Origin of the sequence: Glycomyces algeriensis, assembly GCF_027622855.1 — a bacterium.
Classification (GTDB): domain Bacteria; phylum Actinomycetota; class Actinomycetes; order Mycobacteriales; family Micromonosporaceae; genus Glycomyces; species Glycomyces algeriensis.
This window is the reverse complement of the sequence record NZ_JAPZVR010000009.1, coordinates 103256-184218: the sequence shown is the minus strand read 5'-3', so window position 1 is coordinate 184218 and position 80963 is coordinate 103256. Positions and strand designations below refer to the sequence as shown.

The following is an 80963-nucleotide window of genomic DNA, read 5'->3' as shown; positions in this document are numbered from 1 at the left end:
GCCCGCCCGCCCGCACACTCAACACGCTCATCGGCTGATCGTAACCACGGCAGCCTGGTTTGTACGGCTCGCCGGGAACCGCGGCTACGATCGGGTCGATGATGGAGTCGGAACAGGTCGTCGAGATATTCGGCGAGATCGAGCAGGCCGGGTTGTCGGTCTGGGTCGGCGGCGGTTGGGGGATCGACGCGCTGCTGGGGCGCCAGACGCGCCCGCACCGGGACCTCGACCTGATGCACGTGGCCGGCGAGGAGACCCGGCTGGTGGCACTGCTCGCGGGGCTTGGGTTCGCCGAGACCGTGGACTGGCGGCCGGTGCGGTTCGTGATGGCGCACCCGGACGGCCGGGAGATCGATCTGCACCCGCTGGTGTTCGCCGCGGACAGGTCGGCCGAGCAGGCCTCACTCGAACCCGGGAAGCCGTTCCTCTACCCGGCTTCGGCGTTTGTCAAGGGCGGCATCGACGGGGTTGCGGTGCCTTGCCTTTCGGCTGAGCAGCAGGTGCATTTCCATCAGGGCTATGAGCCGGCGGACCGGGACCTCCATGACATGGCGCGCCTGCGGGAGGCGTTCGGGATCGCCACCCATTTTTAGCGCGGCAATCTGATCGAACGGGCAAGGGCCCCGGGCGCTTTCGCGCCCGGGGCCCTTGGTGTTTGGCGGTGTTATGCCTTTACGAGGCCGTCGATTGCCGTGGCGAGGGCGTCGGTGGCGGTGTCCACCTCCTCTTGGATGGCGCCCTTGTCAGCGTTGACCGTGGTGGCCGCGTCGCGGGCGGCGACCAGGGCCGTCCAGGATTCGGCGGTCCAGTCGGCTTGGGTGAGTGCGGCGGCGTCGTCGAGGTGGACGGCGAGGCCGGACTTGTCGATGACTTCGACGATGAACTGGACTTCGGCGACGTTGCAGTAGCCGTTGCCGCCGCTGAGGCGCAGGGCCCCGTAGTGGACGGGCTCGGCCAGGTCGACCGTGTTCCAGCCGCGGACCGGGGTTCCCGTGCTCGCGAACTTGGTCCAGGTGGCGCCGCCGTCGTTGGAGCCTTGGATCTCGATGCCGGTCGCCCGCTGGTAGGCGCTGTCCCGCGGGAAGTACTTCACCCCCACGACGGTGTATCCGGTGCCGTCGGCGGGGAGCACGGTGTTGGTGCAGGACTTCGTGGTCGTGTCCGTGTAGGTGCCGGTGTTCCCGTCGAACATGCGCCAGCCGTTGGCGGCCGCGCTCGTGGCGCCGTCGCCTGTCGCGGTGCTGGCCGCGACCCAGGACTGGTCGAAGGCGGCGGGCGCCTCGGGTGCCGCCGGGTCCAGGAGGTCCCAGGCGTTGACCAGGCGCTGCGCGAGTGCCTGCTCGTCGGCGTCGGGCTCGGTGAGGGCTTCTCGGACCGCGGCGACTTCGCGCGGGAAGAGGAGCTGCGAGCCCCGGGTGTACTGGGTGAGGTCCACGGCGTCGGCGCGCTCGAGGAGCGGGTCGATGTCGTACACGGGCGAGCCGAAGAGCCGGAGCTCCGCGATGTAGATCGGCGCGTTGTTCGCGACCCGCAGGTAGCGGTAGCCCTCCTCGTCCTTCGACGGGAGGTTCTGCCACGTGAGCGACTTGTACGACGCGTCGCCGATGGTGGTCCAGGTGGTGAGGTCGTTCGAGCCCTGGAGCACCTGGCCGTCCATGCGGCGCACGCCCTCGTTGTCTTGGCGTGCAAGGTAGTCGAAGCGGTCGACGCTGACCTGGGTGCCGGCGCCGAAGTCCCAGATGAGGTAGACCTCGCCGCCGACGGCGGGCACGTCGCTGAACGTCGCGGGTTTGCCGTCGAGCATGTTCGCGGCGTGGGGAGCCTTCGACTCGTCGGCCGTGCCGTCCACCTTGATCACCGTCGCGTCGGCGAGGTCGATGAGGTTGCTTTCGTCCGAGCCGTACAGGGCGGTGCCGTCGGTCGCGCCGTGAATCGTCGCCGCCGCTGCATCATCCTCTGTGGTGTGATCGATGACCAGGTCGAGACGGCCGCCGCCGGTGAGTTCGCCGAGGGTGCCGGTGGCCGTCCAGGAAAGGGAGTCCTCGCTGGCGGCGGTGAGCGTCTGGCCACCGATGCGGACCGAGGCGTCACTGATCGGCTTCGCGCTCGTGAAGGTCACGTTGATCTCGTCGCCGGTGATCACCCTGCCCGCCTCGGCGCCCGGGGAAGCCACCGACACGTCGGTGATGTCGCCCAGAACCTCTGAGCGGTCGCCGAAGACGTGGAACTCGGCGATTGACCAGATGCCCGGGTACGCCGGGTCGATCGGCGGGGCCGGATCGTCGATCTGGAGCTTCAGGTAGCGGTACTCCTTGCCGCGGTGCTCCGCGACGACGGGGATGGTCTCCATCTCGTTGGTGTCGCCCGTGGGCCGCTCGGAAAGGAGGTCCCAGGTGATGCCGTCGTTCGAACCGTACACATTGGTGCCCTGCGAGCGCATCGGGAACGAGAAGCGGGCCTGCAGGCCGAACTCCTCGACCGAGACGCGGTACCGGGTGCCGTAGTCGAGCGTGACGAACCCGACGCGCAGGTCACCGAAGTGGCTGTGGCTGCCGCCGTCGGCGAGCGCGCGAGCCTGGTCCGCGGTCATGTTGGTGGGCGTGACCGCGTTGCGGTAGTCGAACGATCCGTCCGCCAGCCGCGGGTTGAGCAGTTCGAGCGCCTCGATGGCGTCGAGCAGGGCTTGGAACGCGGTGCGGAACTCCTCGTCGGTGCCGTTCTCGGCCGCGTCCTTCGCCGCGGCGAGCGCGGCCTGGTACGGCTCGTCGGAGGCCGTCGTGTAGACCGCCCCTTCCTCGGTGCCGTCGGCGACGGCGGCGTCGATCATCTTGGGCCGGTTCTTCGCGACGGCGAGTTCGAAGGTCCGCGCGGAGACGACGTCGCCGTCGTCGGCGATGATCTGGACCTTGTGGACGCCGCGGTCGTGGGAGGTCGGCTTCCACGTGAGGGTGCCGGTCGCGGCGTCGAGTTCGGCGCCTTCGGGCAGGCCGGAGGCGGTGTAGGCGGGGGCGCTGCCGGTGTCGTGCGCGCCGAGCTCGAACGTCGAGGTCGCGTCGGGCCACAGGTGGTACTTGCCGCGGGCCTGCTCGAACGCGGGCGGGGTCAGCTGCTTCTGGGCGTCGAGCAGCAGCGAATCCATGTCCACTGTGGTGCCGTCGCCGGTGATCCGGTAGTACTGGGTGTTGAGTCCGACCGCGGGGTAGGTGATGTATCGCCATTCCCCTTGCGTGTCAGGCAGTTCGATCCGCGCCAGGACGCCCGGTTCGGGCTCGGCCCCGTTGCGGGGGTCGCGCTCCTCCTTGTCGAGCACTTCCAGGACGGCGGCGCCGTCGGTGCGCACGAGTACGCCGATCTTGCTGTTGCCGGGGTACATCACGCGGCTGACGACGCTGACGGTGCCGTCCGCGTCAGCGGTCGCGCGGGCGAAGGTGCGGTCGTCTTCGGTGATGGTCTCGGTGCCGTCATCAAGCGGGATGCCGTAGTTGCCGAAGGTGAGGGCGGTGTCCTCGACCGGCCTCGGCTCGGTGCCGGCGATCTCGGGCGGGAACGCCACCCAGTACTCGATGCTCTTGTCGCCGGCGCCCCAGAAGTTGTTGACGCCGGTCCCGTAGTTGTAGAGGGGGCCGTCCATGCGCTCGTTGAGCAGGGCGACGTTCGGGGCCTCGGCCTCGACGTCCACGCCTTCGACGTACTTGTACTGGTAGTACAACTCGTTGAGCGCGTTGAACATCCGGCCGCGGTAGGCTGGCGAGACGGACCCGCCGGTACCGCGGTCGTCGATGTACTTCGTGGGCAGGCCCATCATGTACCCGTCGAACGCGTCCGCGCCGGCGAGGAGCCGGTTGCCGAGGAAGCCGTAGGCGGTGACGGCGTCGTCGGCGGTCGAGACCGTGCCGTCCTCGGGGTCCACTTTGGTGCCCTGGACGTGGAGGAAGCGGGCCAGCGCGGCGAAGTTGTCGATGTTGCACTCGGCGTGGGCCTGGTCGCGGCCCATCTCGCGGAGTTGCACGAAGTCCTCGCCGTACGGGTTGGCGGGGTCGTCGGCCTCGATGAGCGGGATCTGCTGGGCGAGCCCGCCGCTGGTGTAGTTCACGAACTCGGAGTTCACGGTGAACCACTCGACGCCTTTGGCGTAGCCCTCGGTGTCGTCGGCGTAGATCGCGGTCGCGATGCGGCCGTAGAGCCCGAAGTTGTGCTGGTTCATCCACTTCTCGGGCGAGTAGAGGAACGTGTCGACGAGCGGCTGGGCGAAGTTGCCGAGCAGTCTCGCGTCGTCGTCGGCGGTCCATTCGACGCTGTAGCCGTCGTGTGTGCCGGGGGTGTCGTCGGCGACCGGTTCGGTGGCGCGGATGATCTCGGCGGCCATGAGGAACTGCGAGAGCGGTTTGCCGGTGTGGATGTGCGCGTCCGGGAAGTACTTGAACCCGTCGGGGTTCATGCTCGCCCAGGTGCGCAGGGCCTGGATGGCGTTTTTGCGGTAGGCCTCGTTGCCGGTCATGACCCACATGAGCGACTGGCTGAGCGCGCCGAAGGAGTCGTTGGTCTCGCGGCCGCGCAGGCCCCCGTGGTTGAAGTTCGGGTCGAGCGCGACGTCCGGTTGGGCGGCGGATTTGGAGTTGGAGGCGCGGTAGGTGGTGGAGGTGGCGCCGGTCTTGGTCATCGCGTCGAAGTAGGAGGCCCAGGGCTCCTGGCCGGTGCGGACCATTTCCTGGGCGTTGCGCAGGTCGTCGGCGGAGAGGCCGACGCCGGGGTGGACGAACCCCGCGTCGCTCACGGTTTCGTTGATCTCGACTACGTGGTCGGTGAGGAGGCCTGCGTAGGGCAGGTCCTCCGGCGTCTGCGCTTGCGCGGGGGGCGGGGCGGCGACCACCGCGATGCCCGCGGCGAGGGCGGCGGCCAGCGCGATGAGGCGGGGCCGCTTTCGTCGGTCGACTTGCGTCATTGCACGTCCTTTCAAGGGAGAGGGCCTTTCGAGGCGGGGCCTTTCAAGGCTTGTCGAGGCGTGGTGCTGCGGGTCTGCGGGTGTGGGCGGCGGGTGGCGGCGGGGCCCGGTTCGGGTGCTTGGGCAGCTGGATATCGGAATGCGTCTATGCGGACGATAGCGGCTGGGTCGGTGAGAATCAAGGCTCAGGCAGATAACGTTCTCTGCTCGTTGGCGAGGTAGTTCACTGGTGATGATGCTGGTTATTGAATCGTTATCTTGGATGGATTGCGTTGTCTAGCTGGATGATCGGTGAACACTTCGGGCGACTGGGCGCCGGTTCGCGGGTTTTGATGGATCGAAGGGTCTCGACAAGTCGCGGTTTCAGATCTAACTTAGAAACCGATATCTATCCGGCGACCCTGAAGGACCCCGAGTGGCAGACCGACCCCGAGCGCTCTTGGCCATGAGCCCCGAGTTCCTCGCCCAGCTCTTCCCCGAGCCGCTCATGCGGCGTCTCGCCGCGGTGCTCGACTTCGACCCCGGTTTCGTCGTCCAGGACTTCTCGGAGCCCGCCGCGAAGGCGGCACTGGCGGAGGCGGAGGTCGTCGTCTCCAGTTGGGGCGTGCCGCGACTGAACGACGAGGTGCTGGCCGGGGCGCCGCATTTGAAGGCGGTGCTGCACGCGGCGGGGACGGTGAAGTGGCTCCTCGGCGAGTCCGGTTGGGAGCGGGGCGTGGTCGTCTCCAGTGCGTCGGGGGCGAACGCGCTTCCGGTCGCGGAGTACACGCTGGCGTCGATCCTGATGGCGGGCAAGGGGATCTTCCAGCTCCGTGAGGACTTCCGCAAGGAGCGGAGTTTCACGCTGGGCTACATCCACCCGCAGGTCGGCAATTTCGGTCGCACGATCGGTGTCGTGAGCGCCTCGAAGATCGGGCGGCGGGTGCTGGAGCTGCTGCGGCCGTTCGATTTCAAGGTGCTGCTGTACGACCCGTTCGTGGACGCGGCGGAGGCGGCGGAGCTGGGTGCGGAGTCGGTCGGGCTCGACGAGCTGGTGGCGCGGGCGGACGTGGTGAGTGTCCACGCCCCCGATCTGCCGGAGACCGCGCATCTCATCAACGCGGAGCGGTTGGCGCTCATGCGGGAGGGCACGGTGGTGGTCAATACGGCCCGCGGGCGTTTGGTCGACACCGAGGCGCTCACGGTGGAGCTGCTGAACGGGCGGCTTTCGGCGGTCATCGACGTGACCGAGCCGGAGCCGCTGCCGGCGCATTCGCCGCTGTACGACCTGCCGAACGTGTTCCTGACGCCGCATGTGGCGGGTTCGCACGGCAATGAGCTGTCCCGGATGGGGCTGTTCATGGTCGAGGACGCCGAGCGGTACGCGGCGGGCGAGCCGCTGCTGCACCGTGTGGATCCCGAGACGCTCTGGAGGCAGGCGTGATGCGACGAAGATAGAAACCGATATCTAATCGTTTTCCGGTCGAACTGCAGGGCCGGAACTGCGCACGAAGCGGACGGCAAATTCGCATCAAGCTGCGAATACGTTGCGCTGCAATCGAACACAATCCGCCGAGAACCGAGATTCCGCGACACGAGTCATTGACTGGTTTCCATGTCTGATGATAGCGTTATCTCCCCGGCGACCTGGTGCGGCACCCGGCAGGACCACCGCACCGACCGCCGCAATAACCTTCACAGCAGCCTCATCCCTCACCCCTGTATCAACGTTGATCTAAGGAGGCCCCTCATGGCCGAACTCTCTCGCCGCAAGCTCCTCGGCGTGGCCGGCGCCGCCGCCGCAGCCACCGCGCTCGGCTCGACCGCAGCCTGCTCGGGCACCGCCGGAGGCGGCGCCGCGGGCGGCGCCTACGACATGCCGACGTTCCAGCCCGCTCCGGAGCTGGACGTCCAGCCGCACTACGCGTCCGAGACGCCGGGCATGGAGAGCGTCTACACCGAGTACCCGAACAGCTACTTCAAGTCGGTCGAGCGCGGGCCGGGCTCCGGCGGCAAGGTCACCAGCTTCCAGCTCACCTGGGGCGACCCCGCGACCCCGCTCGAAGAGAACACGTACTGGCAGGAGCTCAACGAGCGCCTCGGGGTCAGCTTCGAGCCGCAGTTCGTGCCGCAGCCGGTGTTCGACCAGAAGTTCGCGACCATGCTCGCCTCCGGCGACGTCCCCGACCTGGTCTTCGTCAACGACCAGTCCGCGGGGAACCTCCAGGGCATCCGGGACGGCGCGTTCGCCGACCTCTCCGAGACCCTCTCGGGCGACAACATCCTCAAGTGGCCCAACCTGGCCGCGCGCAAGGAGGAGATCTGGCAGGCCAGTCTCAAGGACGGCCGCATCTACCAGGTCCCCTCGACCGTCTGGGCCCTCACCAACCTGCCGACGATGCGCACCGACCTGGTCGACCAGACCTCGGTCGGCCGCGCCCCCAAGGACGCCGACGAGCTGTTCACCATGCTCAAGGAGGTCTCCGCGCTCGGCACGGGCCCCGGCGGCCAGAAGGTCTACGGGCTCAACAAGTACGACGCCCACCCCGGAACCGCGTCGATGTTCCAGCGCCTGTTCAAGACCGGTCCCGAATGGCAGCGCAACGGCGACGGCGACCTCGTCCACATCACCCAGACTGAGAACTACCGGGCGATGCTCGAATGGCTCGCCCGCGCCTGGGCCGAGGGGATCTTCGACCCGGTCGCCATGTCCCCCACGGCCACCGACATCGTCTCCGGCGCGGCCCTGCGCTACGACTCGGTCGGCGGGTCCATCGGCGCCACGGGCCTCTCCCAGTGGGAGGCCGACCTGCCCGGCGCGAAGTACGACTTCTTCGACATGCCCGGCTTCGACGGCTCCGGCCAGCTCGTCGTCCGCAACGTGCCCTACGGCCGGTCGACCTGCGTCTCGGCGGCCGCGGCCGAGGACGAGGACCGCCTCACCGAGATCCTGAACGTCCTCGACTACCTCTCGGCGCCGTTCGGCTCTGAGGAGCAGTACTTCATCATGAACGGCACCGAGGGCGTCCACCACACGGTCGACGCGCACGGCATCCCGATCGTGAACCCCGACAACATGATCGACCTGGCCGTCCAGTACGTCGGCGTCACCTCCGGCGACAACTCCTACCGCTTCCACCCGAACGCGGCCCCGTGGGCCGACTCGTTCGTCGCGGTCATGGAGTCCATGGCCCAGAACTCGATCGCGCGCGACCTCGAAGGGCTCGAGGCCGCCTCGCAGACGTTCGTCACGAAGGGCGCGCAGCTCAAGCAGTTGTGGACGGACTTCGAGACCGGCGTCATCACCGGCCGCGAGAGCATCGACGACCTCCAGTCCTTTGCGGACAACTACATGTCGCAGGGAGGCACCCAGGTCCGCGACGAGTACACCCAGGCGCTCAAGGACGCGGGCAAGTGAGCGTGAGCACCACGGACGCCGGCCCCGGGACCCGCCCTGAGCGGGCCCCGGGGCCGTCCGCGCCCCCGAAACGCCGCAAGCTCACGCTGCGCCAACGGATCTGGCGTGAACGGTGGTCCTACACCTTCATCATCCCCGGTGCCGCGTTCTTCCTGGTCTTCATGTACGTGCCCATGGCCGGCAACGTGGTCGCGTTCCAGGAGTACTCGCCGTTCCGCGGCATCGAGGGCTCCCCCTGGGTCGGCCTCGCGAACTTCAACGCGATCTGGACCGACCCCGAGATCCTCACCGCCCTGCGGAACACGCTCGTCATCGCGCTCCTCCAGCTGGCGTTCGCGTTCCCGGCGCCGATCGCCCTCGCCCTCCTGCTGCACTCGCTGCTGTCGGACAAGGTGAAGCGGATCGTCCAGACCATCGTCTACCTGCCGAACTTCCTCTCCTGGGTCATCGTCATCTCGGTGTGGCAGCAGGTCGTCGGCGGCGGCGGACTCGTCGCGGGCCTCCTCGACAACGTCGGCGTCACCGGTTTCGACCTCATGACCGACGCCGAGAACTTCAAATTCCTCGTCGTCGCCCAGAACATCTGGAAGGACGCCGGCTGGGGCACCATCATCTTCTTCGCCGCCATCGCCGGGATCCCCTCCGAGCGTTACGAAGCGGCGGCGATCGACGGCGCGTCCGGCTGGCAGCGCACCTGGCACATCACGCTCCCCGCGCTCGTCCCCGTCGCGACCCTCCTGCTCATCCTGAACATCGGCTCCATCCTCACCGTCGGCTTCGAGCAGCTCCTGCTCCAGCAGCCGATGGTCGGCGCCGACGCCGCCCAAGTGCTCGACACGTTCGTCTACTTCCGCGGCGTCCTCGGCGGCCAATGGGGCATCGCCACCGCCGCAGGCCTGCTCAAGGGCATCATCGGCACCATCCTTGTCCTGTCGGCCAACAAGCTCGCCAAGAAGATGGGCGGAGAGGGGATCTTCTAGTGAGTACCGCAACCGTGAGCCGTCCACCATGGATGAACCCGCCCCCGGCGTGGATCAGTGGCGTCAAAGCGATCGTCATCGCCTGCATCGTCATCACCATGCTCTACCCGCTCGTCTACGTCATCGCGATGAGCTTCGCCTCGCCCGCACAGGCCCGCGCGGGCGTCGTCTTCCCCACCGAGTTCTCGCTCGACGCCTACCGCGCGATCTTCAACGGCGGCACCGTCGTCACCGGCCTGCGCAACTCGCTGTTCATCACCGTCGTCGGCACCCTGCTCTCCCTCGCCGCGACCTCGATGCTCGCCTGGGGCCTGGTGCGCACCCGCCAGGTCCCCGGCGCCAAGATCGTGCTCGTCGGCATCCTGGCCACGATGTTCTTCAGCGCCGGCATCATCCCCAACTTCATGCTCATCAAGTACCTCGGCCTCCTCGACTCCACCTGGTCCCTGATCATCCCGGGCCTCATCTCGGCCTTCAACATGATCGTGATCCGGAACTTCTTCCAAGGCCTCCCCGAGGAACTCATCGAAGCGGCGCGCATCGACGGCGCGGGCGAATGGCGGATCTTCCTCCAGATCGTGCTGCCCCTGTCGAAACCAGTGCTCGCCGTGATGGGCCTGTTCTACGCCGTGGCCTACTGGAACACCTACTTCAACGCGCTGCTCTACATCAACGACAGCGAGAAGTGGCCCATCCAGGTCGTCCTCCAGCAGTACGTCCTCGCCGGCGTCGCGATCCCCGGGGCCGTCGTCTCACCCGACCAGCCCCCGCCGCCCGGCGTCACCCTCCAGATGGCGGTCATCGTCCTCGCGACCATCCCCATCCTCGTGGTCTACCCGTTCCTCCAGCGCTTCTTCACCTCCGGCGTCCTCACCGGCGCCATCAAAGGCTGAATCCGAGGGTCAAGACAACTGAATACGACGGGCCGGTCACCGCATCGCGGCGACCGGCCCGCGACACGCCACGGGCAAACGACTGGTTTTTGTAGGGTTCCGCAGGTGTACCGCTGTTACGTCGCGCTCCTGTCGCTTACGAAGCGGCCGTGGCGAACCGCCCTCGTGCGGATCCCACAATTTCCGCACCGCAACCGCAGCTCCTTCACCGTTGGTGTGCTTGACTTCACCCAAAGTGATGAATAGATTCTCCTTCGACCGGTCCCCACCGATCGATCTCTATGGAGGAACCATGCACTGCCGCAACGATTTCAGCGACATGCCCAACCGCTTCCCGCCCCGCCAGGCCGTCTCGTACTCGACCTTCTTCCTGAACGTGCTCACCGGCCGCAAATCCGCCGCCGAGGCCCGCCTGTTCGCCACCGATGCCGGCTGGCGGGCCTTCACCAGGGTCCGCAGGCGCGTGCCCACCAGATTCCGGCAGGTGCGAGTCGTGCGCGCCGAGTTCCCCACCAAGGAGTCCGCCGAGATCGTCGCCATGGTCGAGAACGGCGCCGCCCACCAGGCCATGACCCTCACCTTCCGTGCGACGCAGCACGGCTGGCGCCTCGACCACTGCGACCTCATCCACGCCAACCGCCGCCCCCGCCCCATGCACCGTCTCTGAACCGTCGGCGAAGCCCCCGGCGCGCGGCGCCGGGGGCTTTGCCGTGTGGTCAGGACGCCGGGATCAGCGGCGGGTGATGGGTTCCGGGGCCGTGAGGCGGGCGGCGTCGGCGGCGGCGAGGCCGGCGATGTGGCCCTCGTAGTTGGTGATGCGGGTGCCGCGGCCGAACTTGAGGCGGGGGAAGAGCTCCTCCGTGCGGGAGTCCACCCGCTGGTCGCGTTGGCGCATCACGGGAACGAGGTCGGTGCCGGTCTCCTCGGTGTACTCGCGGGCCGTGTCCTCGGCGGATTCGCGGAGGCGTTCGCCGATGCGCATGGCGAAGGACGCCAGGAACGACTGGCGGAACGAGCGCGTCTGCGACTTCCCGCGCTTGGCCGAGACAGAGCCGACACGGGTCATCGCCGCAGTCGCCTGCACCAGAAGGGAGTTGAAGAGCAGCTCCACCGAGCGGAGGTCCGCGCGGTCGCCGATGAGGGTGGTGAAGCCGCCGTCGGGCCAGTACACCGAGCGGCAGTGGTTCGCGTCGGCGATCTGGGCCAAGAGCTCGGACTTGGGCTGCTCGTAGGGCCGCTCGATGATGACGCGCAGCGCCTCAGGGTCGCGCTTGCCCTGCCCCGCTTCGGAAAGAAGCGCCTCATTGATGCTGTGGCGGGCGATGAGCTGCTGCGCCTTGGCCGTGAACGCCTCGGCCTCCGCATCGGAGTCGGTCGACTCGGCCTTCGCCAGGAGCGCCCGGATCTTCTCGTAGACGCGGGAGGACTCGGCGACACCGAGGCCGTGCGTGATGAGCAGGTCCCCCGGCAGCGGTTCGACCTTCGGGATCTTCGGAAGTCCACTGAGGAAGTCGAGGGCCTCGAGGACCGCGCCCCACAGGACGATCCGGTCCCAGCGGCCCAAGCCCGCGCTCGCCTTCGCGACGCCCGCGAACGGGGCGATCGCGGCGAGCTCCTCGCGCTGCACGTTCCAGCGGTCGCTCAACTGCATGTCCCGGTACCGCGCGAGCTGGCCGCGCATCATCACCGCGCCGGCCCGCACCGCCTCGGGGCTCAAGGACTTCCGCAAGGCGCTCAAGGCCTCCCGCGGCATCCAGCCCCACTCCCACGCGCGGAGCGCCGCATCGGCGCCCAGCTCGTCGAAGACGCCGGCGAGCGCGCCCGGCCAGCCCGGGTCGCCCGAGCCGCCCTCGAGGTCGGAGGCGGCGTCCACCCAGTCGAGGCGCAGACTCCGGGCCCGCTGGAGGACGTCGAGCACCGCGTAGCGGGCGCGTCCTTCGAGCGGCAGCCCGTCGAGCTCGTCCTGTTGCACCGTTCCCCCGATCCCGCGAACGCGGAGGCCCCGCGATCACTCCAGCGACTCTATCAAAGTCGCAGGTCACGGGGCCAGCGCTGGCGTTCGGGTCGGGCGTGACGGGGAAGACACCCCGCGCGGCCCAGGGCCGCGCGGGGGTGCCGGGATCAGGCGTAGGCCTCGAATTCGGCGATGCGGGGCGTGCCGCTCGCGCTCGTGATGACGAAGTTGAGCTTGGTCGTGGAGACGGCGGTGAAGGTGATCACCCCTGCTCCGGTGCCGGAGGCGAGGACGGCGCCGGTCGCGTTGTTCACGACCTGCCAGTTGTCGATGTTGCCTTCGGTGCCCGCGGCTTCGCGGATGTTGATCGTGTCGATCGTCTGCGCGGTGCCCCATTTGACGGAGACGCGGCCGGTGGTGCCGGAGGGCGACCAGTACGTGCTCATGGAGCCGTCGATGACGTTGCCGAAGCTGGTGCCGCTGGCCTTGCTGGAGCCGTCGGCGCCGGCGCCGATGGCGAGGTTGGTGCCGCCGGGCGGGTTGGTGGTGCCGGGGTCGGTCGGCCCTGTGGTGGGGTCGGTGGGGCCGGTCGTCGGGTCGGTCGGGTTCGTCGAGGGGGTCTGCGCGTTGCAGCTGCCGTCGGAGACCTGGTTGCCCTTGTTGGCGCCGGCCGTGGCGGCCACGATCCGCGGGACGCAGGAGGCGTTGTCCAGCGTGTAGCTGTAGGGGACGCTGATCGTGGTGGTGGAGGGCATGCTGGGCCCGGCGGGGTAGTTCTCGCTGGCCTGGCTGGACCAGGTCACGTTGTCGAGGATGTTGCCGCTGGTCTGCCAGGTGCCGCGCTCGTTCGTGTAGAACGTGCCGAGGACGTCCTTCGAGTCTTCGAAGTAGTTGTTGTCCACTTTGGCCTTGCCGCCGGCGCGGGAGTTGATGCCGGACTCGACGATGCCCACGTAGTGGTTGTTGTAGACGTGGGCGGTGCCGCCGCGCAGGAGGGGCACGCGCGAGTTGAGGTTCTGGTACAGGTTGTGGTGGTAGGAGATGAAGCTGTTCGACGTGTCGGTCTCGCTGGAGCCCACCAGGCCGCCGCGCTCGGAGTTGCGCAGGATGCTGTAGGAGAGCGTGACGTACTTGGTGTCGGCCTTCATGTCGAAGAGGCCGTCGTAGCCTTCGGCTTCGCCGCCTGAGGCTTCGAGGGTGAGGTGGTCGGCCCAGACGTTGCGCACGCCGGATTCCATGCCGATGGCGTCGCCGCCGTTGGAGGTGGGCGAGCCGGACTTCTTGACGTTCTTGATCGTCAGGTTCTGCAGGATGATGTTGCTGGAGGACCGGATGTGGATGCCGATCTGGTCGAACACGGCCCCGGAGCCGACGCCGACGATGGTGACGTTGCTGACCTCTTTGAGGTCGATGAGGGTGGCGCCGACGTCGCAGCTGCTGCCGGAGACGTCCGCGGTGTTGCCGTGGTTGATGGTGCCCTCGACCTGGATGGTGATCGGGGTGCTGGAGCTGGCCCGGTTGCACAGGGCCTGGTTGATCTGGGTGCCGGTGGTGGCTCTGACGACGGCGCCGCCGGCGCCACCGGTGGTGCCGCCGTTCTGGGTGGCGTAGCCGGTTACGCCGCCGGTTGCCGCGGAGGCGTTGGTGATCGACAGGGCGACGCCTGCTGCGACCACGGCAGCGGTGGCGATCACCGCGGCGATTCGGCGGGTGACGGTTCTTCTCATCAGGGGGGTTCTCCTTCGTCGAAGATAGATCGATATATGTCAATGAGTGTAGGGAAAGCCCTTTCCCGGGGTCAAGGCCTACCGTGCAACCGATTGCAGAAACTTTTTTCCAAGGCCAGACCGCGTCCGTGACCCCCCGGGCACGGGCGCGGCCGGCGTCACCGGCCGGTGCGCGACCAGCCGTCCGAATCGCTGACGTCCCGGTCCGGGGCCACCGGCCCGACCGGCCGGTCCTCGTACTGGGTCGAGAGCACGATGTGCGTGCGCATCTCGCCGAGCTCCCCGAGCTGCTCGATGAGCCCTTCCAGGTGGGCCAGGGACGCGGCGCGGACCTTGAGCATCGTGCAGTGCTCGCCGCTGAGCTTGTGGATCTCGGTGATCTCCGGGAAGTCCTCGGCGCTGGTGGTCTTGAGCAGGCAGCGGTGGAGCTTGCAGCGCAACTGGATGAACGCCAGCATCGGCTGCCCGGCCTTCGCGGGCGCCACCCGCGCCGCGTACCCGGCGATGACGCCGGACTCCTCGAGCCGGCGCACCCGCTCGGCCACGGCCGGGGCCGAGAGGTGCACGCGGCGGCTCAGCTCGTTGAACGACAAGCGGGCGTCCGCCTGCAGTTCCGCGAGGATCTTCCAGTCCACGTCATCGGGCTCCGATGATCGAGAGGTGTGCATCGAATCTGCCTTTCGTTCGCTAACCCGAAGGGCCGCAGACCGTTTCGTCGGCCATTCAAATCGGCCCCGCGAGCTTCTAACCTCGGCGCATGGAGATTCACGGTACTGCCGCGGCCCTTGGCGAACCCGCGCGCGCGAGCTCGCGGCCTGCGATGCGGGTGCTGCAGGCGGCCTGCGTCCTGGGCGGCTTCGCGCAGGCGCTGACGGGCGCGGCCGGCTCGCTGCTCGCCTACGAGATGACCGACTCGGCGTCGGCGGCGGGCCTGCCGCAGACCGTGCTCGTGGCCGGATCCGCTGCGGCGGCGGCGATCGCGTCCCGCCTGGCGGTCCCGCTCGGACGCCGCCGCACCCTCGCCGCAGGTGCCGCCGCCGCGACCGCGGGCGCGATCGTCGTCGTCGCCGGAGCACTGCTCGCCTCGCTCGCGCTCGTCCTCGGCGGCTGCGCACTCCTGGGCGCGGGCACCGCGGTGGTCATGCTCATCCGGTACGCCGCAGCCGAACAGGTATCGGAGGCATCGAGACCCAAGGCGATGGCGTCAGTGTTGACCGCGACCACGGTCGGCGCGGTCGCCGGACCGAACCTCCTCGCGCCCACGAGCATCATGGCCGAGCGCTTCGGGCTGCCCGGCCTCACCGGGCCGTTCCTGTTCGGCGCGTTGGCCTTCGCGATCACCATGGCGATGCTGCACCTGGGGCTGCGCGACGCCCCGACGCCGGAGGCCGAGGCACCGGCGGTCCGGCCGGGACGGCTGCCTTCGGCGCGGCCGGGACTGGCCGTCCTCGCACTGTCCAATCTGGTCATGGTGGCGGTGATGACCATGGCGCCGGTGCAGATGAGCCACCACGGCGAGCGCGGACTCGGACTCATCGGCCTCGTCATCAGCGTGCACATCATCGGCATGTTCGCGCCCTCGGCGCTGAGCGCCGGGCTCGTGCAGCGCATCGGTGCGACCGGCACCGCAGTCCTCGCCGGATGCGTGATGGCCGCGGCGTGCGCGTTCGCCGCGGCCACCGCCTCGCACTGGATGCTCGGCATCGCCATGGCGGCCTTGGGGATCGGATGGAACCTCGGCCTGGTCTCGGGCAGCGCGATGCTGACCGCCGCGGTGCCCCGTGAGGTGCGCGCCGCCCGCGAAGGCCTCGGCGAGGTCGGGATGGGCGTGGCCGCGGCGATCGGCGGCCTCGCGTGCGGACCGCTCGTCGCGCACGGCGGCTACGTCGCGCTCGCGATGGCGGGCGCGGTCGCGGCCGCACTCATCCCGGCCCTCGCCGTGGCGGGGCCGAAGCCCTAGTACAGGGGCGCCGCCGCATCGGTGAACGGCTCGGGATCGGCGGTCCCGGTGGCCTTGACGACCAGGTCCGCGAAACTCGCGGTGCTGTAGGCGTTGTCGGCGCCCGCGAGCAGGCCCGCCATGCCGCGCGCGTGGGTGGCGTCGTCGGCGGTCAGGACGGGTTCGCCGTCCACGAGGCCGGTGATGCGGCCGCCTTCGAAGCGCAGCGTCAAGTGGCGCCATTGCCCGGCCGGTGCGGTGATCGAGGCGGCGGCGAGCACGCGGGTGCCGCCGGGGTCGCGATCGTTCGCGGCGGCGATGATGGCCTGCTGCTCGGCGTCGCCCACGAGCTCGGCCTTGTCCTCCTTGCCGTTGACGCTGAGGAGCCGGAAGGTGCCGTCAGCGTTCAGCTCGAACAGGTAGCACTTGGGGACGAACCCGTACCCGGTGCCGACGTGGTTGACGCGGCCCATGACGGCCGCGGTCTCGCCCGCTTCGAGCCGCACCCGCACGCCGACCTCGTAGTCGTCCCAGGCCTCGTCGCCGATCACGGTGTACGGCAGCCAGTCCGGCGACCAGGAGTGCGGCGCCTGCGGCACGGCCTGGCGCAGGAGGGTGCCCTGGCCGTCGGGGTCGGGCGCCAGTTCGAAGGCGCCGGCGATGTCGGCGGTGTAGCGCGGCAGGAACCCGCGGGCGGCCGCGTCCCCGTAGCCGTCGAAGGTGTCGCGGTACGGGAAGGGGAACGGCCGGCTCTCGGGCACGTCGTCGAAGCCGCCCTTCCGCTGCCCGGTGGTCGTGGACAGCGAGTACACGGCGTCGGGAGCGAACTCGACCTCGAACTCGCCGTCGACGGGCGCAATGACGCCGATGTGGACGAACTGCTCCTCGGCGGTGCTGCGCCACACCGTGATCGGCGTATTGGCGAGGCCGTCGCCGATGCGCAACCGCAGGCGCTGGGGACCGGTGGCGTCCTTGGTCTCGGCGATGAGGCTGAAGTCCCCCGTCTCGGAGCGGAGGGCGACGACCGTGCCGCCGCCCTCCAGGACCGTGGAGGCGTCGTGCAGGTAGGTCCAGCCGAGCTCCGTGAACTGTCCATAGTGGGCGTAACCCCAGAGCGCCTCGCGCACGGCGTAGTGGCCGCTCCAGGGCTCGCGGGCGACGACCATCGCCGGCTCCTCGGGGTACGGCTCGACCGGGTAGACTCCGGCGATGTCGTACCAGAGCACCACCTTCGTGGCCCCGTGGAGCAGGTAGTTCTCGTTGAAGCACTCGACGATGCCGATGAGGCAGTCGAAACCGGGGCGGTAGACGTGGTCCTCGGTGTTCCAGATCGGCTTGCCGGTCTCCTCGGCCCACGCGCGCACCTCCGGGCTGGAGCCGGAGCCCTCGCCGCCGTACATCACGTGGCCGCCGAGGACGTCGATGGCCTGGGCCGCTTCGGGGTCCCGCTTCAGGTCCTCGATGAAGTCGAACTTGTCGGGCGTCCAGTTGTCGAAGGCGTGCAAGGCGATCGACCCGAACCCGGCCTTCTCGAGGGAGGCCTTGAGCTGCTTGGCGAACGGGATGCTCACGCCCTTCTCGTTGCGGCACCCGATGGCGTCGAGCTCGAGGCCGTGCACCTCGCGCAGGATCTGCACCCAGGAGACGTAGTAGTCGGCCATGTCCTGCGACCAGTACTCGCCGTCTCCGACCCAGCCCGGCGCGCTCCACGCGACGGCGTCGAGGCTCAGGTCCGGGTTGCGCCGCTTGGCCTCCCGCATGACCCACCACGTGTAGCCGCGGTGCGTGCCGAGGTCGTCCGGGGTGTGCATGTGGCTGGGCATCGAGCCCTGGGTCGAGTTGCCGTCGCCGGGGACCTCGACCAGCATCGCGCTCACCGACGCCCCGAACCGTGGCGCGAACACCAGGTCCAGGATCTGGCTGCGTTGCGGCTCCGGGTAGTCCTTGAACAGCGCCGAGGTCGCCCCGCCGCCGTTCACCGCCCCGATGCCGTCGAACCGCCGGTCGCGCGGCCCGGATCGCAGCTCGATCACTCGGGGCTCGGCTTCACTGCTCATCGCTGCTCCTCAATTCGTACTGCACTGCGGGAACGGCACGCCGGCACCCGCCGCGAAGAACGATACGAACGATGCTCCGCTTTGTCAATGGATGAAACCAACATATGGTCGCCTTGGTTTCCAGTGGCGAGCAACTCGTCCTATTTCCGATGACTCGTGTCGCGTCCGTCCTTGGGATGGAACAAACCGGCCTGCAGGCACTCGCGCATTAGGCCAGGTTAGTTCCAAACACGGCCGCGACAGCCGCATTCGTTTTGTTTCTGACTTGAACATAGATGATTGACTCATCGAGGCATTTATGTTTAGCTATCCCGAGGTCGGGTCAGTGATCAATCGCGATCGCCCCGGCACGCCCGACCTCCGACGGCGATCGACTGCAGAGAGGTTCCACCATGTCAGCGACACCCGCGCCCGGCAGGCGGCGTTCGCTTCGCCGAGTGCTCCTCACGGTGCTCACCGCCGCGGCCACGGCAGCCGCCGCCGCGTTCTTCCTCCCCGCCGCCCAGGCCCAGACCTCCGGTTTCCACGTCGTCGGCAACGACCTGGTGGACGCCAACGGGAACGTCTTCGTCATGCGCGGCTCCACCCACCCCCACGAGTGGTACCAGGGCGAGACCGAGGCGATCTCGGACATGAGCGCACTCGGCGCCAACACGGTCCGCGTCGTGCTCGGCTCCGGCCAGCAGTGGGGCCCCAGCCCCGCCGCCGCCGTCGCGGACCTCATCGAGGAGTGCAAGGCCAACAAGGTCGTCTGCGTCCTCGAAGTCCACGACACCACCGGCTACGGCGACCAGTACGCCCCCAACGCCGCCACGCTCGACCAGGCCGTCGACTACTGGGAGTCCATCAAGGACGTCCTCGTCGGCGAGGAGGAGTACATCCTCATCAACATCGGCAACGAGGCCTGGGGCAACGACAACGTCGCCGGCTGGGAGCCGGCCACCACCGCCGCCGTGCAGCGCATGCGCCAGATCGGCTTCGAGCACACCCTCGTGGTCGACGCCCCGAACTGGGGCCAGGACTGGACCAACACCATGCGCGACGGCGATGCCGCCCAGCGCATCTTCGACGCTGACGTCCTCAGCAACACCGTCTTCTCGGTCCACATGTACAGCGTGTACGCCGCAGGCCAGACCGTCATCGACTACTTCGACGCGTTCGAGGAGAAGAACCTGCCGCTGATCGTCGGCGAATTCGGCGCGGACACCCCGGTGACGATCGAGGAGGAGGCGCAGGAGCGCGGCATCGGCTGGATCGCGTGGTCCTGGAGCGGCAACAGCGCCATCGACCACGACCAGGTGATCGGCTTCGACCCGACCCAGATGCGCCCGTGGGGCGAGCGGGTCTTCCACGGCGTCAACGGCATCGGGGCCACCTCCGAGCGGGCCACCGTCTTCGACGGCGGCACCGAGCCGACCACGTCGCAGGAGCCGACCTCCGAGGACCCGAGCACTCCGGCCGGAGGCGACTGCACCGCGAAGATCGAGGTCGTGAGCGACTGGGGTTCGGGCTGGCAGGGCAACGTCAGCATCACCGCCGACAGCGGCGCGGTCGACGGCTGGACGCTCACCTGGACCTGGCCCGGCTCCCAGACGGTCTCGTCGCACTGGAACGCCGACCTCGCCCAGGCGGGGAAGACCGTGACGGCCTCCGACGTCGGCTGGAACGCCACGGTCTCGGCGGGACAGACCCGCGGCGTCTTCGGGTTCATCGGCACCGGCCCGAGCAATGCGGCGCAGGTGACCTGCGCCGCCGCCTGACCTAGGCGCACAAGGCAAGAGGCCCTGCCGGGTCGGTCCCGGCAGGGCCTCTTCCCGTGTTCAGGCGTCGCGGGTGAGTTCGAGGACGAGCGCTTCACCTGGCGCGAGCAGCGGCGGCTGGACGCCGACCTCGGCGAGCACCGAGCCGGGCAGGACCAGCCCCGTCGCGAGCCACGGCGGCGGCGAGTCGTCCAGACCGCGCGGGACGGTCAGTTCCTCAACGGGCGCAACGCGATAGCGTCCGTTTGGGTCGAGTCCGGGGACGCGGAGCATCGGTGCGAGCGCGCGGCTCGCGGTGGCGTGCCGGGCGAGCCTGACGACCGCACAGCTCCGGTCCTCATTGGTCACCGCGGTCGCGGTCGCGCCGTCGTCGCCCGTCTCGGAGTGGGTGAGCGTCCCGGTGTGCAGCAGGCCCCGGAGGCGGCGGTAGGCGTTGATGCCTGCTCGCAGTTGTTCAAGTTCGCTTGGGGTGCAGGAGGTGATGTCCCATTCGATGCCGGCGTGCCCGAAGAGCGCGGTCGCGATCCGGAAGTCCAGGCTCGCGGCGCGGTGGGTGGTGTGGGCGACCGGCGGTCCGATGTGGGAGCCGATGAGCTCGAGCGGGAGGAGCAGCTCGGTCCAGCGCTGGATCGCGAGGCGCTCGATCGGGTCGTTCGTGTCCGAGGCCCACACCCGGTCGGTGCGTTCGAGCACGCCCAGGTCGATGCGGGCGCCGCCCGAAGCGCAGGACTCGATCTCGAGCCCGGGGTGATCGGCCCTCAGGCGGTCGAGCAGGCGGTACACGGCCTCGGTGTGGCGGTGGACGTTCGCCCGGCCGTCGTGCACGGCCTCGATCAGGTCCCGGTTCTGGTCCCACTTGATGTAGTCGAGTCGGTATTCGGCGACGAGCGCGCCGATCGCGTCCAGGAGGTAGTCGAACGCGTCCGGGTGGGCCACGTTGAGCACGTACTGGCCGCGCCAGGTCCGGATGCCCGCGTCCAGCGGCTGCAGCAGCCATTCGGGATGGGCGCGGGCGAGGTCGGAGTCGGGGTTGACCATCTCGGGCTCGAACCACAGCCCGAACTGCATGCCGAGGGAGCGGACCTTGTCTGCGATCGGGTGCAGCCCTTCGGGCCAGACCCCGGTGTCGACGGTCCAGTCGCCCAGGCCCGCGGAGTCGTCGCGGCGGCCCTTGAACCAGCCGTCGTCGAGCACGAACCGCTCGACGCCGATGGACGCGGCCGTGTCGGCGAGCGACGCGAGCCGGCCGAGGTCGTGCTGGAAGTAGACCGCCTCCCAGGTGTTCAGCACGACCGGACGCGGCGTGCGCGGGTGCGCCGCACGGGACCGCAGCGAGCGGTGGAGGCGGGCGCCGAGGCCGTCCGTGCCGGTGTCGCTCCAGACGAACACCCCTGCCGGCGTGCGGAACGACTCCCCGGGCGCGAGCTCGATCTCACCGGCGCGCAGGAGCGGCCCGGCCCCGATGAGCGGCTTGGCCTCCGGGAGCGCGTCGTGCCGGTAGACGGCGTCGCCGCTCCACGCGAGGTGCACCGCCCAGACCTCCCCAGTGGACGTTGAGAATCCGGGGGTGCCGAGGGCGAGCACGAACGGGGCGTCGTGGCCCGTGCGGCCGCGGCGCGTCTCGCGCACGTGGCTGCCCTGCGCGAGCGGGCGCCGCTGCGGGGCGCGTTCGCGGGTCCAGCGGCCGGTGAAGTCGAGGACCTCACCGGCGCGGTCGCCTACGGGGAGCACGGTTTCCAGGCCGGTGAGCGCGAGCGGTCCGGCAGCGGTGTTCTGGAGTTCATGGTGCAGGCGCAGGACGCCGGCGTCGTCGAGGACGAGTTCGATGTCGAGCGCGAGGCCCTCGGCCACCGCGCGCACCTGGAGGCTCTCGGGCTTCGCGGCGGCTTCGGCGACCGTCCACCGGGGGTGCTCGATGCGGCCGGCGCGGTGGGCCGCGAAGCCGGGGCGGCCTTCCCAGCCGTCGTGCTCGCCGGGCAGCAGCGTGAGCGGCCAGGGGTCGTCCAGCGCGCTCGGCGAGACCGGCCGGGCACGGGCCGACCGCAGCCCGGCGAGGTCGGCGCCGGTGAGTTCGCCCAGGTCCCGGCCCCAGTGGAGGACTTCGGGGAGGCCGTCGTCAGGGAGGTGCACGACGACCGCGACGCCGCCGCCGCGCAGGACCAGGATCGGCTCGCCGGTCTCGGGCGCGCCGGTACTGGGCGAGGACCGGACCGGCACGGGGCGGGACTGCGGCGTGGCGATGCCGGATACGGGCTCGTTCATGCGGGCCTCTCGGAGACGACTGCAGCGGACGCCCAAGTATGGGCACGGGAAGTTTCTTTGTCAATCGACGAAACTAAAGTAGTCTCAGAACCGGAGGCAGGAGCGGATCGCCAGGACCGCCCCGGCGCGGGCCCACTCCCCGAACTCGAACGGCTGGATGTCGAAGGTGATCGGGGCGCCGTAGGGGTGGCGGTGGGCCTCGATCGCGGAGGCGATCTCGTTCCGGGCGATCTCGGTGACCGCGATGCCGTCGCCGGTGATCACGATCTTCTCGGGGTCCATCGTGTTGGCCACGGTCGCTACCAGCACACCGAGCGCGCGGCCGGCGTCGCCGAAGGCCGCCATCGCCGCGTGGTCGCGGCCCCGGGCCAGCGCCACGACGGCGTCGTAGTCGAGTCCGGGGGTGCGCAGTGAGGCGACGATCGAGCCGTTGGGCAGGTAGCTGCTGACGCAGCCGCGGTGCCCCTGCCCGCATTTGGGGCCGTTGGAGTCGACGAGCTGGTGGTCGATCCGGGCGCTCTTGCCGTGCGCGCCGGTGACGACCTTGCCGTCCACGACCAGGCCGAGGCCGACGCCGGCGCCCACGGTCAGGAGCGCCATGGAGTCGAATCCGGCGCCTACGCCGAACCAGTGCTCGGCGGCGGTCAGGGAGCGCACGTCGTTCTCGGTGGCGACGGGGATGCCGAGGCGGTCGCTGACGAGGCCGGCGAGTTCGACCTGCTGCCAGCCGAGGAAGACGGACTGGGCGACGACCTGGCGGCCTTCGTTTTCGGTGACGTCGCCGGGGAGGGCGATGCCGGCGGCCGTGATGTCCGGGTGGGCGGCTTTGAGGCGGTCGTGGACTTCGCCGATCTGGGCGACGACGTCGTCGACGGCTTTGGAGCGCAGGGGTTCGTCGTGGGCGGTGAGGACGTTGGCGGTGAGGTCGGTGACCACGGCGAACAGGGCTTCGGCGGTGAGTTTGACGCCGAGGAAGCTGCGGGCTTCGGGGCGGACGTGGAGGAGTTCACTGGGCCGGCCGGTGGCGCCGCGCAGTTCCGAGGCGCCTTCGGCGACGAAGCCGTGGTCGACGAGGGTGCGGGTGACGCGGGTGAGGCTCGCCCGCGACATGCCGAGCTGGCGTGCGATCTCGGCGCGGGACTTCGGGCCGTGGATGAGCAGCTCGCGCAGGGCCTGGCGTTCGACGCCGCCCAGCGCCGGCCACGGCTCGGGCTCGGCGTTGCCGAAGGCGGTTGGACTCGTCATTGCAGCTCCTCGCTTTGTTTCGAGTGAAGCCTACCTAGTGGAACCGGGTAGGCGTAATTACCAATACGTCCGCAATTTAGGCGATAACCGCCCGATTAGTTCGCCAACTTGATTTCATCAGTTGACAAAGTATTGCGGGCTGGGTACCGTACTGCGCACCAGGCGGGCCATCCAAATGCATCGATCTTGGCGTGGCCGGTCCGGGCGCATCCGCATCCCCAGCTCAAGGACGAGGACGACATGCCTACTCCCTCAGACGGTTCATTGTTCCGCCGCCGCTCCCTGCTCAAGGCGGCCGGCATCGGCACCGCCGGCGCCGCCGGATTCCCCCTGCTGTCCGCGTGCGCCGAGGTCAGCGGCGGCGAGGGCAACGTGCAGGAGGTCGACCAGACGCTCGACATCCTGCCCACGTACAAGGAGTGGCCGCTCCCGATCGAGCCCGACCTCGTCGGCGAGCCGCCGAACCACCCCAGCGGCTACCTCGCGTACCCGAACCCGCCCGCGAAGGCGATCGCGAACCCGCCGAGCAACTCCGGGTCCTACCAGGTCTACGTCCCCAACTGGGGTCCGGCGCTGGCGAAGGACGACCCGTACCTCCTGGCGATGCAGGAGGCCACCGGCGGCACGAAGATCGAGTTCGTGCAGAGCGACGGCGAGGCGTTCGCCGAGGCGTCGACCCAGTGGATCCAGGCCGAGGAGTTCGGCGACGCGATCTTCATGTTCGGGTGGATGACCAACTCGCACGCGGGCTTCAACGAGACCGTCGTCAACCGGTTCGCCGACATCTCCGACATCGTATCGGGCGACATCGCCGAGCGCTGGCCGCTGCTGGCCGGCCGCGGCGACAACGCCTGGGCCGACTCGGTCTGGTCCTCCGACCCCGAGGACCCGGTGGGCTCCGCCGGGATCTACGGCGTGCCGTGGGGCCTGCTCGGCGGGCCGTCCAACGCGTTCTTCCACCGCGCGGACCTCTTGGCGGAAGGCGGCTTCGCCGTGCCGACCACTGTGGAGGAACTGCTCGAGACCGCCCGTGCCTGGTCCGACGACAAGGCTGGCCGCTGGGCCATCGGCGGCACCGACTACATCTCCAAGGCCTGGTTCCGGCTCGAGGCCACCGGCTGGCTGTGGGACGGCTCGGGCCTGGTCCACAACTACGAGCGCTCCGAGTTCAAGGAGTGGGTCGAGTTCCAGCGCACCCTGACCGACGAGAAGCTGCGCCACCCCAGCGTGGGCAGCGCCGACTTCGACGGCAAGACCCTCCACCGGACCGGCGAGATCCTGTTCGACCAGGACGGCTGGAGCCGCTGGTGGCAGATGACGCAGGAGGTGCGGGCCACCGGCGAGAACCCCGCGTTCGAGCTCGGCCCGGTCGGCGCGCTCACCTTCCAAGGGCGCGAGCCGATGTACCACTCCGCGTGGGGCGTGGGCGGCTGGCTGTTCTTCCGCAAGGACCTCGGCGAGGACGCGATCGCCGAGCTGCTCGACGTCTCGAACTACGTGGCTGCGCCCTACGGCACCAAGGAGTACGAGACCGTCCAGTTCGGCTTCGAGGGGCAGCAGTTCGAGTACGACGCCGACGGCCGCCCCGCGCTGACCGAGGCCGGGGTCCGCGGCTTCCAGGACTCCCTGTCCTACACCGCGATGAGCGGCACCACCGAGTACCTGCTCGAGGGCCCCGCCGACGTCATCGAGGCCCGGTTCGCGTTCGACGAGGCGATCCTCCCGTACCTGGACACGAACCCGTTCGCGGGGCTGCGCCTGACCAGCCCCGAGTCCGGCACCAACGCCGGCTCGGTCTTCGACGAGAAGGTCAACGACATCATCTACGGCCGCGCCGAACTCAGCGAGCTCGACGGTGCCGTCGCGACCTGGAAGTCCGAAGGCGGCGACGAGGCCCGCGAGTTCTACGAGAAGGCCTACAAGCAGCTCCACGGCGAGTGACGGCGGCGCGGGCGGCACGGCACCGCCCGCACCCCCATTGTGGACAGCCCCCCACGATCCCTTCGGAGACGACGAGAGCGACATGGCAGTGACAGCAGAACCGGCGGCGCCGACCGCCGCGCCACCGAAGACCCGCGCGACCGCGCCCCGGCGCAAGCCTTTGCGCCACCGGCTGCGACTGGACTGGCCGCTGGTCGTCCTCACCGTGCCCGCGCTGGCGCAGCTCGCGGTCTTCTTCTACGCCCCTTCGGCGTACAGCGTCATCGCGTTCATGGACTACAGCCCGTACCGGTCGCTGTGGGAGAACCCGATCGTCGGGTTCACGCACTTCCAGATCCTCTTCGAGGACCCTTACTTCGTCGACGCGCTGCTCAACACCCTGCAGTTCGCGTTCGCGCAGCTGCTGTTCGTGTTCCCGACCTCGATCGGGCTCGCGCTGCTCATGCACAGCGTGATCTCCACGAAGCTGCGCAGCACGTTCCAGTCCATCGTGTACCTGCCGTACTTCTTCTCGTGGGTGCTGGTCGTCTCGGTCTTCACCCAGGTGCTCGGCCAGGACGGCCTGTTCAGCCGCTGGCTGGTCGGCATGGGCGGGGACCGGCTCGACATCATGCGCGACCCGGACAGCTTCATGTTCCTGGCGTGGCTGCAGTGGACGTGGAAGGACGCCGGCTGGGGCATGATCATCTTCCTCGCGGCCCTCGCGTCGATCAACCCCGCGCTGTACGAGGCGGCCGCCGTGGACGGCGCGAACCGCTGGAAGCGGCTGTGGCACATCACGCTGCCGAGCATCCGGCCCGTCATCGTCCTGCTGCTCATCCTCCAGCTCGGCAGCATCCTCTCGGTCGGCTTCGAGCAGTACCAGCTGCAGCGCGCGTCAGTCGGCTGGGGCGCTTCGGAAGTGCTCGACACGTTCGTCTACTACCGGACGATCCTGTCGGCGAACGGCGAATCCCTCGGCACCGCGGCGGGCCTGTTCAAGGGCGTCATCGGGCTCCTGCTCATCCTCGCCGCCAACAACATCGCCCACCGCCTCGGAGAGCAAGGGATCTACCAGAAGTCATGAGCACCCTCACCGCCACCCGCTCCCGCCGCCGCGACCAGCGCCCCGCCTGGGACGAGGAGCCGTCGTTCCTCGGCAAGTCCGTCAAGGCGCTGTTCCTGCTCGTCTACGCCGCCGCGATCATCGTTCCACTGTGGGCGGTGCTCGCGACGAGCCTCGCCACCGAGGACGCCCTGGTCCGCTCCGGCGGCGACATGATCTTCCTGCCCACCGACATCAGCCTCCAGGCCTACCGCGAGATCCTCTCCGGCGGCGCGGTCACGAAGTCGCTGCTGTTCACGCTCATGCTCACCGCCGTGGGCACCGCCATCAGCCTGGTGCTCACCGTGGGCGCGGCCTACGGGCTGTCGCGGCCCGGCTCGGTGTGGCACCGCAAGATGCTGACCGCCATCCTCGTCACCCTCCTGTTCGCCCCCGGCATGTACCCGTCGTACCTGGTCGTCCAGGACCTGGGCCTGCTCAACGACATGTGGGCGCTCATCCTGCCGGTGTGCTTCTCCGCGTGGAACCTCATCGTGCTGCGCACCTTCTTCATGACGAGCGTCCCCGGGGAGCTCATCGACGCCGCGAAGATCGACGGCGCCGGCGAGTTCCGCACCCTCTTCAAGGTGGTGCTGCCGATGTCGAAGGCGATCCTCGCGGTCATCGGGCTGTTCTACGCGGTCGGCTACTGGAACACGTACTTCCTCGCGGTGCTCTACACCCCGGGGCTGGAGACCAAGCCCATCCAGGTGCTCATCCAGCAGTGGCTCATCGCCTCGACCGGGCCCGCGGGCCAGGACGCGGCCGCCGCGGCCGCGATCTCGTCCGGGATGGAGAACGCCCCGGCGGCCTCGCTCAAGATGGCCGCCGTGGTCTGCACGATCATCCCGATCGTGATCATGTACCCGTTCATCCAGAAGCACTTCACCAAGGCCGTCATCACCGGCGCCATCAAGGGCTGACCGGGTTCCACCGATTTGCGCGTACGCCAACGTGAACTGTGCTAGCGCTTTAGCATCGGCCTATGCAGATCAACGCAGAAGGAACCGTCGTCGAGGAACTCGTGCGGGCCGCCGCGGCATCGCCCTCCGGCCGGGCCGGGAAGACCGTGCACGGCGGCAGCGGACGGATACTCGGCCAGACCCTCATCGCCCTGAACCGCGGTGCGGCCCTGGACGACAACCCGAACCCGGCCGAGACGACCTTCCTGGTCATCCGCGGCCGGGTTCGCCTCACCGCCGACGGCGAGTCCACCACCGGCGGCCCCTTCGACCTCCTCCCCGTCCCCGCGGACGACGACTACGACCTCGAGGTGATCGAGGACGCGGTCGTCCTCATCACCGTGGCCCGCCATTCCGACTGAGCCGCATCTGGTCCGGACCGCCGGTCAGGGGCGGGTCGCGGAGCGCCGCGCGAGACCGCTGAGGATCTCGACGATCTCGGGCAGGTAGAACGGGCCCACATGCGGTGCCGCGACCGAGTGGACCTCGGTCGGGTTGCCCGGCGTGAGGCGGTCGGCCTCGGCGATGAACCGGTCCTGCAGTGCCGGCGGGATCAGCCGGTCCTCGGTGAACCGCACGTAGGTGCGGGGGATCCGGCCCCACCGGTCCGCCTCGACGCGGGTCTCCGCCATCGGGATCGCGACCGATTCGTCCGGCTGGAACAGGTTGAGCGTCCGGGTCAGCTCCTCGTCGGTGAACCTCGCGGCCAGGCACTCGCGGATCCCGTCGAGCAGGTCCTGGTCGGCGGTGCGCCAGTTGACCCGGGCCACCCCGAGCTCGGCCGGGTCCCCGGCGACCGCCGCGGTGACCTTGTCGACCAGGCTGCCCGCGTTCTCGGGGGTCGCGAGGTACGCCACCATGCTCGGCAGGTCCACAGGGCAGTACGCGGCCATGTAGACGATGTGGTCGAGCAGCTCGGGCACGGCATTGCCGACCCGGCTGAGCGTGACGCCGCCCTGGCTGGCCCCCACGAGGACCACCGGCCCGTTGCGGCGCGCCCGGCGCACCACGTCCTCGACGTGCGCGGCGTAGTCGTCCAGCGTGAGGGCCGCGAGCGGGGACGGCTCCTTCGCCAGCGCCGCGAGGTCTTGCGGCGCTTGGTAAGCGCGCGGGTAGAAGCCGTCGATGCCGTGGCCGGGGAGGTCGACGGCGATGGTGCGGTACCCGCGGAGGGTCAGCTCCTGGGTGAGGCCGACCCAGCTGAACGAGGAGACGTGGGTGCCGTGGACGAACACGAGGGTGGGTGCGGAGTTGCTGGTCATGGTGGTGCTCCTTCAGCGGTTGTCGGATCGGTCGGGCGAGGTCGTGGCGGGACGCCGCATCGGGTAGAGCGGCGGGGCGTCGGCGAGCCGCACGGGGGCGCCGAGGTCGGTGAAGCCGTGCTTGCGGTAGAGGTCGCGGCTGCGCGGTGAGCTGGCTTCGAGGTAGGCGGCGATGCCGTCGCGGTCGGCCTGTTCGAGGCGGTGCCGTAGGAGCGCCGTGCCGATGCCGCGGCCCTGCCGGTCGGGGGCGACGCCCATGACGGCCAGGTAGAGGTGCGGTTCGTCGACGGGGTGCCGGGCCGCGAGCGCGGTGCCGACGGCGTGCAGCCGGGCGGTCGGCGCGTCAGGGTCCGGCGGGGCGGCCTGGTCGTCGTGGAGCCGCTCGCCGGCGCGGAGGTGCAGCCAGATCGCGGCGCCCGCGTCGTCGCCGGCCAGGTGGCCCTCGGCGCCGGGGTGGTCGAGCAGCGACCGGTAGAACCCGGTCTGCAGTGCGGCGCGGCCGGAGGGCTCGGGGAAGAGCCATGCGGCGAGCGGGTCGGCGTCGAACGCGGAGGCGAGGGCGGTGAGGACCGTGCCGTGCGCTGAGCGGTCGACCGCGCGGATCAGTGCGTACGATGTATCAACGTTCATGCGTACATCGTATTCACGTGTGATGCCTTGCTAGCAAGTCTAATTGGTGATCAGTGCACTAGTTCAGACTGAAGTGCACTAGTGCGCTTCGGTGGTATGGTTCCGGGAGTCCGCCCAGCCTCGGAGGTCACCATGTCGACGCCGCAAGAACCGCCGTTCCGGCAGATCGCCGCCGAGATCCGCGCGGGCATCGCCGCCGGTGACCTGCGTCCGGGCGACCGGGTGCCGTCGGTGCGGCAGATCGCCCAGCGCTGGGGCGTCGCCGCCGCCACGGCGAACCGGGTCATGGCGACCTTGCGGGATGAAGGGCTGGTCGTCACGCGGGTCGGCGCCGGCACGGTCGTCAGTGAGCGGGGCACGGCACCGCGTGCCGTCGAAGTCGATGCGCCGCAAGGCAGTGCGAGGCCGGCGCGGCGGCGCGGCATGCTGCCGCCGCCGCTCACCGCCGCGCGGATCCGGCGCACCGCCGTCGCCGTCGCCGACCGCGAAGGGCTGGAGTCGGTCACCATGCGCCGGCTCGCCGCCGAGCTCGGCGTCGGCCCGATGTCGCTCTACCGGCACGTGGCGACCAAGGAGGAACTGGTGGTCCAGATGGTCGAGGAGATCGTCGGCCCCGACGACCTCCCCGAACCCGGCACCGGCGGGTGGCGCGCCGGGCTCGAGCTGATCGCGCGCCGCCAGTGGGAGCTGTACCGCCGCCACCTGTGGGCGGCGCGCGCCATCTCCTTCACCCGGCCGCTGATGGTGCCCGGTCTCGCCGCCTACACCGAGTGGACCCTGCGGGTCCTCGCCGGCCTGGGGCTGTCGCAGCGGACCTGCGTCCAGGAGGCGATGGCGCTCCACTCGCTCGTCAACTCGGCCGCCCTGTCGGTCGCGGACGAGGTCGAGGCCGAGCAGGAGAGCGGCGTGAGCCTCGACCGCTGGCTGCAGGCGCAGCGGGAGCGGGCCGCCGAACTCCTCGACGGCGGCCGGTTCCCGCTGCTGCACGCGGCGGCGCAGGCGGGCGCCTTCGGCGACCTGGACGCGCAGTTCGAGTACGCGCTGGCCCGCCACCTCGACGGCTTCGCCGTCCTCCTCGGCCGGGCGCAGCGCGCCTGAGGCTAGGCCGGGGCGTCGCCGAAGTCGTCGATCCGCAGCCGCTCGCCGCCGCGCAGCGCGGACTCGTGGGCCACGATGCCCGGCATGGTGTACCGGGCGGCCACCCAGGCGTTCACCGTGGGGAGGCGCTGCTCGTTCACGGCGGTCACGAAGTCGTGCGTGAGCAGCTGGTGGCTGCCCATGTGGCCGTTGCCGAGGCCCTTGAACTCGACCGGGAGTTCGGAGACGTCGTGGATGGGCGCGTGCCCGGAGATGAACGAGTCGTGCAGGGCAGGGTCCACATTGGCCAGGACGGGGTCGTCGGCGCCGCTCGCCCACAGGGGCTGCAGCAGCTCGGTGACGTCGCTGAGGGGTTCGCCCTTCTCGTGCCAGTGGGTGGTGCTCGAGTTCTGCTCGAGGATGCTCTCGGTGCCGTAGAAGGTGAACCGGGACTCGGGAAGCCAGTGGCCCAGGCCGACCCGGCGGAACTCGTTGGTGCGGAAGCTGCCGCCGTCGGCCGTCTCGAAGAGCGCGGTGGCGTTGGAGAAGTCGTTGTCGAACATGCTCACGGACTTGTCGAAGACGCCGTCGCCGAGCTGGTCGGGCACGCCGATGGCGCTGACGCTGACGGCGTGCGTGTTCCAGGCGCCGAGCACGCCGCCGATGGCGTGGGTGGGGTACTTCAGGGGCGGGAAGCTGGCGGTCCGCTTCCAGTCCGCGCCGCCGCTGTACTGGTAGGCGGCGTAGAAGCCGTGGTCCATGTCGTGCACGTAGTCGCCCTCGGCGTAGAAGACGCGGCCGAACGCGCCGTCGGCGGCTTTCTGGCGGGCGAACACGGTGGAGGGGTGGTAGTAGCTGGTCTCGCCCATCATGTAGGTGAGTCCGGTCTCCTTGACCGCGTCGATGATCGCGGCGATCTCCTCCGCCGTGAAGGCCATCGGCACGGCCGAGTAGACGTGCTTGCCCGCGCGCAGGGCCCGCTCCACGAGCGGCCCGTGGGTCCAGCGCTGGGTGAAGATCGCGACGGCGTCCACATCGGAGGCGAGCATCGCGTCGAAGTCGTCCTCCACCCCTGCCAGGCCGAGCTCGCCGACGAGGGCCGCGGCGCGCTCGGGGAGGAGATCGGTGGCGGTGACCCGGGAGACGCCGGGGTGGGCGTTGAACAGTTTGGCGAACGAGCCGGCAAACTGCCCGGCGCCGACGAAGCCGATGGAGAACACGGCGACACTCCTTGATGATCGAGGCTGGTGGTGCGACCGGTGTCGGGCGCTGCGGCCTCACCGTATACATTCCGATCGGAGAAGTCTTCACGGATTGGAACGAGTTCTTCTTGGATCCTCAGATCGCGATACTCCCGCCGGAACTGCTGGGCTGGGCCGGGCGCCCGATCCTCATGGACACCGCCCACCAGCACGACGACCTGGAGATCAACTTCATCGCCGAGGGCGGCACCATGCTGTACCTCTTCGGCGGCGAGCCCGTCGAGATCGGCCCCGGCTCGGTCGCGGCGTTCTGGGCGGCCGTCCCGCACCAGCTCGTTGCGAACTCCGTGACCCGCGCGCACTGGGTGCACGTCCCGTTCGCGACGTTCCTCGGCTGGGGCCTGCCCACCGCCCTCGTCGGGCGCCTGCTCTCGGGCACGCCGCTCATCGCCCCGCCTTCGGCCGCAATGGCTTCGGACGACGCGAACTTCACCCAGTGGGCCGCCGACCTGTCGAGTGCGCAGCCGGAGCGCCGCCGCATCCTGCTGCTCGAGGTCGAGGCGCGGGTCCGGCGCCTCGCGCTGGACGCGCCGCAGGACCCGGTCCCCCGGCATTCCGGTGGCGATCCCGCACTGCGCCACGTCGTCACGATGGCCCGGCACATCGCCGAGCACTTCCGCGAACCGCTCACCGTGGCCGATGTCGCCGCGGCGGCGCGCCTGCACCCGGGGTACGCGATGACGCACTTCGGCAAGATCGTGCGCACCACGATCAACGACTACCTGACCCGGTGCCGCCTGGCCGAGGGGCGCCGCTTGCTCGTCACCACCGACCTCCCGATCGCTGACGTCGCCGCCGAGTCGGGCTTCAGCTCGGTCAGCCGGTTCTACGCCGCGTTCAAGACCGAATGCGGCACCCCGCCCGCGACCTACCGGCGCCAGCACCGGTAGCGAACAGCCCCGCCGGACCTGCAGGTCGGCGGGGCCTCGCGTTGCATCCTTACTGTGCGGTCTTGGCGCTCCGCGCGAAGAGGGCGCCGAGTCCGATCATGCCGACGGCCAGGACCAGGTGGAGCCAGTTGTCGGCGTCGTTGACGGGCACGAAGTTCGCGCTCGAGTCCAGGTCGATGAGCAGGCCGTAGATCCACAGCACGAGGTAGATCGCGCCGCCGATCACCAGATACGTGATGGCGCCTGAGACCGTGCGCATCATCAGGAAGCCGACGATGCCGAAGAGCAGGTGGACGATGTTGTGGAGCACCGACACCTCGAACACGCCCAGCAGCAGGGCCTCGGAATGGTGGCCGGCGAACGTCATCGAGTCGAAGCCGGTGGTGATGCCCGGGACGAAGCCGAGCAGGCCGACCAGGACGAACACCAATGAGACGACCATCGTGACGATCTGCACGGGCGCGCGGCCGCGAGTGCTTTGCATGGACATTTCGAACTCCTTTGCAGTCGGGGTACGGACGCGAGTACCCGTCGCGGCGCTCATCGTCCTGTCATACCCCCGATTCGGAGCCGCCATGCCCGCGGATGGGTCGGCGGGCGGGATTTCTCCGCGGACGCGGCGAAAAACCGACCGGCCCGTGCGGGCCGGTCGGCTTTCAGGTCGGGTCCTCAGCTCAGTTCGCGAGCCCGGCACCAGCGGTTTCGTAGTGCGGCGCGGTGTGCAGGCGCAGCGATTCCTGCTCGGCAGGGTCGGTCCGGGCGACGATGGCCGTGACGTCCTCGGAGCCCACGATGGGCTGATGCGGCATGCCCGGCGGGATGTACACCATGTCGCCCGGTTCGAGGTCGGCCAGGTGCTCCAGTTGGTCGCCGTAGCGGATCTGGTGGCGGCCGGCGAGCACGTAGATCGCCGACTCGTGGCCGTCATGCATATGGGCGTGCGTCTCGGTGTGCGCGGCTATGAACACCCGGTGCAGGCACAGCCGTTCGGAACCCACTGACTCACGGGACACCCCCGCGGAGAACAGGCCGCCCTGCGCACCCGCATAGGCGCCGTCCTCGTTCTTCATGATCACCACATTCACGGCCAAACCATAACGGCAGCAATGGCCTCGGCGGCGCTCTCGCGGTATCCCGGTGTGTCCGATGTCGAACATGAACAAGTCGCTGATCTGAGCGCGGCGAAAAGAATACGTGAATGCGCGACGCTGCGGCCGCAGATTTGCGAGAGTGGGGCATCGTCGGTACCGAAGCGGTCCCGATCCTGGCTCGAGGGGGACGCCATGTCGTTCTGGGATTTCTTCTGGCTGCTGCTGATCTGGCTGCCGCTGATGATGATGTGGGCGTTCGCGCTGTTCGACATCTTCCGCCGGGACGACCTCAAGGGCTGGCTCAAGGCGCTCTGGGTCGTGGTCGTGGTCATCCTGCCGTTCTTCGGCACGCTGATCTACCTGATCGCCCGCCCGGCCGGCGCGACCGCCGCCGAACGGGAGGCGCTCGACCAGAACAGCCGCGCGTTCGTCGCGAAGTACGCCCCGGACAACGGCGCCGAGCAATTGCGGGTCCTCGCCGACCTGCACGATCGCGGCAAGCTCACCGACGAGGAGTTCCAGGCCGAGAAGGCCCGGGTCCTGGGCGGTGCAGCCGCTTTACCGCGATGATCTGAACGCACGAAGGGCGGGAGCCGCACGGCTCCCGCCCTCTCGCGTTCGCAGCCGTCAGCCGACGCCGCGCCCGTACCGCTCGGCCAGGCGCTGCACCTGCTCGGCGGCGATATCGGTGGTCCACTCCCACCCGGGCTTGGCCGTCGCACCGACCCGCAGGTCACTGGGCACACGGCCCTCGCCCAACGCCAGCACGTACGCCCGGTCCAAGTCGATCCGCGTGCGAACCGCCTCCGCACCGCCCACCGACCCGTGGCCGGGAACGACGACATCGACCTTCGCCGCGACGTCCTCGAGCCGCTCCAACCCGACGAGGTACTCCGCGACCGGGTCGTTGGTGTCGCCCAAGACGTCGAGGTTCGGCACCAGGACATCGGAGAGCATGTCGCCGGCGATGAGCACCCCGCACTCCTCAATGAACAGCGCCGCATGGCCCGGCGCATGCGCCGGAAGCTCGATCACCTCGACCCTCGGTCCCTCCCAAGGGATCTGGGCCGCCCCTGCCGGCAACGCCGTGATGAGGCCGAACAGCTCCAGCGGCACCTCCTCCGCGATCTCCGGAGGCAGCCCCTCGGCAGCGCGGACCCTCCAGTCCGGATCCGCCCGGAACTCCCGCATGACCGCCGCACACCGAGCCGTCCCGTAACGCGGCGCCTCCCCGAGCTCCGGATGCCACAACACGTGATCCCAGTCGGGATGCGTCGCGAACCCCGCCGCAACACCGTGCCCCAGCCTGCGGAGATCACCGGCAAGACAGGCCATCTCCGACTCGGTCAACCCCGGATCGACGACCAGCACGCCCGACTCGCCCTGCACCACAACGGCATTGTTCTCGAGCAGCGCACTCTGATGCGTCAGCACGCCCTCAGCGACCAGTTTCAGCATGGACCCTCCTCAGCGCGGCCCGACCCCCGTCGAGACCGTCTCGTTCTACACCAACAGAGACGCCACGGCCGCCCGAAAATCATCGCCGCGCCCCGCAAGACCCCCACGCCCCTAGTCCTGCCCGAGCGCCCGCGCGGTCGCCGTGCCGCGCATGTCCGCCACCCGGCCCTCGTAGAGGACCCGCCCGCCGTGGCGGCCCGCGCCCGGGCCGAGGTCCACGATCCAGTCCGCGCGGCGGATCACCTCGGTGTGGTGCTCGATGACGACCACGGTGTGCCCGCCCTCGACCAACTGGTCCAGCACCGCCATGAGCGTGTCGATGTCGCGCAGGTGCAGCCCCGTCGTCGGCTCGTCCAGCACGTACAGCGACGGCTCGGCGGCCTCGCGCAGCTCCCTCGCGATCTTCACGCGCTGGCACTCCCCGCCGGAGAGCGTCGAGAGCGGCTGGCCGAGGCGCAGGTAGCCGAGCCCCACCCGGTCGAGGTGGTGCAGCCCCTTGCGGATCGCCGGATCCGCGAGCCGCTGCAGCGCCTCCAAGATGGTCAGGTCCCCCACCTCGGCGATGGTGAGCCCGTCGACGCGGTGCCGCAGCGCCTCCGCGGTGAACCGGAGTCCGCCGCACGTCTCGCACACGGTCTCCTGCCCGTCCATGAACGCGAGGTCGGTGTAGACGACGCCGAGCCCCTTGCAGTCCGCGCAGGCCCCTTCGGAGTTGGCGCTGAAGTACTTCGCGGGCAGGCCGCTCGCCTTCGCGAACAGCTTCCGGACCGGCGCGGCGATCCCGGTGTACGTGATCGGCGTCGACCGGCGGTTGGCCGCGACGGCCCGCTGGTCGACCACGATCGCGCCGTGCTGCTCCACCAGTTCGGCCGCCAGGCTCGACTTCCCGGACCCGGCGACGCCGGTGAGCACGGTCAGCACCCCGGTCGGGAGGTCGACGGTGACCTCCTGCAGGTTGTTGCGCGCGGCCCGCTCGATCGTTATGGCCCCGAAGGGTTCCCGAGGTGCGGCGCCGACCGGCGCCGGCTTCGCGAGCGCGAGTGCGGTCGGCGTGTCGGCCCCTCGGAGCCGGTCGAACCGCCCCTGGAAGACCACCCTGCCGCCGGCGGCGCCGCCGTCCGGCCCGATCTCGACGACCTGGTCGGCGACCGCCATCACCGCCGGGTCGTGCTCGACCACGAGCACCGTGTTCCCCTTGTCCCGCAACCGCTCCAAGAGCCCGATCATGGCGTGGACGTCCTGCGGGTGCAGGCCCACCGTGGGCTCGTCGAAGATGTACAGCATCTCGATCAGGCTGCTGCCCAAGTGCTTCACGGTCTTCACCCGCTGCGACTCGCCCCCGGAGAGGCTCGTCGTGGCCCGCCCCAGGTGCAGGTAGCCGAGCCCGATCGCGTCCATCGCCCGCAGCCGCTCCACCAGCGCCGACACCACCGGTGCCACGGCCGCGTCCTGGACGCCCGCAACGAGGTCCGCGAGTTCGGCGACCTCCATGAGGGCCAGTTCGCCGATGGTGCGGCCGAGCACGGTGACGGCCCGGGCCTCGGCGTTCAACCGGTCGCCGCCGCACTCGGGGCACGTGCCGGACCTCGTGAACCGCTCGATGGCCTCCCGCTTGCGGTCCGACAGGTTGTCGGAGGTGTGCAGGTAGATGCGCTCGAACCACGCGACCAGGCCCTCGAAGTCGGCCGGCGGCTCGACGCCGAGGCGGTCGAGGTGCGCGCCGCCGTGCAGCAGCGCGCCGCGTTGATCCTCGGTCCAGGACCGCAGCGGCTCGTCGGCCGGGAACCATCCGAGGTCGGTGTACTTGGTGAGCCAGTAGCCGCCGTCCACGAAGCCGGGCAGGAGGATCGCGCCCTCCTTCAGCGTCCGGCCGAGGTCGAGGAACGACGCGGTGTCGATCTCGACGGCCTCGCCCAGGCCCGAGCAGGTCGGGCACATGCCCGCGGGGTCGTTGAAGGAGAAGCGGTTCGACTCGCCGCCGAGGTGCGGGTCGCCGATCCGCGAGTAGAGCAGCCGCAGGTACGTCCACGTGTCGGTGATCGTTCCCACCGTGGACCGGGCGTTGCCGCCGAGGCGGCGCTGGTCGATGACGACCACGGGCGACAGGCCGGAGATCTCGTCGGCCTCGGGCCGCGTCCACTTCGGCAGCCGGTTCCGCAGGAACGGCGGGTACGTCTCGTTGACCTGGTGGCCGGCCTCGGCGGCGATCGTGTCGAACACCAGCGACGACTTCCCGGAGCCGGACGGGCCCGCGAACACGGTCAGACTCCCGCGCGGCACCTCCAGGTCGACCGACTTGAGGTTGTTGGACCTGGCGCCGCGGATGCGGATCATGCGTTCGTTCATGCCTGCGACGCTAGGCGCAGATGCGGCCGTTTCCTGACCGCGTCTTCCGGCACACTGGATCCATGCCCGATGTCACCCGCCGGATGCTCTCGCTCCTGGCGTCGCTGCAGACCGGCCGCTCGTTCGGCGGCGGCGAGCTCGCCGCGCGCCTCGGCGTGAGCCCGCGGACGCTGCGGCGGGACGTGGACCGCCTGCGCGAGTACGGCTACCCCGTCGAGACCCGCCCGGGGCCCGGCGGGCACTACCGGCTCACCGCCGGCGCTGTGATGCCCCCGCTCATGCTCGAGGACGACGAGGCCATCGCGGTCCTCCTCGGCCTCGCCGCCCTCGCGGCGACCGGCAGCGCCGACGAGGGCTCGGTCGACGAGGCCGCCACCCGCGCCTACGGCAAGGTCGAGCAGTACCTGCCGAAGCGGCTGCGCCACCGGATCGCGCGCGTCCGCTCCAGTCTGGAGACCAGCGAGGTCCGCGCCCCGAGCACGAGCGCGGGCGACCTCGGCGAACTCGCGGACGCGATCGCGGCCCGGCAGGTCGTCGCCTTCGACTACGAGCGCAAGGACGGCACGGCCTCGTCCCGCCGCGTCGAGCCCTACCGGCAGGTGCACCACCTACAGCGCTGGTTCCTCCTCGGCTGGGACCTCGACCGGGGCGACTGGCGGGTCTTCCGCACCGACCGGCTCTCCGGCCTGCGGCTGTCCACGTCCCGGTTCGAGCCCCGGCCCGCCCCTCCCGCGGTCGACTACCTGATCGAGGGCATCGGGAAGGACCGGCAGCCGGTCGTGTTCGTCATCGAGGGACCGCCCGGGCCCGTGGCCGAGGCGTTCCGCCACGACACCGTCGAGCTGAGCGCGCTCGACGACGGACGCACCCGCGTGGCCCTGCGCCTCGACACCTGGCAATGGCCGCTCGTCACCCTCGCGTTCCTCGACGCCGACTTCACGATCGAAGCCCCCGACGCCTTCCGGGAGGGGTTCAGCCGCTTCGCCGAACGCCTGCGCGCGGCAGTCCACAACTGAGCGTCCGGCCGGATTTCGACGTGCTAGGCGACCGCGGCCCGATCGCTTTCGACATCACTTTCGACATCGTTTTCGACAGTGGCCTGCGGGACCGTCTCCTCCTGCTTGGGCTTCGCCCGCTTGCGGAGGCTTCCCAGCAGGACCCCTCCGACCACCAGGACGCCGCCCAGGGCCTCGGCGCGGGTCACCGTCTCGCCCAGGATCAGCCAGGCCGCGGTCATGCCGGTGACCGGCACCAGCATGGAGAACGGCGCCACCACTCCCGCAGGGTGCTTCGACATGAGCCAGGTCCACAGGCCCGAACCGAGGATCGTGCCGATCACCACCGTGTAGGCCAAGCCGACCACGGCGCCGACCGCGCCCGGGTCGCCGAAGCCCGTCAGCGAGTCGCCGATGCGCGACGGCCCCTCGACCAACATCGCCAGCGCCAGCATCGGCAGCGGCGGCACCACCGACATCCACAGCGTCAGATGAAGCGGGTTCCCCGCTCTCGCCTGCCGGTTGCAGATGTTGCCCATCGCCCATCCGAGGGCCCCGGCCAGCGTCAGCAGGAACGGCACCACACTGGCGTGCTCGGCGCGCTGCCAGCCCACCACCGCGAGCCCGCCAACCGCGACCAGGACGCCGATCAGCTGCGGGCCGCTCACGCGCTCCCTAAGGACGGTGGCCCCCAGGAGCATCGTGAACGGCCCTGAGGCCTGGAGGACCAGCGAGGCCAGGCCCGCCGGCATGCCGGCGGCCATGCCCCAGTACAGGAACAGGAACTGCACGGTGCCGAAGCCGAGCCCGTAGCCGATGAGCCAGCGCAGCGGCACGTCCGGGCGCTTGATGAGGAGCACCGTGGGGACGGCGATGAGCGCGAACCGGAGTGCGACGAGGAACATCGGAGGGAAATGCTGGAGGGAGGCGTCGATGGCGATGAAGTTGAGGCCCCACATGACGGCGACCGCCATGGCGAGCAGGACGTGGCGAACAGGCATGGCTCCATGATGCGAGCCCGGACAGTAAAGCACAAATGAAAACTGCTTAAGGCATTCTGTAGTATCGCTACATGGACGTGCGTCATCTGGAGCTGCTTCGCGAACTGGCGCTACGCGGCAGCGTCACCGAGGTCGCCCGCGCCACCCACCGGACCCCCTCTGCGGTCTCCCAGCAGCTCAAGGCCGCGCAACGGGAGTTCGGCATGGCGCTGGCGGAGCCTTCGGGCCGCGGCCTGCGCCTGACCGAGGCGGGCAGGCTCCTGGCCGAGGGAGGGGCGGCGGTCGCCACCGCGATCGAACAGGTTCGCGCCCAATGGGACTCGTTCCGCGGCCAACCCTCAGGCACCGTCACCGTCGCGGCCCTCCCCAGCGCCGCGACCTTCATGCTCGCGGCGGTCCTGCGGGAGTTCGAGGGGAGCGCGATCGAGATCCGTTGCAGCGACATCGACATCGCCGAGGCGGCGTTCGCCCCGCTCGCGGCGGACAACGACATCGTGATCGCCCACAGCTTCACCGGCGTGCGCCCTGCGGGCGGCGACGCCCTCCACGTCCAACCGCTCGCACGCGAACCCCTCGACGTCGCGATGGCCGCCGACCACCCCCTCGCCGCACAGGGCTCGGTCCGCGCCGAGGACCTGGTCGACTGCGAGTGGATCGGCGTGCCCCAGGGCTACCCCTTCAACTCCGTCCTCGAATCGATCGAACGGGCCACCGGCGCCACCTTGCAAGTGTCCCAACGCATCCGGGACAACCGGCTCGTAGAGTCCCTGGTCGCGGGCAGCCGCCGCATCGCCGTACTCCCCCGCTTCACCACCCCCACCGGAAACGGCCTCGTCCTGCGCGAGATCACCGACATCCCCACGAGGCGCCACATCACCGCGATCCTGCGGCCCGACCGCGCAGAACGACTCGCGGTCAGACAGGTCCTCGAAGCCTTCAAGCGAGTAGCCGCCGACGTAGAACGCCACCACCGCGGAACAACCGAATAACCGAGCCACCAGGCCTGACCGACATCAGGAGCAGATCCTCGAGGTCCGTTCTGTTCAAGCCGGGCGGGGGTTCGCCGTTTTAGCGTGGGGTCATGACACGAATCACCGATACCATGATCGAACGGGCAGCCGAGTTCGTCTGGCTGACCGGGAGCACGCTGGTCCAGCGCCGTATGGCGTACTGGCTGGGGGAGGGCGACCGGGACGCGGTCCTGGCGGCGTTCGCGGGACACCGGACGGTCGACGGCGGGTACGCGTTCGCGATCGAACCCGATGTGAAGGGGCATGCGCCGCAGCCGCTTTCGGCGATGGCGGCCTTGGAGGTCCTCGACGAGGTCGACGCGGTCGACCAGGAGCTGGCGGCGTCCATCTGCGATTGGCTGCTGCGCCATACGGCCGAGGACGGCGGCGTTCCGGATCTGCTTCCGAGCATCGCCGCGTACCCGCGCCCGCCTTGGGTCGAACCGCCGCCGCAGGACCGGGGCGGACTGCTCACCACGGCGAGGATCGCCGGGATACTCCTCAAGCACGGGATCGAGCACCCGTGGGTCGCAGGAGCCGCCGAGTTCTGCCGCAAGGCGATCAGCGAGATCGACACGACGCATCCGTACGAGGTGTTCAGCGTGCTTCGCTTCCTTGAGCATGCGCCCGAGCGGGCCTGGGCCGAGGCCGAGGCGAAGCGGTTCGGGGCGCTCGTTCGGGACGGCGACCTGGTGCTGCTCGACCCGGCGAACCCGGACGGGATCGCCTCGCCTCCCGGATACGCGGAGGAGGAGTTCACGTACCCGTGCGAGTTCGCCAGAGGGCCGTGGAGCCTTGCGGCCCAATGGTTCTCGGAGGAGGAGCTGCGTGTTTCGCTGGACCGTCTCGTCTCCGAGCAGCGCGACGACGGCGGTTGGCCGATCTACTACCGGCGCTGGAATCCGGCGATCGAGCAGCAGGCCCGACCCGGGTTCACGTTGTCGGCGCTGCGAACGCTCCGCGCGTGGGATCAGGCGCGCTGAGCCGCGAGTCGACGCGGGGTTGCGCCCGACCAGCGCCGCACCTGGCGGCTCAGGTGCGCTTGGTCGGCGTAGCCCTGCTCGGCTGCGATACGGCTCCAGTCCGGTGCAGACTCGGCGGCCTCGAGCGAGCGTCGGAAGCGCAGGATCTGCTCCAGAGTCTTCGGCCCGTACCCGGTCGCGGCCTGGACGCGGCGCCGCAGGTGGCGTTCGGAGTAGCCGAGTTCCCTAGCGAGGCTTGCAATCGCGCGCGGACGGGGACAGTCCAGGGCATCCGCGACGCTGACCGCGATCCGGTCGGGCGCATGGGCGTCGAAGCGGGCGCCGAGCGCAGCGGCGAGGGTCGCGGCGATCTGCCAGGGGCCCGGCTGTGCGGCGAGTGCTTCGCGGAGCCGCAGGGCCGCTTCGCCCCACAGTTCGGACAAGTCCGGTTGGGCGTCGGCCACTTCGGTCGCCGGGGTCTCGCCGAGCAGCGGGCGCGCGGCGCCGGGCCGCAGGCGGACGCCGACGATGAGTTCGCCCGGTGCGAGCGGCACCTCGCGGTGACCGGTGTCCGGTCCCGCGATCGCAAGGACGCCTTGCCGCCAGAGCAGGTCGGTGCACCCGTCCGGCACGACCCGCGCGGTGCTCGCACCGACCTCGGGTGCGCGGCGGACCCACACGCAAGGCGACCACGGACGCAGCGGCCCCAGCGGCAGACGCTCTTCGTAAACCGGCTTCGCTACCACCGTGCCACGGTAGCGCTGGGGCACGACAACACCGCTGAGTCTGATCGGCACGCGGCGGAAGTCGTCAACCGTCAAGTCCAAGCCGTTCCATCCAATCGGGACATGACTGGTCGATGCGAACCCGCCTGCGCACGTTTTCGCAGATCAACGGCACGCAAACGCTCCGATTCGCCCCTATGGACCGCAGTTCGAAGGCCTGGAATGAAGAAAGCCCCGGTGACGCTGCGTTTCCACAGGTCAACGGGGCTTGCTGGCGGAGGCTCTGCTTTCGATCCTCGTCCACTTCGTTGCGGAGGATATGGGATTTGAACCCATGATCGGGTATCACCCGAAACCCGCTTAGCAGGCGGGCGCACTAGGCCACTATGCGAATCCTCCAGGACGCGCCGGAGCGCGTACCAAGCACAGAGCATACCGGTCCGGTCCCGGAATGCCCAAGCGGGTTCGGTTCGGTCAGAGCCAGCTCACGTGGGGTGCGACCAGGAGGTATCCGACGAAGGCGGCGATGTCGAGGAGAGTGTGGGCGACGATGAGGGGGCCGGTGCGCTTCCAGCGGAGGTAGAAGAGCGCGAAGACGGCGCCCATGACCGCGTTGCCTATGAAGCCGCCGAAGCCCTGGTAGAGGTGGTAGGTGCCGCGCAGGAGCGCGTGGGCGACGATGATCGCGGGCGTGCTCCAGGCGAGCTGGCGCAGGCGCGTGACGAGGTAGCCGAGCCCCACGACCTCTTCGATGACGGCGTTCTTGAGCGCGGCGAGGACGAGGATCGGGACGGCCCACCACACGTCGTTGAGGTTCGCGGCGGCGATCTCGGCGTTGAGGCCGAGGGCGCGGGCGCTGAAGTAGAGGGCGAGGCCGGGGATGCCGATGCACGCGGCCAGGCCGGCCCCGCTGAGGAGGTCGAAGCCGGGCCGGCGGAGGTCGAGGCCGATGGCGCGGAAGGGGTTGCCGCGGTCGAGGCTCAGCAGGTGCAGAGCGAGCGCGACGGGCGCCATGGCGAGGGCGAGGCTCACGAGCTGCCGCGCCAGGTCGTACCAGGGCCGCTCGGCCTCGGCCTTCGCCGAGTTCATGGACTGGACGCTGTCGGCGAGGCCTCCCGGTTCCGTGAGGGTGCCGATGATGCTGACGATCGACCAGATCGCCGACGCGCCTAGGGAAAGGGCGAGGACGATCCAGATCTCGCGCCCGATGACACGGGGCGCGAGGAGCGACGCGGGTGCTTCGGCGGTCTCGGGGCGGTTCGACATGCGGTCCAGCCTGCCAGAACGGCGGCACGCGAGTGCCGACCGGTCGACACGCCCGGGTATCGCAGCGGATCGGCCGGGTCGCACTGCGTGTGCGACGCGGGGGTCCGGGAGGCCGGGATGATCATGGAACGAGGCGAGGTGCTGTGAATCTCATCCCACTCGGCGACGCTCACCATTCACGGCACCTCGCTTTCCTACACCCTGTCGCGGCCCGGTGTCTGTCGGTTTCTTGACACTCGTCGAGGCGAATCAGGTAAGGTTAGCCAGTCCTTACCTGAGAGGGGTACGCTATGCGGCTCGCGACTGCGGGAGCTCAAGTCCTGAGCACCACCGCACTCGAGCGACGCCCCCTGGCGCCCCTCCCGGCGACGCGCCCGAACCGCCTCCCGGCCCCGCTCCCCCACCCGATCGAAGCGCTCCGCGCCGTCGCCGACCGGGTCGACCGCGACGTCAGCGAGCACCCGCTCGCGGGCGTGCGCGCCTGGCTCGACGGCGAAGCGCCGCGGGACGGCGTCGAGTTCCCCGCGGCCGAGCTGGCCGCCGGCGAGCGGGTCGAGGAGCTCATGGGGACGGCCGCCGCGCTGTGGGGCGGCTCCGCCCACGCGAACGCGGCCCTGGCGTGGAAGACCTACTGCTACTGGACGCTCGCGCCGGTCGTGCTCGGCTACGTCGCCGCCCGCCGCGTCCCGGTCATGGACGCCTCGAACGCGGTCTTCCGCGTCGCCGAGGACGCCCCGATGTTCTCGGTGCGCCAGGTGCGGCCGCACTTCCTGGTCCTGCCGCACGACCCGAGCGCGGCGCACCCGGAGGCGGAAGTGGTCGCGAACGAGGCGGTCCTGCTGGACCGCTTGCGCGCCTCCGTGTTCGACGGGCATCTGGGACCGGTGCTGGACGTGTTCCTCGCGAAGGCCCGCGTCGGGCGGCGCACCCTCATGGGCTCCGTGGCCTCGGGGATCGCCTACGCGGTCGCGTCGATCGCGCAGGTCGTGCCGGACCCGGACGACGTGCTCGCCAAGACGCTCCTGTCGGCGCTCGACGTCGGGGACCTGGTCGACATCAGCACGGACCAAGCGGGCCGGCTGGTCTACCAGCGGCGCACCTGCTGCCTCGCGCTCACCATCGACGGCAACCGCACCTGCTCGACCTGCTGCGTGCGCCACGAGCGGCCCTGACGGTCGTTTGGTAGATTGGCGCTTGCCCCAAGGGGCCCTGGAGGGGTCGCATAGTGGACTAGTGCAGCGGTCTTGAAAACCGCCGTGGGTGTCAAAGCTCACCGTGGGTTCGAATCCCACCCTCTCCGCCACCGGTCGCCGTACGTTCGCGACATTTCTGGCGAATAGCGCATCAGCGCGAGCATCCCGATCGCACGAACCCCTGCCGACGCTGTGCGCGTGGGGGTCTTGCCGTGCCCGGGGCATGAAAAAGGACTCAGCACCCCGGCACGGTGCTGAGTCCACGATTAGGGTAACCCCATGGCGCAACATGCTTCACTTCCGGGTCGGGATATTCACAGAATCGTTACGATGGCGCACCGCTGCGAGGAGGCGGACGGCATCGCGCCGTTCAACGAGCAGACGACCCTCGCACTGTCCCGCCACCCCGAGAAACATCGACGGCATTTCGTTGTGCGCCTAGGCGAAACGGTGATCGCCTACGCGGGCGTGGAGAAGCTCGGGGACGCCGCCGAGGCAGAGATGGCCGTCGATCCGGCCCGTCGCGGCAAGGGCGTCGGGCACCGGTTGCTGCTCAACGTCCTGGATTGGATTGAGGCGGACATCACGATATTGCGCGTGTGGGCGCACGGCGATCTGCCCGTTTCGCAGCAGTTCGCGGCGAAGCACGGCTTCACGCGCGACCGCGTGCTGTTCCAGCTCTCGCGCGACCTCGACGGTTTCGTCTGGCCCGCGGCGTGGCCGGAGGGCATCGGCCGGAACTGGCCGGTCGGCGACGGGCCGGCTGTGGCACTGCCCGACGGCGCCCGCTTGCGGCCCTTCAGGGTCGGCCAAGACGAGCCCGAGCTGCTGCGGGTGAACGCAGCCGCGTTCGCCGCCCATCCCGAGCAGGGTCGCTGGACCGCAGCGGATCTCGCCGCGCGCGAGCAGGAGACCTGGTTCGACCCCGACGGCCTGCTGGTGGCCGAGGACGAGCAGGGGCTGCTGGGCTTCCACTGGACCAAAGTGGAGGACGGCATCGGCGAGATCTACGTCCTCGGCGTCGACCCCCGCGCGCAGGGCGCCGGACTCGGCTGGTCCCTAGCGCTCGCGGGGCTCGCCCACCTTGCGGCGCATGGCATCCAGCAGGTCGACCTCTATGCGGACGAGACGAACACCAAGGCGCTCAAGCTGTACCGCTCGCAAGGGTTCGAGACCGTGCGCACCGACGTGCAGTGGGCCAAGCGCCTGCGCTGAAGTGAGCGAGACTCGCCTGTGCGGTCATGTCGGACCGCGCCGGTACTTTGGTCTGCAAGGGGGACTTCGCTCAGGACATTTCCGGAATGACGGAAATGCTCAAGCGGCGGCCAGCGCGTCCGCCGGGTAGCCCTCTTCGCCCGGCAGCACCAGGCGGGCGTCCTCGCCCTCCACCGCGACCCGCGGCAGGATCGGCGACATGTCGCGCTGCTCGGCGGCGGCGAACACCTCGCCCACCGTGGAGTACCGCGCGAGTTCGGCGAGGGTCGTCGCCTCCGGGATCGACATCTGGCCGCCGTACTGGCACACCGCCTGCTCCGGGCCGATCCACGTCGCGTACTCCGGCTCGCGCACCCTGATGCGCGGCTGGAAGCCCTCGGCGAGCGTCGCGACGTAGATCCACGAGTCGAACCGCACCGGCTCGTACTCCGGGGTCACCCAGCGCGCCCAGGCGCGCTGCAGGGCGACCATCGCGCCGGTCTCCTCCTCTACGGACCGCAGGCCCGTCATGGCCACGTCGGGGTCGTCGGGCTTGTGCCGGCCGCCCGGGAAGCCGTACTGGGCGCCTCGGGGCCCGTTCATGGCGTTCTCGTAGTTGTCGACGTCGAGGTGCGACCACCGCTCGCGCACCTGGAGCGTCTCGGCGCGGCCGCTCGACGGGAGCCCGAACGGCTCCTTCGCCGCGTGCCGCAGCAGGAACACCCGCAGCGGGGCCTCGCGCAGGAGCACGACGGCGGCGGCGCGCTCGGGCTCGGCGGGAGCGCCCTGCTTGCGGAGGCGGGCGAGAGCGCGAGCGGCCGACACCGAGTCGACCGCCCTGAAGTCCCATTTCCCGAAGCGCTGGATGGACATGCCATCACGCTAACCCAAGAGCGGGCGATTCCTGTGCGCAACGGCCGAAACGACAGCGGCCCGGCCTAGGGTCGGTTCAGCGCATCCGGGTGAGGCGATATCCGAGGCCATTCGTTCGCTCGCAAGGCGGAGGGCCGTCTGCATACCGGTGTTGTATGCAGACGGCCCGACAACGCAGCGAGCGGGCGAATGGGCCGGATAGCGGCCATCGGGGTGCGCCGGACAGACCCTGAGCCGGGCCGGTCGTGGTGCGGGACCTAGCCGATGAACTGGATCGGCAGGTAGAACAGGGCGCCCACGAGCGCTGCGATCGGGAACGTGATGATCCACGCGATCACGATCGAGCGGGCCACGCCCCACCGGACGGCGCGCTTGCCGCCGGTCGAGCCGACGCCCATGATCGCCGAGGTGATCGTGTGCGTGGTCGAGATCGGCGCGCCGAGCAGGAACGTGTTCGTGTAGAGCACGGCGCTGGCGACGGTCTCGGCCGCGAAGCCCTGGGGCGGGCCGAGGTCGATGATCTTGCGGCCCATGGTCTTGATGATGCGCCAGCCGCCCGCGTAGGTGCCGGCGGCCATGACGGCGGCGCTGGCGAGGTAGACCCATTCGGGGATCGGCGCGCCGTCGGTGTAGTACCCGCCGACCGAGAGGGCCAGGATGATGATGCCCATGACCTTCGCGGCGTCCTGCATGCCGTGGCCGACGGCCATCGCGGCGGCGGAGACGGTCTGGGCGTGGCGGAAGCCGCGGTTGAGCTTGTCGGGGCGGCCGCGGCGGAAGAGCCAGTACACGGCGATCATGACGAGGAAGCCGAGGGTGAAGCCGACGAGCGGGGAGACGATCGTGGGGATCACGATCTTGTCGAGGATGCCGCCCCAGAGCACGACCGCGCCGCCGGCGATGGTCGCGCCGACCATGCCGCCGAACAGCGAGTGCGAGGACGAGGTCGGCAGGCCGAAGTACCAGGTGATGAAGTTCCAGGTGATCGCGCCGAGGAGGCCGGCGATGACGATCAGGATGCCGTCGATGCCGTCGGGGAGTTCGACCAGGCCGCTGGCCACGGTGGCCGCGACCTTGCCGCCGAGGTGCGCGCCCACGAAGTTGCCGATCGCGGCCATGCCGAGCGCGACCCGGGGCTTGAGCGCCCGGGTCGAGATCGAGGTGGCGATGGCGTTCGCGGAGTCGTGGAACCCGTTGGTGTAGCCGAAGAGGAGGGCCGCGCCGATACAGACCGCGACCGCGATGAACACGCTGTCCACGTTCAGGATTCCTTGACGTAGACCGACTCGACGACGTTGGAGACCGACTCGAAGGAGTCGCAGGCGGCTTCGAGCTCGTCGGCGACCTCTTTGAGCTTCATGACCGTGAGCGCGGGGTACTCGCCGGAGTACAGGCGCACCAGGAGCATCCGGTAAGCGCGGTCGCCGTCGTTCTCCAGGCGGTTGCACTCGACCCAGAAGTCGGCCATGGTCGCGTTGAGGCCCTTGAGCTTCGGCATGTACTCGGCGAGGAGGTCGGCCTGCGCGCCGAGGACGGTGACCTGCTCGATCATCTCGCGCGGGAGGTCGGGGAGCTCGGAGAGGCCGTAGAGGTAGACCAGGTTCGCGGCGGCCTCGATGTGGTCGAGGATGTCGTCGAGCTTGCCGGCCAGGTGGTACATGTCCGTGCGGTCCATCGGCGTCACGAACGTCGAGTTGATCTTGTTGAACAGCCGGTGGGTGAGCTGGTCGTTGTCGTGTTCGACGTCGACGAGGCGCTCGGAGATCTTCTGGTAGTCAGCCGACTCGTCCCCCAGTTCGGCCAGGATCGCCACGCCGCGGCGGATGTTGTCGGCCGCGTCATTGAAGAAGGCGTAGAACGCGTCGTCCTGAGGCTTCAGCGAGAACCGCACTGGGCACCCCTGCTTTCGGTCGTTTTGACTGTCCTCACTGTACCGATCGGCTCAGGGGACGGGTGGAAATCGTCACCGCGAAGTTAACATCCAGGTGAACGCGACACAAGCTCGTGAAGTCTGCTGTGTGAGAATCCACGAAACCGCTCCAAGCTGGGGTTATGCAAAGGTTTCACTTGAATTCATCTTGTGTTCACCTTTGACTTCGGGGACGCCGTTAAAGCGCCGCACTGCGACGCTCATGCCTTGTCGGCAGCACGGGTTCCCAGAGCGGGCCGCGTCTAATCAGTCGTTCGCGGTCTCGGCGAGACGGCCCAGTGCGCCCACCACCGAATCGGACTTCGTCGTGTACCAGAACGGCGGCAGCGAGTCCCGCAGGAACTTCCCGTACGAGCGGCTCGTCTCCAGCCGCGAGTCGAGGATCGCGACCACGCCGCGGTCCGTGGTGCGGCGGATGAGCCGGCCGGCGCCCTGCGCGAGCCGGATCGCCGCAGCCGGGACCGACACCTCGGTGAAGCCCGAGCGGCCCGCCGCGTCGGCCGCCTCCGAACGCGCCGCCGTCAGCGGCTCGGTCGGGCGCGGGAACGGGATCCGGTCCACCACCACGAGACGGCACGTCATGCCCGGCACGTCGACGCCCTGCCAGAGGCTCATGACCCCCAGGAGGCAGGTCGACTCCTCCTCCTTGAACCGCTTCACGAGGCTCGCGAGCGTCTCCTCGCCCTGCAGCAGGATGTCGTAGTCGGTCTGCGCGCGAAGGAGTTCGGCCGCCGCCTCGGCGGCCTTCTTCGACGAGAACAGGCCCAGAGTCGCCCCGCGGCTGGCCTCGACCAGGCGCAGCAGCTCCTTGCCGGACTCGTCCGAAAGGCCCGACGCGGTCGGGCGCGGCAGCTTCGCCGCCACGTAGAGGATGCCCTGCTTGCGGTAGTCGAACGGCGAGCCGACATCGAGCGAGGTCCAGCCGTGCCCGTCCGCGGGCAGGCCGAGGTTGCGCGCCACGATGTCGAACCGGCCGCCGAGCGTCAGCGTCGCCGACGCCGCGATCACCGTGCGGTCCTCGTACAGCATCGCCGAGAGCAGGCCGCCCACCGACAGCGGCGCGGCGACCAGCTGCGGGCCGTTCGGCTCCGCCCAGATCACGTCGTCCCCAGCCGGGCCGATGCAGCGCCCCGCCGTCTCGATGGTCTCCACGAGCCCGGCCTTGAGCTGCTGGGCGCTCAGCTGCTTCTTCGTCTCCGCGTCGAGCGAACCCAGGTGGGTGGTGGCCTTGACGCACGCGCCGTTGATCAGGTTGAGCGCCTCCACGAGCGGCGCGGGCAGGTCGCCGGAGAACCGGCGCTCACCGGCCGCCGTGAGGGCGCCCTCGAGCGCGTCAGCGGCCTCCCGGACCTGGTCTGCCACATCGGGGTCGATGAGGCGTCGCCCGCGCTGGGCGAGCCAGCGCAGCCGCGCCGGATGCAGCTCGGCGCGGGCGGCCGAGGTGACCCGGTCGACCAGCTCGTGCGCCTCGTCCACGATGAGCACGGCGTGCTCGGGCAGGACGCTGCGCTCGTTCATCATGTCGATCGAGAGCAGGGCGTGGTTGGTGACCACGATGTCGGCCTCGTGCGCCTTCGCGCGGGCCCACTCGGCGAAGCAGTCGGAGCCCTGAGCGCAGTCCTTCGCGCCCGGGCACTCGGAGGATGACGTGGAGGCCTGCTTCCAGGCGCGGTCGGAGACGCCCGGGTCGAGGTCGTCGCGGTCGCCGGTGTCGGTGTCGCCCGCCCAGTCGAAGAGGCGCTGCACCTGCTTGGCGAAGGACGCCTGCTGCCCGGCCCACTTCAGGGTCTCGGTGCCCTCGATCGCGCCGTCGTCCTCGTCCTCTTCGCCGGCGATCTTGCGCTTGCAGATGTAGTTGTGGCGGCCCTTGAGGAGCGCGAACGTCGGCTTGCGGCCGATGACGGGCGCGACGGCCTCGACCAGGCGCGGCAGGTCGACGGCGACGAGCTGGTGCTGGAGCGCGAGCGTGGCGGTCGAGACGACCACGGGCCGCCCCGCGGCGAGCGCGGCGCACAGGTAGGCGAGCGACTTGCCGGTGCCGGTGCCGGCCTGCACGAGCAGGTGCTTGCCGGAGTCGACGGCGTTGGCGACGGCCGCGCACATCTCGCGCTGGCCTTCGCGGGCCTGGCCGTGGGGGGTGGCGGCGACGGCCGCGTCGAGGATGGCGAGGGCTTCGCGTTCCGCTTTGGTGGCGCCTTTGACAGCGCCTTTGGCAGTGCTCTTTACGGCGGCTTTCGCAGCGGGCTGGGCGGGGACTTCGGCGATCTGGGCGTCGGTGCTCATGCCTCCTGCGCCGCCTGCTCGCCGGCGTCGGTGTCGTCTTGCGAACCGTTGCTGTCCTTGGTGCCGTTCTTGGTGCCGGCGGCGCGGCGGGCGCGCTCGGCGGCGCCGGCGGCGGCGCTGACCCTGACCGCTTCGGCGGTGGCGTCCTCGCCTTCGAGGCCGCGCGCCTGGGCTTCGCGGCGGGCCTCTCGGTAGCGGTTGAGGGCGCGCACGGTGCCGTTGACGATCGCGAGGATGGGGACGGCGACGAGGGCGCCGATGATGCCCCACACGAAGCCGCCCGCGGTGACGGCGAGGACGATCGCGAGTGGATGGAGTTTGACCGCGCGGCTCATCAGGAAGGGCTGCAGCAGGTTCGACTCGAGCTGCTGCACGGCCAGGACGATGCCGAGGACGATGAGCGCGGTGACGAGGCCGTTCGGGGTGCCGACGAGGGCGACGACGACGGCGATGATCCCCGAGATCGTGGCACCGATGATCGGGATGAACGCGCCGAGGAAGATCAGCGTCGTCAGCGGCAGCCACAGCGGCACCTCGAGGAGGTACAGGCCGAGGCCGATGAAGATCGCGTCCACGGCGGCCACGACCACGATGGTGCGCATGTACTGCACGAGGGTCGACCAGCCGGCGCCGCCGGCGTAGCGCAGCGGCTCGGAGGCGGTGCGCGGGAGCATGCCGGTGAGGAAGGTCCAGATCTTGCGGCCGTCGCGGATGAAGAAGTAGGTGGTGAACAGGACCAGGAACAGGCCGGTCGCGAAGTTGCCGAGGCCGGAGGCGGTCGAGGTGGCGACGTCGACGCCGGTCTGGACGATGGCCTGCTGGTTCTCGTCGTACCAGCTGGTGATGTTGTCCTGGATGTTCGCGACGATCTCGGCGACCTGCGCGCCGTTGAGGCCGTAGGGGCCCGATTCGAGCCAGGCCTGGGCGTCCTTGAGGCCGGTGACGATCGAGTCGTAGAAGTCGGGGATGCCGGCGATGAACTGCTGGACGACGAACGTGAGGATCGCGCCGACCGCCGCGAGGCCCGCGACGAGCATGAAGATCGAGGCGAGGGACTTGTTCCAGCCCTTGCGGATCAGCCAGGCCGCGGGCGGCTGCAGCATGGCCGCGAGGAGGAAGGAGATCGCGACCGGGATGACGACCGTGGTGACGTAGCTGAGGAGGTACAGGAAGATCGCGACCGCGGCGCCGATGATGAGGAGCCGCCAGGACCAGGCCGCGCCGACCGCGAGGCCGGTCGGCACGAAGTCGCGCTCGGAGACCTCGCCGTCGCCGTCCCTGTCGAGATCCGGCGGTATGTCGCCGGGGATGTCGGGCTCGTCATCGCCCGGTTCGTCCCGCCGGGCCAGGGCGCGCTCGGTGACCGGGTTGAGGCGCATGCCGATCCACAGTTGACGTGCCCGGGCGGTGGTGCGACGGAATCGGCTCACGGTCTCTCCAAGGACGGTTCCTCCGAAAGGAGGCGGGTGCAACGTCAACACGTACCGTACCGGTTGGGTGCGACTCCGCCGATACAGCAGCCTGTACCGAGTGCCCGTCGGCACCTCGCGGTGCGGGCGGTGTACCCGTGCGGGACCTGGATATGCGGGGCGGCTCGAAGCGGTCGCACGACGTCTCAGGTGCCGGGCGGCGCCGCGCTCAGCTCGCGTCCCGGGGAGCACGGGTGGGCGGCCTCAGCATGTCGTACCTGTAGGGGACCCTGGGTGTTCGTAGTGCCGGGCGGCGCAGCCGGGGCGGGAGTGCTCGCCGCGGCCGGGTCCTGAGCCGGCAGGTGCCCACGGGTGCCGGTTGCCGGAAGCACCGCCGCCTCGCGACCCGCGACCTCACGGGCGGGCGTGAGACTCCCCGCTCGCATTTCGCGCCCGGCCGCCGCTGCCGGTAGGCTGGCGCGCTGTGACCGATACACCGTTGGACTCCACGACCGGCCTGCCGGTCCGGCTCCTGCACGACCGCCTCCTCGTGCGCGAGGACGCGGACTCCGAACGCAAATCCGCCGCCGGGATCGTCATCCCCGCCACCGCCGCCATGGGCCGGCGCCTGCACTGGGCCGAAGCGGTCGGCGTCGGACCGCTCGTGCGCTCGGTCGTCACCGGCGACCGCGTCCTGTTCGACCCCGAGGACAAGGCCGAGGTCGAGATGCAGGGCCGCACCTACCTCCTCCTGCGCGAGCGCGACATCCACGCGGTCGCCGCCAAACGCGTCGACAACGACGGCACGGGGCTCTACCTCTGATGCGCGTCGCGGTCATCGGGCTCGGCCTCATCGGCGGCTCCGCCGCGCTCGCCCTCGCCGCAGCCGGCCACGACGTGCTCGGCCTCGACCCCGACCCCGCCACCCGCGAGGCCGCCGCCGCGCACTTCCCCGTCACCGCCGACCCGGCCGCGCTCGCGGGCACCGACCTCGCCGTCGTGGCCTCCCCGTTCCGCCACCTCGCCGCCGTCGCGAACGAGACCCTGGACGGCTACACGGGCCTGGTCACCGACGTCTCCTCAGTGAAGGCCGAGCCCGCGCGGCTGTTCGCGCACCACCGGTTCGTGGGCGGACATCCCATGGCGGGCAAGGAGACCAACGGATTCGACGCCGCCGAGGCGGACCTGTTCCAGGGCCGCAAGTGGGTGCTGTGCCTCGAGGACGACACCGACCTCGCCGACTGGACCGCGCTCGCCGCGCTGTGGACGTCGATCGGCGCGCACGTCGTGCCCGCCACCGCAGCCGACCACGACCGGGCCGCCGCCCGCATCTCGCACCTGGAGCACCTGGTCGCCGCCGCGCTCGTGCGCGTCGCCGACGAGCCGCTGGCCCGCACCCTCGCGGCCGGCTCGTACCGCGACGGCACCCGCGTCGCGGCCAGCCCGACCGCCCTGTTCACGGGCATGGTGGAGGGCAACCGGGCCCAGCTCATGGCGGCCGTGGAGGACCTCGCCGCGGAGCTGGACGCCGCGGCCGCGGACCTGGACGCCTACACCGATCGGCCAAACTCAATCAGTGAATGGTTCGACCGGTCCCGGGCCCTGCGCACCGACTGGCCCGTCGAACCCGAAGCGGCGCAACGCATCCCGCTCACGAAGGCGTCGCTCATGGAGCTCGGCGCGGCCGGCGGCTGGCTCGAAGCGGTCGAAAGCGAGGTCGCGCTCGCCCGGCGCCCTCGCGTAAAGTCCACTCCATGAGAAGCATCGATCGCATCGCCGACCAGTACGTAGAGGACGTCATCGCCCTGAGCCCCCTCACGGCAACGAGCATGGGCGTCCCCGGACACGACCACGAGATCGACGACCTCTCGCCCGCCGGGCTCGAGGCCGAAGCGGCCCTGACCCGCAAGGCGATCGCCGATCTGGAAGCCGCCGAACCGGTCGACGAGCGCGAGCGCGTCGCCAAGGACGCCATCCTCGAGCGCCTGCGCCTCCAGATGGAGCGCCACGAAGCGGGCGACACCTACTTGAGCCTCAACGTCCTGGCCTCGCCCGTGCACAGCGTGCGCCAGATCTTCGACCTCATGCCGAAGGACGGCGAGGAGGCGGCGAAGAACATCGCGGCCCGCCTCGAGGCCGTCCCGACCGCGTTCGAGCAGTACACCGAGACGCTGCGCGCCGAGGCCGCCGCGGGCCGCGTCGCCGCCGAGCGCCAGGTCCTCGAAGTCGCCACCCACTGCGACAACTGGAACGGCGCCAAGGGCATCGAGACCGACTTCTGGGCGAACCTGGTCAACGGGGTCACCGTGGACGGCGAGCCCGTCAAGACCGGCCCGCTGCGCATCGCCCTGAGCGACGGCGCGACCCGCGCCCGGTACGCCGCCACGAAGTTCGCACTGTTCCTGCGCGAGGAGCTGGCCCCGCAGGCGCCGAAGAACGACGCGGTCGGCCGCGACCGGTACTCGCGCGCGTCCCGCTACTTCATCGGCTCCGCGATCGACCTCGAGGAGACCTACGCGTGGGGCTGGCAGGAGCTCGCCCGCATCGAGGCCGACATGCGCGCCACCTGCGAGCGCATCAAGCCGGGCGCGTCGATCGAAGAGGTCGTGGCGTTCCTGGACCAGGACCCCGACGAGAACATGACCGACAAGGCCGTGTTCCGCGACTGGATGCAGGACCTCGCCGACTCCACGATCGCCGACCTCGCGGACAAGCACTTCGACATCCCCGAGCAGATCCGCGCCATCGACTGCAAGATCGCGCCGACCGAGGACGGGGCGATCTACTACACCGGGCCGAGCGAGGACTTCTCCCGTCCCGGCGCCATGTGGTGGTCCGTCCCGGAGGGCCAGAAGCTCTTCGGCAAGTGGCGTGAGAAGTCCACTGTGTACCACGAGGGCGTGCCCGGCCACCACCTCCAGGTCGGCCAGACCATGGCCCGCATCGAGCTCCTCAACCGCTTCCAGCGCCAGTTGATGTGGTGCTCGGGCCACGGCGAGGGCTGGGCCCTCTACTCCGAGCGGCTCATGGACGAGCTCGGCTATTACGACGAGGACCCTGCTGGGCGCCTCGGCATGCTCGACGCGCAGGCCTTCCGCGCCGCCCGCGTCGTCGTCGACATCGGCCTCCACTGCGAGTTCGCCATCCCCGAGGACAACCCGTTCGGCTGGCGCGCGGGCGAGACCTGGGACGGCGCGAAGATGTTCGAGTTCATGCGGGCGCACACCCGCACGATCGAGGACGACATGCTCCACTTCGAGGTCAACCGCTACCTCGGCTGGGCCGGCCAGGCCCCGTCGTACAAGGTCGGCGAGCGCCTCTGGATGCAGGCCCGCGAGGACTACAAGGCCCGCAAGGGCGCCGACTTCAGCCTCAAGCAGTTCCACTCGGACTCGCTGAACCTCGGCTCGATGGGCCTCGCCCCGTTCGCCGAGGCCCTCGGCCGCCTCTAGCAATACGCTTGACGGAACGGTCTCGCTCGCAGTGCGAGCGAGGCCGTTTTGCGTTGCGCGCGAAGCAGTTTCGTGTCCAGGCGGGTTGTCGTACCCGCGAGGTACTGGTTGTTGAACGGGGGCGCTGCGTTCGGAACATATCCGTCATTCCGGATTTGCCCCTCGCGTCGCGACAACCGACCCGCTCCGCGCGCGAAGGAGCCCACGGTCGGGAGCGGAAGCCGGTCCCCGCACGCGCCCCGGAGCGGCACGCCTTCACCGCGCGCGAATCGGAGGCTCATCACTCGTCGTGCTCGAGCACGAGCTCCATCTCGGGCTTCCCGTACCAGGCCCGCAGCTTGTCCGCGCCGCGGCGAAGCGCCGCGATCTCCGCGGCCGTGAACCCCCGCACCCGCCACGTCTCGAGCAGCACGCTCTCGCGCTTCAGGGTCGCCTTCCAACTCCCGATCACCTGGCCGTCCAGCAGGATCACCGAGGTGAACCGCGCCCGGCCCGGGAACCGCGTCGGCGGCACCGAATGGTGCGTCACGAGCTCCTTCGTGTCCGTGTACGAGCACATCATCTCGTCGAAGCCCTGCACGAAGTCCACCACCGGGCCCGACTCGCGCCCGGCCGGCTGCTCCTGCACGTAGTAGAGCACCCGCTCGCCGACCTTGAGCGACTCGAGCCCGAGCCCGTCGATCGCCGCCTTCGCGTCGGCCACCTTCAACGTCGCCCAGCGCGTGAAGTCCTTCACGGTCGCGGGCCCGCGCGAGGAGAAGAACCGCAGCGCCAGCGCCCGGACCGCCTCGTCCTGTGCGACCTCCCCGGCCGGCACGCGCTCGTCGAAGTTCGCGTAGGTCTGCTTGCCGTCCTTCGGCGTCCCCGAGCAGATCGCCGACACCAGCTCGGCGTGGAACAGCAGGTGGATCAGGCGCAGCCCGGTCGGGTCGGCGATCCCGGCGGCCGCCAGCGCCTCGGAGGCCTCCTCGCGCAGCAGGTGCCGCCCGCCGGAAGTGGCCGCCGCGAGCGTCTCGTCCCCGATCAGCAGCTCGGCCTCACTGAGCCCGAGGCTGCGGAACTGCGTGCCGGCCACCTGCAAGACCCGGTGGGACGTGGCCGCGAGCATCATCCGCAGGTCCTCGACCGGGACGGTGTGCCACGTCGGGCGGAGCACGTGGGTGCGGATCACCGCGCCCTTCTCGATGAGCGCGTCGACCCCGTCGACGCCCGCGAACGGCAGGCCCTCCGCGTCAGGTCGGGTTCGCATCGCGGGGGTGAGCTTCGAGGGCTGGTATTCCTGCGACTGGACCGCGCCGAGGTACCGGAACGCGTCCAGGGCTGTGGCGAAGGGCTCGCCCCACAGGCGCTGGGAGTGGGCCCGCCAGGCGGCGACCGCGCCCGGCTCGAGATCCGTGCCGAGACGGCCGGTGGGTGATGCCATGTGGACATGCTAACCGCCCCTTACGACATGAGCCCTCCGCCGATCAGCTTGTCCACCTCGTCCGGCCGCATGGCCGGAATCACCGCGTGCGCGCACGAACGCACGGGTAGACGCGGTTGCGAACTGCGGCCACAATTGCGGCATGTCCCTTCCCAACGCGGTCCTGAGGCTCTCCACCGACGTCCTCGCCGAGATCAACGACGACGAGCGCCTCGCGTTCGCCTACGCCCACGGCCCCGCCCTGTCCGGATTCGGGGAGGAGGCCGAGCTGGTCTGCGTGTGGGAGACCGACACCGTCCCCGCCGACGCCAGCGACGATGCCGTCCACCTCACCGTCGCGCGCTTCCAGTCCCACCTCGAGGCCCTCCATCGCGGCGAGGGCTGGCAGCACCCCGGCGACGAGACCCTCCGCGTCATCGCCCGCTTCGCCGAGGGCACCCTCCTCGCCGACGACTCCGAACTCGGCTCCCGCGCCCGCGCCGAGGTCACCGAGTTCCCGCAGGCCCTGGCCGACGCCTCCCGCGAGGCCGTGGCCGGCGAGGTCGACGCGTTGGCGAAGCGCCTGGGCGACGCTGCCGACCCCTGGGAACTGGCCGAAACCCTCACCGAGGGCCTCCACCGCGCCTACGTGGCCCTCTTCGCGGCCGGCGGCTACTTCTTCCCCGGCCACGAGCACCGCGCCGCCTTCGTCGAGCGCTACCTCCTGGGCGACGAGGTCCCCGAAGCCGAAGCCGCAGTCTGGGCCGCCGCGAACGCCCCGCTCCCCGAACGCGCCGAGGCCCTACCCGCGGCCTGGCGGGCCCTGGCGAAGACCGTCCTCGACAACTGCTGAGGCCCGGACCGTCTGACTACGGATCAGAAGGTTGGGGTCAGATCTTTCGCGGTCACGGTGTGAAATTGAGTCCAGGCCCAAGTCACATCTACACACCCGGTTGCAGGTCGGGTGTGAATGTGAGTCCGATGGCCCAAGACACAATTACACACCCGGTTGCAGATCGGTTTTCGCCCCAGGTAAGGTTATGCCCGGTCCTGATCGCAACGATCAAGCCAACCTGCGCCGCTAGCTCAACGGATAGAGCATCTGACTACGGATCAGAAGGTTGGGGGTTCGAATCCCTCGCGGCGCACCAACGAAAGCCAGGTCTCCGGACCTGGCTTTTCTGCTGTGTCGGCACAGTCGTCAGAGGCCGAGTCGGGCCCGTTCCGCCACGATGATCCGCTGCTCCAGCGGGATCGACTCGTCGTCGAGGGGTGCGGGCCGGGCGATGCCGGTGTCGGTCGCCATGCCGTCGCTCGATTTCGCGTCGCTCTGGCGCGCATAGTGGTCGAACAGCAGCTGCTTCTGCTCCTGGACTTCACGGATCCGCTCGTCGACACCGTCTTTGGCGAGCAGCCTGTGGACTTGGACGCGCCGGGTCTGGCCCATGCGATGGGCGCGGGCGATCGCCTGCTGCTCGACGCTCGGCTTCCACTGCGGTTCGGCGATGACCACCACTGACGCGGCCTGGATGTTCAGGCCGACTCCACCCGCCTCGATCTGCGCCAGGATCACCGCCGGGCCTTCGCGGCGGGTGAAGTCGTCGATCATGTCCTGGCGCTTCGGCGCAGGAACGCTCCCGGTGATCGGGCCGATCGCGAGATTGCCGAGCCTGGACGCGGCGGCGGCGAGGACGTCGAGGAAGTACGAGAACACGATGACCTTCTGGCCTTCGGCACCTGCGTCTTCGACGAGTTCCACCAGCCGGTCCAGTTTCGCGGTGCCGGGCATGGCCGAGGAGGCGCGGCGCATGCCCATGAGGTTCCGCGCCCGCACCTGGTCGCGGTAAGCGTTCGCGTCATCCCCGGTGAACTGCACCCACTCCTCGACCTCGATCTTCTCGGGCAGCTCGGTGAGCACGTCTTCCTGGTTGCGCCGCAGGTACACCGGGGCGACCAGGCGGCGGAAGGCCCTGGCCCCGACCACGGCGTCACCCGCATCGACCCGCCTGGCGATGTCAGGCCGGAGATAGCCGATGAGTGCCTGGAACTCCTCGACCCGGTTCTCCATCGGGGTGCCGGAGAGGAACAGGGTCCGCTGGGACCGGCCGATGGCGGCCCTGACGGCCTGGGTGCGTTTCGTGCCCGGGTTCTTGATGTAGTGGGCCTCGTCGACTACGAGCAGCGCGGTCTCGGCGTCCGCGTGGCGGCGCAGCGTCTCCAGTCGGTCGATGGTGTTGAACGTGGTGACCGCTATGCCGCCGCGGTGCAGCCATTTGCGGGCCTCGACTTCACGGCCACTGCCGTGGAGGCTGAACGACGCCAGGTGCGTGTGCTTGCGGATCTCGTTGAGCCAGTTCGGGACGACGCTCGCCGGGCAGACCACGAGGAAGCGGCGCTGGCCTTTCGCGGCGAGGTGCGCGGCGACGGCAAGGGCCTGAATGGTCTTTCCCAGGCCCATCTCGTCGCCGATGATCGCCTGCTCCTGGTGGATCGTGTACTTCGCTCCGAACAGCTGGTAGAAGCGGAGGTCGGTGCGCATGAGGCTGGCGTTGAACGGCAGCGCCTCGATCTTCTGGCGCAGTTCGGGACTGACGAAGTCCTCGGCGCGCGCGGCGTCCTCGATGTCGGCACCGGTGATCTTCGCGAGCGACGTGTTGACGTTCGCGGCCTGCAGTTCGAAGTCGCGCCAGAGTTCGTCGACGGACCAGCGGCCGGGGTCGGCGCGTTCGAGCGCTTCCGCGAGACTGCGGACGAGTGAACCGGTCTCGAAGTCGGCGATGACCGCTTCGAGCGCGTCGAGGCCGGCGAGCGCTTCGGCTTTGCGCTTGCGGCCGGACCAGAACATCGCGGTCTTGCTGGCGGCGCGGTCGGCGGCGGTGATGTGCGGCGCGGTGCGGGTTTTGAAGCGCTGCACGGCGTCCCGCAGTCCGTCCGTGGCGGCTCCGGCGGCCCGCTCGGCGGCCAGGGTCGCCAGGATCCTGGTGTGGCGGGGGTCCTTGCGGACCGGGTCGAGGCGGGGGCGGCTGTCGGCGGCTGCGCGCTCGGCCAGGAGGTCGGCGGCGGCCTTGACCTCTTCGACGGTCTGCGCCCCGACACCGGGTACCTGCTGGAGCCGGTGGTGGGAGGCGCTGCGGATCAGGGCGACGGTGCGGAATCCGGCCTGCTCCAACTTCCCCAGGCGCATGCCTTTCGCGACCTTCTTGAGGTCGCCGGCGGGCATCTTCGCGAGGCGCTCGGCGACCTCCTCGCGGGCGAGGACGGCGTACTGGTCGCGGACGGCGGCGCGCAGCTGCTCCGGGGCGGCGGCGAGGCGGTCGTACTGAAGGAGGATGTTGCGGGCGTGGGCGACCTGTGAACGGGCGTGTTCACCGACCTTGGACTTGTCGAGGGGTGCAGTTGTCATACGAATCCCAGAGGTCGGGAGCGGACAGCGCCTCCGATTCTATTCCGGCATGCGGCTCCCTGGTGTCCCCCGATCGGTGCACGGCCTCAGTGGCGCAGCAGCGGGCTCGGCTCCCCGGACCAGATCACCGTCAGCTCGCGGCAGGCCCGGGTGAACGCCACGAACAGGAGGTTCCGCTCGCGTTCGAGTGCGAGTTCGTATGCGACGGGGTCGGTGGCCGCGAGTTCGGCCGCGAACTTGCGCGGATACCGGTCGGCGCCGACGCCCACGAGGACGATGCAGCGGTATTCGGTTCCTTTGAGCCCGTTGATGGTGGTGACGTGGACGGTGTCGGCGTCGGGGATGTCGTCCTTGATCGCCTGGGCCGGGATACCGGAGGATTTCAGGGCGTCGACGTAGTGCTGGATCGGCGTCGCGTTCGGCATGCAGACAAGGTCGTCATCGAGGAGGTCGCCTCCCGCAAGGGCGCGCTCGAACGCTTCGGCGTCACCGTCGTCAACGCTTCGGGGAAGGCGAACCTCATCGTCGCTCAGGCGATCCTTCACCAGCTCGGCATCACATCACTGACCGTCTTCGACAACGACAGCGGCAATGCCGGGCGGAAGTGGACGGACCCGGACGAGATCGCACGAGCCCGCGCGGGCGACCGCGCTGCCAACGTGGTGTTGCAGGAGCACCACGGGGTGCCCACCGTCGTGCCCTTCCCGGTCGGGAAATGCTCTCCGACACTGGTCGCTTGGGACGACAACCTGGAACACGTGGTCAATTCCTCCTGGGCCGCTTGGGAACGGACCATGGAGACGGTCCGCGACGAACTCGATTCCAAGAAGACGAAGCGGCCCGCGCTGTACCGCCTGACGGCACGGCGGTGCGAGGGACTGATCAGCCCCGCCCTGGAGGAAGTGCTCACGCTCGCTCGCGCACTCACGAGCCTCTGACGGCCTCGCCGCTCTCCGAAGAAGTTCGGGGAGCGGCGGGGTCGGGCTCGCCCAAAGGGCCTCTCCAATCCCCTGTTCACCCTGCGCGGGTGGAGGTTCGTTGATAGTGAACACGGGCGGTCACGCGCACGGAACGTGTCGCGACCGGGGCACACAGAAAGTGAAAATATCGATAGAATCCGACCGAATACGACTAATCGACGGGCTTGCTTCGACGGTGAGGCACCCCGGTCCCCTCCATGCCAATCGCTCCTGAGGTGGCGCACCCTCTCCGGAAGTCGAGGCCTGAGACGTGACTCGAGAGTTCACCCCTGAAAACATCCGCCAAATAGGTGGCACAACGCTCCCTGCCGTGGCCAGCAGCTATGAGGACCTCAAGACGCTGGTAGTCGATGCCAAGTCCTCCGCCGACGCGACCTTCGGCGGCTTCATCACGGGAAGCGCAGCAGACCAGTTCAACACCCTCTGGGGACGCTTCGTCACCGTGGCCGAGGAGACTCCCGAGACTCTCGCGGACATGGGCCGGACCCTCGTGGAGATCGCCGACGGGTACGACGCCGACGAGCAGGAAGCCGCTCTCGACCTCGAGTCAGCGCTGGCCGGGCTCGAAGACGCCTACGTCGAGAACCTCGCCGAAACCGATGGCTGACCGCCTGCGACAAGGCGCAACTAGCCTGCGAAAACTGAAGGGGCAGAGATGAACTGGTTGAACGACGCAGGCGAGTGGATTTCCGACCAGGCCTCGGACGCACGCGAGTGGGTCTCCGACCAAGCGTCGGACGCATTGGATTCAGCCGTCGAGACTGGCCGGAATGCCTGGGACGCGGTCACCGACTGGGTCACAGGCGATGACGCGCCAGTCACCCCGGTGGACCTCGACGGCGCGCCGACCGAGGACCAGATGTGGGAGGCGCTCGACTCGATCAGGGAGGTGCTTCTCGAAGGCTATCGGAGGCAGGAGGCCTTCGACCGGTTCGGGCACGACGTCGCCCTGCGGCATGTCGGGAACCTGGCGCTGTACCCGATGGAAGGCGGATTCGCCGAGGCAGAGGGGCAGCAGGACTGGAGAACGCTCACCGGGTTCTATCGCCACTCAGAGGTGCTGGGCTTCCTCATGCCCGCTGCGATTCCCGATGCCGTCGCGGAGAGCTTCAGCAACGGGCCGCAGATCCAGTCGACTTGGACCGGCACCACGGCATCGGACGACGATGACGTGCACAACCAGGCGATGGGCAGGACCATCGTCCAGATGGGCTCAATCGAGGAGGCCTACCGCGACATGCTCAAAGCGTGTGATCTCCCTGCGATGGGCGACCTCCTGACGAAGCTGAACGCGGTCTGCGAACAGGCGAAGACGATCCACGACACTCATGTCGACCGTGAGTGCCTGGAGATCCGTGCGCTCTGGGACGAATGGCAGGCCTCCGAAATCGAGCAGCCCGCGGTACAGGATTTCGGCAACCAGGTCCGACAGGCGCTCGTCGCGCACTGGAACGGCGCTTCCGCTCTGGTGTACGCGGGCTCAGCGGAGGCGACGGCGCAGACTCACGCGGTGGTCCAGGCGTACAACAACATCGCGGAGGCGTGGGAACTCATACTCGAGAAGCTCAACTCCTCTTCCGCCCAGGACAAGGCGGTCTCGAAGTTCGCGGCCACCATCACGGTCAACCGGATCCCGTTCGCCGGAGACATCGTGGCCACCACCGACTTCGTCGTCGAAGCAGCCAGTGGCGGCGAAGTCCAATCGCCCATGTCGAACTTCTTCAACGGCATCATCGATCGACTGACCGGCAAGGACGTCCCCGACGGCGACACCTGTGCTGAGCTGGTGAAGATGCTCACCGAAGGCGCCGAGGACTGTCTTGAAGGTCTCGAGGAGTCCCGCAAGGACTACTCCGGAGGGTTCTTCGAATCGGAGGCGCTCGTGTGGGACGGGTACTTCTCGAACTCCCTCGTCTACCAGATCATTCCGGGGTACATCAATGGCTGACCACTCCCTGCGTCGATTCCGAGTGCTGGCATCGGTGGCGGCCTTGACCTTCGGCCTCGCAGCGTGTGAGGCCGAGGACGTCGGCGGCGACTCGTCTGCACCTGAGGAGGAGGTGCTCGAACTCGACCTCGCGGGCCCGGAGGAGTGCAGCGCCGCAGGCTTCGACGAGCTGAGCGAGTTCTTCGCGGAGAACGGCATCGAGATCAAGGCAGAGGACCTTCAGGTAGAGCAGGAGGCGTTCTGCTCCGTCTCCATGAACTGGGCGGCTCCGGAGGACGAATCCGAAGCGGAGCAGTACAACTCGTGGCTCCGGTTCGGGATTGAGGTCTACGGATCCGCTTCGGAGGCCGAGGAGACCATCGAGATCCCTGAACGTGTGCAGTTGTCCGCCACGGAGCTCCGGGATTCCGCGGACATCGTCTCAGAGGTTCCTGACCCCTGGGAGGACGGCTTCATCTGGAGCAGGCCGGATTCGAACCGCGCCGGGCCGACCGAGGTCGCCGCGCGGATCGCGAACGTGGTGGTCTTCGTGGACTTCGAGGTCTACCGAGTTCCGGATGCGGAGCGGTGCGATGCCGAGGGCTGCGTGCTCCCCTCGGATCTTGTCGCGTGGCTGCAGGAGGAGTACCTTCCCGCTGTCGGTGCGAACGTGACCGACCTGGCCGAATGAAGAGGCGTGCACTCGCTGCGGAAGACGGGCGCCTTCGAGTTCCGGTCCTCTGTCGCTTGGGAGCACCCTGATCGAGCAGCGGCCTTCCGCGTCGAACGTCCACGTTCGATCCCGTGGGCCAGGGGTGCTCGACGGCACGGCCGTCGCGGTGCAGCTCGGCCATGAACGCGGTGAACTCGTCGTGGCCGACCGGCCCGGCGCCGGGCCCGAACCGGTATTCGAGGCTCGCTGCGACGGCCGCCCGGAGGTACCTGGCTGCGGTCGTGTGGTCCAGCGGCTTGAACCGTTCGCGGACCTGCTCCGCCTCCTCCGGGCTCTCAATGATCAACGCGGCCAGGTGCTTGCGGTGCAGCTCTTCGGGTGTCATGCGGTGGTCTCCTGATCGGCGGATTCGGTTCGGGAACCGGTCTGGTGCGCGGGGCCGTCGCTCTCACGGCCACACGGCCGGTCGCCCGCGTAGTCGCTCTGTCGCCCCTGGTCCTCCAGACCGTCGCCCTTTCGGTCTCTCCCCTGGTCTCCGGTGGCGTCAACGGTCCGGACTCCGGGGTCGGTCGAATCGTCTTCGGAGTCGTGACCGACGGATGCCGTCGCCATTGCAGTGGGGGCGGACTCCTGTTCTTGCCCCAGTGCTGCGGACGGCTCCGGCGCTGCGGCCGGGCGCGGTGTGGGCACCTCGGCGAACATCGAGTTCCAGCCGGTCCTCACGAGTTCGGTGCCGATGACCTCGGCCTGGTCGAGGGCTTCGCCGATCCGGACGTCGGTGAGCTCGGCGCCGACGAGTTCGTCGATGACCGCCCACATGTACGTGGGGACCAAGGCCTCTGAGGGGAGCCATCGGGGTCGTCGACGAGGTTCAGGTACAGGCGCTTGGCGGGGAACGCGCCCGCGTTGTTCCATGCGAGGTATTTCTTCTTCTCGGCGAAACTTCCGCACAGGCGGTCGCTTGGAGGTGGTCCGATCGAGTGCCTGATGGGTTACTTGCCGCTATTGGTTCCTATGTCGCACACTGTTGGGTGGTCCGCGGCCCGGATCGGGTGCGGGCGCTTCCTACCCCCCACGAGGAGCAGCATGAGACGGCGGAACTTTTTGCGCGCAGCGGCCATTGGGGCGCCGTTGGCGGCGGCCGGGGTTGTCGGTGCCGGTGTGGCGACGGCGGATACGGCGAACTTCAGGATCATGGTGACCGAGCAGGTCGCGAACAAGGTGATGGTGTTCGACAAGAACGCGGCGTTCAGCGACGCCAACCGGTACAAGTCGTGGAGCCCGGGCGCGAGCGGTTGGGCGAACCTGTCCGACTGCCGGATCCGGGACACGTCGCAGTTCGGGGCGATCGGGCTGGCCGCGGCGTCGGGCGGGCGGGTCGGGATCTGGAACATCACCGATGAGAAGGACCAGGAGCTCAACGACGTGCTGTGGAGCGCGACGCCGGGCGGGAACCCGCATGCGCTGGAGCGCATTCCGGACATCGGCGCGTTCGTCGCGGCATCGTCGGACGGGTATCTCACGGTGTACGGGCCGACGGCGGTTTCGAAGCCGTCGACGCTCGCGCAGGTGCAGCGGGTGACGCTCGCGGGCGCGCACGGCGTGCTGTGGGATCCGAACAACAAGCTGTTGTGGGCGTGCGGGAACAAGGTCGTGCAGGCGTACACGGTGTCGGGCACGTACCGGAACGTGCGGATCACGGCGTCCAGCAAGAAGGTGGCGCTCTCGGGACTCGGGCACGACCTGCAGCCGGACTACTCGAACTCGGACCGGCTGCTGGTCTCGGACTCGTACGGGGTCTACTCGATCAGCAAGTCGACGCTCTCGAAGACGACGCTGCACACGACCACGCGGATCAAGGCGTACGTGAAGATGCGCAGCGGCGAGTACTTCTACGTGCGCGGCGACAACGCCGGCTCGCGCGACTGGGGCAGCCCGACCGTGGTGTTCTCGCAGTCGGCCGACCGGACGCGCAGCGGCGCGGAGTTCTACAAGGCGCGGTACTACGCGACCGGCTTCAATTAGCTCAGCGGAACCAGGCCAGTAGTGAACGGCCCGTGCAGTGCTCAGCGCTGCACGGGCCGTTCACTACCCGGCGACGGTGACGCGGTCGCCGGTGGCGATCGAGCCTACGGCGAGCACGTTGGCGTAGAGGCCGAAGCAGGTGGCGCGGCCGTAGTCGGCGACGTCGATGCGGTGGTGCGCGGCGAGGGTCTTGAGGAGGGCGCGGTCGGCGGGCGCGTCGCCGTGGGCGAGGGACGGGATGACGCAGCGCGGGGTCGGGATCGCGACTTCGAGGACGGCGTCGGGCCCGATGGCGATCCGCTGGCCGGGTTCGGGGTCGGCGGGGAGGTCGAGGATCAGGTTGGGGCGGAAGCGGGCCGGATCGACCTCACTGCCGTGCTCGTTGTCGAGCCGCTCGAGGGCGCCGGTGGTGACGAGGTGGACGGGGCCGAAGTCGAAGAAGCGGCCGCCTTCGGCGTCGTGGCGGGCGGCGACCGTGTCGTCCTCGCCTGGCGTCTGGTCGGCGACCCAGTCGGGGATCATGCCGGGCTCGTCCGGCCACCAGTGGTGGCGTTTGAGCTGCTGGGGCGCGTTGCGGGTGAGCCGCACCGGGCGGCCGAGCCAGGCCGAGACGGCCGCGTCGGCCTCCGGGGTGCCAGCCTGTGCGGGGGCGGCACCGGGGGCGGCGATGTGGACGGCTCTGGCCCTGTCGCCTTGGGCCGGTTGGTAAGTGGCGCTGACGGCGAGGAGGGTCCCCCACAGGCGCGGCTGCTTGGCGCTGCCGATGGTGCCGTCTGCATCGAGGCAGGTCCAGGTGCGGTCGCCGTCTAGGCCGTGCTTGCCGACGAACGCCTCGGCCACGTGCTCAGCGGCGGCTGATTTGAGCGGATGGCGGCGGATGCCGATGACGCGGTTCACGCCTGCGATCCTATGCCGCGCCGTTCAGGGCCCGTCCGGGATGAAGTACAGGAGGGGCGACTCGACGATCGGGCCTGGGAGCTCGGTGGACCACTGGCTGTTGCCGTCGTAGTCGATGAAGGCGACGTCCGAGTCGCTGCGGGAGACGAACCCGTCCTCGTGGAGCGTGGTGCAGCCGGCCTCATCGGGGCCGATCGCTTCGCCGGAGGCGAGGTCGACGACGCGGGTGCCGGATTCGGCGCGGATGGTGAAGCCGCCCTTGGTGGCGCCGTCGGTCGCGTAGTCCTCGACGACGCAGGCGTAGCGGCCGGCCGGGTCCACGTTGACGAGCCCGATGGTGAGCGGGGCGGCGCCTTGGAGGCTCGAGACCGGGATCGTCTCCAGCACTTGGCCGTTCGCGTCGATGCGATAGAGCTCGGAGAGTTCGAGGTCGTGGTAGAGCGCCTGGGCCGAGCCGTCCTCGGCGGTGTACCAGCGCAATCGGCAGCCCTTCGGTCCTAGTTCCACAGTGGTCGGCAGCTGGCCGGCGTCGGGCGAGTGCCATTCGGTGGCGCCCCAGGTCGTGACGGGGAACGGGATCGCGTCGCCCGTATCGGCGACGTCGCCCCATACGGACGCGCGGTGGGCGAGGACCGCGGAGCCGTCCGGGAGCCAGACGGGGTCGATGCAGGCGTGGTCGACGGGGTACTCGACGGCGGTGGTGATCTCGCCGGTTTCGAGGTCGCCGAACTTGAGTGACGCGGCCGGGGTGGACCCGGCGACCCAGGCGGCGTGCCGACCGGTCGGGTCGACGCTCAGGGACGCGCGGTAGACGGTGCCGACGTCGCCTTCCTCTTCCCAGACGCCGCTGAGGTCGAGGACGGGGTCGACGCCTTCCTCCGCTCCTGCGCCCGGGTCCCACCGGTAGAGCCGGTGGTCGTCGCCGAGGGCGTAGAACACCCCGGCGTCGGCGCCGTTGCCGGTGCCGGACACCGCGTCGAGGTCGCAGGCGGCGAGCGCACCCGCGAGCGCGAGCACTGCGGCGATCGTGAGGTGCTTGCGGCTGCCGCTGCGATGCGGGTGGTCCAAGGCATGCTCCTTACTGGTCGGTCAATTGCCCGCGGCGGCGGCCTCGGCCGTGGTGGCGGCGGTGGCGCGGAAGGTCCCTGCGGGCTTGTCGGCGATGCCGTGGCGGCCGATGAGGTCGAGCCAGACCCGGAAGTTGTCGCCCGAGGCGGTGGGATCGATGCCGCCGGTCCCGAACTGCTCGCGCAGGACCTCGTAGCCGCGCTTGGTCTTGGGACCGAAGTCGCCGTCGATGACCATGTCCTTCACGCCCGCGAGATCCCTTGCGGCCCACTGGATGATGGTGGTGTCGGTCTGGTAGCCCCAATTGGCGGCGACAGCCTTGCGGCCCCGGTCGGCGTGGATGTGGTTCCAGTGCGAGCCGTCAGGGTCGTTGTTGCAGTGGAGCACGGTGCCGAAGTGCTTGCGGCAGGTGGCGATCACGGCGAGGTAGCGGCGGCGCAGGTAGAGGCGGCCGTCCTTGCCGTGCAGGGCGGTGTCGACGTAGTTCCCTGAACCCCAGTCGAAGCGGGTGAAGTCGATCGCGGCGCCGTAGCGGTGGTAGCCGGGCTTGCAGACCTTCGCGCCCGCGAGGCCGGTCCACCGGTAGGTCCAGGGCCCTCCGCTGCGGGCGTACTGCACGCCGAAGTTGTGGAGGTCGCGGATCACGCGGCCGGCTTGGACATGGGTCTCCTCGTGCATCGTGAACGAGGTGGTGGAGGGGTGGACGCCGTTCCCGTCGCCGTCGAACGCGGTGCGGTAGCGGGTCTTGAGCGCGCTCTGGTGGAGCCAGTCGCGCGTGATGTCGGGGTAGTCGCAGGTCGAGCGCGCGAATGCGGTGCTGCTGCTGGGGAATGCCATGGGTCCTCCTTCGCCGTGCGGTGCCTGCGTCTCAGCTCGTGCCTCTGATGTGGATGGTCTGGCCGTCGGTCTCGAGCCAGGTGCCGGGCCTGCCCGGGACGGCGTGGATCTCGCCTTGGCAGGCGCACGCGGGGGCGGCTTCGAGCGGCGCGCCCGCGGTCGTGAAGCGGGATTCGGTGACGGTGCCGTGGTGGTCGGAGAAGACGCTGACGTGGCCTTCCGCTGCGACGGCGGCCATGGGCCGGCCGGCGCCGCCGATCGTCGCGGTCCGGGTGAGCGGGGCCCGGGGGCGGGCGGTGTGGATGGTCTGGGCGCCGTCGCCGCCGCCGACCGCGACGAACAGGTCCTCGCCGTGCGAGGTGAGGACGGTGCCGTAGCCCTCGCCGAGGCCGGTGGCGAGCGGCCGCTCCGTCCAGGTCCGGCCGAAATCGGCGCTGCGGAGCAGGTGGGCGCAGGTGATGACGGCCAGGTGCGGGTCGGGGCAGCCTTCGACGGCGACGGCGAGGCCGCGTTCACCGACCGGGGCGATGCCGGTCGCGATGCCGGAGCGGATCGTCTTCGGCACGGGCAGTGCGACGTACGCGGCCATCGACTCGTGCAGGCGGACGAGTGCGGGCCGGGCCTGGTCGGGCGCGAGTTCGGTCGCGCCGGTGATCCACAGGTCGCTGCCGAGCGCGGCCATCGAATGCGGGTGGAACCCGGAGGGCAGCGGGAGCGGCAGCGGCGGGCCGAGTTCGGCGCCGCTCTCCGGGTTCTCGGTGGCTTTGAGCAGGCGGAGCGCGTAGTCGGCTTCGGTCGCGGGGTCGGCGGTGAGGACGAGCAGTTCGCCGCCGCGGCCGATCCAGCCCGCCGCGGCGGCGCGGATCTGCGGCAGGTTCGCCGCGCGGCCCGGCCGCGCAACGGTGAAACCCGCGGTTCCAGCGGCGAGGAGGGCTGCCGCACCGGTGAGGACGGTGCGACGTGTCAGGCCCAGTGGTTCGGGAACGGCCATGTGAGCACTATGACCAATAATGCCGGGATATTCCGGTGAATCGCGAACCTTCACCCCTCGGTGTGATTACGCGAATGCCCTCGGTCCTTTGTGGCGCTGCTGCCGGCACGCCCGAGACCCGCCGTCGGGTACTCGGGCGTGCCGGCGCTCGCGGTCAGCTCCCGTCGACCGTGACGTTGCCGAACCACACCCAGTAGCCGGTGAGGAAGCCGCCCGAGATGCGGTACATCGGCCTGCCGTTGACGATGGAACGCCTGTCGAAGGGGGCACTGGAATTCTTCGTGAAGGTGACGCTGCGGGTGGTGTCGAATCGCCCGTCCGCTCCGAGCGTGAAGCAGTCGACCGTAGTGTTCGCCGCGAAGGTGAGCGTCCTGGCGGGGTGGCAAACGACCGGCAGGTACTCGCCGACCAGGTAGGCCTTCGGATAGAACTCGCCGACCCACCAACCCGTGTAAGCACCGGCGGAGATCCGGTAGTAGATGCCGCGGTCCTTGATCCGGCGGCGCCGATTCGCGGGCGCCTGGGTGGCTCGGGTGAACGTCACCGTCTTGCGGTCGAGCTCCGCGTCGCCCTTCGACGCGACATAGTCGCCGTCGGGGTCGGTGTCGAGCTTGTACAAGGTATGGGCGCCTTCGGCGAAGGCGATGTTGGAACCCTCGGCCAGGTGCGGCCACGGATAGTCGTCCGTGAGCTGCTCGGACTTCTGGGCGAACCCGGGAGTGCCGGTCTGCCAGCTGAGCTGGCGGAACAGGTTGATCTCATGCTGGTGGTACGTCGCCGTGGGGATCCGGTGCTGCTGGCAGTAGAACGAGATCCAGCGCGGGTTCCGCAGCAGCGGATAGAAGCGGTCGATCGTCGTGCACGTGCCGTCGAAGAGCGCCGCGGCCAGCTCGTTGCCGGTGGCCCGCACGTAGTCCCACAGGCCGAAAATCGCGAAGATCATGCCGTTGTACGTGAAGTCCCCGGTGCCCGGCGTGCTGCCGGGGTACTCCTGGATCCACAGGTACCCGGATCGGTCGCGGTGGACGACCCAGGGCGTGCCGTCGTCGCCGCGGAGCAGCGAGGCGAAGGCGCCGTCGGCCGCCTCGCGGTACAAGGTGCGCTCCTCGTCGGTGACCCCGTCGAGTTCCGAGAGCTGAATGAAGAGGCTGAGCGACTCGCCCTGGGCCATCCCGGAGTACCAGGGAGCCTTGTAGGTCACGCCGCTGTGGGTGCTGAGGTTGAAGTCGAAGGGGTACGGGAAGTACCAGGCGCCGCGAGTCTCCACCCGGGTTTCGATCAGGCGCCCGGCCTGGGCTTTCGCCCGAACCAGGAACAGCTCCTTGCGGGCGGGGTCCTGCTCGGTCCGGTAGCTCGAGATGCAGCCGAGTCCGAACTGGATCTGGGTGACGGGCTGGTCGTAGCCCGGTACGTCCCAGTCTGGCCGGTACTGGATCACGCCCTCCTCGTCCAGGTACGTGTACCTGGTGTCGGGGGTGACGTTCTCCCACCTCGTGGGTCGGTCCCGCCAGGGCCGCATGGCCTCGGGCAGGTCCACGGCGGCGAGGTATCCGTTCCGGTTGAACTCGAACGGCAGCGTGGTCGGAATCTCCACGTCCAGCGATTGGACGTCCGGCGCGTCGAGCGGGGAGGGCACAGGACGGCTCGGCGGCGTGACACGGCCGCCCTCCGTCTGCTCCGGCAGCGGCGGGAGCGGGGTCGAGGCGGCGGTCCTGCCTGGCAGCTGCGCCGTGAAGGCACGCTGCGGCAGGTCTACAGCGGCGCTCGACTCCGCGACCGCGACAGCTCCGACCGTGCTTCCGGTGGCGGCCGCCGCGGCACCGCCGACAAGGCGCATGAACCATCTGCGGTTCACGGAAGAGGGGTTGCTGACAGTCATGTTCGGTCCTTCCGGGGCAAGGTGAACATGACTGTAAACACGAAGGGACCACTTTAGAATGCCGGGGCCATGCCAATGTCAGGTGCGTCCTCACAGCGCCTGACATTCGCCTCGCTAAGGCGGTAATTCGCCTGGTTTGCGGTCAGAGCCATAGGAGCGCGGCCAGACCGACGAATGTGCCGGTGGCGGCGAGGATTGCACCGGAGGCGATGAAGCGTCCGGAGGGTACGCGGAGGCGCTGCGACTCGGCGATGCCCGGGCGCCGGCCCGAGACCAGGTCGAACCACAGGAGGGTGGCCATCGAACCCCACGGGAGGACCAGGGGCCCGACGTTCGTGCCGATGAGCAGGCCCAGCAGCATGGTCGCGTCGCCGGGCGGGACGACCGCTTCGACCGCGGTGTACGCGGGCAGGTTGTTGACGAGGTTCGACAGGCCCGCCCCGGTGAATCCGGCGCGCAGCACCGCGCCGTCGCCCGTCCCGGTGCCGATGAGCGCGGCGACGGCGTCGGCGCCGCCGTGGCGCATGACCGCAGGGATCACGAGGAACAGGCCGGCAGTGAGCACGAGCAGCCGCCATGGGATGAGCTCCCAAGTCAGCAGGTCCCGGCGGCGGCGCACGCAGTGCACGAGGAGGAGCCCGGCCGCGCAGCTCGAGACGATCTGGATCGGGACGTCCGCCACGACGGCGACGACGAACCCGGCGGTGACCGCCGCCGCCGTCCAGAGCAGCCGCTTGTCGGCGACCGCGGGGAGGCTCGCGGGCACAAGATAGCGGTCGCGCTCGCGGTGGCGCCGCCGCCAGAACCCGAACCACAGGCACAGCGCCGTGGCCGCGAGGACCGCCAGCTGCGGCGCCCACATGCGGGACGCGAACCCGAGCGGGTCGAGGCCGATCCGGTCGGCGGCGAGGAGGTTCGTCAGGTTCGACACGGGCAGGAGCAGGCTCGCCGTGTTCGCGAGCCACACCGTGGTCATCGCCAGCGCGAGCGCGGGCGCGCGGGTCGCCGCCGCGAGGGCGAGCATGACTGGCGTGAGCAGCACGATCGTCGTGTCGAGGTTGAGGAAGACGGTGGTCGCGGTGGCGAGCGCGTAGCAGCACGCGAACAGGGCGGCGTGGCTGCCGCGGCCGAGCCGCGCGAGGGCCGCGGCGGCGAGGTCGAACAGCTGCGAGGCCTGGACGATCGCGACCATGACCATGACAGTGCCGAGGAAGAGCACGAGCGGCGCGACGCGCGTGAGGTTGTCGAGCGCGTCGGCGGTGGGGAGGACGCCGAGGGCCCAGCAGAGCAGCCCGGCGGCGAGGATGCCGAGGCTGACCAGGTCGAGCGGGTCGAACCTGCGGCGCTTCCGCGACTCCGGGATGGCCGGACCCGCCGGAGTCTCCGGTCCTGCTGGTCCTGCCGGGGTCGTGGTCACCGCGCCAATGCTAGGAACGGTGCGGGAGCGGCGGCTACGAAGCGCGACGAGATCACAGCGGTGAGGCGGCCCGCACCGCGAGTCTCACCGCCGTGTTCGGACGCGCCCGAAGGCGAGTTGGCCCGCTCGGGCCCGGTCCCGAATCTGGGCCGATGCGGCAGCTGCGCCGCTCCGGCCCGGACTCGCTCAGACCTCAGCCCTTGGAGACGGTGAGCTTGTCGCCCTGGTCGCTGACGCCGACTTTGACCGTGTCGCCGTCGATGATCTTGCCTTCCAGGAGGTCCCTGGAGAGGGGGTCGCCGATGGCGGTCTGGATGAGGCGGCGGAGGGGCCGGGCCCCGTAGACCGGGTCGAAGCCGCGGTCGGCGAGCCAGGACTTCGCGCCGTCGTCGACGTCGAGCTTCAGGCGGCGGGTCTCCATGCGGTGCTCCAGGAACCGGAGCTGGACTTCCACGATCGACTTGAGCTGGTCGTGCTCGAGCGCGTGGAAGATGACGATGTCGTCCAGGCGGTTGAGGAACTCCGGCTTGAAGTGGGTGCGGATCGCGGCCAGGACCTGGTCGCGCTTCGCGGTGTCCTCCAGCAGCGGGTCGACCAGGGCCGAGGAGCCGAGGTTCGAGGTCATGATGAGGATGACGTTGCGGAAGTCGACCGTGCGGCCCTGGCCGTCCGTCAGGCGGCCGTCGTCCAGGACCTGCAGGAGGGTGTCGAAGACCCGCGGGTGGGCCTTCTCGACCTCGTCGAGGAGGACGACGGAGTACGGGCGGCGGCGCACGGGCTCGGTGAGCTGGCCGCCCTCCTCGTAGCCGACGTACCCGGGCGGGGCGCCGATGAGGCGGGCCACCGAGTGCTGCTCGGTGTACTCGCCCATGTCGATGCGGATCATCGCCCGGTCGTCTTCGAACATGAACTGCGCCAAGGCTTTCGCCAGCTCGGTCTTGCCCACGCCCGTGGGGCCCGCGAAGATGAACGAGCCGGTCGGGCGGTTCGGGTCCGAGAGGCCGGCGCGGGCGCGGCGGAGGGCGTCGGAGACGACGGTGACCGCTTCGAGCTGGCCGACGACGCGTTCGCCCAGGACCTCCTCGGCGTGGAGGAGCTTGTGGGTCTCGCTCTCCTGGAGGCGGCCGGCGGGGATGCCGGTCCACGCGGAGACGACGTCGGCGATCTCGTCGGCGTCGATCTCCTCCTTGAGCATGGGCTGGCTGTTCGGGTCGGTGTCGGCGCTGGCGAGTTCGGCCTCGGCTTCGGAGAGCTGCTGCTCGAGTTCGGGGATGCGGCCGTAGCGCAGCTGCGCGGCCTTCTCGAGGTCGTATTCGCGTTCGGCGCGTTCGGCCTGGGTGCGGAGGTCGTCGAGTTCCTCTTTGAGCTCGGAGACCTTGCCGATGCGGTGCTTCTCGGATTCCCACTGGCGGGAGAGGGCGGCGAGCTTCTCGCGTTCGTCGGCGAGTTCGCGCTGGAGGGACGCGAGTCGCTCGGCGGAGGCCGGGTCGTCCTTCTCGTTCTGGAGGGCGGTCTCCTCGATCTCGAGGCGGCGCACGGCGCGCTCGATGGTGTCGATCTCCTCGGGGCGCGAGTCGATCTCGATGCGCAGGCGGCTGGCGGCCTCGTCGATGAGGTCGATGGCCTTGTCGGGGAGCCGGCGGTCGGGGAGGTAGCGGGCGGAGAGCTGCGCCGCGGCGACGAGCGCGGAGTCGGTGATGCGCACGCCGTGGTGGACCTCGTACCGCTCCTTGAGGCCGCGGAGGATCGCGACGGAGTCCTCGATAGTGGGTTCGCCGACGTAGACCTGCTGGAAGCGGCGTTCGAGGGCGGCGTCCTTCTCGATGTGCTCGCGGTACTCGTTGAGGGTGGTCGCGCCGATCATGTGGAGCTCGCCGCGGGCGAGCGCGGGCTTGAGCATGTTGCCGGCGTCGAGCGAGCCTTCGGACTTGCCGGCGCCGACCATGGTGTGGAGCTCGTCGATGAACGGGATGATCTCGCCGTCAGAGGATTTGATCTCCTCCATGACGGACTTGAAGCGCTCCTCGAACTGGCCGCGGTACTGGGCGCCGGCGATCATGCTGGCGAGGTCGAGGAGGATGACGCGCCGGTTGCGCAGCGACTCGGGGACGTCGCCGGCGACGATGCGCTGGGCGAGGCCCTCGACGATCGCGGTCTTGCCGACGCCGGGTTCGCCGATGAGCACCGGGTTGTTCTTGGTGCGGCGGGACAGGACCTGGATGACGCGGCGGATCTCGGTGTCGCGGCCGATGACGGGGTCCACTTTGCCGGAGCGGGCGGTCTCGGTGAGGTCGACGCCGTACTTCTCGAGGGCCTTGTAGCCCTGCTCGGGGTCGGCGGTGGAGATCTTGCGGTCGCCGCCGCGCAGGGTGGGGAAGGCGCTGAGGAGCTTCTTCTCGGTGGCGCCCTGGGCGGTGAGGAACGTGCCGACCTCGCCGCCGGCCTGGACGAGGCCGGTGATGAGGTGCTCGGTGGAGACGTACTCGTCGCCGTAGTCGGTGGCGAGCTTGTCGGCGGCGTTGATGGCGCGCAGGGATTCGCGGGCCATGGACGGCTCGGAGACGGAGGGCCCGGAGGCGGACGGGAGCTCGTCGATGCGCCGCTCGGTCTCGGCCGAGACGGTGCCGGGGGTGACGCCGACGAGCTGGAGCAGGCCGGGCGCGGTGGAGCCGTCGACGGTGAGGAGCGCGTCGAGGAGGTGCCAGGGCTCGACGGCGGGGTTGCCGCCGGCGGCCGCGGTGCGCGCGGCCTGGGAGATCACTTCTCGGCTCTTGGTGGTCAGACGGTTGACGTCCACGGTTCCCCTGCTCCTCTGCGCTGTCTGACAGGAATGCTGTCTCAAGGAATACGGGCCTCATGTGCTCCGCCGAGCAACGCACCGGGGCGCGGCTGCCGAAGCGACCCGAAGTTGAGTGTATCCGACTCAACTTCTGGGATCGGCTCGATCCGTTTCGCCCGTAGCGTAAAGCCTCGAACCGGTCGGCCCGGGGCGTATGCGTCGGCACGGCGCCGACGACCCGCCGCATGCGCCCGGGTGCGACGAGGGCCCCGAGCCATGCGGCTCGGGGCCCTCGTCGTCGCGCTGGAGCTACTTCTTGACGGTGCTCTTGCCGAAGATCGACTTGATCTTGTCGATGAAGGACGGTTTGGAGCCCTTCGCGTCGGTCTCGATGGCGGGGGCGTCCGCCTGGGACGGGACCGACTTCTCGGGGTCGGCCGGGACTTCCTCCGGCTCGTCGATCGCCTCGGCGACCGGCTCCACCACGTCGTCCTTCTCCGCAGCGGTCTCCGCTTCGGCGGCGGGTCCGGGCTCGTCGGCGATCGCCGGGTCGGGGTCGGCGACCGGCTCGGGCTCCTCGACGGGCTCGGTCTCGGGCTCCACCACCACGGGACCGGGCTCGTCCACGATGTCGGGCTCGGGCTCGGGTTCGGGCTCGGTGTCCACGGCCACGGGGGTCTCGGCGGGGGCCTCTTCGAGTTCCGCCTCCACGACCTCCTCGACCGCTGCCTCTTCGACCTCGTCCTCCGCGCCGGCGACCAGCAGCGCCTTGAACTCGGCGAAGGAGAGGACCGGCACGCCGGCCTCCTCGGCCTTCTTCAGGCGGGCCTCGGTGGCCTTCACGGTGTCGTCGATGACCAGGTGGGTCACGGTCTTGGTGAACTGTTTGGCGAGGGCGACATCGGCGTCGGACTCGGCGATGAGGCGGGCAGTTTCGGCGTCGGGGCCGGTGCCCAGGACGATGATCCGGACCTTATCTCCCGTCTTCGTCGGCACGGGGGACCTCCCTTATTCGATGGTTAGCGGCTGCAGGGGCACTACGGGCTACGCGCCAAGCTTTTGCTCAAGAGCGTACCGGGTGGCAGGGGAGGTCCGGGCCAGCGGAGAGGACTTATTCCCGTTCGGTGCCGCTCCTTTGCTGCAAGGCCGTTTCGATGCCCTTGACGCGGTCGGAGAGCAAGGTGATGGCGCCGACCGCTCTCGACATTGGATCGTCGCTCGAGCCGCCGAGCGTCTGGTCGCGGCGGAACGCCTCTTTCACGGCCTCCCAACGCGAAGCACGCTCGGGTGTGAGCCGGCCGCGGAGGTCGGCGAGTTTGAGCAGGTTCGCCTCCGCGCCGGACGCGAGCGTCTGCGCCTCGCCCGCGTAGTGGTCGTCGATCACCGCTTCGAGCTCGTCGTCGTTCATCACCGGCACCACCCGCTCGGCGAGCCGGTTCATGTTCCGGTAGGAGCCCTGGAGGAGGAACGGCGGCTCGGTGCGGGCGCTGTCGTCCATCGCAGCGGACGCGATGTACGCGAGGTTGTTGCCGAGCACGGTCTTCTGGATGCGCACGAGCTTGCGCAGCACCGACAGGAGCTGGTCGAGCTCGCCCGCGCTGTAGGGGTGCTTCAGCGATTCGGGCGCGGCGGTCGGGTCGCCGTTGGCGAGGCGGATGAGGATCGACGTGTCCGAGCGCTCGCGCCCGGCGAGCGGCGCGGTGACCTTGTTGGAGGTCAGCGCGTTCTCGATGTACGACTGGGCGAACACCTGGTCGCGGCCGGAGAGGACGTCGCCGAGGTTCCACACGTCAGCGCGGTTCGCGAGCATGTCCGGGATGCGGAACTTCTGGCCGGCCTCGGTGTACGGGTTGCCGGCCATGCACACCGCGAACCGCTTGCCGCGCAGGTCGTACGTGCGGGTGCGCCCGTTCCAGACGCCCTCCATCTTCCGCTGCGCGTCGCACAGCGAGATGAACTTCTGCAGCAGTTCAGGGTTGGTGTGCTGGATGTCGTCGAGGTAGAGCAGCACGTTGTTGCCGCATTCGAGCGCGAAGTTGATCTTCTGGACCTCGGCGCGGGCGGTCGCGTTCGGCGCGTCGTCAGGGTCCACGGACACCGTCTCGTGCCCGAGCGCGGGCCCGTTGACCTTGACCAGGAGCATCCCGAGCCGGTCGGCCACGTACTCCATGAGCGTGGTCTTGCCGTAGCCGGGCGGGGAGATGAGCATGAGCATGCCCGACTGGTCGGTGCGGCGGTTCTCGCCGGAGCCGGCGCCGATCTGCTTGGCGAGGTTCGAGCCGATGAGCGGCAGGTACACGTCGTCGATGAGCTGGTTGCGCACGAACCCGGCCATCGTCTTGGGCTTGAACTCCTCGACGCGCAGCGTCCGGCGGTGCGTCTCGATGAGCTCGCCGCGGCGGCGCTGGTAGGCGCGGTAGCCGGGCAGCACGGTGCGGCGGAACCGGCCGGTGCGCGCCAGGAACTCGTCCAGGCGCAGCGGGAGCACGCGGCCCTCGATGCGGGCGTGCGTGCCGAGCAGGCCAGTGACGCTACTGGAGAGCTCGGCGGTGACGTCGTACGTGTCGACCTCGGCGAGGATCACCGCGAGCGCTTCCGGCAGGTCGGCCTCGTCGAAGCCGTCCGGTTCGGCCTGGCGCAGGAACGACTCGAGCCAGACGGCGGCGAGCTCCCACTTGGAGGTCATGTCGCCTTCGAGCGCGCGCAGGTCGGATTCGAAGTCCGCCTTGGCACCCGGGCCGATCTGGCGTTCGAACGCGGCCAGCAGCGAGCGCGCCCGCTGCGAGACCGCGAACCCGCCGCTGGGGTCGGCGAGCTCCTCGACCAGGTACTCCCCCGCGAGGTCGGGGTCGACCTCGAGCGGCACCAGCGTGCTGTTGAGGTAGTGGTTGACGGCCTCGCCGAGGTCCGCGCCGAGGTCGGCGAGGGCGTCGGCGCGGCCGAACACGGCGCGGGCGCGCGCGAGCGACCGGGCCTGGGTGCGGATCGCGATCCGCTCCTCCTTCGGGATGCCGTGGCCCCAGTAGAGCTGGGCGGCGGCCCGTTCCGCGGAGCGGTAGCGCAGGAGCCCCGACGCGGCGTACAGCCGCAGGGCCTCGGCGAGGATCGCGGCGGCGTCGGCGTCGTGCACGCCGCGCTCGTACCCCTCGTCGTAGCGTTCCGCCGCAGCGGTGGAGGTGAACGCCGGGAGGTCCTCGGCGAGGAGCTTCGCGGGGCCGTGCTCGGCCAGGAGCGCGGCGGCGAGGTGCTCGGCGCGGTAGACCTCGTTGTTCTCCGAGGGCAGGAACTGGTGCCAGTACGGCTTCGTGTCGCTGAAGCCCGCGTCGGTGACGACGTGCCGGTAGTCGGTGCCGGTGAGCGAGAACGCGAGCGCGTCGCCCGAGGGCACGAGGGTGAGGTCGAGCGGCTGCGTGTTGACGGGGATGCGGTGCTCGCCGAACTTGACGGCGTCGCCGTCGAAGAGGTCGAGGCGGTCTGAGAGCGCCCGCCCGGCCTCGGCGCGGGCGGCGCTGATGCGGCCCTCGATCTCCTCGGCGCGCACGGTGTCGTCGAGGCCGCGCAGCTCGATGATGACCTTGCGGAGGCGCTCCACCATCGGGTCCGTGGCGAAGTACGTGTTCACTTCGTCCAGTGAGGACAGTGTGGCGGTGCGGCGGGCCACGGCCTCCAGGATGCGGTCGGCCGACTGCGCGAGCTGCTCGGCGCGGCGGGCGGCCTCGTCCAGGAGGTGCTGCTTGCGGCCGGAGAACGCCTCGTAGACGTCGGTCCGCTTGTCCGCCAGGCGAGTCAGGAACTCGTCGAAGTCCGCGAAGCGGGTCTCGAGGTTCTCGACGGTGAGCAGCAGGCGGCCCAGCTGCTCGTCGCACGCGGCGGGCGTGTCGGCGGCGGCGATCGCGGCCGTCACGGACTGGCCGAGCAGCGCGAACTCGGCCGCGAACTCCGCCTTGCCTTCGCCCACGGCGAGTTCGCGGCGGCGCGCGGCGAGGGTGGCGCGGGCGCGGTTGACCGCGGCGAGCACCTCTGAGACGCGGCCGAGGATCGCGGTGCGCACCACGGCGTCGCCGATCTCCAGGGTCGCAACGACTTCGGTGAGGGTCTCGAGGCCCCGCTGGCGGTCGTCCAGGTCCTTGAGGAGCGGGCCCGACTCGGCGACCGAACTGATCGCCTCGGCCTTGTGCTCGAGGTCGGCGACCTGCTCGAAGTACGCGGTGAACGCGTCCTCCCGCTCCAGGAACGCGACGGCGCGCCGGCCGGTGGAGTCGAGGGTCTCGGTGACCTCGGCGGCGAGCGCGTCGAGCCCGGCGAGGTCGATGTAGCGGGTCTCGCGGAGGGTCACGAGGTGGCCGCCGGCGCCGCGCAGCTCGGCGAGGAGCGCGACCCACTGCTCGGCGGACTTGGGGGCCTCGCCGCGGGCGCGGCGCAGGAGCTTCACCGTGTCGGCCTGGGCGAGTTCGAGGGCCTGCTTCGCTTCGGCGGTCAGCTCGGCCACGGTGGCGTACTCGTCGAGCACGGCCTCGGCGGTGTCGCGGACCTTGGCGAGGCTCTCGTCGAGGTCGTGGAGGCCGTCGTCGCCGAGCCACGGGTAGTCGTCGAGGCAGCGGGTGGCGGCGGCGATGAGCGCTTCGAAGACCGCTTGGGCGGGCTCCATCTCGCGGACCATGCGGGCCACGGAGAGCGCGTCGGAGACGGCGCGCACGGCCTCGGCGTTGCCGATGCGGTGCACCGGGGTGTCCCCGGTTTCCGTTGCGGCGGCGTGGGCTTCGGAGACGAAGGGGGTCGACCAGATCTGCATCGGGTGGACGCGCGTGGCCTCCTCGCCGGTGAAGCGGAAGGCCGCGAGGGTGCCGTCGTCGAAGACCGCGTAGCCGTGGACGCTCATCGGCGCGGCCACTTCCTTGCGGATGACGTTGTACGGCAAGAGGAGCGAGCGGCCCTCGGCCTCGTGGTAGAAGACGAAGAGGACGTCTTCGCCGTTGGGCGAGCGGATCACGCGCTTGAAGCGGAGGTCCGCTACGTCGTGGTCGAAGGTCTTGAGCTTGCCCTCGTTGAGGTAGTAGCCGCCGGGGAAGATGAGGCCGTGGTCCTCGGGGAGGCGGCGGCAGGCCTGGCCGATGGCGTCCGCGCGGACGATGGTCCCGGTGCGGGAGTTGAAGATCAGGTACCGGGTGACGGTCTCCTTGTACGGGAGGATCTTCAGCAGGATGAGGGGGCCGATGCGGGCGTACGCGATGTC

General features: G+C 69.7%; 64 protein-coding genes and 3 tRNA genes (1 of these 67 cut by a window edge). 31 read left to right on the top strand and 36 right to left on the bottom strand.

Annotated features, from left to right (window positions below; translation table 11 throughout):
- Positions 1-101 precede the first annotated feature (101 nt).
- Entirely contained in the window at positions 102-593 is a 492-nt protein-coding gene (locus tag O2L52_RS17580; protein WP_344473585.1) for a nucleotidyltransferase domain-containing protein, read from the top strand.
- Positions 594-664: 71 nt separating this feature from the next.
- Here O2L52_RS17580 and O2L52_RS17575 read toward each other — a convergent pair whose 3' ends face one another.
- On the bottom strand, positions 665-4942 hold the full coding sequence (locus O2L52_RS17575; RefSeq protein WP_270117099.1) for a putative Ig domain-containing protein: 4278 nt from the start codon (positions 4940-4942) through the stop codon (positions 665-667).
- A 445-nt stretch (positions 4943-5387) separates the two neighbouring features.
- Between O2L52_RS17575 and O2L52_RS17570 the strand changes: the two genes are divergently transcribed.
- The 5 genes from O2L52_RS17570 to O2L52_RS17550 all read left to right on the top strand — a co-directional run bounded on the left by O2L52_RS17570 (position 5388) and on the right by O2L52_RS17550 (position 10879).
- The gene (locus O2L52_RS17570; protein ID WP_344473582.1) at positions 5388-6365 is read left to right on the top strand and encodes a hydroxyacid dehydrogenase; all 978 of its coding nucleotides are present in this window, start codon (positions 5388-5390) and stop codon (positions 6363-6365) included.
- 306 nt (positions 6366-6671) lie between these two features.
- Complete coding sequence (locus O2L52_RS17565) at positions 6672-8339, top strand: extracellular solute-binding protein (RefSeq protein ID WP_270117096.1); 1668 nt, start codon at positions 6672-6674, stop codon at positions 8337-8339.
- Positions 8336-9319, top strand: a complete 984-nt coding sequence (locus O2L52_RS17560; protein ID WP_270117095.1) for an ABC transporter permease — start codon at positions 8336-8338, stop codon at positions 9317-9319. The genes O2L52_RS17565 and O2L52_RS17560 overlap by 4 nt, the downstream gene beginning before the upstream one ends.
- A 14-nt stretch (positions 9320-9333) precedes the next feature.
- A complete protein-coding gene (locus O2L52_RS17555) occupies positions 9334-10212 on the top strand; it encodes a carbohydrate ABC transporter permease (RefSeq protein ID WP_270117094.1) in 879 nt (292 codons plus the stop codon).
- 292 nt (positions 10213-10504) lie between these two features.
- Entirely contained in the window at positions 10505-10879 is a 375-nt protein-coding gene (locus O2L52_RS17550; RefSeq protein ID WP_270117092.1) for an Rv3235 family protein, read from the top strand.
- A gap of 63 nt (positions 10880-10942) precedes the next feature.
- Here O2L52_RS17550 and O2L52_RS17545 read toward each other — a convergent pair whose 3' ends face one another.
- The 3 genes from O2L52_RS17545 to O2L52_RS17535 form a co-directional block, all read right to left on the bottom strand.
- Positions 10943-12184, bottom strand: a complete 1242-nt coding sequence (locus O2L52_RS17545) for a DUF2786 domain-containing protein (RefSeq protein WP_270117090.1) — start codon at positions 12182-12184, stop codon at positions 10943-10945.
- A 149-nt stretch (positions 12185-12333) separates the two neighbouring features.
- Positions 12334-13893 (bottom strand): pectate lyase family protein, encoded by a 1560-nt coding sequence (locus tag O2L52_RS17540; protein ID WP_270117089.1) that lies wholly within the window; start codon positions 13891-13893, stop codon positions 12334-12336.
- A 158-nt stretch (positions 13894-14051) separates the two neighbouring features.
- Positions 14052-14561 carry an Lrp/AsnC family transcriptional regulator gene (locus tag O2L52_RS17535; protein ID WP_270117088.1) on the bottom strand — a complete coding sequence of 170 codons (510 nt, stop codon included), beginning with the start codon at positions 14559-14561 and terminating at the stop codon, positions 14052-14054.
- Between the two features lie 89 nt (positions 14562-14650).
- On the opposite strand from O2L52_RS17535, the gene O2L52_RS17530 reads away from it, so the two are divergent.
- Complete coding sequence (locus O2L52_RS17530; protein ID WP_270117087.1) at positions 14651-15853, top strand: MFS transporter; 1203 nt, start codon at positions 14651-14653, stop codon at positions 15851-15853.
- On the opposite strand, the gene O2L52_RS17525 is transcribed toward O2L52_RS17530, so the two are convergent.
- Positions 15850-17889 (bottom strand): glycoside hydrolase family 30 protein, encoded by a 2040-nt coding sequence (locus tag O2L52_RS17525; RefSeq protein WP_270117085.1) that lies wholly within the window; start codon positions 17887-17889, stop codon positions 15850-15852. The two genes, O2L52_RS17530 and O2L52_RS17525, sit on opposite strands and share 4 nt — an antisense overlap.
- A gap of 392 nt (positions 17890-18281) precedes the next feature.
- Here O2L52_RS17525 and O2L52_RS17520 point away from each other — a divergent pair, with 392 nt between their 5' ends.
- The gene (locus O2L52_RS17520) at positions 18282-19649 is read left to right on the top strand and encodes a cellulase family glycosylhydrolase (protein WP_270117084.1); all 1368 of its coding nucleotides are present in this window, start codon (positions 18282-18284) and stop codon (positions 19647-19649) included.
- A gap of 60 nt (positions 19650-19709) precedes the next feature.
- Here the strand turns inward: O2L52_RS17520 and O2L52_RS17515 are convergent, their stop codons facing one another.
- Both O2L52_RS17515 and O2L52_RS17510 read right to left on the bottom strand, forming a co-directional pair.
- Positions 19710-21911 carry an alpha-galactosidase gene (locus O2L52_RS17515; protein WP_270117083.1) on the bottom strand — a complete coding sequence of 734 codons (2202 nt, stop codon included), beginning with the start codon at positions 21909-21911 and terminating at the stop codon, positions 19710-19712.
- 84 nt (positions 21912-21995) lie between these two features.
- Positions 21996-23156: an ROK family transcriptional regulator gene (locus tag O2L52_RS17510; RefSeq protein WP_270117081.1), complete on the bottom strand. Its 1161-nt coding sequence runs from the start codon at positions 23154-23156 to the stop codon at positions 21996-21998.
- A 240-nt stretch (positions 23157-23396) separates the two neighbouring features.
- Between O2L52_RS17510 and O2L52_RS17505 the strand changes: the two genes are divergently transcribed.
- The 4 genes from O2L52_RS17505 to O2L52_RS17490 all read left to right on the top strand — a co-directional run bounded on the left by O2L52_RS17505 (position 23397) and on the right by O2L52_RS17490 (position 27505).
- Positions 23397-25097: a type 2 periplasmic-binding domain-containing protein gene (locus O2L52_RS17505; protein WP_270117080.1), complete on the top strand. Its 1701-nt coding sequence runs from the start codon at positions 23397-23399 to the stop codon at positions 25095-25097.
- 82 nt (positions 25098-25179) lie between these two features.
- On the top strand, positions 25180-26163 hold the full coding sequence (locus tag O2L52_RS17500) for an ABC transporter permease (RefSeq protein WP_270117079.1): 984 nt from the start codon (positions 25180-25182) through the stop codon (positions 26161-26163).
- Complete coding sequence (locus tag O2L52_RS17495) at positions 26160-27104, top strand: carbohydrate ABC transporter permease (protein ID WP_270117077.1); 945 nt, start codon at positions 26160-26162, stop codon at positions 27102-27104. Before O2L52_RS17500 ends, O2L52_RS17495 begins: the two co-directional genes overlap by 4 nt.
- A 62-nt stretch (positions 27105-27166) precedes the next feature.
- The gene (locus O2L52_RS17490) at positions 27167-27505 is read left to right on the top strand and encodes a cupin domain-containing protein (protein ID WP_270117075.1); all 339 of its coding nucleotides are present in this window, start codon (positions 27167-27169) and stop codon (positions 27503-27505) included.
- A 24-nt stretch (positions 27506-27529) separates the two neighbouring features.
- Here O2L52_RS17490 and O2L52_RS17485 read toward each other — a convergent pair whose 3' ends face one another.
- Positions 27530-28405, bottom strand: coding sequence for an alpha/beta fold hydrolase (locus O2L52_RS17485; protein WP_270117074.1), 876 nt, complete (start codon positions 28403-28405; stop codon positions 27530-27532).
- 12 nt (positions 28406-28417) lie between these two features.
- Positions 28418-29035: a GNAT family N-acetyltransferase gene (locus tag O2L52_RS17480; protein ID WP_270117073.1), complete on the bottom strand. Its 618-nt coding sequence runs from the start codon at positions 29033-29035 to the stop codon at positions 28418-28420.
- 132 nt (positions 29036-29167) lie between these two features.
- Between O2L52_RS17480 and O2L52_RS17475 the strand changes: the two genes are divergently transcribed.
- Complete coding sequence (locus tag O2L52_RS17475) at positions 29168-30133, top strand: TetR/AcrR family transcriptional regulator C-terminal domain-containing protein (RefSeq protein ID WP_270117072.1); 966 nt, start codon at positions 29168-29170, stop codon at positions 30131-30133.
- A 2-nt stretch (positions 30134-30135) separates the two neighbouring features.
- Here O2L52_RS17475 and O2L52_RS17470 read toward each other — a convergent pair whose 3' ends face one another.
- A complete protein-coding gene (locus tag O2L52_RS17470) occupies positions 30136-31332 on the bottom strand; it encodes a Gfo/Idh/MocA family protein (protein WP_270117071.1) in 1197 nt (398 codons plus the stop codon).
- Positions 31333-31442: 110 nt separating this feature from the next.
- Here O2L52_RS17470 and O2L52_RS17465 point away from each other — a divergent pair, with 110 nt between their 5' ends.
- Positions 31443-32264 (top strand): helix-turn-helix domain-containing protein, encoded by an 822-nt coding sequence (locus O2L52_RS17465; RefSeq protein WP_270117070.1) that lies wholly within the window; start codon positions 31443-31445, stop codon positions 32262-32264.
- 49 nt (positions 32265-32313) lie between these two features.
- Here O2L52_RS17465 and O2L52_RS17460 read toward each other — a convergent pair whose 3' ends face one another.
- Both O2L52_RS17460 and O2L52_RS17455 read right to left on the bottom strand, forming a co-directional pair.
- A complete protein-coding gene (locus O2L52_RS17460; protein WP_270117069.1) occupies positions 32314-32754 on the bottom strand; it encodes a DUF4383 domain-containing protein in 441 nt (146 codons plus the stop codon).
- A gap of 184 nt (positions 32755-32938) precedes the next feature.
- A complete protein-coding gene (locus O2L52_RS17455) occupies positions 32939-33349 on the bottom strand; it encodes a cupin domain-containing protein (protein WP_270117068.1) in 411 nt (136 codons plus the stop codon).
- 198 nt (positions 33350-33547) lie between these two features.
- On the opposite strand from O2L52_RS17455, the gene O2L52_RS17450 reads away from it, so the two are divergent.
- Positions 33548-33925 (top strand): SHOCT domain-containing protein, encoded by a 378-nt coding sequence (locus tag O2L52_RS17450; RefSeq protein WP_270117067.1) that lies wholly within the window; start codon positions 33548-33550, stop codon positions 33923-33925.
- A 57-nt stretch (positions 33926-33982) separates the two neighbouring features.
- Here the strand turns inward: O2L52_RS17450 and O2L52_RS17445 are convergent, their stop codons facing one another.
- Together O2L52_RS17445 and O2L52_RS17440 are read right to left on the bottom strand one after the other, a co-directional pair.
- Positions 33983-34813 (bottom strand): MBL fold metallo-hydrolase, encoded by an 831-nt coding sequence (locus tag O2L52_RS17445; protein ID WP_270117066.1) that lies wholly within the window; start codon positions 34811-34813, stop codon positions 33983-33985.
- A 111-nt stretch (positions 34814-34924) separates the two neighbouring features.
- Positions 34925-37159 carry an excinuclease ABC subunit UvrA gene (locus tag O2L52_RS17440; protein WP_270117065.1) on the bottom strand — a complete coding sequence of 745 codons (2235 nt, stop codon included), beginning with the start codon at positions 37157-37159 and terminating at the stop codon, positions 34925-34927.
- Positions 37160-37221: 62 nt separating this feature from the next.
- On the opposite strand from O2L52_RS17440, the gene O2L52_RS17435 reads away from it, so the two are divergent.
- On the top strand, positions 37222-38175 hold the full coding sequence (locus O2L52_RS17435) for a helix-turn-helix transcriptional regulator (RefSeq protein ID WP_270117063.1): 954 nt from the start codon (positions 37222-37224) through the stop codon (positions 38173-38175).
- 23 nt (positions 38176-38198) lie between these two features.
- On the opposite strand, the gene O2L52_RS17430 is transcribed toward O2L52_RS17435, so the two are convergent.
- A complete protein-coding gene (locus O2L52_RS17430) occupies positions 38199-39155 on the bottom strand; it encodes an EamA family transporter (protein ID WP_270117061.1) in 957 nt (318 codons plus the stop codon).
- Between the two features lie 71 nt (positions 39156-39226).
- Here O2L52_RS17430 and O2L52_RS17425 point away from each other — a divergent pair, with 71 nt between their 5' ends.
- On the top strand, positions 39227-40144 hold the full coding sequence (locus O2L52_RS17425) for a LysR family transcriptional regulator (RefSeq protein WP_270117060.1): 918 nt from the start codon (positions 39227-39229) through the stop codon (positions 40142-40144).
- A gap of 92 nt (positions 40145-40236) precedes the next feature.
- On the top strand, positions 40237-41148 hold the full coding sequence (locus O2L52_RS17420) for a hypothetical protein (protein WP_270117059.1): 912 nt from the start codon (positions 40237-40239) through the stop codon (positions 41146-41148).
- Here the strand turns inward: O2L52_RS17420 and O2L52_RS17415 are convergent.
- The 3 genes from O2L52_RS17415 to O2L52_RS17405 all read right to left on the bottom strand — a co-directional run bounded on the left by O2L52_RS17415 (position 41136) and on the right by O2L52_RS17405 (position 43118).
- Complete coding sequence (locus O2L52_RS17415) at positions 41136-41873, bottom strand: helix-turn-helix transcriptional regulator (RefSeq protein WP_270117058.1); 738 nt, start codon at positions 41871-41873, stop codon at positions 41136-41138. The genes O2L52_RS17420 and O2L52_RS17415 overlap by 13 nt on opposite strands.
- A 290-nt stretch (positions 41874-42163) precedes the next feature.
- Positions 42164-42251 (bottom strand) — tRNA-Ser (locus O2L52_RS17410).
- A 75-nt stretch (positions 42252-42326) separates the two neighbouring features.
- Positions 42327-43118: a CPBP family intramembrane glutamic endopeptidase gene (locus O2L52_RS17405; RefSeq protein ID WP_270117057.1), complete on the bottom strand. Its 792-nt coding sequence runs from the start codon at positions 43116-43118 to the stop codon at positions 42327-42329.
- A gap of 290 nt (positions 43119-43408) precedes the next feature.
- Between O2L52_RS17405 and O2L52_RS17400 the strand changes: the two genes are divergently transcribed.
- The 3 genes from O2L52_RS17400 (at position 43409) to mshD (ending at position 45526) form a co-directional block, all read left to right on the top strand.
- Complete coding sequence (locus O2L52_RS17400; RefSeq protein ID WP_270117056.1) at positions 43409-44290, top strand: IucA/IucC family C-terminal-domain containing protein; 882 nt, start codon at positions 43409-43411, stop codon at positions 44288-44290.
- A gap of 39 nt (positions 44291-44329) precedes the next feature.
- Positions 44330-44421: transfer RNA gene (locus O2L52_RS17395), tRNA-Ser, on the top strand.
- Between the two features lie 169 nt (positions 44422-44590).
- Positions 44591-45526 (top strand): mycothiol synthase, encoded by a 936-nt coding sequence (mshD, locus tag O2L52_RS17390; protein WP_270117055.1) that lies wholly within the window; start codon positions 44591-44593, stop codon positions 45524-45526.
- Positions 45527-45625: 99 nt separating this feature from the next.
- Here mshD and O2L52_RS17385 read toward each other — a convergent pair whose 3' ends face one another.
- The 5 genes from O2L52_RS17385 to O2L52_RS17365 all read right to left on the bottom strand — a co-directional run bounded on the left by O2L52_RS17385 (position 45626) and on the right by O2L52_RS17365 (position 52021).
- On the bottom strand, positions 45626-46378 hold the full coding sequence (locus O2L52_RS17385; RefSeq protein ID WP_270117054.1) for an NUDIX hydrolase: 753 nt from the start codon (positions 46376-46378) through the stop codon (positions 45626-45628).
- Between the two features lie 257 nt (positions 46379-46635).
- Positions 46636-47637 carry an inorganic phosphate transporter gene (locus O2L52_RS17380; protein WP_270117053.1) on the bottom strand — a complete coding sequence of 334 codons (1002 nt, stop codon included), beginning with the start codon at positions 47635-47637 and terminating at the stop codon, positions 46636-46638.
- A 2-nt stretch (positions 47638-47639) separates the two neighbouring features.
- The gene (locus tag O2L52_RS17375; protein ID WP_270117051.1) at positions 47640-48269 is read right to left on the bottom strand and encodes a DUF47 domain-containing protein; all 630 of its coding nucleotides are present in this window, start codon (positions 48267-48269) and stop codon (positions 47640-47642) included.
- Positions 48270-48554: 285 nt separating this feature from the next.
- Positions 48555-50591 (bottom strand): ATP-dependent DNA helicase, encoded by a 2037-nt coding sequence (locus O2L52_RS17370; RefSeq protein WP_270117050.1) that lies wholly within the window; start codon positions 50589-50591, stop codon positions 48555-48557.
- Positions 50588-52021: an AI-2E family transporter gene (locus tag O2L52_RS17365; RefSeq protein ID WP_270117048.1), complete on the bottom strand. Its 1434-nt coding sequence runs from the start codon at positions 52019-52021 to the stop codon at positions 50588-50590. Before O2L52_RS17365 ends, O2L52_RS17370 begins: the two co-directional genes overlap by 4 nt.
- Positions 52022-52484: 463 nt before the next feature.
- On the opposite strand from O2L52_RS17365, the gene O2L52_RS17360 reads away from it, so the two are divergent.
- The 3 genes from O2L52_RS17360 to O2L52_RS17350 are packed head-to-tail and all read left to right on the top strand — an operon-like array spanning position 52485 to position 55452.
- Positions 52485-52823: a GroES family chaperonin gene (locus O2L52_RS17360; RefSeq protein ID WP_270117047.1), complete on the top strand. Its 339-nt coding sequence runs from the start codon at positions 52485-52487 to the stop codon at positions 52821-52823.
- On the top strand, positions 52823-53758 hold the full coding sequence (locus O2L52_RS17355) for a prephenate dehydrogenase (protein WP_270117045.1): 936 nt from the start codon (positions 52823-52825) through the stop codon (positions 53756-53758). The genes O2L52_RS17360 and O2L52_RS17355 overlap by 1 nt, the downstream gene beginning before the upstream one ends.
- Complete coding sequence (locus O2L52_RS17350) at positions 53755-55452, top strand: DUF885 domain-containing protein (protein ID WP_270117044.1); 1698 nt, start codon at positions 53755-53757, stop codon at positions 55450-55452. Before O2L52_RS17355 ends, O2L52_RS17350 begins: the two co-directional genes overlap by 4 nt.
- A 280-nt stretch (positions 55453-55732) precedes the next feature.
- Here O2L52_RS17350 and O2L52_RS17345 read toward each other — a convergent pair whose 3' ends face one another.
- Complete coding sequence (locus tag O2L52_RS17345) at positions 55733-56875, bottom strand: winged helix DNA-binding domain-containing protein (protein WP_270117043.1); 1143 nt, start codon at positions 56873-56875, stop codon at positions 55733-55735.
- 142 nt (positions 56876-57017) lie between these two features.
- Between O2L52_RS17345 and O2L52_RS17340 the strand changes: the two genes are divergently transcribed.
- The gene (locus O2L52_RS17340) at positions 57018-57707 is read left to right on the top strand and encodes a hypothetical protein (protein WP_270117042.1); all 690 of its coding nucleotides are present in this window, start codon (positions 57018-57020) and stop codon (positions 57705-57707) included.
- 222 nt (positions 57708-57929) lie between these two features.
- A tRNA-Arg gene (locus tag O2L52_RS17335) sits at positions 57930-58005 on the top strand.
- Between the two features lie 50 nt (positions 58006-58055).
- Here O2L52_RS17335 and O2L52_RS17330 read toward each other — a convergent pair.
- A complete protein-coding gene (locus O2L52_RS17330) occupies positions 58056-60257 on the bottom strand; it encodes a DEAD/DEAH box helicase (RefSeq protein ID WP_270117040.1) in 2202 nt (733 codons plus the stop codon).
- Positions 60258-60343: 86 nt separating this feature from the next.
- Entirely contained in the window at positions 60344-60682 is a 339-nt protein-coding gene (locus O2L52_RS17325; RefSeq protein WP_270117037.1) for a 3'-5' exonuclease, read from the bottom strand.
- Here O2L52_RS17325 and O2L52_RS17320 point away from each other — a divergent pair.
- The 4 genes from O2L52_RS17320 (at position 60656) to O2L52_RS17305 (ending at position 63855) form a co-directional block, all read left to right on the top strand.
- On the top strand, positions 60656-61195 hold the full coding sequence (locus O2L52_RS17320) for a TOPRIM nucleotidyl transferase/hydrolase domain-containing protein (RefSeq protein WP_270117035.1): 540 nt from the start codon (positions 60656-60658) through the stop codon (positions 61193-61195). The two genes, O2L52_RS17325 and O2L52_RS17320, sit on opposite strands and share 27 nt — an antisense overlap.
- 352 nt (positions 61196-61547) lie before the next feature.
- Positions 61548-61844 (top strand): WXG100 family type VII secretion target, encoded by a 297-nt coding sequence (locus tag O2L52_RS17315; RefSeq protein WP_270117034.1) that lies wholly within the window; start codon positions 61548-61550, stop codon positions 61842-61844.
- A 48-nt stretch (positions 61845-61892) separates the two neighbouring features.
- Positions 61893-63185: a hypothetical protein gene (locus O2L52_RS17310; RefSeq protein WP_270117033.1), complete on the top strand. Its 1293-nt coding sequence runs from the start codon at positions 61893-61895 to the stop codon at positions 63183-63185.
- Positions 63178-63855, top strand: coding sequence for a hypothetical protein (locus O2L52_RS17305; protein WP_270117031.1), 678 nt, complete (start codon positions 63178-63180; stop codon positions 63853-63855). Before O2L52_RS17310 ends, O2L52_RS17305 begins: the two co-directional genes overlap by 8 nt.
- A 363-nt stretch (positions 63856-64218) precedes the next feature.
- Here the strand turns inward: O2L52_RS17305 and O2L52_RS17300 are convergent, their stop codons facing one another.
- Complete coding sequence (locus tag O2L52_RS17300) at positions 64219-64671, bottom strand: hypothetical protein (RefSeq protein ID WP_270117029.1); 453 nt, start codon at positions 64669-64671, stop codon at positions 64219-64221.
- A gap of 360 nt (positions 64672-65031) precedes the next feature.
- Here O2L52_RS17300 and O2L52_RS17295 point away from each other — a divergent pair, with 360 nt between their 5' ends.
- A complete protein-coding gene (locus O2L52_RS17295) occupies positions 65032-65862 on the top strand; it encodes a DUF6528 family protein (RefSeq protein ID WP_270117028.1) in 831 nt (276 codons plus the stop codon).
- A 63-nt stretch (positions 65863-65925) separates the two neighbouring features.
- Here the strand turns inward: O2L52_RS17295 and O2L52_RS17290 are convergent, their stop codons facing one another.
- The 9 genes from O2L52_RS17290 to O2L52_RS17250 all read right to left on the bottom strand — a co-directional run.
- On the bottom strand, positions 65926-66759 hold the full coding sequence (locus O2L52_RS17290) for an MOSC domain-containing protein (protein ID WP_270117026.1): 834 nt from the start codon (positions 66757-66759) through the stop codon (positions 65926-65928).
- 24 nt (positions 66760-66783) lie between these two features.
- Positions 66784-67827 (bottom strand): hypothetical protein, encoded by a 1044-nt coding sequence (locus tag O2L52_RS17285; RefSeq protein WP_270117024.1) that lies wholly within the window; start codon positions 67825-67827, stop codon positions 66784-66786.
- 21 nt (positions 67828-67848) lie between these two features.
- A complete protein-coding gene (locus tag O2L52_RS17280) occupies positions 67849-68664 on the bottom strand; it encodes a hypothetical protein (RefSeq protein ID WP_270117023.1) in 816 nt (271 codons plus the stop codon).
- A gap of 31 nt (positions 68665-68695) precedes the next feature.
- Entirely contained in the window at positions 68696-69655 is a 960-nt protein-coding gene (locus O2L52_RS17275; protein WP_270117022.1) for a hypothetical protein, read from the bottom strand.
- Positions 69656-69809: 154 nt separating this feature from the next.
- Positions 69810-71534 carry a D-glucuronyl C5-epimerase family protein gene (locus tag O2L52_RS17270; RefSeq protein ID WP_270117020.1) on the bottom strand — a complete coding sequence of 575 codons (1725 nt, stop codon included), beginning with the start codon at positions 71532-71534 and terminating at the stop codon, positions 69810-69812.
- Between the two features lie 142 nt (positions 71535-71676).
- Complete coding sequence (locus tag O2L52_RS17265) at positions 71677-72951, bottom strand: ArsB/NhaD family transporter (protein WP_270117019.1); 1275 nt, start codon at positions 72949-72951, stop codon at positions 71677-71679.
- 193 nt (positions 72952-73144) lie between these two features.
- Entirely contained in the window at positions 73145-75748 is a 2604-nt protein-coding gene (gene clpB / locus O2L52_RS17260) for an ATP-dependent chaperone ClpB (protein ID WP_270117017.1), read from the bottom strand.
- Positions 75749-76039: 291 nt separating this feature from the next.
- Positions 76040-76726 carry a hypothetical protein gene (locus O2L52_RS17255; protein ID WP_270117016.1) on the bottom strand — a complete coding sequence of 229 codons (687 nt, stop codon included), beginning with the start codon at positions 76724-76726 and terminating at the stop codon, positions 76040-76042.
- Positions 76727-76841: 115 nt separating this feature from the next.
- Positions 76842-80963, bottom strand: partial view of a DNA repair ATPase gene (locus tag O2L52_RS17250; RefSeq protein WP_270117014.1) — the 3' portion only. Its footprint extends 801 nt past the window's final position; only the last 4122 of its 4923 coding nucleotides appear in the window; its start codon lies beyond the right edge, outside the window; the stop codon is at positions 76842-76844.

What these genes read in the sequence shown, in the direction of transcription:
- O2L52_RS17515 (WP_270117083.1), bottom strand. Translation starts at nt 21,911, where the DNA reads ATGAACGAGCCCGTATCCGGCATCGCCACGCCGCAGTCCCGCCCCGTG.
- O2L52_RS17270 (WP_270117020.1), bottom strand. Translation starts at nt 71,534, where the DNA reads ATGACTGTCAGCAACCCCTCTTCCGTGAACCGCAGATGGTTCATGCGC.
- O2L52_RS17520 (WP_270117084.1), top strand. Translation starts at nt 18,282, where the DNA reads ATGTCAGCGACACCCGCGCCCGGCAGGCGGCGTTCGCTTCGCCGAGTG.
- O2L52_RS17450 (WP_270117067.1), top strand. Translation starts at nt 33,548, where the DNA reads ATGTCGTTCTGGGATTTCTTCTGGCTGCTGCTGATCTGGCTGCCGCTG.
- O2L52_RS17355 (WP_270117045.1), top strand. Translation starts at nt 52,823, where the DNA reads ATGCGCGTCGCGGTCATCGGGCTCGGCCTCATCGGCGGCTCCGCCGCG.
- O2L52_RS17540 (WP_270117089.1), bottom strand. Translation starts at nt 13,893, where the DNA reads ATGAGAAGAACCGTCACCCGCCGAATCGCCGCGGTGATCGCCACCGCT.
- O2L52_RS17310 (WP_270117033.1), top strand. Translation starts at nt 61,893, where the DNA reads ATGAACTGGTTGAACGACGCAGGCGAGTGGATTTCCGACCAGGCCTCG.
- O2L52_RS17280 (WP_270117023.1), bottom strand. Translation starts at nt 68,664, where the DNA reads ATGGCATTCCCCAGCAGCAGCACCGCATTCGCGCGCTCGACCTGCGAC.
- O2L52_RS17405 (WP_270117057.1), bottom strand. Translation starts at nt 43,118, where the DNA reads ATGTCGAACCGCCCCGAGACCGCCGAAGCACCCGCGTCGCTCCTCGCG.
- O2L52_RS17340 (WP_270117042.1), top strand. Translation starts at nt 57,018, where the DNA reads ATGTCCCTTCCCAACGCGGTCCTGAGGCTCTCCACCGACGTCCTCGCC.
- O2L52_RS17495 (WP_270117077.1), top strand. Translation starts at nt 26,160, where the DNA reads ATGAGCACCCTCACCGCCACCCGCTCCCGCCGCCGCGACCAGCGCCCC.
- O2L52_RS17550 (WP_270117092.1), top strand. Translation starts at nt 10,505, where the DNA reads ATGCACTGCCGCAACGATTTCAGCGACATGCCCAACCGCTTCCCGCCC.
- O2L52_RS17475 (WP_270117072.1), top strand. Translation starts at nt 29,168, where the DNA reads ATGTCGACGCCGCAAGAACCGCCGTTCCGGCAGATCGCCGCCGAGATC.
- O2L52_RS17440 (WP_270117065.1), bottom strand. Translation starts at nt 37,159, where the DNA reads ATGAACGAACGCATGATCCGCATCCGCGGCGCCAGGTCCAACAACCTC.
- O2L52_RS17505 (WP_270117080.1), top strand. Translation starts at nt 23,397, where the DNA reads ATGCCTACTCCCTCAGACGGTTCATTGTTCCGCCGCCGCTCCCTGCTC.
- O2L52_RS17485 (WP_270117074.1), bottom strand. Translation starts at nt 28,405, where the DNA reads ATGACCAGCAACTCCGCACCCACCCTCGTGTTCGTCCACGGCACCCAC.
- O2L52_RS17425 (WP_270117060.1), top strand. Translation starts at nt 39,227, where the DNA reads ATGGACGTGCGTCATCTGGAGCTGCTTCGCGAACTGGCGCTACGCGGC.
- mshD (WP_270117055.1), top strand. Translation starts at nt 44,591, where the DNA reads ATGGCGCAACATGCTTCACTTCCGGGTCGGGATATTCACAGAATCGTT.
- O2L52_RS17480 (WP_270117073.1), bottom strand. Translation starts at nt 29,035, where the DNA reads ATGAACGTTGATACATCGTACGCACTGATCCGCGCGGTCGACCGCTCA.
- O2L52_RS17400 (WP_270117056.1), top strand. Translation starts at nt 43,409, where the DNA reads ATGCGGCTCGCGACTGCGGGAGCTCAAGTCCTGAGCACCACCGCACTC.
- O2L52_RS17565 (WP_270117096.1), top strand. Translation starts at nt 6,672, where the DNA reads ATGGCCGAACTCTCTCGCCGCAAGCTCCTCGGCGTGGCCGGCGCCGCC.
- O2L52_RS17295 (WP_270117028.1), top strand. Translation starts at nt 65,032, where the DNA reads ATGGTGACCGAGCAGGTCGCGAACAAGGTGATGGTGTTCGACAAGAAC.
- O2L52_RS17575 (WP_270117099.1), bottom strand. Translation starts at nt 4,942, where the DNA reads ATGACGCAAGTCGACCGACGAAAGCGGCCCCGCCTCATCGCGCTGGCC.
- O2L52_RS17435 (WP_270117063.1), top strand. Translation starts at nt 37,222, where the DNA reads ATGCCCGATGTCACCCGCCGGATGCTCTCGCTCCTGGCGTCGCTGCAG.
- O2L52_RS17460 (WP_270117069.1), bottom strand. Translation starts at nt 32,754, where the DNA reads ATGTCCATGCAAAGCACTCGCGGCCGCGCGCCCGTGCAGATCGTCACG.
- O2L52_RS17330 (WP_270117040.1), bottom strand. Translation starts at nt 60,257, where the DNA reads ATGACAACTGCACCCCTCGACAAGTCCAAGGTCGGTGAACACGCCCGT.
- O2L52_RS17325 (WP_270117037.1), bottom strand. Translation starts at nt 60,682, where the DNA reads ATGCCGAACGCGACGCCGATCCAGCACTACGTCGACGCCCTGAAATCC.
- O2L52_RS17345 (WP_270117043.1), bottom strand. Translation starts at nt 56,875, where the DNA reads ATGGCATCACCCACCGGCCGTCTCGGCACGGATCTCGAGCCGGGCGCG.
- O2L52_RS17275 (WP_270117022.1), bottom strand. Translation starts at nt 69,655, where the DNA reads ATGGCCGTTCCCGAACCACTGGGCCTGACACGTCGCACCGTCCTCACC.
- O2L52_RS17445 (WP_270117066.1), bottom strand. Translation starts at nt 34,813, where the DNA reads ATGCTGAAACTGGTCGCTGAGGGCGTGCTGACGCATCAGAGTGCGCTG.
- O2L52_RS17500 (WP_270117079.1), top strand. Translation starts at nt 25,180, where the DNA reads ATGGCAGTGACAGCAGAACCGGCGGCGCCGACCGCCGCGCCACCGAAG.
- O2L52_RS17420 (WP_270117059.1), top strand. Translation starts at nt 40,237, where the DNA reads ATGACACGAATCACCGATACCATGATCGAACGGGCAGCCGAGTTCGTC.
- O2L52_RS17350 (WP_270117044.1), top strand. Translation starts at nt 53,755, where the DNA reads ATGAGAAGCATCGATCGCATCGCCGACCAGTACGTAGAGGACGTCATC.
- O2L52_RS17305 (WP_270117031.1), top strand. Translation starts at nt 63,178, where the DNA reads ATGGCTGACCACTCCCTGCGTCGATTCCGAGTGCTGGCATCGGTGGCG.
- O2L52_RS17535 (WP_270117088.1), bottom strand. Translation starts at nt 14,561, where the DNA reads ATGCACACCTCTCGATCATCGGAGCCCGATGACGTGGACTGGAAGATC.
- O2L52_RS17385 (WP_270117054.1), bottom strand. Translation starts at nt 46,378, where the DNA reads ATGTCCATCCAGCGCTTCGGGAAATGGGACTTCAGGGCGGTCGACTCG.
- O2L52_RS17510 (WP_270117081.1), bottom strand. Translation starts at nt 23,156, where the DNA reads ATGACGAGTCCAACCGCCTTCGGCAACGCCGAGCCCGAGCCGTGGCCG.
- O2L52_RS17370 (WP_270117050.1), bottom strand. Translation starts at nt 50,591, where the DNA reads ATGAGCACCGACGCCCAGATCGCCGAAGTCCCCGCCCAGCCCGCTGCG.
- O2L52_RS17580 (WP_344473585.1), top strand. Translation starts at nt 102, where the DNA reads ATGGAGTCGGAACAGGTCGTCGAGATATTCGGCGAGATCGAGCAGGCC.
- O2L52_RS17570 (WP_344473582.1), top strand. Translation starts at nt 5,388, where the DNA reads ATGAGCCCCGAGTTCCTCGCCCAGCTCTTCCCCGAGCCGCTCATGCGG.
- O2L52_RS17525 (WP_270117085.1), bottom strand. Translation starts at nt 17,889, where the DNA reads ATGAGCAGTGAAGCCGAGCCCCGAGTGATCGAGCTGCGATCCGGGCCG.
- O2L52_RS17530 (WP_270117087.1), top strand. Translation starts at nt 14,651, where the DNA reads ATGGAGATTCACGGTACTGCCGCGGCCCTTGGCGAACCCGCGCGCGCG.
- O2L52_RS17490 (WP_270117075.1), top strand. Translation starts at nt 27,167, where the DNA reads ATGCAGATCAACGCAGAAGGAACCGTCGTCGAGGAACTCGTGCGGGCC.
- O2L52_RS17430 (WP_270117061.1), bottom strand. Translation starts at nt 39,155, where the DNA reads ATGCCTGTTCGCCACGTCCTGCTCGCCATGGCGGTCGCCGTCATGTGG.